We start from the raw sequence: 114695 nt of genomic DNA on the forward strand, positions 1-114695 counted from the left end.
TAGTCGGGCCGCACCTCGGCGACCATGCGCACCGCACGACGGCGCAGCTCAAGCGGGTACTGGGAAGGACGTGCCATAACTCGATCCTCTCAAATGATCGAGCCCCTACCGAACCCGGAACGGTTCACTGACTCTGCACGGCCGGTACGAGGAACCGTGGCCCAACAAGTGGCTCTGCATGCGCGTGCTGGACAAAGACGGATTGCAGGTACTCCAGCACCTCAGGATTGGCTCTTGGGGAGACCATCTGCGGCGTGGGAAGCGTCGGCAGCGAATCGAGCTGAGACGGCGCACTCTCCACCGCCAGCCCCAGCTCCACGCGGCTCGACTCGTAGACCTCGCAGAATAGGTTCTGGTAGCTCTGCCCGGGCGGGCGACGCCCGTTCTCGAACATCGAAATCTGAGCCTTGAGGCTTGACGCCGCCGGTAACTCGATGCCAAGTCGTCCGGCAGCGTCTTCCAGCGCCTCCATGAGCTGAGCCTGCGACCAGCCCCGGGCCAGGCGCGCAGCTTGCAGCTTGGTCCTCATCGGTCCCCCAGCATCATGCGGAGCGAGTGGGCGCCCATCACGGCAATCAACCTGCTGACGTGGGCAGTTAACACGTAACAGGAGCCAACTGTTAACCCTGTTCGCTGCGTTTCTCCCAGGATTCCGGCTTACTGGTTCTCGTCAGCGACGCCGGAGCGAGCGGCCTCCAGCCGTTCGACCCGGTCGCGAAGTTCAGAGAGCTGGGAGGTGACATGGCTCAGTTGGGACCGCAGTTCACGCAAGCCAAGGGCGGTTTGATTGGCCGTCTGGTCACCCTTCTGCGGATCAACCACGTACGTGCCGCTCCCTGGTCGACCTTCCACCAGGCCGTCATCGGCGAGTTGCTTGTACGCGCTCTGCACCGTCATCAGCGACACGCCCAGCTCTTTGGCCAACCCTTTAGCGCCAGGGAGTCGAGCCCCGGGCGAGTACGTCCCGGCCGCGAGCCTGTCGCGGAAACGGGCAGCGATCTCCTTGGCGGTCGGTGGCTTTGCCGGCTTCCAGTCCATGCCTAGAGCTTATCCAACCTAGGTAACTTTCCGGCCGGCCGCTGCGGGCTTGACGCTTGTAAAGCTACCTAGGTAGCTTCGAGGAAGTGAGCTACCTAGGTAGCTCAAGCGTTTCGGCGGTCCTGTGCGCCTGCACGAGAGCCCGCACCCGGGCTACCGCGCCACCGAAGCGCCCGTTGCTTGAGAACTGAACAGCGTGATGAGGGTTCGCCGCCTGTCCTTAGCCCCAACAAGGCGGCCTGCGCGGCTTAGGTTCGCGCGTTCGCAATCTCTCGCAGCGCTGCACGCTGCGCCGGTTGCCTCCCTCGCCCGTCCGGTGCTTGCGCCGTACGGGCGGGGTTGAGGGGAGCCGGATGTATCTGGGCTCTACCGCTGGGTCGGTCGCCTCTCTCCAAGGCCGTGACCGTGCCCGTCATCTCCGTCCCTCCGACTTGGGAGATCCCCATGCGCACGTACATCGGTAGTCATGAGGCTGCGAACGCCGCTGAGTTCGAAGAGCTTGCGCTCGGCTTTGACGAGCTGCCCGCCGGTATCGACGTCGACCTGTTCCGCGGTCCGCTGGCGCCCGAGACCCTGCAGGAGCGGGCGGCGCGTCTGGACGTGGCCCGCGAGGTGATCGCCGACCTGGCGGCTCAGGGCGAGGGCGGTGACGAGGTCGCTGCGTGGGACGCCCTGTACGCCGACGCGTTGACCCGCACGGTGCCGTTCCTGCGCTCCGCTCGCGCGGCCGGCCGTTTCTCCGGAGCGGGGGAAGCGGCGTGATGAGTGAGCGCAGGATGCTGACGAAGGCACAGAAGGTCGTTCTCGTTGCGGCGTTCGTGCCCATGGTCGCCACCGGTGTGGCTGGTGGCGTGGGGACGTTCAGCAACATCAGTCGCGCCTACGGCTCGGGTACGGCGCTGGGTGCGGTGGCGGCCGGTGAGGGCGCGACCGCTGTTCTGGCGCTGGTGCTGCTCGGGCTGACGATGCTGGGGCAGTCCTCGCCGGGGATCATTCGGTTGGGTCTGTGGGCGCTGCCGGCCGCGGCGTCGGTGATGGCGGCCATGGCCGCCGACGATCTGGGCCGCACGGTGATCTACGCCGTGACGCCGATGGGCATGTGTGTGTCGGCGGAAGGCATGGCGTTCCTGGCTCGCCGCATCGTGGTCCACCAGGACGGGCGCGACATCGAGGCGGAGGTGAAGGCGGCCGCCGTCGTGCGAGCGCTCGCCTATCACCGGGCACGCGCGGCGAACCACCCCGACCGTCGGGTCAAGAAGGCGTCAGAGCGCAAGTCCTGGAGGCTGGCCCGCAAGGTCGGCTTGGGGGATGCGTCCCTCGGTGTGCGGCTGCTGGACATCCAGCGCGAGCGCGTCACCGGCGGTGCGGACGCCGCCCTCGCGGCCATGTTCACCGCCCCCGCATACCAGGATGAAACGTCCTGCTCTACCGCAAAACGGTTGGGGTCTGACCTGCGGAAGTTGGCCCCCGAGCCGGTAGCGGAAGCGGCGACGTTTCCCGCTCTCCCGTCGGCCGACCCCAAGCCGTTCGACGCTGCCGAGTCGGGCGAGCCCGTGGCAGTCGCTGGCCCGGCTGAGTCGGCTCCGGCTCGGGCGGTTGGCGCTGTGGAGTCGGCTCCCCGCCGGGCGACCGGTCGGGTACCTCAGTCGGCCCGTACCCCCCGACTGGTCCGCACCCCGGAGCAACTGCTCGATGAGGCCCGGTCGGCTACGGCCGACTGGTCGGATGCCGAGCTGACCGCCGAGGGGATCCGCAAGGCGGTCCGCACGTCGTCCGCGAACGGGCGCATCCTGCGCGACGCGCTCAAGGCGGAGCGCAGCCGCCGGGACGGCGTCACTGAGGCAGTGGCCGCCTGATGTCCGGACACCGTCTCTACGACCCGACCGGAGCCCGGTACGGCATCCCCACCTTCCCGTGGCGGCTCGCCCCGGAGGGCTTCGCCACCCGCCGTCAGCTCCGCGCCGCGGGGCTGCGGCCCGGCGGGCAGGACGTCGCCGCGCAGGTCCTTTGGTACTCGCGCCGCTACTGGCGCACGGGCCGCAGCCCGATCCGCGTCGCGTACCTGTACCGGATCGATCTGGCGAAGCCCGTACGCCCCATGACGCCGGGCAAGTGGGCGGCCCTCGTCAAGGCGAACGCCGCCCGCCGCATCTGCCCGCAGTGCCGTACGGACGCCGGTTACCGCATCCCGACCTCGCTCGGCATGTGCGTGACCTGCGCCGACTCACCCCAACTCGCCGCCTGATCTCGGAAGGAAGGCACCTGTGAAGCACCCCGACGACGAGAACGAGCTGTTCAACCGCCTGGAAGCCGAGATGGGCGCCGATGCGGGTGCCGAGGTGGTCGACCTCGACAAGGCCCGTTCCGCCCGTGCTGCAGCGACACCCCCGCCCGCGTCGGCCGATGACGAGCCGGGCGAGGCGGCCCCGATGGTCGACGGCCCTGCCCCGGCCGGTCCGGGTCTAGTGGACAGGGTCCGCGGCGGCAAGCGGCGCGAGGTCATCCCCGCCTGGGCCCGCTCCAAGCCCGAGTTCCTTGACGCGCTGGGCTGGCTGGGCGGGTACGCCTGGCACACCACGGCCTATCACGCAGTCCGTCTTCCCTGGTACAGCGTCCGCCTGGCCTTCCAAGCCCCGGCCGGGGCAGCGAAGTTCGTGGGCGGCGCGATGCGCTGGGTCGCCGACGCCGAGGGGGAGCCGCTGCGGCAGGTCGCCGCGCGGCGCGAGGACGTGGAGCAGTACCTCAAGCTCTCCCGCCAGCGCGACAACCGCGTGAAGCTGCGCGGCATCCTGATGGTGCTGGCACTCATCCTCGGACCGGTGCTCGCGCTCCTGCTGTACGTGCTCGCGCCGACCTGGCTGACGGTCATCGCGCTCGCGGTGCTCACGGCCGGGCTCGGGTTCATGGGAGCGCCCGCAGACAAGCCGGTCATCTCCCGCGCGGTGGTGACCACCGAGGTGGAGCGGCTGACCTCCGGCATTGTGGAGCGTGCCCTCGGGGCGCTCGGCATCGCGGAGATCAACAAGGCGCTCGCCAAGGGGGGAGAGGGCATCAAGTTCCCTGCCCCGATCACCCGTGACGGACCCGGCTGGCGCGCGGATGTGGACCTGCCGTACGGAGTGACGGTGCCGGACATCCTGGACCGGCGGGAGAAGCTGGCATCCGGCCTGCGGCGCCCGCTGGGCTGCGTGTGGCCGGAGCCGGTCGCCGATGAGCACGCCGGCCGGATGATGCTCTGGGTCGGCGACAAGGCGCTGAACAAGGTCACCCCGCCCGCGTGGCCGCTGGCCAAGACCGGTGCGGCGTCTGTGTTCAAGCCGCTGCCGTTCGGCACCGACCAGCGCGGCCGGAACGTCGACATCACGTTGATGTACGACAACGTCCTGATCGGGGCCATGCCGGGCATGGGTAAGACGTTCTCCCTGCGTACGCCGCTGCTCGCTGCAGCGCTGGATCCGACCGCTGAGCTGCTGATCTGGGAGCTCAAGGGCACCGGTGACCTGGACGCGATCGGGAAGAAGGTCGCCGCCGACTACGGCTCCGGCCCGGACGACGAGACCTGCGCCGCCGCGCTGGACTCGATCCGCTACGTTCACAAGGACCTGGAGCGCCGGGCGAAGGTGATCGCCTCCCTGCCCAAGGACAAGTGCCCGGAGAACAAGGTCATCCCGTCCCTGGCAGGCAACCGCTCGCTCGGGCTGCACCCGCTCGTGCTCGCGATCGACGAGTGCCAGGAACTGTTCTCCCACGACACCTACGGCAAAGAGGCCGGGGCCCTGTGCACGGCCATCATCAAGCGCGGCCGGGCGCTCGGGGTGATCCTGCTGCTGGCCACGCAGCGGCCGGACAAGGACTCGCTGCCCCCGGCCATCAGCGCGAACGTCGGCACGCGTTTCTGCCTGCGCGTCATGGGCCAGATCGAGAACGACATGATCCTGGGCACGTCGACCTACAAGAACGGCATCCGCGCAACGTCGTTCACCAAGTCCGACAAGGGCATCGGCTACCTGGTCGGCGCCGCCGACGACCCGCAGATCGTGCGGACGTACTACATCGACGGGCACACCGCGGACCGGATCTGCGACCGGGCGCGAAAGGCGCGCATCGACGCCGGGACGCTGTCCGGCCTCGCGGCCGGCGTCGAGCCGGAGCGCCGCGCGGCAGCCGACACGCTGCTGGAGGACATCCTCGCCGTCGTCCCCGCCGGAGAGGCAAAGGCGTGGAACGACGTCACGGTCGACCGCCTCGCCGAACTGCGGCCCGAGACGTACGCCCCGTGGGGCGAGATGGAGCCCGCGGACAAGGCGCGCCAGCTCACCACCGCGCTCAAGCCCTACGGCATCGCCACCGGGCAGGTGGCCCGCCGGATAAACGGCAAGACCGTCAACCGCACCGGCTTCGAGCGCGCCCGCATCGCCACCGCGATTGCGGAGCGTGACAGGAAGCGGGACACGGGCTGACCGTTACGGGTCTCTAGCGCTAGGGGGCCGACCCTCTAGCGCTAGAGGTCCCGCTAGCGGCCCACATAGCACCTGATCAGGTCGCTAGCTGTTAGCGGCCCACCTGCGACAACCCCTGAAACCGCCCTGGGAGGGCCCTTCATGACCCCTGCCCTGTTCGCTGTCGCCTGCCTACTGCTCGTCACCCTCGGTTACGCATCCGTGTGTGCCGCGTCGCCGTTCGGGACCTGCCGCAAGTGCCACGGCTTCGGCTTCGCCACCACCACAGACCGCAAGGGACGCCCCAAGCGCGGCAAGACCTGCCGCCGCTGCAAGGGCCACGGCAAGCGGATACGCATCGGCCGCTGGCTCTACAACCGCGCCTCGCACACCTACCGCCAAGGCACCCGCTGATGCGTGGCCCGCTCTACCTCGCGCTCGCCGGAATCCTGCTCGCCCTCACGCTCACGAGCTGCCCGGCCGGCCACACCACCACCGCCCCGCCTGCCATCGAGAAAGGAGCCCCGGCATGGCCGTGACCGTCTCCCTGGTCCTGCTGTTCGGACTCGTCCTGTTCTTCCTCCTGCGCTCCAAGACCCTCGGCTACGGCTCCGCGTTCGTCGCCGCGATGTTCGGGTTCTTCCTCGCCTCCACCGGAGCGTCCGGGCCCATCAACGAACTCGCCACTGCCGTCATCAACGCCATCCCCAACCTGTAGGGAGCCTGCGATGAACGAACCGATCGTCGCCCGCAGTTCGCTCGCTCTCGCGCTGCCCAAGGTGGCCCCGGCCATCGCCACATCGACGGTGCTCATCCTGGGGCGGATCTGGAACGCGAACGGGGCCGAACACTCCGTCGGCAACGCCGCCCTCATGGTCGTGCTCGCCACCGGCGCCGCAGCGGCCGGTGCATTCGCCTCCGCCGGACGACGCGGTGACAGCGTCATCGCCGGAACCGCGTTCGCCGCATCCGGCGGGCTCGCCCTCGCCGGAGTCGCCGGATACGCCGACGGCATCTCCCTGCCCCTGCTGCTGTGGGCGCTCGCCACTGCCGTCGCCTACGGGCTCGCCGCCCGCTACTGGCGCACCGACCGCCGCGAGGCGGTCGCGTACGAGCGGCGCACCATCGAGCGCCGCGAGGACCACGCCCACGTCGAACGAGTCGAGGCCCTGCGCGCCGGAGCACAGATCGAGGTCGCCCGCGAGAGCGCCGCCTACACCACCGCCCTCGCCCAGGCCCTCACCGCCCGCGCCGCGCTCCCCGGCTTCGACCCGCTGGAGCTGACCCGCGCTGGACTGCCCGAACTGCCCGCCATCGAGGCCACGAAGGAGCACTGACCCATGTTCGAGATCCGCGTCATCTGCGACCCGACCGACGCCGACCACATCACCGAGAAGCTGGCCCAGGTGTTCACCACCGGGGCCGCCCGCCAGTACCCCAACCGCCGCAACACCGAGCGCACCCGCCTCTACATCACGGCCGAACACCGCGCCGCCACCGAGGCTTGGCCGACGCCGGAAGAGGCGTACGCGCTCGCCCCGAGCATCATCAGCGAGATCGGCTGGACCGCCGGAGCGGTCGCCGACAAGCCGTTCGGCGAGGACATCGGGCGCGAGTTCTGGCTCCGCAAGGCCGCCCTCCTGGACCACATCGCCCTCGCCGACGAACACGAGGGCATCCGCAGCGACGCGGCAGAGCTAGCCACCGAAGCAGCCCGCCGCCTCATGGACACCGACGCCGCCACGGCCGTCTGCGACCCGCGGCACTACGTCCGCCAGCAGTACGCCCACTGGGCCAGCAACCACTAGCTACGCCCGGGGCGGTCGCCTCTCTCCAAAGACCGCGACCGCCCCGGCTCTCCGTCCCTCCGAAAGAAACAGGAGAACCCCCAGCATGACCCAACCGACACCCATCCGGCGAGCACCAGGCCACCGGCCCCGCCTCCTCGATCCGAACGAGCACCTGCGGACCGCCCTGGCCCTGGCAGAGGCACGCGTTCCCGTGCTGCCTCTGCGGAAGGGCAAGGTGCCGTTCGGGAACTGCCCCGAGTGCACCGGGCTCGCGTGCGGCGGGCGGCCGAACATGAAGCAGGCAGGTGACTGCCGGTGCCTCCGCGTGTGCCATGGCTGGGCCGCCGCCACCACAGACCCCGCCGTCATCACCTCTGCGGCGTGGGCGCCCATGTGGCGCACGGCCGCCGCCGTGGCCTACCACCCCGCCGGCGCCGGGCTCACCGTGGTGGACCTGGACGACGCCGAAGCGGTCGCCTGGGCCCGCACCGCGCTGCCGCCGACCCGAACCGTGGTCACCACGCGCGGCGAGCACTGGATCTACCGAGGCACGATGCGGTCCGTGAATGCCGTACGGGACGGCGTGGACATCAAGTCGACGATGGCCTACGCCCGGTGGCTCGGCCCCGGCACCGGCACCATGACCGCCCTGCCCAACGCCGTCCGCGCCCTGGCCGCGAAGGAGTCCCGCCCGGTCCGGCCGGCACAGTCCGCCGTAGGTCTGGCCGCGCCCGCCGGGGGCGGGGAGTGCCGTCACCGCACGCCCGTCTACCTGGAGCGGGGCACCGCCATGGCGGAGCAGCGCATCAGCGAGGCCCAGAGCGCGATCCACGCCACGGTGTACCGCACGTTCCTCGCGGTGCTGTCCGTCCATGGCCGGTGCGGCTGCCTGACCGACACCCACGTCGGGCGGCTGTTCACCGCCGCGCAGGCCAAGGGCGAGAGCCTGCGGCACTGCACCGACGCGTGGGCCAACGCCCGCACCGCCCTGGGGATGTGAGCCATGTCCGAGGACGACAAGACTCCGGCCCGCGAGGTCATCACCGACTACGCGCAGGCGCATTTCCGGTACTTCCGCACCGCCGACGGCACCGTCTACGCGCAGAAGAACGGCCACCCTGTAGCGCGGCCGATCCGGTCCCAGGGCACGACGGGCAGTCACCGGCAGGAACTCATGGTCGGCCTGTTCCGTGACGGGGTCGGCGTGTTCAACGGCACCGCCCTCAAGGAGGCATTGGACTTGATCGAGGCGCTGGCGCTGACCGAGGAGACTCAGCCCGTGCACATCCGTGTCGCGCCCGGGTTCGACGGCGCGACCTGGCTGGACCTGGGCCGCACCGACGGCAAGTCGGTCCGGATCCACCCCACCGGGTGGGACATCGCCGTGCCGGACCCGCGTGAAGTGTGCTGGCGGCGCACCCAGCTCACCGGGGAACTGCCCCTGCCGGTCAAGGACACCGACGGCAAGGGCATCGACCTCCTGCTGAGGCTGACCAACTTCGCCAACGCGGAGACCGAGTGCCTGGCCCTCGCCTGGCTCATCGGCTGCCTCGGACCGTCCGTCCCCGTCCCGGCACCGTTCCTCACCGGCCCCCAGGGCGCGGGCAAGTCCACCGCCGGGCGGATGCTCGTGCGGATCATCGAGGGCATGAGCGGCGACCTGCGCCGCGCGCCGAAGGACGAGGAGAACCTGACGGCGGCCGTCGCCGCCGGGTGGGTCACCGCCCTGGACAACCTCTCCCACATGACCCCGGACCTGTCCGACGCCATGTGCTGCATCGTCACCGGAGCCGAGAACGTCAAGCGCGCCCTGTTCACCGACGGGGACGTCTTCCGCGCCCGCTACCGCCGGCCGATGCTGCTGACCGGCATCGACGTCGGCGTCATCCGGCCCGACCTCGCCGAACGCCTCCTTCCGCTGCGGCTGGAGCGTCCGCGCGTGCGGCGCACCGAGGCGGAATTGTGGGCGGAGTACGCCGAGGTGCTGCCCGTCATCCTCGGCTCCCTCCTGGACCTGACCGTGAAGGTGCGGGCCGCCGAGGCGGACATCCCGACCGACCTGCGGATGGCCGACTTCGCGCACCTGTGCGCGCAGCTGGACGCCGCGACCGGCTTCGGCTCGCTGGGCGCCTACCGGGCCAGCCTGGACGACCTCAACGACGACGTCATCGAAGGCGACCTCCTCGCGCAGACCGTGCTCAAGCACGCCGCCGGCATGATGCCGGGCGAGGAGACGCGGATGACGTCCTCCGAGTGGCTGCACGCCCTCACCGGCCTCTACACCGGCGAGGAATGCCGTCCCCTGCCCAAAGGCTGGCCCACCACCGGCAAAGTCCTCTCAGACCGCCTCAAGCGCCTCCAACCCACCCTCGCCGCACGCGCCGTCCTCATCGACTGGGGCCGCACCAGCACCGCCCGCTACATCGCCATGACCCGCCCGGCAACGCCTCCCGCACACCAGCAGGAAGCGATGCACTGACCTGCCGCGGCGCGGACAAGCAAGAAGAGCACCAGGCCCGCGAGGACGTGCTCCTCTTGCAGTTCGGCGGCTCGCCGCCGCCCGATGGTCGCGCCGCGAGCGGCTCCGCAATTCACGCCCTGAGCCGCACGCACCACAACAGACACCCCTCCCTTTGCCCTAAGGGAAGAGACGCTGCGTCACCTGCGTCACCAGGGGCCGCAAACGGCCCGCGACCTGCCGCAACAGCAGTGACGCAGACGGCGGCCGCTGCGTCATTCCGCGTCACCTGCGTCATCGGTGACGCACGCCCTGCGTCACCGATGACGCGCCCCACGACCCGCCGCGTCACGAGAAACCGCAGGTCAGACGCGCACCGTGACACAGATGACGCGATGACGCAGAAATCAGCACCTCGGACACACGCGTGCCAGGGCCCCGAGCCCAACTCCCCGAAGGCAAAGACGAACTGCCCAGGAGGCACCCCGGATGAGCACCGCGATTGCCGCCCCCGTCGACCGACTTCTGTACAAGCCCGAGGAGGCGGCCGAAGCGCTCGCCATCGGCCGCTCCACCGTCTACGAGCTGATGGCCGAAGGCGCCCTGAAGTACATCAAGTTGGGCCGCACGCGCCGGATCCGGCGAGCGGACCTCGAAGCGTACGTGGCGAACCTCGCCCCACTGCCCAACTGACCTGAGCACGAACCGAGGCGCCCCGTGCATCCCGCGCGGGGCGCCTCCCACTTGGAGGAGCACATGAGCCCCCGCAAGCCCAACATGGAGTCATCCGTCTACTTCGGCGCCGACGGCTGGTGGCACGGCCGCGTCACCATGGGCGTGAAGAGCGACGGCAGCCCAGATCGACGTCACCGCCGGGCCAGGACTGAGCCCGAGATCAAGCGCAAGGTCAAGGAGCTGGAGCGCCTTCGCGACCAGGGGCGAGCGCCGGCCGCAGGGCGGAAGCCAACCGTCGCTGCGTGGATGGAGACCTACCTCACCGACATCGCGAGCCTGAAGCTGAAGCCGCGCTCTCTCGACGACTACTGGTCGAAGACCCGCAACGACATCATCCCGGGCGTCGGCAGGCACCGCATCGACAAGTTGCAGCCTGAGCACCTGGAGCGGATGTACCGGGCCATGCTCGACGCCGGCCGTGCACCGTCGCACGTCGTGAAGGTGCACCGCATCCTGTCCCGCGCCCTGAAGATTGCCCACCGCCGCCGCATCGTCGGTGAGAACGTCGCCACGCTCGTGGACCCGCCGAGCATCGACGAGACCGAGGCCAACCCCTTCACCAAGGAGGAGGCCAAGGCGTTTCTCGAAGCTGCTTCGAAGCGGCCCACCTTCATGCGGTGGATCGTCGGTGTCGGTATGGGGTTCCGTCAGGGCGAGACGCTCGGCCTGCGATGGTCGTACGTCGACCTGGAAGCGGAGCTGTTCCGCCCGGAATGGCAGCTACAGCGCCTCACGTGGCGGCACGGCTGCGACGACCCGCGCGCCTGCGGGACGCGCCTGCACCGCTTCGAGCCGTGCCCTCCGAGATGCGCCACGCACAAGGGCTACAAGCGCGGCTGCCCTAAGCCGTGCCCCAAAACGTGCACGAGGCACGCGAGCGCCTGCCCGCAGCGCAAGGAGGGCGGTCTCGTCTTCACGCGCCCCAAGACGAAGAAGAGCCGGAACGCCGTCCCGATCCCGCCCGTCTTCATCCCGTTCCTGCACGACCACAAGGCCCAGCAAGCAGAGATGCGGGCCGCCGCGGGGGAACTGTGGCAGGAGCACGACGTCGTGTTCTCGCGGCCGGACGGACGCCCGCTCGACCCGCGCGCCGACTACGAGGAGTTCAAGGAACTGCTCGGGGAAGCAGGCATCGATGACCGCCGCCTGTATGACGGAAGTCGCCACACGGCCGGCACGATCCTGAACGAGTTGGGCGTGGACATGCCGACAATCATGGAGATCCTTCGACACACCCAGATCAGCCAGACGCGGCGGTACGTGAAGGGCCGCTCACACCTTTCGAAGGACGCCATGCGGCGCATGGGCGAGTTCTTCGTGCCCGCGCCCCCGGGGCCGATTCCGGGCACCACTGAGACCAGAACTGAGACCGCCGACACCCGCGCGGCCCGCGCCCGGCGCCGTCGCCGCGTGCGCTGAACGACGAAACCCCAGGTCGGAGTACATCCGGCCTGGGGTTTCAGGTGAGCCGCCTTCGGGATTCGAACCCGAGACCTACGCATTACGAGTGCGTTGCTCTGGCCAACTGAGCTAAGGCGGCGCGCTACGGGACAAGACACCCGTCCCCGCGGGGACACGCTCTCATCAGCAGCGGCGCCAAGTCTACAGGGTTCTCCGGGGTGCCCCGAACCACCTCCCGTCGCACCCCGGACCGGCGCCCGTCAGCGGGCTCAGCAGCGCTTTCCGTCAGCCGGGGGCTTGCCCTCCAGGAGGTAGGTGTTGATCGCCGTGTCGATGCAGTCACTGCCCCTGCCGTACGCGGTGTGGCCGTCGCCGTCGTACGTCAGCAGCCTGCCCGAGGACAGCTGCTCGGCAAGGCTCCTGGCCCACTTGTACGGGGTGGCCGGGTCGCGGGTCGTGCCGACCACCACGATCGGGGCCGCGCCCTTCGCCTCGATGCGGTGGGGCTTGCCGGTGGCCTCCTCGGGCCAGTAGCCGCAGTTCAGGGAGGCCCAGGCGAAGCCCTCACCGAAGACCGGGGAGGCCTTCTCGAACTCCCGGACGGCCGGCTCCACGGCCTCGGGCGAGTCGAAGGCCGCCGGGAGGTCCAGGCAGTTCACGGCGGCATTGGCGAACATCAGGTTCGCGTACGAGCCGTCCGCCTCACGCTCGTAGTACATGTCCGCCATCGACAGCAGCGAGGCGCCGTCCCCCTCCTGGGCCGCGGCCAGCGCCGACCGGAGCTGGGGCCAGGCGCCCTCGTCGTACATGGCCGCGATCACACCCGTGGTGGCCAGCGACTCGGTGAGCTCGCGGCTTTCGCCGGTGGAGGCGGGGGTGGCGTCCAGCTTCTCGAACAGCGCCTTGAGACGTTCCGAGGCGTCCGCGGCGGAGGTCCGGCCCAAGGGGCAGTCGGCCCGCTTGACGCAGTCCGCGGCGAAGGACCGGAACGCGGTCTCGAAACCGGCCGTCTGGTCGCGGTTCATCTCGCGGGAGGGCAGCGACGGGTCCATCGCGCCGTCCAGGACGAGCCGGCCGGTCCGGTCGGGGAACAGCTCGGCGTACGTCGCGCCGAGGAAGGTGCCGTACGAGGCGCCGACGTAGTGCAGCTTCTCGTCGCCGAGCGCGGCGCGGACGATGTCCATGTCCCGCGCCGCCTCGACCGTGGAGACGTGCGGGAGGATCCCGCCGGAGCGCTTCTCGCAGCCCGCGGCGAAGTCCCGGTAGGCCGCCGTCAGCTTCGCCCTCTCACCGGCGTCGTCGGGGGTCTGGTCGGTCCGTGTGTACGCGTCCATCTCCCGGCCGGAGAGGCATTCGACCGGTGCGCTGCGGGCCACGCCGCGGGGGTCGACGGCGACCATGTCGTAGCGGGCGCGGACCGGTGCGGGGTAGCCGATGCCCGCGTAGCTCTGGAGGTAGCCGATGGCGGAGGCGCCGGGCCCGCCCGGGTTGACCAGGAGGGAGCCGAGCCGCTTGCCCGGGCCCGTGGCCTTCTTGCGGGCGACCGCGAGGTCGACGGACTTACCCTCGGGGTCCGCGTAGTCCAGCGGGGCCTTCACGGTTGCGCACTGGAAGCCGGGGACGCCGCAGTCGCGCCACGCCGGCTTCTGTGTGTAGTACCGCTCGAGGCCGGCGGAGGGCGCTGCCCGGCCGGAGGGCGAGGAGCCGGGGGAGGAACCGCCGTCGCCGCTGCAGCCGGAGACGAGCAGGCCGACCGCGGCCAGGGGGAGGGCGAAGGTGCGGAGCAGGCGCCTGGAGTCCATTCCCGGAGCGTAATCCCCGCAGAGCGCCCATGCCCGTCACTGCTCGTACGGGTGACCTGGTCAACCCGCCGCGGAGGTGACGTCCCGCCGCCCGGACGCGCCTGTGGCGTCAGCTCGCGCGCAGCGCCATCGTCATCGCCTCGACGGCCAGCAGCGGGGCCACATTGCTGTCCAGCGCCTCACGGCAGGCGACGACCGCCTCTATGCGGCGCAGGGTGGCCTCGGGCGTCGAGCCGCGGGCGATGCGGTCGAGCGCGTCGCGCACGTCCTCGTTGGCGAGCTGGACCTGCGAGCCCAGCTGGAGCGCGAGGACGTCGCGGTAGAAGCCCGTCAGGTCGGAGAGCGCGAGGTCGAGGCTGTCGCGCTGGGTCCGTGTCCTGCGGCGCTTCTGCTTCTCCTCGAGCTCCTTCACGGCGCCGGCCGTCCCGCGCGGCATACGGCCGCCCGCGGACGCGCCGAGCGCGGCCTTCAGGTCCTCGGTCTCCTTGACGTCGATCTCCTCGGCGACCTGCTTGGCGTCCTCCGCCGCCGCGTCGACCAGCTCCTGCGCGGCCCTGAGGCAGCCGCCGATGTCCTCGACACGCAGCGGAAGCTTGAGGACGGTCGCACGCCGGGCGCGGGCGCGCTCGTCCGTGGCCAGTCTGCGCGCGCGGCCGATGTGGCCCTGCGTAGCCCGTGCCGCCGCCGCGGCGACCTCGGGCTCGATGCCGTCGCGCCGGACCAGCACGTCGGCGACCGCGGAGACCGGGGGCGTACGGAGCGTGAGGTGGCGGCAGCGCGACCGGATGGTGGGCAGCACGTCCTCCAGGGAGGGCGCGCACAGCAGCCAGACGGTGCGCGGGGCGGGCTCCTCCACGGCCTTCAGCAGCACGTTTCCCGCGCCTTCGGTGAGGCGGTCGGCGTCCTCCACGATGATCACCTGCCAGCGGCCGCCGGCCGGCGAGAGCTGCGCGCGGCGCACCAGGTCGCGGGTCTCCTTGACGCCGATGGACAGCAGGTCCGTGCGGATCACCTCGACGTCGGCGTGCGTCCCGACGAGCGTGGTGTGGCAGCCGTCGCAGAACCCGCAGCCGGGTGCGCCGCCGAGCGCGCGGTCCGGGCTGGTGCACTGCAGGGCGGCGGCGAAGGCCCGGGCGGCGGTGGCCCGCCCGGACCCGGGCGGCCCGGTGAACAGCCAGGCGTGCGTCATCTTCGAGGCGGCGGGGACGGGGACGCCCTGGGCCTGGGCGGTGACATGCGTGTCGGCGTCCCGCGCGGCGGCGCAGAGCTGCGTCTGGACGCGCTCCTGGCCGACCATGTCGTCCCAAACGGCCATGTGCCGTCACCGCCTTTCCCTGCTGCGGCCTCCCATTGTGATGGAGCCCTCTGACATCCCACTCCGCCCGCACCCCGGAGTCGCCGCCCCCGGGGGGCAGACGGCGGGCGCAGGCCAACGAGACCAGGCACAGCGAGCCCCGTCCCCGCCGGCGCGCGGACTGGGGCGCGGCCGCGGCAGCGACGGGCCCGCGCCGCCGGTCCGGGCGTGAGTGCCGTGCGCGACCGCCGCGTGGCCTGCCTGTGCCCCAGGTGGGCCGCGGCGCATCAGCCCTTGGGGCATGACGGCCACGGGGCCGCGCCGCCCGGCCCCCGGTGTGCTCTGGAACGCCCTCGGCCCCGCTTGCGGCCCGTCCCACCAGGGCCCGGGCGGCGCGTCGGGTCAGGCCGAGACCTGGGAGCCGACGCCGCCTCCGACGATCCTCAGCGCCTGCGGCCCCGGCGGTCGTCGTCGTCCTCGTGCGGGCCGAGCAGTTCGTCCGCCAGGGTCGGGAGGTCGTCCAGCGGCGTCTCCTCCGCCCAGTCCGGGCGGCCGCGCCCACGGGTCTGCTGCGGGTCGACCTGAGGCTGAGGCAGCTCACGGGTGCGCTCGTTCGCGCCCTCAGCGCCCTCAGCGTTCCCCGGACGCTCGTCGCGGAAGAAGCCCGGCGGCACCCGGTCCGCGGGATCCGCGTCCTGGCGCGCGTCGCGGACGGGCGGCAGGACCGCCGTCTCGTCGGCCGCCCGCCGGTCGTCCACGGCCGGCAGCACGGAGGTCTCTTCCTCGGCCCGCGGGTCCACCGCCGGCAGGACGGACGTCTCCGCCTCATCCGGGACCTTGCGCAGCAGCCGCGTCTCGTCGTCCCCGGCGACCGTGCCCGGCCTCGGGACCTCCCGCGTAATCTCGTCGGGCCCGGCCGACGGCTCCTCCTCCGGCCGCACGACCGGGGTCGGGACCGTGACCTCGTTCGCCGACTGCGCGGACGCCGTGGACGCCGTGGCCGCCGCCGCAGCGGCCGCCTCCGCGGCCCTCCGCGCCTGCTCGGCCTTGAGCAGCGCCTCTTCCGCCTTGCGCTGCTTCTCCAGCAGGCGCGCCTCGGCCTCGGCCCGCAGCCGGGCCTCCTCCTCGGCCTGCCGGCGCAGCCGCTCCTGCTCCTCCTGGCGGGCCTTCTCCTCCGCCTCGCGACGGCGGCGTTCCGCCTCCGCCCGCCGGCGCGCGTCCTCGGCGCGCTGCCTGGCCTCCTCGGCCTGGCGCTCGGCCTCGCGCTGCCGCGCCTCCTCCTCTTCGCGCCGCTTGCGCTCCTCCTCCTCGGCACGCAGCCGCGCGAGCTGCTCCTGACGCTCGCGCTCCAGGCGCTCGGCCTCCGCCTTGCGCGCCGCCTCTTCCTCGGCCCTGCGGCGGGCCTCCTCCTCGGCCGCCCTGCGCGCCTCCTCCCGGGCCTTGATCTCGGCGTCGGACAGGGGAAGCATCTGGTCGAGCCGGTGGCGTACGACGGTGGTGATCGTCTCGGGCTCCTGGCCCGCGTCCACGACGAGGTAGCGCCCGGGGGCGGCCGCGGCCAGGGTCAGGAATCCGGCGCGCACCCGCTGGTGGAACTCCGCGGGCTCCGACTCCAGCCGGTCCGGCGCCTCGGTGAAGCGCTCGCGCGCGGTCTCCGGGGAGACGTCGAGCAGCACGGTCAGGTGCGGTACGAGTCCGTCCGTGGCCCAGCGCGAGATCCGTGCGATCTCGGTCGGCGACAGGTCGCGGCCCGCGCCCTGGTACGCCACGGAGGAGTCGATGTAGCGGTCGGAGATGACGATCGCGCCGCGCTCCAGCGCCGGGCGGACGACCGAGTCGACGTGTTCCGCGCGGTCGGCGGCGTACAGCAGGGCCTCGGCCCGGTGGGACAGTCCGGCGCTCGACACGTCCAGCAGGATGGACCGCAGCCGCTTGCCGACGGGGGTGGCACCCGGCTCCCGGGTGACGACGACCTCGTGGCCCTTGGCCCGGATCCACTCGGCGAGCGCCTCGACCTGCGTGGACTTGCCGGCGCCGTCGCCGCCCTCGATGGCGATGAAGAAGCCGTTCGCAGCGGGCGCCAGGGCGGGGTCCGCGCCGCCGCGCACCGCGTCGCGCAGATCGCGGCGCAGCGGCACCCCGGACCGGTCGTCGGTCTTGGCCAGCACGACCGCGGCGACGGGCAGGAGCAGCGCGCCGACGAGCATCAGCGTGAACGCGGCCCCGCCGTGCGCGAAGACGAAGTCGCCGCTCGCGAGCCGGTGCGGTCCAATCGCCGCCGCGAGCAGCGGGGCCGCGATCGCGGCGAGCCCGATGGCGACGCGGACGACGGCCTGGAGGTGCTCGGTGATGCGGGGGCGACGGGAGTCCTCGGTCTCCTGATCGATCAGGCCGTGCCCGGTGTTCGCGGCCACGCCGGCCGCGAAGCCGGCGAGCGCCGCGATGAACAGCACGGTGGCCGTGTCCGGCACGAGCCCCATGGCGAGCAGCGCCACGCCGGTCACGGTGAGCGCGAGGGCGAGCAGCCGGCGGCGCGACAGCGAGGGCAGGACGGCTCCGGCCGCCCGGATCCCGGCTCCCGTGCCGCCGATCAGGGCGAGGACGAGCAGCGCGAACGCCGCCGGGCCGCCGCCGAGATCGCCGGCGTGGAGCACGGCGACGGCCGTGGCGGACGCGATGGCTCCGGTGACGGCGGCGCAGGCGAGCACGAACAGCGGGATGCTGCTGGTGCGGCCCTTGTCCACACCGTGCCCGGTCGACGGGCGGCGCAGGCCCTCCAGCGGCGAACGCGGCCGGGGCGTCTGCGCGGCGGGCAGCTGCACGAAGTACAGCGTCGACACGGACGCGGCGAACAGGCCGGCCGCGACGTAGGAGGCCAGCGCCGCCTGGTGCAGCGTGAACCACTCGATGCCCGAGCCGAGCAGGTTGCCGATCAGGGTGGCGACGAGCAGGACGGCGGCAGCGGCCGGAATGACCGCGAAGCCGGTGCGCAGCCACAGCCTGCGCAGCGCGTCGAGGTGGTCGGGCAGCGGCCGTACCGCCGCACCCTCGAGCGGCGGCGCGGGCAGCAGCGCGGGCGCGGCGCCGTCCCGGGAGACCGTCCAGAAGCGTTCGGCGACACCGGACACGAAGACGGTGATCAGCAGGATCGCGAGCGCGTTCGCGGGGGTCCAGTCGATCCACAGCGGCGCGACGACCAGCAGCGCGACCCGCACGCCGTCCGCGCCGATCATGGTCCAGCGCCGGTCGAGCGGGCCGCTCGGCGCGGTGAGCGAGGTCATGGGGCCGAGCAGGACGGCGCCGAAGAGCAGCGTGGCCAGCACGCGCGCGCCGAGGACGGCGGCGACGGCGAAGGCCGCCCCGCGGTAACCGGTCCCGAACGTGCCCGATGCGACCGCCGCCTGCAACGCCAGCAGCATCAGGACGAGGACACCCAGGGCGTCCCCGGTCCCGCCGACCACTTGGGCGTTCCAGAGCCGCCGCAGCGGCGCGTGACGCAGCAAGGCGCGCACGGCACGCTCCCGTGAGTCCGCGGCGAGTGCGTCGGAATCAGATGCGTCGGAAGCAGTCTCTGCAGCGGTACTCATGACCGCCTGCTGCTCGGCTGGCTGCTCGGCTCGCGTCATCCGCCCAGCCTATCCGGAGCGGGTCGCTCCCCGGAGGGGTGTCCGAACACACGGGCGCTTTGTCACACGAGTGTGAAGGTCCTCATGGGGGTCCTCGCGGGGCTCCTCGAGGGAACCCTCGTAGAGGGTCCTCGTGCGGGTCCTCGTGCGGCAGAGCGCCCGTGCCGGTCCGGCCGGGAGTCGCCTCCCGGCCGCTTCTCTACTCCTCGCCCGCGGTCGCGGACGCGTTCGCCGACGCCCTCTTCGTGGCGGTCTTCTTCGCCGGTGCCTTCTTGGCGGCGGCCGTCGTCTTCTTCGCGGCAGCCGTCTTCTTGGCGGCCGTGGTCTTGGCGGCGGTCTTCTTCGCCGCCGTCTTCTTGGCCGCGGTCTTCTTGGCGGGCGCCTTCTTGGCCGCCTTCTTCTTGGCCGGCCCCTTGGCACGCTTCTCGGCGAGCAGCTCGTAACCGCGCTCCGGCGTGATGTCCTCGACGCTGTCGCCGGTGCGCAGCGTCGCGTTGGTCTCGCCGTCGGTGACGTACGGGCCGAAGCGGCCGTCCTTGACGACGACGGGACGCTCACTGACCGGGTCGGTGCCGAGCTCCTTCAGCGGCGGCTTGGCCGCAGCCCGCCCGCGCTGCTTGGGCTGCGCGTAGATCGCGAGGGCCTCGTCCAGCGTGATGCTGAACAGCTGCTCCTCGTTCTCCAGCGACCGCGAGTCGGTGCCCTTCTTCAGGTACGGGCCATAGCGGCCGTTCTGCGCGGTGATCTCGACGCCTTCGGCGTCGGTGCCGACCACCCGCGGTAGGGACATGAGCCTCAGCGCGTCCTCGAGCGTGACGGTGTCCAGCGACATGGACTTGAACAGCGACGCCGTACGCGGCTTGACCGCGTTCTTGCCGGTCTTCGGCGTGCCCTCGGGCAGCACCTCGGTGACGTACGGGCCGTAGCGGCCGTCCTTGGCCACGATCTGGTGTCCGGTCGCCGGGTCGGTGCCCAGCTCGAAGTCACCGCTCGGCTTGGCGAGCAGCTCCTCCGCGTACTCCACGGTCAGCTCGTCGGGCGCGAGGTCGTCCGGGACGTCGGCGCGCTGGTGGCCCTCCGCGTCCTTCTCGCCGCGCTCGACGTACGGGCCGTAGCGGCCGACGCGCAGCACGATGCCGCTGCCGACGGGGAAGCTGGAGATCTCGCGGGCGTCGATGGCGCCGAGGTCGGTCACCAGCTCCTTGAGACCGCCGAGGTGGTCGCCGTCGCCGTTGCCCGCCTCGGAGGCCGCGCCGGCGGCGTCGCCCTCGCCGAAGTAGAAGCGCCTGAGCCACGGCACGGCCTGCGCCTCGCCCCGGGCGATGCGGTCGAGGTCGTCCTCCATCCTGGCGGTGAAGTCGTAGTCGACGAGCCGGCCGAAGTGCTTCTCCAGCAGGTTCACCACGGCGAAGGAGAGGAACGACGGCACGAGCGCCGTCCCCTTCTTGAAGACGTAGCCGCGGTCCAGGATCGTGCCGATGATCGACGCGTACGTCGACGGGCGGCCGATCTCGCGCTCTTCCAGCTCCTTGACCAGCGATGCCTCGGTGTAGCGGGCGGGCGGCTTGGTGGCGTGGCCGTCGACCGAGATCTCCTCGGCGGACAGCGCGTCGCCCTCGGCGACCTGCGGCAGGCGCCGCTCGCGGTCGTCCAGCTCCGCGTTCGGGTCGTCGGCGCCCTCCACGTAGGCCTTCATGAAGCCGTGGAAGGTGATCGTCTTGCCGGACGCGGTGAACTCGGCGTCGCGGCCGTCGGCGGCCCGGCCGCCGATCTTCACCGTCACGCTGTTCCCGACGGCGTCCTTCATCTGGGAGGCGACGGTCCGCTTCCAGATCAGCTCGTAGAGCCGGAACTGGTCGCCGGTCAGGCCGGTCTCGGCAGGCGTGCGGAAACGGTCGCCCGAAGGCCGGATCGCCTCGTGCGCCTCCTGCGCGTTCTTGACCTTCCCGGCGTACACGCGTGGCGTGTCGGGCAGGTAGTTCGCCCCGTAGAGCTGCGTGACCTGGGCCCGGGCCGCCGCGACGGCGGTGTCGGACAGCACGGTCGAGTCCGTACGCATGTAGGTGATGAAGCCGTTCTCGTACAGCTTCTGCGCGATCTGCATGGTCGCCTTGGCACCGAAGCCGAGCTTGCGGCTGGCCTCCTGCTGGAGGGTCGTGGTGCGGAAGGGCGCGTACGGGGAGCGGCGGTACGGCTTCGACTCGACGGAGCGGACGCTGAACGACGTGTCGGCGAGCGCGGCGGCCAGGGCGCGGGCGTTGGCCTCGTCCAGGTGCAGCACCTGGCCGGAGCCCGCCTTCAGCTGCCCGTCCGGGCCGAAGTCACGGCCCTGTGCGACACGACGGCCGTCGACCGTGGCCAGGCGGGCGATGAGGTTCGACGGGTCGGAGGCGTCACCTGCGCGGCCGGTGGCGAAGGTGCCGGTCAGGTCCCAGTACTCGGCGGAGCGGAACGCGATGCGCTCGCGCTCCCGCTCGACGACGAGCCGGGTCGCGACGGACTGGACACGGCCGGCGGACAGCCGGGGCATGACCTTCTTCCACAGGACCGGCGAGACCTCGTAGCCGTAGAGGCGGTCGAGGATGCGGCGGGTCTCCTGGGCGTCGACCATGCGCTTGTTGAGCTCGCGCGGGTTGGCGACGGCGTCGCGGATCGCGTCCTTGGTGATCTCGTGGAACACCATGCGGTGGACGGGGACCTTGGGCTTGAGCACCTCGAGGAGGTGCCACGCGATGGCCTCGCCCTCGCGGTCCTCATCGGTGGCGAGGTAGAGCTCGTCGGACTCGGCCAGCTGCTCCTTGAGCTTCCTGACCTGGGCGCGCTTGTCGGCGTTGACGACGTAGATCGGCTGGAAGTCGTGCTCGACGTCGACGCCGAGGCGGCGCACCTCGCCGGTGTACTTCTCCGGCACCTCGGCGGCGCCGTTCGGCAGGTCGCGGATGTGCCCGACGCTCGCCTCGACGACGTAACCAGGGCCGAGGTAGCCCTTGATCGTCTTCGCCTTGGCAGGCGACTCGACGATCACGAGTCGGCGGCCGCCCTGTGCGGTCTCGCTGGTCGGGGACAACTTCGCTCTTCTCTCCGGTCGACGCTCGATGGGCGCTCACTGCGGTGCGGTACGCGGCGGTGCGGCGTTACGGCACAGCTGTGGCGCTGCTGTCGCTGCGGAGTGTGACGGTACAACCCGCCCCCGTGTCAAACGGCAAAAGACCGCAACGGCCACTCGAACGGTAACCCGAGTCCAGCCCTTTATGCCGCCCGGACCGGTACGTCGGCGCCTGTGCGCCGCCTCAGACGCGAGCGAAGCACCACACGCCGAGCGTGAGGAAGACCGCACCGAAGAAGATCCCGAAGGCGGTGGCCGTGGCGGGGCTCACTCCGTGCGCGACGGGCGCGCGGTGCGCGAGCCGCATCCCCGTCCACAGCAGCAGCCCGGCTCCGAACAGCGCGAATGCCGTTCCGGCGAAGATCGCTGGCCCGCTCTCCATGCCCGTATCCGGTCCTTTCCTGGCGCCATGGACGTCCGGATGCCGAGGCTGGCACCCCCGGGCGTCGCCCGCACGAATTCCGGGTGAACGACGCGTGGGTTCACTCGCGCGGTCGCGCCGGCGATTTTCCCGCCAGGAGCGTCCTTCCGACGTTTCCGGAGGGGGCTCGTCCTCTTATCCCTGCCGCCGGAGTGCACCGCTCCGGCGGCGGTCCTGCCGACGCGGCGGGAGAGCGCTGTCCGAACATTGGCCGGTTTGCCCGTATCGAGCGGCGCGAATCGTACCGGTGCCCATGCCGGCGCGGCCCGTGCAGAGCCCATGCCGGCCCGGCACCGGCCCGTGCAGGTGCCTACGCCGTCGTGGCCGGATCGGCCGGTTCGAGGAAGCCCTCCTCCACCAGGAGTCGCAGCGCCTGCGGCGTGCGGTCGCGCAGGAGCACCGGGTCCTCGTCGATCAGCTGGGCGATGGCGTCCAGAATCCGTCCGGCGCTCAGCGTCCCGTCGCACACCCCCGCGAAGCCCGCGCCCACGGTGTCGACCTTGGTCGCCCGCCGCATGCCGCGGTTCTGGCGGAGGACCACGTGCTCCGGGTCCTCGGCGCCCGGCAGCCCGACCTGCTCCTGCACCACCTCCGGCACCAGCCGGAAGCGGTCGGCGAGCAGCGCCGCGTCGTCGTGCGTCCGCAGGTAGTCCTGCCGGTCGAAGTGGGCGCGCACGGCGTCGCCGAGCGGCTGCTCGACGGGGTGCGGCCACTCCTCCGCCACGATCGACGGCCGGTCGGCACCGGACTTGCGCAGCGTGATCCAGCCGAAGCCGACGGCCTTGGTCTTCCGCGCCTCGAACTCGTCCAGCCACGCGTCGTACCGCGCCGCGTACTGCGCGGGATCGCTGCGGTGGTCGCCGCTGTCGCGCAGCCACAGCTCCGCGTACTGCGTGATGTCCTGCACCTCGCGCTGCACGATCCAGGCGTCGCAACCGCGCGGCACCCAGGAGCGCAGCCGCTCCTGCCAGTCCTCCCCCTCGACGTGCTGCCAGTTGGCGAGGAACTGCGCGAAGCCGCCCTCGTTCAGCCGGTCCCCCGCCTGCTGGACGAGCGAACGGCACAGATCGTCCCCGCCCATCCCGCCGTCCCGGTAAGTGAGCCGGGCGCCCGGCGAGATGACGAAGGGCGGGTTGGAGACGATCAGGTCGTACGTGTCCGAGGCGACCGGCGCGAACAGCGAGCCCTCCCGCAGGTCGGCCTCCGGCGCGCCGGACAGCGCGAGCGTGAGCCGGGCGAAGTGCAGCGCACGGGGATTGAGATCGGTGGCGGTGACCCGCGTCGCGTGCTGCGCGGCGTGCAACGCCTGAATACCGGATCCCGTGCCGACGTCGAGCGCGGACGCGACGGGCGTACGCACGGTGATGCCGGCGAGCGTGGTGGAGGCGCCGCCGACGCCGAGGACGACCCCTTCGCCCTGGCCGCCGGCTCCCCCCGCGCCGCCGACAGCGCAGCCCAGGTCGGACACGATGAACCAGTCCTGCCCCTCCGGCCCTCCGTAGGGCCGGACGTCCACGGTGGCGCGGACCTCGTCGCCGTCGCGCAGCACCCAGCCGTCCGCCAGGCACGCGTCGACCGGCAGCGCGTCGCGTGCCCGCCCGTACGCCACGGGCCGCTGCAAGAGGAACAGCCGGACGAGCGTCTCCAGCGCTCCCTCGCCACGAGTGGCGCGCAGGGCGGGCACGGTCTCGCTGCGGGCGAGCGCCGCATACGCCGGGGCTCCGAGCAGGTCGAGCAGCCCGTCGGCGGTGAAACCGGTGGCGAGGAAGGCGTCGCGGAGTCGGGGAGCGTGGTCGGGCACGGGAAGACTGGTCGTACTCACGAACCCATTGTGGCGGCCACCCCTGACAACCGCCGCACGGCCCGGCCCCGGGTCGGGGAGCGGGCCGTGCGGTACGAGCCTGCGTGCGACGGCACGCGTCGGCCGTGGGCCGAGTGGAGCCTCACGCAGCCCTGTTGCGCTGCGAACGGGCCGAACGGGTGCCGGTCACGCCTTGCCGGACGCCGACGCGCCGGGGCCGGGGCTCGACGCCTTGGCCCTCTGGCAGCCCGGCTGCTTCGCCATCGCCTGGCCCAACTCGCCCGCCTGCAGCTTGGCCAGCGCGGCCTGGTCCATGCGCTCGATCTTCTTCAGACCGTCCGCGACCTCCTGCAGGCCGTCGGCGAACTTCTGCTGGTCCTTGGCGTCGAGGCTGTCGACCTTCTGCTTGAGCGCCAGGTACTCCTTGGCGGTGGCCTCCAGCTCGTTCACGGCGTCCGTGCGGAGCTTCTCGCCGTTCTCGACCGGCGGGACGCCGGCGTCCCTGACCGCCTTGGCAAGTGCCTTGTCCGCTGCGGCGATGTCGGCGAAAGCCTTGGAGTCGGCGGCCTGGATGTCGGCGGGCTTGCCGTCCGCGGCCGTCGAGATGATGGCCTGCTGGGCGTCGGCTCTCTTCTGGATCTGCGGCTGCGCCTGGTCACAGACCTTCTTGGCCCAGTCGTTCACCTTCTTCTCGCTGTCGTCCCCGCATCCCGACAGCGCCAGTACCAGTACCGCACCGCCGGACAGTGCGGCCGCAAGCTTCTTGTTCACCGGATTGGTCCCTTCCAAGGCTCTCTCGGCCCCGGAACATACACGCCAAGTGGGCGACAAACGCGTGTCGTGTGCACGGTTCATCCCCTATTGCAGCCATTTGCACCAAGGGAGACAAGACTCACCCACACGCGCGAATGGGCGGGCGCCGCGTCAGTCCGCGGCACCCGCCCACTGATTGATCCGGCGTCAGGAAACCGCCGCCGGATCGGCCGACTTCGCGCTGCGATCGGCCCGGCTGTCGCCGTCGTCGCCCACCGCGATGCCGCGCCGCTTGGAGATGTACACGGCCCCCACGATGACCGCCACGGCGATCGCCGCGACCAGCGCGCGCACGCCAGGGTTGGAGTCGTCCCCGAAGCTGAACTGGACGACCGCCGGCGCGATCAGCAGCGCCACCAGGTTCATCACCTTCAGCAGGGGGTTGATCGCCGGACCGGCCGTGTCCTTGAACGGGTCGCCGACCGTGTCACCGATCACCGTCGCCGCATGGGCCTCACTGCCCTTGCCGCCGTGGTGGCCGTCCTCGACGAGCTTCTTGGCGTTGTCCCACGCGCCGCCGGAGTTGGCGAGGAACACGGCCATCAGCGTTCCGGTGCCAATGGCACCCGCGAGGAACGCGCCGAGCGCGCCGACCCCGAGCGAGAAGCCGACCGCGATCGGCGTCATCACCGCGAGCAGACCCGGCGTGGCCAGCTCCCGCAGCGCGTCCTTGGTGCAGATGTCGACGACGCGCCCGTACTCCGGCTTCTCCGAGTAGTCCATGATCCCGGGGTGGTCGCGGAACTGCCGCCTCACTTCGTAGACCACGGCTCCCGCCGAGCGGGACACGGCGTTGATCGCAAGCCCGGAGAAGAGGAAGACGACCGCGGCGCCCAGCACCAGCCCCACCAGGTTGTTCGGCTGGGAGATGTCCATGACCAGATTCATCGGAGCACCGTCGCCGAGCCTCTCGCCGACCTCCCTGGCCGCGGTCCCGATGGCGTCGCGGTACGAGCCGAAGAGCGCGGCCGCGGCGAGCACGGCCGTGGCGATGGCGATGCCCTTGGTGATGGCCTTGGTGGTGTTGCCGACGGCGTCCAGGTCGGTGAGCACCTGCGCGCCCGCGCCGGTGACGTCGCCCGACATCTCCGCGATGCCCTGGGCGTTGTCGGAGACCGGTCCGAAGGTGTCCATCGCGACGATGACGCCGACCGTGGTGAGCAGACCGGTTCCGGCGAGCGCCACGGCGAACAGGGCGAGCATGATCGACGTGCCGCCGAGCAGGAACGCGCCGTAGACACCGAGGCCGATCAACAGCGCGGTGTAGACCGCCGATTCGAGGCCGATCGAGATGCCGGCCAGCACGACGGTGGCCGGGCCGGTCAGCGACGACTTGCCGATGTCCCGGACCGGACGCCGGTTCGTCTCGGTGAAGTAGCCCGTCAGCTGCTGGATCAGGGCCGCCAGCACGATTCCGATGGCGACGGCGACGAGTGCCAGCATGCGCGGGTCTCCGTCGTGCGCCCGCACGGCGGCGTCGCCGACACCGTCCAACTCGGCGTACGAGGAGGGCAGGTAGGTGAACACCGCGACGGCCACCAGGACGATCGAGATCACCGCGGAGATGAAGAAGCCCCGGTTGATGGCGGTCATTCCGCTGCGGTCGGCGCGCCGCGGGGCGACCGCGAAGATGCCGATCATCGCGGTGACCACGCCGATCGCCGGGACAATCAGCGGGAAGGCGAGCCCGGCGTCGCCGAAGGCCGCCGAGCCGAGGATGAGGGCGGCGACGAGGGTGACGGCGTACGACTCGAAGAGGTCGGCCGCCATGCCGGCGCAGTCGCCGACGTTGTCGCCGACGTTGTCGGCGATGGTCGCGGCGTTGCGCGGGTCGTCCTCGGGGATGCCCTGCTCGACCTTGCCGACGAGGTCGGCGCCGACGTCGGCCGCCTTGGTGAAGATGCCGCCGCCGACACGCATGAACATGGCGATCAGCGCGGCGCCGAGACCGAAGCCCTCGAGCACCTTGGGCGCGTCGGCCGCGTAGACGAGCACGACGCAGGAGGCACCGAGGAGCCCGAGGCCCACCGTGAACATGCCCACCACGCCACCGGTACGGAATGCGATCTTCATGGCCTTGTGCGCGACGGCCGTCAGATCCTTTTCCGGCTCTCCTTCCTGCGGTGTCGCTTCCCGCGCGGCTGCCGCCACCCGTACATTGGCCCGCACCGCGAGACGCATGCCGATGTATCCGGTGGCCGCCGAGAAGATCGCGCCCACGAGGAAGAACACCGAACGCCCCGCACGCTGCGACCAGTCGTCCGCAGGAAGAAGCATGAGCAGGAAGAACACCACGACGGCGAAGACGCCGAGGGTGCGCAGCTGCCGGGCGAGATAGGCATTCGCGCCTTCCTGCACCGCTGCTGCGATCTTTTTCATGGAATCGGTGCCCTGGCCTGCGGCGAGGACCTGGCGCACGAGCAATTGGGCGACGACCAGGGCCGCCAGCGCGACGGCCGCGATGACCACGATGATCATCCGGTTGTCATCCGTGAGCACCGCAGCTGCGTAGGAAGTGGGATGATCGGTCATTTGTGGGTTGAAGAGCCCCGCCATTCGTCCTCCTTGACGTTCAGAGCTCAAGATGTGGACGGATTGTAAGTAGCGGAACCTGATCAAAACAGGGTGCGTCAAATGCAATCGACCTTGAGTGGCTACTCAGCAAATGATCGCGTACGGAAAACTTGCCCGAAAGTAGTAATGGGGCAAAAGCATTGACTCTTGATCCATGATCTAGAAAATACGAAAAGGCCCTGCTCAGCAGACCTCTTTCGTAGATCTAATGAGTAGAGAATCGGAAGATCGATCATCCGGGTGGCGGTCAAGCTCGCGCACAAAGCCGCCCGCCGAATCCGGCCGGTCCTCCGCGACGGCTTCCGGCGCCCCGGCTCGCTCGTGGAATCGTTCGGCCCACGATGGGCCGAACGGGTCACGGCGGGGCCTGTCCGGCGGCCGACCCGGGCCCGGACGAGGGCAGCCGACCGGGAGCAGACCGCGAAGAAGGGACGGCCGACCCCGGAGAGAGGGCGGCCCGCCCGGAAGTCGAGACAGCCCGGCCCTCGGAGCCGAGACAGCGGACCGAACGGTCAGGTCGCCGGGGGAGGCGGTGCGGCGGGCCAGCTCATCCTGATCACGCCGCCCTCCTCGGAGGACGAGACCTCCATGTCGTCGACGAGGCCGCTGATCACCGCCAGCCCCATCTCGTCCTCGCCCTCGGCTTCGGCCTCGTCGTCGGCACGCCCGCCCGCGGCCGAGGCACCCGAGCCGGGGACCTCGTCCCCGACCTCGATCGAGAAGGCCTTCTCCTCCTCGGACAGCACGACCCGCACGGGCGCCGTGAGGCCGTGGCTGCGGTGCAGTCCGACGGCCCGGCTGCACGCCTCGCCCACGGCGAGGCGGACCTCGTCCAGCACCGCCTCGTCGACCCCGGCCCTGCGTGCCACGGCAGCGGCGACCAGCCGGGCCGTCCTGACGTGCTCGGGCTGGGCGCTGAAGCGGAGCTCAACGGTGGCCATGCAGATCCCCCTCGGACATACGAGCGTGCCTCACAGAGGCCCGGGCTGGATGCCCGGTGCCCCTCACTGCTTCCGGCGGTCTCCGGCTAACCGTCAGTCGGTCGCCGCGACGGCTTCGTCGACCGTGGTGTGGATCGGGAACACCTTGGTCAGACCCGTGATCCGGAAGATCTTGAGAATGCGCTCCTGGTTGCAGACCAGGCGCAGGGAGCCCTCGTGCGCGCGCACGCGCTTCAGGCCGCCGACGAGCACGCCCAGGCCGGTGGAGTCGAGAAAATCCACGCCCTCCATGTCGACAACCAGGTGGTAGCTGCCGTCGTTCACCAACTCGACCAACTGCTCGCGCAGCTTGGGCGCGGTATACACATCAATCTCGCCACCGACCTCGACGACCGTGCGGTCGCCACCAGGGCCGGACACATTGCGAGTCGACAGGGACAGGTCCACGGATCCTCCAGCACCTTGCTATCGAGCGGCCGTCCCCGCAGGTCTCCCCGACGGAGCCGGAGGACGGTCGCCAGCCGCGATGGCATTCAATCACTTACCAGCAGCCATGCACGACGCCTTGGGACCATTGTCCGTCACGCCAGTGACACACTCGGTGCCGATGGCCAAGAATCACCGTCCCAGACGACCTCCCGCGAGCGGGGAAACCCGCCCCTCCCCCGGTGCGGTCCTCGACCGGCTCACCACGGGGGCGAACCGGGCTGCGCGCATCACTCATACGGAGCACTTGCCCCCGCGACCGGGCAGGCATGCCGTCTGGCCGGACCGCATCCGCGCGGAAGTGATCGCCGCTGTCCAGGCGGCCGGCATCGACCACCCCTGGGCCCACCAGGCGGCCGCCGCCGAGCACGCCCTGGACGGCGAGTCCGTGGTCATCGCGACCGGCACCGCCTCGGGCAAGTCCCTGGCGTACCTCGCCCCTGTCCTCAGCACCCTCCTCGACGGTGCCGAGGCCCCGAACGGCCGCGGCACCACCGCCCTCTACCTGGCTCCCACCAAGGCCCTCGCCGCCGACCAGCTGCGGGCCGTCCGGGAACTCGCCGCCCCCCTCGGCAACCGCGTCCGCCCCGCCGTCTACGACGGCGACACGCCCGTCGAGGAACGCGAATGGGTGCGGCAGTACGCCAATTACGTCCTCACCAACCCGGACATGCTGCATCTCGGGATACTCCCCTCCCACCCGCGCTGGTCCTCCTTCCTCCGCTCCCTGCGCTACGTCGTGATCGACGAGTGCCACACCTACCGGGGTGTTTTCGGCTCCCACGTCGCCCAGGTGCTGCGCCGCCTCCGCCGCCTGTGCGCCCGGTACGGGGCGAGCCCCGTCTTCCTGCTCGCGTCGGCCACCGCCGCGGCCCCCTCGGTGGCCGCCGGCCGCCTCACCGGCCTGCCCGTTCGCGAGGTCGCCGACGACGCCTCACCGCGCGGCGAACTCGTCTTCGCCCTGTGGGAGCCGCCGCTCACCGAGCTCCACGGAGAGAAGGGCGCACCGGTGCGCCGCACGGCGACCGCCGAGACCGCCGACCTGTTGACCGACCTGACCGTGCAGGGCGTCCGCAGCGTCGCCTTCGTACGCTCCCGGCGCGGTGCCGAGCTCATCTCCGTGATCGCCAAGGAGCGCCTCGCCGAGGTCGACCGCTCGCTGCCGCAGCGCATCGCCGCCTACCGCGGCGGCTACCTCCCCGAGGAGCGCCGCGCCCTGGAGCGTGCCCTGCACTCCGGCGACCTCCTCGGCCTCGCCGCCACCACCGCCCTCGAACTCGGCGTCGACGTCTCCGGCCTCGACGCGGTCGTCATCGCCGGATATCCGGGCACCCGTGCCTCCCTGTGGCAGCAGGCCGGCCGCGCGGGACGCTCGGGCCAGGGTGCCCTGGCCGTCCTCGTCGCCCGCGACGACCCGCTGGACACCTATCTCGTCCACCACCCCGAGGCGCTGTTCCGGCGGCCGGTCGAGTCCACCGTCCTGGACCCGGACAATCCCTACGTCCTGGCCCCCCACCTGTGCGCCGCCGCGGCGGAACTCCCGCTCACCGAAGCCGACCTGGAGCTCTTCGGCCCCGCCACCGCGGAGCTCATGCCCCAGCTGGAGACCGCCAGGCTGCTGCGCCGGCGTGCCTCCGGCTGGCACTGGACGCGCCGCGAGCGGGCCGCCGACCTCACCGACATCCGCGGCGGCGGCGGGCGTCCCGTCCAGATCGTCGAGGCCTCCAGCGGCCGCCTGCTCGGCACGGTCGACGAGGCCGCCGCCCACACGGCCGTCCACGACGGCGCCGTCCACCTGCACCAGGGCCGTACCTACCTGGTCGAACAGCTCGACCTGGAGGACTCGGTCGCCCTGGTCGAGGAGGCCAATCCGCCCTACTCGACCACTGCACGGGACACCACCTCCATCTCCGTGCTCGACACCGACATCGAGGTCCCGTGGGGTGACGGGCGCCTGTGCTACGGCTCCGTCGAGGTCACCAACCAGGTCGTCTCCTTCCTGCGCCGCCGGCTCGTCACCGGCGAGGTACTCGGAGAGTCGAAGCTCGATCTCCCGCCCCGCACCCTGCGCACTCGGGCCGTGTGGTGGACGGTCACCGAGGACCAGCTCGACGCCGCCCGGGTGGGCCCGGAACAGCTCGGCGGAGCCCTCCACGCCGCCGAACACGCCTCGATCGGCATGCTGCCGCTGTTCGCCACCTGCGACCGCTGGGACATCGGCGGCGTGTCCGTCCCGCTCCACCCCGACACGCTGCTCCCCACGGTGTTCGTGTACGACGGGCATCCGGGGGGCGCGGGCTTCGCCGAGCGCGCCTTCCACACGGCCGGCGAATGGCTCACGGCGACACGTGAGGCCATCGCGTCCTGCGAGTGCGAGGCCGGCTGCCCCTCGTGCATCCAGTCCCCCAAATGCGGCAACGGCAACGACCCGCTGCACAAGCGCGGCGCGGTCCGCCTGCTCACCGAACTGCTCCGGGGGGCTCCGGCCCAAGCGCCGGTGGAGCCGGGCCCGTTGGGCGAGGCCGGGGAAGCGGCCGAGCGGAAGGCGACGGAAGGGCCGGCGGAGGAACAGGCGAGCGAGCCGATGGGTGACGCGGCGGTCGAGCGGGCAGACGGACCTGCCGCCCCGTCGAAGGACGCACCGGACGGCGAACCGGGAGACCGGCCTGTCCCGGATGCGGCCGCCCCGACGCCGGAGGGGCCGCCGCCCCGCGACCCGTCGTAGGGAAGTCCCTGCGACCCAGTGGCGGGACCGTGTGGGCGGTCGGGCTCTGCGTCGCCCAAGGTCTCCGTCGGGCGGCCCCGCTCTCGACCTGACCTCGGGTACGTTCGGCCCGCAGCGGGACCGTACGGGCGGTCGGGCTCTGCGGTATCGCCAAAGAGCCCCCGTCGTCCGTCCCGTCGGGCGGCCCCGCTCTCGACCTGACCTCGGGCGCGTACGGCCCGAAGCGGGAGCGGGCGGTCACATCGGCGATCTCGCCCGTCACCACGCATCTGGTGACCTCCGCCTCCTGTGCCCGGGCGACCTCGGCCGCCCTGGCACACGCCGCGGCCTGGCCGCTCAGGGCGTGGCCGGCCGCGGCCAGGGCCGCCAAGTCCGCGGCGCCGCCCGCCCGATGGCGTGCCACGACCGCCTGCCCCATCGCCAGCACCAGCGCGAAGACCGCGCACAGCACCGTGGTGGCGGAGGCCACCCAGACGGTGGCCGAACCACGGTCCCGGTTCACGGCGCCACCGCCGTACCACCCGCGACGCCGGCACGGGCCGAAGCACGCGCCGTGGTCGCCCGTGCGACGCCGGGCCAGGCGGCTGCCGTGCTGCCGGCCGAGGCGTCGTCCGGGCCCCGCCCCACCGTGTCCTCGGCCAGGGCCGCCGCCTCGGCGCTCAGCGTCAGCCCCAGCGCACCAGGTCCGGGCGTATCCGCCTGCACCCGTACCCACCACACGTCGCCTGCCCTGGACAGGGTGACCCGCGCGCCGGCCGGGGCCGCGGAGCGTGCGGCGGCGAGCGCCGCCGCACGCGGCTCCGACCTTGCCGCGGCCCGGGCCCCGGCTCGTGCCGCGTCCACACACTGGATCTGCGCGGACGCGGCCATCAGCGCCCAGACCAGGGCCATGGCGAACACGACCAGGGCGGGAACCGCCACAGCAGCCTCGGCGGTCACCGACCCCCGGTCGCCGCCTGTGCCCGGAACCGCGCCCGGCCTCTCAGAACTGGGCATCGAGGGCCTTGCCGATCAATGCTTGGAGGCCCTTCGACACGGCGTCGCTCGTCACGACCTTGTACAGGACGGCCGCGAAGCCGCAGGCGGCGATCGTGCCCACCGCGTACTCGGATGTGGTCATGCCCTTGTCCGTCCGCAGCCGGGCCAGTCGGCCGCGCAGTCCGCGTCCGGAGGCCCTGCTCTCGCACAGCCGGTGCCACAGCGTATTCCACATGCTCAACTCCCTGGTGTCGTCGTGCGCTTGTCTTCGTGAGAAATCAGTGCGTCAGTCGGCGGCCAGCAGTCCGCCGGCCAGTCCGATCACCACCGGTGCGACACCGACGGCGAGAAAGGCGGGCAGGAAGCACAGGCCCACGGGTGCCGTGATCAGCACCTGTGCCTTCCGGCCTCGTGCCGCCACCTGGCGGGCGCGGTCCGCCCGCAGCCTCTCGGCCAGCCTCGTCACCTGCTCCGCCGCCGGGGCGCCGGTCAGGTCGGCGCGCTCCAGGCAGCGGGCCAGCGGCTCGGCACCCGCTGTCGCGCCCAACCAGCCCCATGCGTGCGCCGGCTCGCCGCCGAGCCTCAGCTCGGCCGCGGCCCTGACGAGGCGCTCCCCGAGCCGACCGCCCAGCGACTCGCCCACGGCCTCCGCCGCTTCCCGCGGCCCCGCGCCGGCCGAAATGCATGCGGCCAGGAGGTCGGCAGCGAGCGGCAGTTGACGTGCCGCCTCCTTGCCTCCGTCGGCTCCCTCCTTCTCTGCCACCACCGCTGCGGCACCCACCCGGCGCCGCAGCCAGTGCCGTACGCCGAGTGCCGCGGCGACCCCCACAAGGGCTCCGACCGGGCCACCGATCAGGACATAGCTGAGGGCTGCCGCGCCGAACGGCGCCGCCCACTCCCTCGCGCGGGCCACCAACTGCGCTCTGTTGCGGCGCTGTTCCCGCTCCACCGACAGGAGCGCCTCGATCCGTCCGCGCACCGCCCTGCCCCGGCGGTGCGCGGCGATCAGCGACCCGGCACAGCTCACCGCCGCCAGGCCGGCCAGCACCGCCCCCAGCCTGTGGACGACATCCGGGCTCATGTCTCCTCACCCGCCCGCACGATCCGCCCCGCCCAGAACAGGCCCGCTGCCTCCAGCAGCCCACCGGCGGCCAGACAGGCGATACCGCCCGGCGTGTGGAACAGCACGTCAAGCGGGTCCGCTCCGAGCGCCCAGCCCATTCCCAGGCCCGCGACGGGCAGCAGCGCGAGGAGCACGACCGTCGACCAGGCACCCGCCAGCTGCGCTGCCAAGTCCTGCCGTTGGTCCCTCTCCGCCCGCAGCGCCGCCTCAAGCCGGTCCAGCCCGGCGGCCAGCCCCGCCCCGCTGTCCACGGCGACCCGCCAGCAGGCGGCGAATCCGGCCAGCCCCTCCGCGCCGGGCTGCCGAGCCGCGGCATTCAGCGCCCCGGGCACATCACCGCCGAACCGCGCCGCCGCCAGGACGGCCGCCTCCGCCTGACCGAGCGCCCTGGTGGACCGGGCGCCGAACAACAGCGCCTGCCCGGGCTGCAGTCCCGCCCGCAGCTCTCCCGCGACCGCTCCGCACAGCGCGACCACCCTCTCGGCCCTGCGATCCCTCTCCTTCCGGTGCTCCCGCGCCCGCAACCGCCGCCGTGCCAACGGCATCGCCGCCGCCCCCGCGACGAGGGGCAGGACGGACTTCCCCAGCACGGCGACCACGAGCGCCACCGGCAAACACAGCCACTCCCTGCGCAGCCGCACCACCGGCAGCACGCGCTCCCACGCCCACCACGGCGGCTCCGCGACGGCACCCCCACCGGCGAGGAGCAGCCGCGCACGGCGCATCCCCTGGTCCCTGCCGGCGATCAGCCAGGCGGCGGCCCCCGCGCAGACCGCCGCCGCGCAGATCGACTCGGTGGCCCTCACAGCGCCTCCCCGATCAGGACACGAAGCCGCGGCCAGCCCACCTCGCGCGCGAACGCCTCCGCACCCCACCTCAGCGCCGGGACCGTCACCACCAGCCCGGCCGCATCCCGCTCCAGCACGTGCACCTCCGCGATGCGCCGCCGCCCGTCCGCGTCCCGCGCCAGATGGACCACCACGGACAGGGCCGCGGCCAACTGGCTGTGCAGTGCCGCCCGGTCCAGACCCGCCGCCGTCCCCAGCGCCTCCAGTCGCGCCGGCACGTCCCCCGCCGCGTTGGCGTGTACGGTGCCGCACCCACCCTCGTGACCGGTGTTGAGCGCGGCCAGTAGCTCCGTGACCTCGGCGCCACGGACCTCTCCGACGACCAGCCGGTCGGGCCGCATCCGCAGCGCCTGGCGGACCAGGTCCCGCAGGGTCACCCGTCCCGCGCCCTCCTGGTTGGCGGCGCGCGATTCGAGCCGCACCACGTGGGGGTGGTCGGGTCTCAGCTCGGCCGAGTCCTCGGCGAGCACGATGCGCTCCCGCTCCCCCACCAGCCCCAGCAGACTGCTCAGCAGGGTCGTCTTCCCCGAACCGGTTCCGCCGCTGATCAGAAAGGAGAGCCGGGCCGCGATCAGCGCCCGCAGCACACGTTCCCCGTCCGGCGGAACCGTCCCCGCCACCACCAGCTCCCGGACCGAGAACGCCCGGGGCCGCACCACCCGCAGCGACAGGCACGTCGAGCCGACGGCGACCGGAGGAATCACGGCGTGCATCCGCGTCCCGTCCGGCAGCCGGGCGTCCACCCAGGGCCGGGCGTCGTCGAGCCTGCGCTCCGCCACGGCCGCGAGCCGCTGCGCCAGCCTGCGCACCGACGCGGCGTCCGGGAACGTCACCTCGGTGAGCTCCAGGCCCCTGCCACGGTCCACCCACACCCGGTCCGGCGCGGAGACCAGCACATCGGTGACGGACGGGTCGGACAGCAGGGGCTCCAGCGGCCCCGTGCCCACCAGCTCGCCGCGTAACTTCTCCGTGCCGCCCAGCACTTCGGCATCCCCCAGCAGGCGTCCCTGTGCCCGTAGGGCCGCCGCGACCCTGGCCGGGGTCGGCTCGGCACCGCTCTCCGCCAGCCGCTGCCGTACGGCCTCCAGCAGTCCGGTGCTCATGAGACCGTCTCCCCGGCGAGCGCCTTCTCCCAGAAGGCCGTGCAGAACCTGGCCAGCGGCCCTCGTCCGCTCGCGCCCGGCGGGACTCCGCCGTCCTGCGCCGCCGACAGCCCTGCCTCCACGGGCAGTTCACCCGCGAGCGGCAGACCGAGCGCAGCGGCCACCCACTGCTCGTCCAGCCTCGAGGCGTACGGGCCGCGGACGACCACCCGCAGGTCCGAGAGGACCATTCCCACCACCGAGGCGACCCGGTTCGCCGCGGCGACCGCGCGCAGCTCGCCGGGGACGACCAGCAGCCCCAGGTCGAGCTGGGCGAGCGCCTCGGCCACGCCCTCGTCGACGCGGCGCGGCAGGTCGACGACGACCACGCCGCCCCGGCGGCGCGCCGCCGCGAGCACCGACCTCATCGCCTCGGGCGGGACGACGACGGAATCCCCGCGGTCCCAGCTGAGCACCCGCAGGGCGTGCAGCTCCGGCAACGACTCCTCCAGTGCACCGCCGGCGACGCGCCCCTTCGAGGCGGCGAAATCGGGCCATCGTCTACCCTCCGTCTGCTCGCCGCCGAGCAGGACGTCCAGGCCGCCGCCGAGCGGGTCCCCGTCGACGAGCATGGTGCGCCGGCCGGCGCGGGCGGCCGTCACGGCGAGGGCACAGGCCAGCGTCGACGCCCCCGCACCGCCCCGTCCACCGATGACTCCGACGGTCAGCGCCTGCCGTCCGACGCCCTCGACGACGTCGGCGATCCGGTCGACGAGCCAGCCCTCCGCGTCCGGCAGGCGCAGGACACTGTCGGCCCCGATCTCCACCGCCCGCCGCCAGACGTCCGGGTCGTCCTGGTCGCGGCCCACGAGCAGCACCCCGCGCCTGCGAGTGGCCCCGCGGCATCGCTCGGCCGCGTCATCCCCGACGAGGACCAGCGGCGCACCCTCCCAGACGCCCTTGCGGTCGGGCACCGTGTGGTGGACGTCCGGCTCGGCCCCCGCCGCCGCGCACAGCCGCAGCAGGTCGTCGAGCAGCTCCACGTCCTCCGTGACGATCAGCGGTCCGTCGCGGCGCTCCTCGGCGCTGCGGGGACGCTCCGATGTGATGGATCCGGCCACGATCTCCACCCCTCTCCAGGCGATCTCGCGCACGGCGAGATCGGTGATTCCTCGGGTCCGCGAACTTCGCGACGGAATCACGGTGCAACCCGCTGAAAAATCGTGTGGATCTTGCCGAAAAACTGTGGACAACCGGCCACTTGTGAATATCCCCGTAGCCCGAACCGGTGAGCCACCGAAAGCTGCCGGAGCGCAGCATTGCAACTACTCAGCGTGACGAAATCGAGGGTGTGCGTTCCATGCCCTCCGCAGCGGACGGAGGCGGGCAGGAGGCGGCGCCGACCGCGAAAATGAGGGAGAAACCCGCCCGGACATGCGACGACCCCCGCCGGGGGGGAGAGCGGGGGTCGTCTCTCCGGCCGACTCGGGGGGGGAGGAGCCGGACCGGGTTAGCACGGTCGCGAACGATCCGTGACTTCCATGGTGTACCCGAGAGCCTTCTCAGGCAAACCCACGCGCCCAGCGTACGCCGAATGGCGGGCACATATGCTCACCCCGTGGAAAACCACTCCTTGCCGCGTACGGCCGCCTTCTTTGATCTGGACAAGACGGTCATTGCGAAGTCTTCGACGCTGACCTTCAGCAAGTCCTTCTACCAAGGCGGGCTGATCAGTCGGCGTGCCGCGCTGCGCACCGCCTATACCCAGTTCGTGTTTCTCGCGGGTGGTGCCGATCACAACCAGATGGAGCGGATGCGCGAGTACCTGTCCGCGCTCTGCAAGGGCTGGAACGTGCAGCAGGTGCGGGAGATCGTCGCCGAGACGCTGCACGACCTGATCGACCCGATCATCTACGACGAGGCCGCCTCCCTCATCGAGGAGCACCACATGGCGGGCCGGGACGTGGTCATCGTGTCCACCTCCGGTGCCGAGGTTGTGGAGCCCATCGGCGAGCTGCTCGGCGCGGACCGCGTCGTGGCCACCCGCATGGTGGTGGGCGACGACGGCTGCTACACGGGCGAAGTGGAGTACTACGCGTACGGACCCACGAAGGCCGAGGCCGTCAGGGAGCTGGCCGCGTCGGAGGGCTACGACCTGGACCGCTGCTACGCGTACAGCGACTCTGCGACCGACATCCCGATGCTGTCCGCGGTGGGGCACCCCTACACCGTGAATCCGGACCGCGCGCTGCGCCGCGAGGCGGCGGTGCGGGGCTGGCCTGTTCTCGTCTTCAACAAGCCGGTGCGGCTGAAGCAGCGGCTGCCGGCCTTCTCGATGCCGCCCCGTCCGGCGCTGGTGGCCGCCGCGGCGGTCGGAGCGGCGGCCGCGACCGCCGGGCTCGTCTGGTACGCCAGCCGTCGGCGGGGCGCGGCGCGCGCCGCCCGTGCGACGGCCGGACTCGGCAGCCGGTTCGCCCGTACTTGAACCTAAAAGTAAAGAAGTCAGTGCAGGGCTTTCCCTTCCTGGCCTGCGGTAGTACAAAGGATTCACGGCCCGCGAGACCGAGGACATCCGAAAGGATCACCTTTAACGCAGAGAAGGCCCCACGGACCGAAGCATGGAAGCCGAGCACCCACGCGACGTCGACCCGTCGATTACGGGCCAGCCGCACCAGGTGACGGGCAAAGTCCCCGACCTGATGGGCAACATTCGAGGACGCATGGTAACTGGGTGGACATGCCAGCGGCGGTACCAATTGGTACCGCCGCAACCCTTTTCAGCAGGAATTCGGGGCTTTCGCCAGGGACGTCTGCTCAGGCCGCGCCGCGCTGGAGCGCCTCGCACACCGCCGTCGACTCCCTGACGCCCAGCTCCACGGATCGCCCGCAATGGGCGATCCAGGTCGCCATGCCCTCCGCCGTCCCCGAGAGGTACCCCTCGAAGGCCGCGGTGTAGGCGGCGCGTCCCTGCTCGGCGTGCCCGACCTCGGCCGGGCAGATCGACTTCGGGTCGAGACCGCTGCCGACGAGCACGATCCGCTCGGCCGCCCGTGCGACCAGGCCGTTGCAGGAGACGAACGGGCGCAGCGCCAGCAGTTCGCCGTGCACCACGGCCGCCGTCACCAGGGCCGGCGCGGAACTGCCCCTGATGATCAGCTCCGCGAGCCCGTCCAGACGCCCCGCCACCTCGGCCGCGCCGGGCGCAGGAGCCTCGATCAGCGGCTCGTCGACCGACTCGCCAGACAGGCGCGGCCTGCCCACCGCCTCGGCGGCGTCACTGCCGCTCGCCGCGACCAGATGCAGCCTGGCCAGTACCCGCAGGGGCGACTGCCGCCAGATCGACAACAGCTGCCCCGCCTCGGCAGTCAGCCGCAGCGCCGCGCCCACGGTGCGGGCCTCGGGCTCGCTGCCGAAGTCGGTGCGCCGACGCACCTCCTCCAGCGCCCAGTCGGCACCGGACAGGGCAGCAGAGGCTCGGGCGCCGCGCAGCGCGGCCTCCGACGTGATCTCGTTGCTGCGCCGCCGCATGACCCGGTGCCCGTAGACCCGGTCGACGGCTTTGCGCACGGAGTCCACGGAGTCGGCGACATCCGGCAGCGTGCCGAGAGTGGCGAGGGGGTCGGCCGGCGAGGCGTTCGTACTCATAGGTAGCGAGGCTACGCGCCCCTGGCCCGCGCCCCACCTTGGAGTGGTCTTCTTCACGCAGCTTGACAACAGTAAGCACTCATCGCACTACTCTAGGTGAACATGAAGATCGCTTTCGTAGGGAAGGGCGGCAGCGGCAAGACGACGCTGTCCTCGCTCTTCATCCGCCACCTTGCCGCCGCCGGAGCCCCTGTCGTTGCGGTGGACGCCGACATCAACCAGCACCTGGGGGCCGCGCTCGGCCTCGACGACGCGGCGGCTGCCGCCCTGCCGGCCATGGGCGCGCACCTGCCCTTGATCAAGGAGTACCTGCGCGGTACGAACCCGAGGATCACCTCGGCCGAGACGATGATCAAGACCACGCCGCCCGGGGAGGGCTCCCGGCTGCTGCGGGTCGTGGAGAACAACCCGCTGTACGAGGCGTGCGCCCGGACCGTACGGCTCGACGACGGCGAGATCCGGCTGATGGCGACGGGGCCGTTCACCGAGTCCGACCTCGGTGTCGCCTGTTACCACTCCAAGGTCGGCGCGGTCGAGCTGTGCCTCAACCATCTGGTGGACGGGCCCGGGGAATACGTCGTCGTGGACATGACCGCAGGCTCGGACTCCTTCGCCTCCGGCATGTTCACGCGGTTCGACATGACCTTCCTGGTGGCGGAGCCGACCCGCAAGGGCGTGTCGGTCTACCGCCAGTACAAGGAGTACGCCCGGGACTTCGGGGTGTCGCTGAAGGTCGTGGGCAACAAGGTGCAGGGCCCCGACGACCTGGAGTTCCTGCGCGACGAGGTGGGCGACGACCTGCTCGTCACAGTGGGCCACTCGGACTGGGTCCGGGCGATGGAGAAGGGCAGGCCGCCGCGGTTCCAGCTGCTGGAGGCCGCCAACCGGGCGGCGCTGCAGACCCTGCAGGACGCGGCGGACGACTCGTACGCGCACAGGGACTGGGAGCGCTACACCCGTCAGATGGTCCACTTCCACCTGAAGAACGCGGAGAGCTGGGGGAACACGAGGACTGGGGCGGACCTGGCGGCCCAGGTGGACCCGTCGTTCGTGCTCGGTGAGCACGCGCCGGTGGCGCAGCCGGGCTGATCCGCGAACGAGGGCGGTCCGGGGAGGCCGGACTGCCCTCGCGTCACGCCGCGTTCAGCGCTTCGAGGACTGCCCTCGCGGCGCGCTCAGCGCTGCGCGGCACGTTTCTTGGCGTCCCTCTTCGCGGGCGGGCCCTTCTTGGCGCCCCGCTTGGCGGGCGGATCGTCCGATGCCACTGGCCGCTTCGCAAGGAATGCGGACCAGCCGCCCTTGGGGGCCTCACCGACCTCCAACTGCCGCAGCTTCTCCAGGACCGGCGGGTCCTGGGCGTCCAGCCAGTCGGCCAGCTGACGGAACGAGACGCACTTCACGTCGCTCTTCACGCACACCGCCGCGATCGTCTCCTCGATCGCCCTCATGTACGTCCCGCCGTTCCAGGACTCGAAGTGGTTGCCGATGACGAGCGGCGCTCGGTTGCCCTTGTAGGCGCGGTCGAACGCCCGCAGCAGGCCGTCGCGCATCTGGTTGCCCCAGTACCTGTGCAGCGCCGGGTTGCCCTTGGCGGTGCCCGACTGGTTGACCATGAAGTTGTAGTCCATCGCCAGCGCCTCGAAGGCGCGGCCGGGTACGGGGACCATCTGGAGGGAGAGGTCCCACAGGCCCAGTTCCTTCTTGGGCCAGACCTGCTCGCTGCTGCCGCTGGTGTCGTAGCGGAAGCCGAGGTCGCGCGCCGCGCGCAGGAAGTTGGTGCGGCCCTCGAGGCACGGGGTGCGGGCTCCGATGAGTTCCTTGTCGTAGTCGAAAGGGAGCGGCTCGGCCGACGGCAGACCGGCGTTCGTCTTCCAGTTCTTCACAAAGGACCTGGCCTGGCGGATCTCGCTCTTCCACTCCTCGACGGACCAGGTGCCCACCCCCCCGTTCTTGCCGCAGAAGTGCCCGTTGAAGTGTGTGCCGACCTCGTTGCCGTCCAGCCAGGCACCGCGCAGCTCGCGCACGGTGTTCTTGATGCCCTCGATGTGGTTGAAGCCGATGTCGGAGCGGCCGACCTCGTGCTTGGGCGGGTCGTACAGGTGCCGCTTCTTCTCGGGCAGGAGATAGACGCCGCTGAGGAAGTACGTCATCGTCGCGTCGTACTTCTTGCCGACCTTGCGGAAGCGGGAGAACAGCTTCTGGCTGTCCTCCCCCGCGCCGTCCCACGAGAACACCACGAACTGCGGGGGCTTTTCACCGCGCCTCAGACGCTGAGGTCTGAGCAGGCCCGGCTGTGTGCCGGTGAAGGCGGTGGAGCCGTCACCGATGAGGCGGACCACGCCCTTGGGGGCGCCGGCCTTCTTCTGGCCCGGAGCCCCGTGCTTGGTGCCGGCGCCCGAGTCCTGTGCGCCGCCCGAGCAGGCAGCGAGTCCTGCGATCAGTGCCGTGGCGCCCACGCCGACGACAGCGGTCTTCCTCGTGGCGGCCGGCATCCACCCACCCTCTTTCGTACGGCAATACGACTATCCGACTGCGATGGAGCCGACACGGTCGCTCACCGCGCGCGAGGGGAGCGGCCCGACAGGCCGCATTGAAATGATTAATCACTACTTCAGGCGATTGATTGCCCCATTTGCCCACCAAATCATGCCTGAGTCTTTACTCTGCATTACGATTCATTTACTTAACGTTGAGAGCTCGTGCGATTCGAGCATCCCGCCGCTGCATGCCGTGCCACACGGCCGCGTCCCCCACGTTCCGCGACCGCGCCACCCTGGAGGAGACGGGAATGTCCTGCGTCCCCACTCGCACCGACGATGCCGCTCACCCGCCGACGTCCCCAGCCGGCCACTTCCAGCGCCCGCACAGCCCGCCTCCCACCGGACCGCGCCGGCGCCTGCGCATCGCGGGCGCCGACCTGTCCGCATCCGTGTCCGTCTTCCTGATCGCCCTGCCGCTCTCCCTCGGCATCGCCCTCGCCACCGGAGCGCCGCTCCAGGCCGGCCTCGTCGCCGCAGCCGTCGGCGGCATCGTGGCGGGCCGGTTCGGCGGATCGACGCTCCAGGTCAGCGGCCCGGCCGCCGGACTGACCGTCGTCACCGCGGAGTTGATCCAGCGCTACGGCTGGCGCACCACCTGCGCCATCACCGTCCTCGCCGGCCTGTGCCAACTCGGCCTCGCCGCCCTGAAGGTGGCGCGCTCCGCCCTCGCCGTCAGTCCCGCCATCGTCCACGGAATGCTGGCCGGCATCGGCGTCACCATCGCCCTCGCACAACTGCACATCGTCCTCGGGGGCACGCCGCAGAGCTCGGCGATCGCCAACGTGCAGTCCCTGCCCGGCCAGTTGGCGGACCTGCACCCGGCCGCGCTGTTCGTCAGCCTCCTGACCATCGCCCTTCTCCTGGCATGGCCACGGCTTCCGGGACGGGCAGGACGCATCCTGCGGACCGTTCCGGCGGCCCTGGCCGCCGTCGCCGCCGCGACCGCGCTCGCGACGTTCGCGCAGCTGCACCTGCCACGTGTCGACCTGCCCTCCTGGAGCTCGCACGCGCTCCCCGAGCTTCCCGAGGGGCCGGTGCTCGGGCTGCTCGCCGCCGTCCTCACCATCACGCTCGTCGGCAGCGTGGAGTCGCTGCTCTCGGCCGTGGCCATCGACAAGCTCGCCGCCGCCCGCAAGCATCCGGACGTACGCATCCCCCGCGCGGACCTCGACCGCGAGCTCGCCGGCCAGGGCGCGGCCAACGTCGTGTCCGGCGCGCTCGGCGGACTGCCCATCACCGGCGTCGCGGTCCGCAGCTCGGCGAACGTCTCCGCGGGAGCGGTCAGCCGCCACTCCACCATGCTCCACGGGCTGTGGATCGCGGTGGCCGCGCTGCTGCTGGTGCCCGTCCTCGACCTGATCCCCCTGGCCGCACTCGCCGCCCTCGTCATGGTGGTCGGCGTACAGATGGTCAACATCACGCACCTGCGCAGCGTCAGGCGCAACCGCGAGATCCTGGTCTACGCGGTCACTCTGGGCGCGGTCGTGCTGACCGGCGTGCTGGAGGGAGTGCTGATCGGGATCGCCATGGCCGTCACGCTCGCGCTGCACCGGCTCACCAGGACCCGGATCACCGTGGAGGAGGACGACGGCGTCCAGCGCGTGCGCGTGCGCGGCCAGTTGACGTTCCTGGCCGTTCCCCGGCTGAGCCGGGTCCTCGGGCAGGTGCCGCACGGCGTCCACTGCGTGGTCGAGCTGGACGGCACCTTCATGGACCACGCGGCGTACGAGGCGCTGCACGACTGGCAGACCTCGCACCACGCGCAGGGCGGCACCGTGGAGTTCACGGGCCGCTCCGGGGCGCGGATCAGCGAGCCAACGCACGAGACGCACGGCTGCTGCCGCCCCTGGACACCCTGGCGCAACCACCACTGCGGTGAGCGTCCGCAGCCGACCGAGGCGCATCAACTGGCCACCGGGATCAGCGCGTTCCAGCGCAACACCGCTCCCCTGGTCCGCGACGAGCTGGCGCGGCTCGCCCGCGAGGGCCAGCAGCCGTCACAGCTGTTCCTCACCTGCGCCGACTCCCGGCTCGTCACCAGCATGATCACGGCGAGCGGCCCCGGCGACCTGTTCACGGTACGCAATGTGGGAAACCTGGTTCCGCTGCCCGGCGAGGAGAGCGGCGACGACTCGGTCGCAGCCGCCATCGAGTACGCGGTGGACGTGCTGGGGGTGGAGTCCATCACCGTCTGCGGCCACTCGGGCTGCGGGGCGATGCAGGCCCTGCTGAACAGCCCGCCCGTCGACGGCGCGCCGACACCGCTGCGCCGCTGGTTGCGGCACGGCCTGCCCAGCCTGGAGCGCATGCGGAGCCGTCGGCACGCGTGGCCGAGGATCTCCGGGCGCATGCCGGCGGACGCGGTGGAGCAGCTGTGTCTGACCAATGTGGTCCAGCAGTTGGAGCATCTGCGGGCCCACGAGTCGGTCGCCCGCCGGCTCGCCGAGGGCACGCTGCAGCTGCAGGGCATGTACTTCCATGTCGGCGAGGCCCAGGCGTATCTGCTCACGAGCGCGACCGACCAGGATGCCGAGCAGGTCTTCGACCGGGTCGCACCCACACCGTCGGTCCTGGACAAGGCCCACGTCTGACGGCGCGCGCCCGCCACCGGTCGACCGCCGGGCACGACGCGTGAGCGAGCGCACACCGCACGGCTGAACCACCGTCGTGCGGTGTCCGTGGACATGTGCGGCCCCTCTTCCCCACCGCCCGGGGAAGAGGGGCCACCTCACAGGTCTAAACCAATTCCCGGGAGGGCCTTGTCACCCGGCCCTCTGGCTGGTGAGCTATGGGCCTGGGACACATACGCACAGAAGACGCCCTGAGAAAGGGAGATGTCGTGAGCAAAGAAAGCCTGGCCAACCTTCTTAAGGAAGAGCGGCGGTTCGCACCCCCGGCCGAGCTGGCCGCGCACGCCAACGTGACCGCGGAGGCGTACGAACGGGCCGCCGCGGACAGGCTTGGCTTCTGGGCCGAGCAGGCACGGCGGCTCGACTGGGCCACCGAACCGACCGAGACCCTCGACTGGAGCAACCCGCCCTTCGCGAAGTGGTTCGCGGACGGCACGCTCAACGTCGCGTACAACTGCGTGGACCGCCATGTCGAGGCCGGCCACGGCGACCGCGTCGCCATCCACTTCGAGGGCGAGCCCGGCGACAGCCGCGCACTCACCTACGCCGAGCTCAAGGACGAGGTCTCCAGGGCGGCCAACGCGCTGACGGAGCTCGGCGTCCGCAAGGGCGACCGCGTCGCCGTCTACCTGCCGATGATCCCCGAGGCCGCGGTCGCCATGCTGGCCTGCGCCCGGATCGGCGCCGCCCACTCGGTCGTCTTCGGCGGCTTCTCGGCCGACGCCGTCGCCTCCCGGATCCAGGACGCCGACGCCAAGCTCGTCATCACCGCCGACGGCGGCTACCGCCGCGGCAAGCCCAGCGCCCTCAAGCCCGCGATCGACGAGGCCGTCTCCCGCTGCCCGCAGGTCGAACACGTGCTGGTCGTGCAACGCACGGGCCAGCAGACCGCGTTCACCGAGGGCCGCGACGTGTGGTGGCACGAGCTCGTTGAACGACAGCCCGCCAGTCATGTCCCCGAGCCGTTCGAGGCGGAGCACCCGCTCTTCATCCTCTACACCTCCGGCACCACGGGTAAGCCCAAGGGCATCCTGCACACCTCCGGCGGCTACCTCACCCAGGCGGCCTACACGCACCACGCCGTCTTCGACCTCAAGCCCGAGTCCGACGTCTACTGGTGCACGGCCGACATCGGCTGGGTCACCGGCCACTCGTACATCGTCTATGGCCCGCTGGCCAACGGCGCGACGCAGGTCATGTACGAGGGCACCCCGGACACCCCGCACCAGGGCCGGTTCTGGGAGGTCGTGCAGAAGTACGGCGTCACGATCCTCTACACGGCGCCGACCGCGATCCGCACGTTCATGAAGTGGGGAGACGACATCCCCGCCAAGTTCGACCTCTCCAGCCTGCGCGTCCTCGGCTCGGTCGGTGAGCCGATCAACCCCGAGGCCTGGATCTGGTACCGGGAGCACATCGGCGCCGGGAAGACCCCGATCGTCGACACCTGGTGGCAGACCGAGACCGGCGCGATGATGATCTCGCCGCTGCCCGGCGTCACCGAGACCAAGCCCGGCTCCGCGCAGCGCCCGCTGCCCGGCATCTCCGCCACCGTCGTCGACGACGAGGCGAACGAGGTGCCCAACGGGGGCGGCGGCTACCTCGTGCTCACCGAGCCGTGGCCGTCGATGCTGCGCACCATCTGGGGCGACGACCAGCGGTTCATCGACACCTACTGGTCCCGTTTCCAGGGCAAGTACTTCGCCGGCGACGGAGCCAAGAAGGACGACGACGGCGACATCTGGCTGCTCGGCCGCGTCGACGACGTGATGCTGGTGTCCGGCCACAACATCTCGACCACCGAGGTCGAGTCGGCACTGGTCTCACACCCGAAGGTCGCCGAGGCCGCCGTCGTGGGCGCCGCGGACGAGACGACGGGGCAGGCGATCGTCGCGTTCGTCATCCTGCGGGGCACGGCGAGCGAGGACGAGGGCCTCGTGAACGAGCTGCGCAGCCACGTCGGCGCGACACTCGGCCCGATCGCCAAGCCGAAGCGGATCCTGCCGGTGGCCGAACTGCCGAAGACCCGCTCCGGCAAGATCATGCGCCGCCTGCTGCGCGACGTCGCCGAGAACCGTCAGCTCGGTGACGTCACCACGCTCACGGACTCCTCCGTGATGGACCTGATCCAGTCCCGCCTGCCCAGCGCCCCCAGCGAGGACTGACCGGCGCGGCACCGACGAGGGTCGCCCGGCCCTGATCCACCGGGCACCCGCGAGGCCCCGGCGCACTCGCGCCGGGGCCTCGCGCATGCGGTATGCGGCTGACCCGCGTGCGTACGCCCGGGGCCATGCGACGTCTCACAGGATCTTTAGCTAGAGTAAAGAACGCGTCAATGGCGCAGCGAACGATCTCAGGTGCGCCGGGAAGTCTGGTCGGCAACGGTTTTGTCGTGTCCAACCGACCGGAGGTTACGCACCGTGGCCGCGCTCAAGCCCGCTCCCAAGCTCTTCGGCCGTCTGTCGCTGCCCGAGCGGAACTTCGTGGCGGACGCACTGCGCGCGGAGACGGTCGGCGGTGTGCTGCTGCTGTTCGCCGCGATGGTGGCGCTGATCTGGGCGAACACCCCTCTCGGCGACAGCTACGACTCCGTGCGCGACTTCCATCTGGGCCCCGCGTCGCTCGGCCTCGACCTGTCGGTCCAGCACTGGGCGGCGGACGGTCTGCTGGCCGTCTTCTTCTTCGTCGCCGGCATCGAGCTCAAGCGCGAGCTGGTCGCGGGAGAGCTGCGCGACCCCAAGGCCGCCGCGCTGCCGGTCGTCGCCGCGCTCTGCGGCATGATCATGCCCGCCCTCGTCTACCTGACCATCACGACGCTCGGTGACGGATCCACGGCCGGATGGGCGGTCCCCACCGCCACGGACATCGCCTTCGCCCTCGCCGTCCTCGCGGTCATCGGCACGTCGCTGCCGTCCGCGCTGCGCGCGTTCCTGCTGACGCTGGCGGTCGTCGACGACCTGTTCGCGATCCTGATCATCGCGATCTTCTTCACGAACGACCTGAACTTCGCGGCACTCGGCGGCGCCTTCGCCGGACTCGCCCTCTTCTGGCTGCTGCTGCGCACGGGTGTGCGGGGCTGGTACGTGTACGTGCCGCTCGCCCTCGTCATCTGGGGGCTGATGTACAACAGCGGCGTCCACGCCACGATCGCCGGTGTCGCGATGGGCCTCATGCTGCGCTGCACCCGTCGGGAGGGCGAGGAGCACTCCCTGGGCGAGCGCATCGAGCACCTCGTGCGGCCCCTGTCCGCGGGCGTCGCCGTCCCGCTGTTCGCGCTGTTCTCAGCGGGGGTCACCGTCACGGGCAAGTCCCTCGGCGACGTCTTCACCAGGCCCGAGACGCTGGGCGTCGTGCTGGGGCTGGTGGTGGGCAAGGCACTCGGCATCTTCGGCGGCACCTGGGTGACGGCGCGTTTCACCAGGGCGGAGCTGAACGAGGACCTGCGCTGGCCGGACGTCTTCGCGCTGGCCTCCCTCGCCGGCATCGGCTTCACCGTCTCCCTGCTGATCGGCGAACTCGCCTTCACCGGCGACGCCACTCTCACCGACGAGGTGAAGGCCGCGGTCCTGACCGGTTCCCTGATCGCCGCAGTCCTCTCCGGCATTCTCCTCAAACTGCGGGTACGCACCTATCAGGCACTGGCGGCCGATGAGGAGCGTGACGAGGACATGTCCGGGATCCCCGACATCTACGAGCAGGACGACCCGGCTTATCACTTGAGGATGGCCGCCATCTACGAGGAGAAGGCCGCGGAGCACCGCAGGAAGGCCCAAGCGGCGGGGGCGTCGCGCGACGGCGGCGACAGTCCGGCATGATCTGACATCGGACCGTAGAACTTTGGAGAGGGAGTCAGCGATGAGCGACCGCGGCAACACCACGGCGAACGCTGTCGGCGCCGACCGCAGTCTCGGTCAGCTGGTCGCCGCGGCGACCGCCGAGATGTCGGCGCTGGTGCACGACGAGATCGCGCTGGCCAAGACCCAGTTGCGCCGGGACGTGAAGAAGGCGGGCATCGGCGGCGGTGCGTTCACCGCCGCGGGCGCGGTGCTGCTCTTCTCGTTGCCGATGCTGAGCTTCGCGCTCGCCTACGGCTTCCAGGCGTGGACCGGCTGGCACCTGTCCGTCTGCTTCCTGCTGTCGTTCGCCGCCAACGTCCTCGTCGCCGGACTGCTGGCGCTGATCGGCCTGGTCTTCGTGAAGAAGGCGAAGAAGGGCAGGGGGCCGCAGAAGGCGGTCGCCTCCGCCAAGGAGACCGCGGCCGTACTGCAGAACGCCAAGCCGCATCCGCGCCGCCCGGCCCGCGCCGAGCTCCCGGCGGGCTCCCGGCAGGACAAGGTCGCGGTGTGACGCGCCGGACCGGCACGGGCGGGGCGGGCCGGGCAGTGGCGAACGCCCGGTACGCGGGTGTGGCACGCTCATCAGCATGACGGCACCTGTATCCAGCCCCGGCGGCCACGGCAGCCCCGTACGTCTCGACGGTCCGTGGACTCACCGCGACGTCGCGGCCAACGGTGCCCGCTTCCACATCGCCGAGATGGGCGACGGGCCGCTGGTGATGCTGCTGCACGGGTTCCCGCAGTTCTGGTGGACCTGGCGGCACCAGTTGCCCGCGCTCGCCGACGCGGGCTTCCGGGCGGTGGCGATGGATCTGCGCGGAGTGGGCGGCAGCGACCGTACGCCGCGCGGTTACGACCCGGCGAACCTCGCGCTCGACATCACCGGCGTCGTCCGGTCCCTGGGCGAACCGGACGCCGCGCTGGTCGGACACGACCTGGGCGGCTACCTGGCGTGGACGGCGGCCGTGATGCGTCCCAAGCTGGTGCGCCGCCTGGCGGTGTCCTCGATGCCGCACCCGCGGCGCTGGCGTTCCGCGATGCTGTCCGACGTCGCACAGAGCCGTGCCGGGTCGTACGTGTGGGGTTTCCAGCGGCCCTGGATCCCGGAGCGTCAACTGGTCGCCGACGATGCCGCACTGGTGGGCCGGCTGATCGAGGACTGGTCGGGGCCCCAGCCGCTCGACGAGGAGGCGGTCGGCGTCTACCGGCGCGCGATGTGCATCCCCTCGACGGCGCACTGCTCGATCGAGCCGTACCGCTGGATGGTGCGTTCGCTGGCCCGGCCCGACGGCATCCAGTTCAACCGCCGGATGAAGCGTCCCGTGCGGGTGCCGACGCTGCATCTGCACGGGTCACTCGATCCGGCGATGCGCACGCGCAGCGCGGCGGGTTCGGGCGAGTACGTCGAAGCGCCGTACCGCTGGCGGCTGTTCGACGGTCTGGGCCATTTCCCCCAGGAGGAGGACCCGGTGGCCTTCTCGAACGAGCTCATCAGCTGGCTCAAGGACCCGGAACCGGACCGCTGAGGCGCCCCACCGCGGATGTGACAGCTCCGGACGAGGCCGTTCGGGCAAGCCCGTGGAACGGTTGTCCTACGAACGGCCACATGCCCGGCGCATAGGCCAATTGGCGGGCCCCGACACGGTTACCGACCATGGGGCCCGGGCAGACGTCCGGGTATGGGCTGGACGCACGACTACGGTGACGCAGCACGCAACCGCCGCTCGGCCAATGGGCCGATCTCCCACGACAGTGGCGGCTCTCGGCGACGCGAGAGCCAGGAGCATCCGGGACAGGGGATGGGCATTCCGCGTATCCTCCGCCGCCGCGCACGCTGGGTGTCCGCGCGACTGCGGCATCCGCGGGCCTGAGGCGGCGACCGCCCCGGGCCACCCGCATCCCTACAGGGCGCATCCCTGGCTGTCGACCTGCTGGTTGGCGGCCCTGCCCCGGGTGATGTCGTCGCGGATCTCGTCGACCGTCAGTGCGTATCCCGTGTCGGCGTCGTCGAGGGACCGGGCGAAGATGACGCCGTAGACCTTGCCGTCGGTGGTGAGCAGCGGACCGCCCGAGTTGCCCTGGCGCACGGTCGCGAACAGCGAGTAGACGTCGCGGCGGACGGTGTCGCGGTGGTAGATGTCGGGGCCGTTGGCGTTGATCCGGCCGCGGACGCGGGCGGAGCGGACGTCGTAGGCTCCGTTCTCCGGGAAGCCCGCGACGATCGCGCTGTCGCCGCTGCGCGCGTCGGCCTCGGCGAACACGAGCGGGCGGGCCCTGAGGTCGGGGACGTCCAGGACCGCGATGTCGCGCTCCCAGTCGTACAGCACGACCTTGGCGTCGTAGAGCTTGCCCTCGCCGCCTATCTGGACGGTCGGCTCGTCCACGCCGCCGACCACATGCGCGTTGGTCATCACCCGGCGCTCGTCGAAGACGAAGCCGGTGCCTTCGAGCACCTTGCCGCAACTGGGTGCCGTGCCGACCACCTTGACGATGGACTGCTTGGCGCGCGCGGCGACGGGGCTGCCGACGAGCGCCGGGTCCGGGGGCTTCACCTCGGTGATGGGCTCGTTGGCGAACGGGCTGAAGACCTGCGGGAAGCCGTTCTGCGCGAGGATGGAGGTGAAGTCCGCGAACCAGGTGTTGGCCTGATAGGGCATCACCCGGGAGATGCCGAGCAGCACCTTGGAACTGCGCACCTCCTTGCCCAGCGTGGGCAGCGAGGTGCCGGCGAGCGCGGATCCGATCAGCCAGGCGACCAGCAGCATGGCGACGACGTTGACCAGGGCGCCGCCGGTGGCGTCCAGGGCGCGGGCGGGTGACCAGGTGATGTGCCTGCGCAGCTTGTTCCCGAGGTGGGTGGTGAACGCCTGGCCGATCGAGGCGCAGACGATCACGACCACCACGGCGACGATGGCGACCGTGGTCGACACGTCGGCGCCGTCGGTCAGCGCATCCCAGATCACCGGGAGGAGGTAGACCGCGACGAGCCCGCCGCCGAGGAAGCCGATCACCGAGAGGATGCCGACGACGAAGCCCTGGCGGTAGCCGACGATCGCGAACCAGACAGCGGCGACCAGCAACAGGATGTCCAGCACGTTCACCGTCAATAGCCTCGCAGTGTCGTCGCCGGGTGCTCCCTCCGGCTGGTCGGTCCGGGTCCGCGGCGCGGCCGCTTCGTCTGGGCGCCCCGGGGTGCGCTTCGTATGGGCATCAGCGTGTCATGCGCGCCAGTCCAGCGGGACCTCCCTGGTCCGGTCCCATGGTCGCTCCCAACCCGCGAAATGCAGCAGCCGGTCGATCACCCCGGCCGTGAAACCCCAGACCAGAGCGCCTTCCACCAGGAACGCGGGTCCGGCGTGACCGCTCGGGTGGAGGGCCATCGCGCGGTTGTCCGGGTCCGTGAGATCCGCCACGGGGACGGTGAAGACCCGCGCGGTCTCGGCGGGGTCGACCGCTCCGACCGGGCTCGGGGTGCGCCACCATCCCAGTACGGGCGTGACGACGAATCCGCTCACCGGGATGTAGAGCTTGGGCAGGACGCCGAAGGGCTGGACTCCCGAGGGGTCGAGCCCGGTCTCCTCCTCGGCCTCCCGCAGCGCCGCGCGCAGCGGTCCCGTGGTGGCCGGGTCGCCGTCCTCCGGGTCGAGGGCGCCGCCGGGGAACGACGGCTGCCCGGCGTGCGAGCGCAGGGTGCCGGCGCGCTCCATGAGCAGCAGCTCGGGCCCCCGTGCGCCCTCGCCGAACAGGACGAGCACGGCGGACTGGCGGCCGCGGCCGCTCTCCGGCGGCAGGAAGCGGCTCAGCTGGTGCGGCTGCACGGTGTCGGCCGCGCGCACCACGGGGTCGAGCCAGTCGGGCAGGCCGTCGGTGCTGATGGACACGTCGCCCTGCCTGCCGGACTGCTCGTACGTCGTGTAGGTCTCTTCGCCTGCTCGCGTCATGGGCACCCCCTGGTGCTCAACGCCGGGGAGCGCCCGGATCGTTCCTCGTGGGGGCCCTTCACCCGATCGCGCCCAGGGCCGGGGCCGGTTTTCCGGGGTAGTCGTCCGGCGGCGGCTTGAGCCGCTGGCCGGGCTGGCCGCCCATCTCGTACTTCAGGAGCTTCCTGGCCTTCTCGGGGTCGGTCTCGCCCTCGCCGTAGGCCGGGCAGAGGTGGGTGATCGGGCAGGCGCCGCAGGCGGGCCTGCGGGCGTGGCAGATGCGGCGGCCGTGGAAGATGACGCGGTGGGAGAGCATCGTCCACTCCGATTTCGGGAAGATCGCGGCGATCTCGGCCTCGATCTTCACCGGGTCGTCCTGCTCGGTCCACTTCCAGCGGCGCACGAGGCGCATGAAGTGGGTGTCCACGGTGATGCCGGGGACGCCGAACGCGTTCCCCAGGACGACGAAGGCCGTCTTGCGGCCCACGCCGGGCAGGCTGACCAGGTCCTGGAGCCGGCCGGGGACCTCTCCGCCGAAGTCGTCGCGGATGGCTTTGGACAGGCCCATGATCGACTTGGTCTTGGCCCGGAAGAAGCCGGTCGGGCGGATGAGCTCCTCGACCTCCTCGGGCACCGCCGCTGCCAGGTCCTCGGGCGTGGGGTACTTGGCGAAGAGGGCGGGCGTCGTCTGGTTGACCCGGAGGTCGGTCGTCTGGGCCGACAGGACCGTCGCTATCAGCAGCTGGTACGGATTCTCGAAGTCGAGCTCCGGGTGCGCGTACGGGAAGACCTCGGCGAGCTCGCGGTTGATCCGGCGGGCGCGGCGGACCATGGCGAGACGCGATTCCGGTTTGACCGATTTATTCCTTTTGCCCGGGCTGGGCGAGACCTGTTCGCCCACAGCGGAATTCTGCTTTCCGGACACGCTCCCATCCCCCTTGGCCTGCGCTCTCACCGGCGAATTGGACACCCGGCCAGCCTAAGGGCCGCCACCGACATTCGCGCCGGTCCCCGGGAATCGGGACCCAATCGGGCCCCTGCCGCACGGTTGGGCGCCCGCGTGCGTCAAACTTGTTGTGATTGATCGCACGATTGTTTACTACCGGGGTCCCGATCCCCGACGATGCCGCCGCGGGGCACCGAGTCCCCGAACAGCACAGCGACGGTCCGGCATCATGGGGACAACGTCCCCTGAGCAGGTCGACAAGGAGAGAACTCGTGGACGACGTTCTGCGGCGCGCCCCGCTCTTCGCGGCGCTCGATGACGAGCAGGCCGCGGAGCTCCGCGCCTCGATGAGTGAAGTGACGCTCGCCCGCGGCGACGCTCTCTTCCACGAGGGCGAACCTGGCGACCGCCTCTACGTGGTCACCGAAGGCAAGGTCAAGCTCCACCGCACGTCCCCCGACGGCCGCGAGAACATGCTCGCCGTCCTCGGCCCGGGCGAGCTCATCGGCGAGCTGTCCCTCTTCGACCCCGGCCCGCGCACCGCGACCGCCACCGCCCTGACCGAGGTGAAGCTCCTCGGCCTCGGCCACGGCGACCTCCAGCCCTGGCTGAACGCGCGCCCCGAGGTGGCCACCGCACTGCTGCGCGCGGTCGCCCGCCGGCTGCGCAAGACCAACGACCAGATGTCCGACCTGGTCTTCTCCGACGTCCCGGGCCGTGTCGCCCGCGCGCTCCTCGACCTGTCGCGCCGCTTCGGCGTGCAGTCGGAGGAGGGCATCCACGTCGTCCACGACCTCACCCAGGAGGAGCTGGCCCAGCTCGTCGGCGCCTCCCGCGAGACCGTGAACAAGGCACTCGCCGACTTCGCCCAGCGCGGCTGGCTGCGCCTGGAGGCGCGTGCGGTGATCCTGCTGGACGTGGAGCGCCTGGCCAAGCGTTCGCGCTGACACCCGCCGCACCTGCGAAAGAGGGCCGTCCCCCGCATCGCGCGGGCGGCCCTCTCGCGTTCCCGTGGCGTCAGTTCTTGCTGCCGTCCACGATCAGCGGGTTGCCGGTGCCGGAGCCGCAGGGGACGGCGTAGACCGGGTTCTTCTCGGCCGCCTCGCGGAACGCCTCGATGCACTGGTTGGCCAGCACCTTGTCGCTCAGCGACTCGCTGAGGATGCGGTTGGCCCTGGCGATGCCCTCGGCCTCGATGCGGCGGCGCTCCGCCTCCGCCTTGGCCGTGCGGGCCGCCTCCGTCGCCCGCTCGGTGGCCTGCTGCTGCTGGATCTTGCGGTCGATCTGGTCCTGCAGCTTCTCCGAGGGCTTCACGTTGCGCAGGTTGACCGTCGTGACGTCGATGCCGCGCGGGGCGAGCCGCTCCTTGATCAGCTCACCGATCTCGGCGTTGATCTTCTCGCGGGCGGAGGTGTAGCCCTCCTCGCTGGTGTGGCGGGCGAAGACGTTGCGTACGATCTCGCGGCTGTCGGGGAAGACCAGACGCTGCTGGATCGCGTCCTCGCTGCCCGCGAGGCGGTACAGCTCGACGGCCTTGGTCGGGGTGACCGCCCACTTCACGGTCAGCTCCGCGTACATCACGCCGCCCTGCGAGGAGCGCACCTCGACGACGTCCTTGTCCGAGAGGTTGAGGTCCACCGGCCGGGTGGAGAACGTCGTGACGTCGGTGAACGGCGAGGTGAGGTTCAGGCCGGAGGTCATCGGCGAGCCGACCTTGCCGAAGGTGACCGGCACACCGACCTCGTAGGCGCTGACGACGTGGACGCAGCTGGCCACGCCGGAGAAGAGCCCGGCGAGCAGGGCGCCCAGGGCGCCGATCCTGAGACCTCTGTTGTCGCCGCCGCGGGCGACGGCGTACATCACCGCGGCGGCGATGACGAGGATGACGAACAGTACGAACACGGCTTGATCCCCCCAGTGACGGATGTCGCAGAGCGCAAAGTAAGCGGAGCGTAAAACATCACCGGCGGTGGGGACGCGGGAGGGCGGTGTCCGGTTCCGGCGCCCCGGCCACGGGGCCGTCGGGCGATCGGGCCGGGGGCCCGCCGAACAGGCCCCGGGGCGTCAGCCCTGGCCGATCAGCCCGTGCTCGCGCAGGTACTCCAGCTGCGCCCGCACCGACAGCTCGGCCGCGGGCCACAGGGACCGGTCGACGTCCGCGTACACCTGCGCCACGACCTCGGAGGCCGTCGTGAAGCCGTCCTCGACGGCCGTCTCGACCTGTGCCAGGCGGCTCGCCCGGTGCGCGAGGTAGTACTCGACGGCACCCTGGGCGTCGTCGAGCACGGGCCCGTGGCCGGGCAGCACCGTGTGGACACCGTCGTCGACGGTGAGCGAGCGCAGCCGCCGCAGCGAGTCGAGGTAGTCGCCGAGCCGGCCCTCGGGGTGGGCGACCACCGTCGTGCCCCGGCCCAGGATCGTGTCGCCGGTCAGCACGGCACGATCGGCGGGCAGATGGAAGCTGAGCGAGTCGGCGGTGTGCCCCGGGGTGGGCACGACCCGCATCTCCACCCCGCCCGTGGTGATCACGTCCCCCGCCGCGAGCCCCTCGTCGCCGAGCCGCAGCGCGGGGTCGAGGGCGCGGACCTTCGTGCCGGTCAGCTCCGCGAAGCGTGCGGCGCCCTCCGCGTGGTCGGGGTGCCCGTGGGTGAGCAGGGTCAGCGCGACCCGCTTGCCCGCCTTCTCCGCCGTCTCGATCACGGCCCGCAGATGGGCCTCGTCCAGCGGCCCGGGGTCGACCACGACGGCGAGGCCCGAGTCGGGCTCCGAGACGATCCACGTGTTGGTGCCGTCCAGGGTCATCGCGGACGGGTTCGGCGCGAGGACATTGACCGCGCGGGCGGTTGCGGGTCCGGAGAGCACGCCTCCGCGGGGCTGCCCGGGCAGTGCTGCGGCGTCGGTCATCGCGAGCCTCCGGTCGGCACGTGCTTGGTGAACTCGTCGTGCCCCGGCCAGCTCAGGACGACCTCGCCGCCCTCCAGCCGCGCCTGTGCGAGCACGGGCGTCATGTCCTGCCCGGCCGCCGCCGCCAGCGCCTGCGTGGCCGTCGCGTACTGCCGCAGGGTGCGCAGGGTGGCGATGGTGGGCGGCATCATCAGCAGCTCGCCCTTGTCGTAGCCGGCGGTCGCGTCAGCAGGGCGGATCCAGACGGTGCTCTCGGCCTCCGTGGACGCGTTGCGGGTGCGCTGTCCCTCGGGCAGGGCGGCCACGAAGAACCAGGTGTCGTAGCGGCGCGGCTCGAACTCCGGGGTGATCCAGCGCGCCCACGCACCGAGCAGGTCCGAGCGCAGCACCAGGCCGCGCCGGTCCAGGAACTCGGAGAAGGACACGTTCCGGTCCACCAGCGCCTGCCGGTCCGCCTCCCAGTCGTCCCCCGTCGTGTCCCCGACGACCGTGCCGGGCGTCGGGCCCGCGAGCAGGACGCCCGCCTCCTCGTACGTCTCGCGGACCGCCGCGCACACGATGGCCTGCGCGGACGCGGTGTCGGTGCCGAGTCGCCGCGCCCAGGTGTCCAGCGACGGGCCGGCCCAGCCGACGGGCCGGTCGTCGCGCGCATCCACGCCGCCGCCCGGATAGGCGAACGCGCCGCCCGCGAAGGCCATGGACGTGCGCCGGCGCAGCATGTGGACGGCGGGCCCGTCCTCCCCGTCGCGCAGCAGCATCACGGTGGCGGCCCGCTTGGGGACCACGGGCGTGAGCTCACCGGCCGCGAGGGCACGGATGCGGTCGGGCCATTCCGGCGGGTACCACTGACCATTGGACATGGGGCGGATGCTATGCGCTCACGGGCGGATGTTCGAGGGGTGGCCGGTCGCACCGGCCACCCCTCGGCGGCGTCAGCGCCCGTGCCCGCTGAGCTGCCGGCCGGTGCCCGAGTGCTGGACGTCGATCAGCAGGACGCGGTCGTTGCCGGCCGTGCCGTCATGTCGGTGGACGTCGTGAGCCAGGGTGTCGGCCGGCGCGGGCCCGCGTGGCGGTGGTGACGGCGTTGCCGGCGGTGGAGACGTTGCCGCGGCATCACGGGCGAAGACGGTCCAGTCGTACGAGGTCTCCGGTCGAGGCCGTCGACGGTGGCCGCGAGCGTGCTCCCGCCGACCCGCTGCATCAACTGGCCGTGCTGGTAGATGTCGTGGCCCGTGACGCCGGTGCCGTCCGTGGCGGCGTCACGGGCCAGGGGGACAGTGTGCGCGCCGGACTCCGCGACCAGGCCGCGGGACGACGACGGCCCCGGCCCCGCCGGCGGACCGGCGGGCTCGGGGCCGTACACCTACTGACCTTGTGTTCAGTCCTGGACGAGCTCCACCTGGATCTCGACCTCGACCGGAGCGTCCAGCGGCAGCACCGCGACGCCCACCGCGCTGCGCGCGTGCACGCCCTTGTCGCCGAGCACCTCGCCGAGCAGCTCGCTCGTCCCGTTGATCACGCCGGGCTGGCCGGTGAAGTCCGCGGCCGACGCCACGAAGCCCACGACCTTCACGACCCGGGCGATGCGGTCCAGGTCGCCGACGACCGACTTCACGGCGGCCAGAGCGTTCAACCCGCAGATACGGGCGAGCTCCTTGGCCTCCTCGGCCGTGACCTCGCCGCCCACCTTGCCGGTGACCGGAAGCTTGCCCTCCACCATCGGCAGCTGGCCGGAGGTGTACACGTACGCGCCCGAGACCACCGCCGGCTGATAGGCGGCCAGCGGCGGAACGACCTCCGGCAGCGTCAGACCCAGTTCGGCGATCCTGCGCTCGACCACGCCGCTCACGAGGACTTCTCCCGCTTCAGGTAGGCCACCAGCTGTTCGGGGTTGTTCGGCCCGGGCACGACCTGGACGAGCTCCCAGCCGTCCTCGCCCCAGGTGTCCAGAATCTGCTTCGTCGCGTGCACGAGGAGGGGCACGGTCGCGTATTCCCACTTGGTCATGGGGCCGACTGTAGCCGCACCGGCCGGCCGCTTCGCGAAGCAGCCCTGGGGTGGGCACGTGACGCAGCCCGCACGCAGCCCCGTGCGTAGGCCGGCGCACGACTGGTTAGGCTCGCATACGTGAGCAGGCTCCAGGTCGTCAGCGGCAAGGGCGGTACCGGTAAGACCACGGTGGCCGCCGCCCTCGCGCTCGCCCTCGCGACCGAGGGGAAGCGCACCCTCCTCGTCGAGGTCGAGGGCCGGCAGGGCATCGCCGAGCTCTTCGAGACGGAGGCCCTTCCGTACGAGGAGCGCAAGATCGCCGTGTCGTCCGGCGGCGGGGAGGTGTTCGCGCTGGCCATCGACGCCGAGCGCGCGCTCCTCGACTACCTCCAGATGTTCTACAAGCTCGGCAGCGCGGGCCGGGCCCTCAAGAAGCTCGGCGCGATCGACTTCGCCACGACCATCGCGCCCGGCGTCCGGGACGTGCTGCTCACCGGCAAGGCGTGCGAGGCCGTACGCCGCCGGGACAAACAGGGGCGGTACGTCTACGACCACGTGGTCATGGACGCGCCGCCCACCGGCCGCATCACCCGCTTCCTGAACGTGAACGACGAGGTCGCGGGCCTCGCCCGGATCGGCCCGATACACCATCAGGCACAGGCCGTGATGCGCGTGCTCAAGTCCTCCCAGACAGCCGTCCACCTGGTCACGCTGCTGGAGGAGATGCCCGTCCAGGAGACGGCGGACGGCGTCGCGGAGCTGCGCGCCGCCGAACTGCCCGTGGGCAACGTCATCGTGAACATGGTCCGCCCCCACGTGCTCGACGAGGAGGCGGTGCGCGACGCGTCGGGCGCCCGTCGCGGCGAGATTGCCGAGGCGCTCACGGCGGCCGGCCTCTCCGACTCGGCGACGCTCGTCACCCCCCTGCTGGAGCAGGCCGCCGATCACGCCCGGCGGGTGGAGCTGGAGCGCGAGCAGCGACGGGTGCTGAACGCGCTGGACCTCGGCGCGTACGAGCTCCCCGTGCTCGGCGAGGGGGTCGACATCGCCGGGCTGTACCAACTGGCGAGGGAACTGCGCAAGCAAGGGACGGGCTCATGACGCTGGACGCAACGGCCCGCCTGGAGGTCGACCCGCTCATCGACGACCCGGCCACGCGCATCATCGTGTGCTGCGGCGCGGGAGGCGTCGGCAAGACGACGACCGCCGCGGCCCTCGGCGTCCGGGCGGCGGAACGCGGCCGCAAGGTCGTCGTCCTGACCATCGACCCGGCCCGGCGGCTCGCCCAGTCCATGGGCATCGACTCGCTCGACAACACGCCGCGCAGGGTCAAGGGCATCGAGGGCGACGGCGAACTGCACGCCATGATGCTCGACATGAAGCGCACCTTCGACGAGATCGTCGAGGCGCACGCGGACGCGGAGCGCGCCCGCGCGATCCTGGAGAACCCCTTCTACCAGTCCCTGTCCGCCGGTTTCGCCGGCACGCAGGAGTACATGGCGATGGAGAAACTGGGGCAGCTGCGCGGGCGCGACGAGTGGGACCTGATCGTCGTCGACACCCCGCCGTCGCGCTCGGCGCTCGACTTCCTGGACGCGCCCAAGCGCCTGGGGTCGTTCCTCGACGGCAAGTTCATCAAGCTGCTGATGGCGCCGGCGAAGGTGGGTGGCCGCGCGGGGATGAAGTTCCTCAACGTCGGCATGTCGATGATGACGGGCACGCTGGGCAAGCTGCTCGGCGGTCAACTGCTGCGGGACGTCCAGACGTTCGTGGCGGCGATGGACACGATGTTCGGCGGCTTCCGTACGCGCGCGGACGCGACGTACCGGCTGCTGCAGGCGCCCGGCACGGCGTTCGTGGTGGTCGCGGCGCCGGAGCGGGACGCGCTGCGGGAGGCGGCGTACTTCGTGGAGCGGCTGGCGGCGGAGGACATGCCCCTCGCGGGCCTCGTCCTCAACCGCGTGCACGGGAGCGGGGCCGCGCGGCTGTCCGCGGAGCGAGCGCTCGCAGCGGCGGAAAATCTTGACGAGTCCCGCATTGTGGATCAGGGGCCCGGGAAGACTGGTGTTCGTGACGCCGCGGCCGTCTCTCCCGAATCCCCGGCCGTGGATCACTCCCCCGAAGCTCGTGAGGTTCCCCCCGCAACACTCGCGTCGTCGTCATCGTCGTCATCGTCGTCCGAGGTTCCTGACGTGCACGACGTGCGCGAGGTCCATGACGTGCAGACCGCGCAGCAGTTGACCGCCGGCCTGCTGCGTCTGCATGCCGAGAGGATGCAGGTGCTGGCGCGCGAGCAGCGCACGCGCGACCGTTTCACGGCGCTCCACCCCGAGGTGCCCGTCACCGAGGTCCCGGCCCTGCCGGGCGACGTCCACGATCTGGGCGGCCTCCGCGCGATCGGCACACGCCTGGCAGCGGGGTCGTAAGCACCGCGTGCGGCGCGCGGGGAGGCGCTCGGCTCGTCGTCCCTGAGCGCGCCGGGTTCGGCCACCGTTCCGGGCCGTCCCGGTCTCGGGCGCGAACGGCGCCAATGCGAAGGTGGTCCGCGCGCGGAGCCCAGGGAGCGCAACGGTGCGCACGCGCAAGGCGGTTCGCTGTGTGGCCGGAACAGCACACTCCGGGCCGGCCCGCAATCCGGCGCAGAGCAGCGCGAGCGCGCAGGGCGCAGCACGCTCCGGCGCGCCGGCGTCACCGCCTGGGTGCCGACGTGCGGGTGCCCGTCAGCCCACCGCCGCGTACGTCTCGTACGTCTCGTCGTCGTCGAGGCCCACCGGCAGAATGCCCGCGCTGCGCTCGTACTCCGTGCGCGCGGTCTCGAGCAGTCTCCGCCAGGACGTGACCGTGGGGCGCCTGCGCAGCAGCGCTCGTCTCTCCCGCTCGGTCATGCCGCCCCACACGCCGAACTCGACGCGGTTGTCCAGCGCATCGGCAAGACATTCGGTGCGTACCGGGCATCCCGTGCACACCGCCTTGGCCCTGTTCTGCGCTGCCCCTTGTACGAACAGTTCATCCGGATCCGTCGTGCGGCAGGCTGCCTGCGCACTCCAGTCGGTAACCCAGCCCATGCCGGCGCCGTCCTCTCCCGAATCGAGGCTCCCCCACGGCGGCAGCGGCATATTCACCGCTGCCAGTTGAGGACGTTACGGAAGGAGGCCACAGCGCAACACCCCCACGGGGCCCAATCTTGAATGGTCCGAACGGACTATGCGTACGCGGCAGATCACCCAGGGGAGTGACCTGAGGACATGCGCGACAAACCCGACAAAGCGGGTCACTTCCTTTGCCGTACCACGGACTTCGCCGACACAGGCAGCGGATTCGGGCATGGCTCCGCCGGATTCGGGTACAGCGGAGTTCTGCAGGTACGTGATGTGATACCGCACTGCTGTGACGGTCGAGAGCAGCTTAGGCCAATGCCTTTACGCCTGTCCGGCAAATGAGAACGTAGGCTGCTCCCATGCCAAAGAAGCGCTCGGGCGGCGGTCTGACCGGGACCCAGCAGGCCGCCAAGTTCCTCGGTGTCAGTGTGCTCGCCGGAGCTGTACTGGCGGGCATCGCCCTGCCCGCCGCCGGTGCACTGGGACTCGCGGCCAAGGGCACGGTCGAGGGATTCGACGAGATTCCGGCCAACCTCAAGACACCGCCCTTGAGTCAGCGCACCACCATCCTCGACTCCGAGGGCGGCAAGATCGCCACGGTCTACTCGCGCGACCGCACGGTGGTGCCCCTCAAGGACATCTCGCCGTACATGCAGAAGGCGATCATCGCGATCGAGGACTCCCGCTTCTACGACCACGGCGCGGTCGACCTCAAGGGCGTGCTGCGCGCACTGAACAAGAACGCGCAGTCCGGCGGCGTGTCGGAGGGCGCTTCCACGCTCACCCAGCAGTACGTGAAGAACGTCTTCGTCGAGGAGGCCGGCGACGACCCCGACAAGGTCGCCCAGGCCACCCAACAGACCATCGGCCGCAAGATCCGCGAACTGAAGTACGCGATCCAGGTCGAGGAGGAGCTGGGCAAGAAGAAGATCCTCGAGAACTACCTCAACATCACCTTCTTCGGTCAGCAGGCCTACGGCGTCGAGGCCGCCTCGCAGCGCTACTTCTCCAAGTCCGCCAAGGACCTGAAGCTGGAGGAGGCGGCGATGCTGGCCGGCATCGTCCAGTCGCCCAGCCGCTACGACCCGGTCAACGACATCGAAGAGGCGACCAAGCGCCGCGACATCGTGCTCCAGCGCATGGCCGACGTCCGCTACATCTCCCAGGAGGAGGCGGACGCGGCCAAGGCCACGCCGATCAAGCTGACCGTCAGCAAGCCGGACAACGGCTGCATCACCGCCGTGGACGGCGCCGGCTTCTTCTGCGACTACGTGCGCAAGACGATCCTCAACGACCCCGCCTTCGGGAAGACGGACGAGGAACGCTCGAAGCTGTGGAACCTGGGCGGCCTCACCATCCGCACCACGCTGAGCCCGCGGGCGCAGGCCGCCGCGAACGAGGCCGCCACGGCGAAGGTCAACAAGACGGACAAGGTCGCCGCGGCCGTGGTGCAGGTCCAGCCCGGCACGGGCAAGATCCTCTCGATGGGCCAGTCCCGCCCGTACGGCCTGGACCAGAAGCAGCACGAGACGGTGCTCAACCTCTCGGTCGGCAGCAAGATGGGCGGCACGACGTACGGCTTCCAGGTGGGCTCGACCTTCAAGCCGATCACGGCGGCGGCGGCGCTGGAGAAGGGCATCAGCCCGGCGCAGTCGTTCGCGACGCCGTGGAAGATCTCGCTGCCGATGGACTCCTTCCGCACCTGCTCGGGCGGGCCGTCGGGCAGCGGCCAGTGGCCCCTGCAGAACGAGCTCAAGTCCGAGGCCGGCGCCTGGGACATGACCAGCGCCCTGGGCAAGTCCATCAACACCTACTTCGCCCACCTCGAGCAGATGACCGGTCTGTGCGAGACGGTCGAGATGGCGAAGAAGATGGGCTACGAGCGTGAGCTGGGCAAGAAGCTCCAGGAGCTCCCGTCCATCACCCTCGGCGGCCAGGAGAGCACCCCGCTGGACATGGCGTCCGTGTACGCCACGTTCGCCAACCGCGGCACGTACTGCACGCCGGTCGCCATCGAGTCCGTGACGGACGCCAACGGCAAGCGGATCAAGGTGCCGGGCTCGGAGTGCTCGCAGGTGATGAACACCCGCACCGCGGACACGATCAACCAGATGCTCAAGGGCGTGGTCGAGGACGGCACGGGTACGCAGGCCGGCCTCCAGGACCGCGACAACGCGGGCAAGACCGGTACGACCAACGACCGCAAGGACGCCTGGTTCGTGGGCTACACGCCGAACCTGTCCACGGCGGTGTGGGTCGGCGACGACGTCGGCGAGAAGACGTCGATGTACCGCATCACCATCGGCGGCCAGTATTACGACAAGGTCTGCGGCGGCTGTCTGCCCGGTCCGATCTGGAAGATCGCGATGACCGGGGCGCTGGACGCCGCAGAGACCCCCTCCTTCAACCCGGTCCCCGTCCCGCGCGGGAAGGAGAAGGAGGACAAGGACAAGGGCCGCGACGGTGACCAGGACACGAACAGGCCCGGAGACAACGGGCCCCTCCCCGGCATCAGCATCCCGCCGGACCTGATCGGCGGCGGCAACAACCGCGGTCAGGGCAACGGCAGCGGTGGCAACGGCGGTGGCGGTGGCGGTGGCGGCAACTGGCCGTAGGCGTCCGGCGGGCAGGTCAGGCCGTCAGTAGTCAGGCGGCAAGTCAGGCAGTCAGCCAGTCATGGTGAAGGGGGACCCGGTGACCGGGTCCCCCTTCACCGTGCCGTACGCCGTGCGCGCTCAGCCCGCGAGCAGCTGCTTCACGGCGGCCGCCACCCGGCCGCCCTCGGCGCGGCCCGCCACCTTCGGATTCACGATCTTCATGACGGCGCCCATGGCCCGCGGTCCCTCGGCGCCGCCCGCCCTGGCCTCCTCGACCGCCTGCGCCACGATCTGGTGGAGCTCGTCGTCCGTCAGCTGCTGCGGCAGGTAGGCGTCGAGGATCGCGCCCTCGGCCTTCTCGCGCTCGGCCTGCTCGGCACGGCCGCCCTGCGCGAAGGCGTCGGCGGCCTCGCGGCGCTTCTTCGCCTCCTTGGCGATCACCTTCTGCACCTCGTCGTCGGAGAGCTCCCGGGCGGCCTTGCCCGAGACCTCCTCCTTCGTGATCGCGGCGAGGGTCAGCCGGAGCGTGGAGGAGCGCAGTTCGTCGCGCGCCCTGATCGCCTCGGTGAGGTCTTCCTGCAGCTTGGACTTGAGCGTGGTCATGCGCCCAAGTGTCGCAGGTACGCGACGGGATGCGCCCGCGCATTTCGCGCGCCGCGCGCCGGTAGGCGGCACCGGGTGGTGCCCCTGGCTCGGCCGGAGGAGCGTGCCGGTCGCTGGGCTGGCGCGGGCCTGGAGCGCGCCGCGAGCGCCAACCGAGGTGTGGTCGCCAGGAGTTCGTAAGGCCGCGGACACACGACGGCCCCCGCCGGTCGACCGGAACGTCGCCTCCCGGACACCGTCCGTTGACAGCCTGCGCGGGTGTCGTCCCTCCGTCTGCTCGCCGGCCCGGCCGTCGGCCTCCGCCACTGCCGGCTGCTCGGGCTCATCGGCTCGACGGCGCTCGCGGCGGGCGGCGTGGGCGCCGGGGCACTGCCCGTTCGGGAGGTGCTCGCTCCGGACTCGGGGGCGGCCGCACTCGGCCTGGCCGGCGCGTACTTCGGGCTCGTCGTCCTGATAGCGGCGTGGGTCCTGCTGGGCCGGGCGGTGCGCGGACCGCGGCCGCCCGGGCCGCGCGACCTGCTCGTGACGCTCGTGCTGTGGGCTGCCCCGCTCGTGGTGGCGCCGCCCCTGTTCAGCAGGGACGTCTACAGCTACCTGGCCCAGGGCGCGATGGTCGACGCACAGCTCGACGTGTACGCCTACGGCCCCTCCCGCCTCGGCGGTCCGCTCACGGCCGAGGTCGCACCCCTGTGGCGCGACACCCCGGCCCCGTACGGCCCCGTCTTCCTGGCCCTCGCCTCGGCCATAGCGGGCTCCGCGGACTTCGGCACCTTCTCGGCCGACCGGCTCACCGGCGGTGTGCTCGGCATGCGGCTGGTCGCGCTGCTCGGCGTGGCGCTGATGGCGCTGTGCCTGCCGCGCCTGGCCCGGTACTGCGGAACCGATCCGTCCGTCGCCCTCTGGCTGGGCGCGCTCAACCCGCTGGTGCTGCTGCATCTCGTCGGCGGCGCACACAACGACGCGATCATGATCGGCCTGCTGGGCGCCGGACTCGTCGCCGCCCTCGGCCACCGGCCGGTCACGGCAGTCGTCCTGATCACCCTCGCCACTCTGGTCAAGGCCCCGGCCGCCCTGGGACTGATCGCCGTGGTCGTGCTGTGGGCCCGGCAGCCGCCCTGGGCCCGCGCACCGCGGCTGTCCTCCGTCCTCGCCGCGCTCGGCGTATGCGCGGCGACCACCGCGGCGACCACCGCCCTCGTCGGCACCGGATACGGCTGGCTCGCCGCGCTCGACACCCCCGTGTCCCCCGAGAACTGGTCCCTGACCTCCACCCTCGGCCGGATGACCACCGCCGTGCTGGCCGACGCCGGAAACGGGCTCGCGGACCTCGCCCGCCATGCGATGCCCGCCTGGCACCTGCTCGGCCTCGCGGCCACGGCCCTGGCCGTCCTGCTCGCCTGGCGCCGCCACCATCTGCTGCGCCCGGTCCACGCGCTGGGCCTCAGCCTGATGGCCGTCGCCCTCCTCGGGCCCGCGATACGGCCCTGGTACGTGCTGTGGGGCCTGTTCCTCATCGCCGCCGCCGGCCCCGGAAGGCCCCTGCGCCGGGCGGCCGCCGCGGCCAGCGGAGTCCTCGCTTTGGCCGTACTGCCGAGCGGATTCGCCCCCGACGCCAAGCATTTGGCGCTCGCCGTCGGCGGTGGGCTGCTCGCGCTGACGGCGCTGTGGGGCGCACATCGGTTCGCCCACCGGCCTGTTGGGAGTACGGCATGACACAGCTGGAGACGACGGAGACCGCCTGGCACCGGCCGGTGACCACGCGCGGGCGGCTGCTTCTGGTCGCCGGCCTGGCCGCCGCCGTCCTGCTGTTCCTCGCGACGGTCCCGCTGCACCGGGACTGGTTCGACCTGGGCGTCTACTACGGGGCCGTGCGCCACTGGACGGACGGCCGTCCTCTCTACGACTACCTGGTGCCGGGCACGCACTACGGCTTCACGTACCCGCCCTTCGCGGCGGTGTGCATGCTGCCGATGACACTGATCGGGTGGCAGAGCGCCGTGGCGCTGAGCGTGCTGTTCAACGCGGCGGCCGCGGCCGTGATCCTGCACTGGACCGCCGGTCCCCTCATCCGCCGGGAGGGCTGGACGCCCTGGTACGCCCTCGCCCTCGCAGGCTGCGCCTTCGCCCTGCTGGAACCGGTCCGCGACACCGTCAGCTTCGGCCAGGTCAACCTGCTCCTGCTCGCGCTCGTACTCGCCGACGCCCGGCTGCTCGCCGGCGGCCGTGCCTCGCGGTACGCGGGCATCGGCACCGGCCTGGCCGCCGCGATCAAGCTCACCCCCGCCGTCTTCATCCTCCACCTGCTCCTCACCGGCCGCCCGCGCGCCGCCGCCACGGCCACGGCCGTCGCCCTGGGGGCCACCGGGATCGCCGCGTGGGCGGCGCCGGGCGCCTCGCGCGTGTACTGGACCGAGGCCCTGTGGGACACCGACCGCGTCGGCGCGCTCGCGTACGTCTCCAACCAGTCCTGGCAGGGCCTGGTGGCACGCCTCCTCGACCCGGCCGAACCGAGCCGGACGGTGTGGGCGCTCGGAGTGGCCGCGCTGCTGGTCGTCTGGGCCGTACGCGTACGCAAGGCGAACGCCGCCCATGATCACGCCGCGGCCCTCGCCCTGACCGGCGTCCTCGCCTGCCTCATCAGCCCGGTCACCTGGGTCCACCACCTGGTCTGGCTGACCCCGGCCCTTGTGGTGCTGGCAGACGCGGCCCTGCGCGCCCCGGACGGGCCGGACCGCCGCCGGCTGCTGATTTGGTCCGTGGCGCTGCCCGTGGTGCTGAGCAGCAGTGTGGTGTGGCTGTGGAGCAGGGACTCGTCCGGACTCGACGGCTTCCTGGGCGGCAACACGTACGTCTGGATATCCCTCGGGTTGCTCTTCGCGCTGCCGCTGCGCACGCCGCCGGACGCGTGCCACCTGGCCGGTGACCGTCCGCCGCTCCCCAGCCTCTGAACGTTCTGCAACGATGGGCCTATGCGCGCACGCTACGGGATGCCCTTGAAGATCACCGCAGGAATCGCGGCAGTCGGCGCGGCCGGCCTCGCCTACGCCGCCGGGTTCGAAGCCCGCTCCTTCCGGCTCCGCCGGATCACCGTGCCGGTCCTGCCCCGCGGGATGCGGCCGCTGCGCGTCCTCCAGGTCTCCGACATCCACATGGTGAGCGGCCAGCGCAAGAAGCGTGCCTGGCTGCAGTCCCTGGCCGGCCTGCGACCCGACTTCGTCGTAAACACGGGCGACAACCTCTCCGACACGGAGGGCGTCCCGGAGGTCCTCGACGCGCTGGGCCCGCTGCTGGAGTACCCCGGCGTGTACGTCTTCGGCTCCAACGACTACTACGGCCCGAAGCTGCGCAACCCCGCCCGCTACCTCCTGGAGAAGGCCCAGGGCCGCCACGGCCTGAACGGCAACGCCCCGGCGGTCGGCGCGGTCCACAACCCGTGGGAGCAGTTGCGCGACGGCTTCGACGCGGCGGGCTGGCTGGACCTGACGAACGCCCGGGGCCGCCTGAAGCTGGAGGGCTACGAGATCGCCTTCACAGGCCTGGACGACCCGCACATCAAGCGCGACCGGTACGAGCTGGTCGCGGGCGGCCCGGAGAAGGACGCCGACCTGTCGCTGGCGGTGGTGCACGCACCGTACCTGCGCAGCCTCGACGCGTTCACGGCCGACGGCTACCCGCTGATCCTCGCGGGCCACACCCACGGCGGCCAGCTGTGCATCCCGTTCTACGGCGCCCTGGTCACCAACTGCGACCTGGACACGGACCGGGTGAAGGGCCTGTCCACGCACACGGCGGAGGGCAGCACCGCCTACCTCCACGTCTCGGCGGGCTGCGGCACGAACCGCTACACCCCGGTCCGCTTCGCCTGCCCCCCGGAGGCGACGCTTCTGACGCTGACTCCGAGGGACTGACCCCGGCCCGGCCGTGCTCCCCGCCGTGGCCTGCGGCAGGGACGGCCCGGAGGCCAGGGAAAACCGGATTTCGTCTCAGGGCGCGGGTGGGCTAAAGTAAACGACGTCGCCGGGACAGTGGGCGACATCGGGGTGTAGCGCAGCTTGGCAGCGCGCTTCGTTCGGGACGAAGAGGTCGTGGGTTCAAATCCCGCCACCCCGACGCTGGTCAAAGGGCCATTCGCGTGATCGCGAATGGCCCTTTGTCGTGCTCGGGGGGCCAAACGAATTTGATCAGGCCACCGCGTCGCCCTCTTCCTCGCCCTCCCCTTCCTGATCTTCGGCAAAGATGTCATCCATCGCTTCAGCCCCCTCCGTGATCACGGGCCGGAGCTGCTTCCGGTAGACCGCCTCTGTGGTGGTCTGACTGCTGTGCCCGACCAACAGGGCGATGGTCTCCAGCGGGATGCCATGGTCGGAGAGCAGGGACACGAAGTTGTGCCGAAGCTCCCGCGGAGTCCACTCCGGCTTTGGCCCGGCCTTCTTCACGATGGCCTTGCAGTCGCACCGAACGTTCGCCGCATCGAGCGGCTCGCCGCTCCGGGTGGTGAAGACGCGCCCGGTCGGGCTCCACTCCATCCCTCGCGCTGCGCACTCCTGCTTCTGCCATCGCATGTGCTCTTCGCGGACATCGACCACCTGCTTCGGCAGAGCGATGGTCCGGCGGCTCTTCTTGGTCTTGGTCCCGCCGTGCTTGCGCACCGAGCGCCACACCGCGACATGCGACGGGATGCCGTCTTTCGTTTCCAGGAACACGTGATTTCAGGTGAGGGGCCGTGCCTCTTCCGTGCGCACACCGCTGAGGAGCGAGAGCACGAGGTAGGCGTACAGCCGTGACGGACGCGCGGCGGTGAGCACGGCTTTCGCCTGCTCCAGGTTCAGTGCCTTGCTCGGTCGGCCGGGGCGCCCCTCCGGTGCGGTGGCGAGTAGGGCGACATTCCGCGCGGCCTTGTCCCTGCGCTGAGCGTGCGCGACAGAACGGCGCAGGATAGCGAGCAGGTCACGCAGGCTCCGAGTCGCGAGCACTTCGGCCCTGCCGTCCAACCAGTCGTCGACACCGTCCGCGCTGAGTTCCTTCAGCTTGGCCTTGCCGATGAACGGGATCAGGTGCTTGTTCGCCATCGACCGGTTCTTGCCGATCGTCCCCTTCTCATCGCGCCCTTCAGTCCCCGCTCCAACCAGTCGTTCATGGGCAGGCGGCCGATGCCGTTGCACACGTAGTCGCGCAGGTCAGTCAGCAGGCGGATACTGATGCTGCCCTTGTCGCTGGTGTTGGCCGCGTGACCAGCTCAATGCAGGCGGCGCGGACCCGCGCCGGCCAGGAGGCGCACGGACTGTGCCCAGGTGACGAGCCGGTCGCGCAGCTGTGGTGTACGTCGATGGCGCCGTTGGAGACGGTGTCGAAGAAGTCGCCGCGCCAGTACCCCTGCACGCCCCTTGAGGATCAGCGTGTCGAAAAGGGCCTGCAGCGATGCTGCGGGCCTATTCCCGAAGGAAGAAGCCCTCGCCTGACTCGCCCTCACCGATCTCCGCGGCCAGGGCTGCGTCGGCCGAGAAAAAGCGCAAGGCCGATCATGACGATGCCCAGTGCGAAGTGAAGCCAGTCATCGGCAGTGTTGAGAGGCACGAAGTTGGCGTCAGTGTTGTGACTGACGGCCAACCCATAAATCCACAGCACCAGGTAGACGGCTCCGCCGACCAGCAGATAGGCATACGCAGCCGAAGCGGTGCGGGCCATCGCCAGGCCGGCCACGCCGTAGGCCAGGTGGACGAGGTTGTGCAGGACGGAAATCTGGAAGATCCCCAACAACATGGCACCTGACTCGTGCGATGCAAATTTCATGGAGCCGTAACTCGTGGTGATTCCCGGAATGAAGCCCAGTATGCCCACCAGGAGGAATATGGCACCCGCCAGCATAGCGGCCTGCTGCACGGGGCCCCGGGCGGTTGCGCGTGTATGTGTGGTCATGGCCTTTCGGTCCTTACGTCGTACCGGTGAGTCAGCAGAAGGAAGCGACTCTTGCCGACGAGTACCACGCCTGACGCAAACACCACCTGGCCGACCGTGAGCTCGGTGCACGCCGGTCCGGTCGACGCCAGACCACGGGCGGGTCTTCCCGGCCGACTGACGTCCACCCGATGGAGCTCCACGGAATATTGAAGGCGCAACCAAAAAAGGTCACCGATTCCCCGGTGCGTGGCTGCTGCTTAAAAAAGCGGGCACTCGCAGGTGCAGGCAGCGCCTGCTGAAGTTCTGGCCACCGCTGACGCCCGGCTGATCGAGCGACGGCGCTGTTGCAATAGGCGGGAGACGACGACGGCGCGCGTCTGCAGCACTGCCGATCGGCTCGGACTCTCTCCGGTGTGCGGCCCTTGTCAGGAACCGCAAACCGCCCCCACTACCGACCTATGACTCGGAGAACACCATGATCGTCAAGAGAATGCACGAGATGGGCGTCCGAAGCGAGCACGCCTACATGGCCGCATTTACCTCTATCGGCCTCACAGTCGCCGCCTGGGTGACAAGCCTCAAAGCCGAACCCGGCACCGGGCTCGCCCGCGCCGACCGGTGGGGCCTCTTCGTGGGCGAGTGGGCTCCCACGTTCTTCGGCCTCGGTCTCGCCCTGTCCCATTACGAGCAGCAAGACGGCACCCTCACCGCCAGCGTGCATGAATTCCGGGAGCGTAGGGAAGCCGGCTGAAAAGCTGCGTAGCCGAAGTTGCCTAGTGGTGCCTGCCCAGTCGGGCACCACCGCACATCCAGCCTCGTGGAAAGTGACGAACTTTTGCAGCAACGGCCACGACCGTACCCCGAGGGCCTTAGCGACACGACAGTGTGGGCCTTGGGAGCCCTGACGAAAGCATTGGAGACAACTGAACGCGCTCGCGGTCTTTAGAGCAACTGACAGTCAGCGCCGACCTGGGACTGGACAGCCAGACGCCCGACATCGGGCGGGAAGGGAAAGGGCCGCAGCACCCGAAGTGCACAGCACAGTACGCCGCCCGACGGGACGCGCCACAGGCAGTCGTCGGCGTCCGGATGCGCCGACCCGTGGCTGCGACCGAAGCCGTCCAGTGGTGGCGTCAAGCAAGGACGCTCACCCCACGCCGACTCCGTCACCGGCCAGATGTCATGCGGTAGTTGATGACCAGGAACGGCGCACAGAAACGACAGGGGAGCAGTTGTTCCTTTGGGACCTCATTCTGCCGCCCCGAATCCGGCATCCAGCTCACATTGAGATTGTCGCCGCCGGGCGCCAGCCGGGCGCGGCGAGCCGGAGCGCACTCCGGCGTCAGTCACACCGAGCGTGTACGCCCCTCAGAAAGATACCAATTTGCTGGTCGGGGCCCTGCATGACGAGTACTGCCGGACGGCGCGGACGTCCTCGACGTGGGCTCCGGTTCGGGCGCGCTGGCGATCGGGGCCGCGCGGGGCCGTGGCACGCGGATGACCGCGGAGGACGTGTCCTGGCGGGCGGTGAGCACTGCACGGCTGAACGACCGGCTGGCCGGCTCCAGGTCCGCATCCGGCACGGCAACCTCTTCGCCCCTGTGCGGGGGCAGTCGTTCGACCTCATCCTGGCCAATCCGCCCTGTGTGCCTGCGCCCGACACGGGCCACGTACCGCGTGGCGCGGCCCGCTCCTGGGACGCCGGCCGGGAACGGACGGTTCGTCCTCGACTGGATCTGTCTGGAAACCCCCGCCCTGCTGCGCCCCGGCGGTGTTCTTCTGGTCGTGCACTCGGCGCTCAGCTGTCCCGACCGGACGCTGGGGCATCTGCGCGGGCAGGGCTGAAGGCGTCCGTGACACGGCGTCGGGTGATCCCGTTCGGCCCCGTTGTGCGGTCGCGGGAGGGCTGGCTACGGGAGCGCAGTTTGGTCGCCGCTGATCAGAGGGAAGAGCTGGTGGTCGTTCGTGCCGAACGACCCGTCCGACGAACCGCGCCGGATCAAGGTTCAGCGCCAGGGTTTTTCCTGATGGTGACCGGTCGAGGTCGAGCTGGAAACGATGAAGATTCGATTTCGGTCAGCCCTGGCCGTCCCGCGTGATCGGGCTTACCCGACCGGGCGTGCCAGCACGTCGACAGTGGCGGAAAAGAGCCACGGCAACCTCTGTGCCATGGGCACCAGCGCCGCGCGGGCCGGGAGAACCCTGGTCGAACAGAGCAGCGCGTGGGTCAGGCAGCGGTAGCGTCGGGTGAGCCGTCGCCACTCCCTCTCGTAGGCCCCGAGGTCCCCGCTGGTCACTGCTCGCACAGCCGCCGGCGCCTGCGCGAGCGCCAGCGCGACGCCTTCGCCGGTCAGCGCGTCGAGGTAGCCGGCCGCATCGCCGACGAGCAGCACCCGGCCGGCGGTACGCGCGCTCGCGACCTGGCGGAGCGGGCCCGCCCCGCGTACCGGTCCGGCTGGCCTGGCCCCGGCCAGGCGCTGCCTCAGCTCGGGGAAGGCGGCAAGGTGGTCGTCATACGATCCGCGGGTGGCGGTGAGCAGGACGACGTTCACGAGATCGTCGGACACAGGGGTCACGTAGGCCTCCGCCTGGCGTGCCCAGTGCACCTCGACGTGGTCGCCCCAGGGGGCGAGGGCGTAATGACGCCGCAGCCCGTGCCGCCGAAGGTGGCCCGGATGCCGCCGATCGAGGCCCAGGGCATGGCGGATCGGCGAGTGCAGGCCGTCGGCCGCGACGAGGTGACGGGCGCGAACGCCGTCGGCCACCACGCCGTCCTCCTCCTGCTCGATGCGGCGCGCGGTGTGCTGCTCGATCCGCACTCCCGAGGCGAGCACCACCTCACGGAGCGCCGCGTGCAGCGTCGTTCGGCGTACCCCGCGCCCCGGCCCCGCGCGGAAATCGGCGTCGACCCGGCGCGGCCCGGCGACGTACCGGATCCCTCTCAGGGCGTGCCCCGGCGGGTGCACGCCGAGCGCCGCCAGGGCGGCGACGGCGCCCGGCATCAGTCCCTCGCCGCAGGCCTTGTCGACCGTGCCGGCGCGCTGTTCCCAGACGGTGACGTCGAGCCCCGCCCTGGCCGCGTGCAGGGCCGTGGCCAGGCCTGCGGGTCCTCCGCCGACGACGAGCAGGTCCACGCGCGTTTCCTCAGGCCAGCCGCGTCAAGGCGGCGTCCTCGGTGCGGATGCGGGTGGCGAGCAGGAACCCGTTCAGTGCGGTGAAGACCAGGGCTGTGCCCCAGGCAGCGTGCACCAGCGGGAGCGCGAGCCCCTCGATGACGACAGCGACGTAGTTCGGGTGGGGGATCCATCGGTAGGGGCCGCTGGTGACGCGTGGGGCGCCGGGCACGACGATCACGCGGGTGTTCCACCGCCGGCCCAAGGTGGCCACGCACCACCAGCGCAACCCCTGCGAGGCCGCGACGAGGGTGAGCATGGCCCACGCGAGGACCGCTACGGCGTCCGGCCGTCGCATCCACACCTCTGTGAGCGCGCCCACGAGCAGCCCCGTGTGCAGCATCACCATGAGGGGGTAGTGGCCCCGCCCGTACTCCACGCCGCCACGCGTCAGGCTCCAAGCGGCGTTGCGCCGGGACAGTGCCAACTCGGCGACTCGTTCCAGGCCGATGGTCACAACCAGGGCGGTGAACAAGACCTCGCTGGTCACTGCCCACCTCGCGGAGCGCGCAGAAGCACTAGTTCGGAGCAGAAGCCCGGCCCCATGGCGAGCATGAGCCCGTAGGAGCCGGGCGTCGGCGGACGGTTGGCGAGCGTGTCCGCCAGGACGTGCAGCACCGACGAGGAGGACAGGTTGCCGATGCGGCCCAGCGAGTCCCAGGTGACGCTCAGGGCGTGCCGCTCGACTCCGAGGGCGTCCTGCAGCGCCTCCAGGACCTTCGGGCCGCCGGGGTGGGCGACGTACCATCTGATGTCGTCGCCGTGCAATCCGTGTTCGGCGAGGAAGCCGCGGACGTCCTCGCCGACGTAGCGGCGCACCAGGTCGGGGACTGACGCGTCAAGCACGATCTTGAAGCCGCCGGAGCCGACGTCCCAACCCATCATGCGTTCCGAGTCGGGGTAGAGACGGCTGCGGGAGGCGAGCACCTCGGGACGGGTGGGCTCGTCGGACCGCGCGAGGGGGTGCTCGCATCCGACGGCCACCACCGCGGCGGCACCGTCTCCGAAGAGGCCGCTGGCCACAAGATTGGCGACCGAGGTGTCATCGCGCTGGAGGGTGAGTGAGCACAGCTCCACCGACATCAGCACAGCGACACCGTCCGGTCGGCCGCGCAGCAGGTCGTGCAGGCGGGCGATGCCGGCTGCTCCGGCGACACAGCCGAGGCCGACGAGAGGTAGCCGCACCACATCGGGGCGGAGCCCGATCTCCGCGGCCACGCGGGCCTCGATCGAGGGGACGGCCAGGCCGGTCACCGTGCAGGACACGATGTAGTCGACGTCGGCCGGGGTGAGCCCGACAGCCTTGAGCGCGTCGACGACCGCGCGACCGCCGAGCTCGACGCCCGCCCGGATGAACACGTCGTTCGACTGACCGAAGTCCTCGAGCTGGGCGTACTCCGCCAGCGGCAGCACGGTGTGCCGGGTCGCAACACGCACATTGCGGTGGAAGCGCTCGACAACGCCGCTGTTGACCCTGCCCTCGGTCAGCGTGGTGGTGAAGGACCGGGTGATCTCTTCCTGCCGGTGGCGGTACTCAGGCAGGGCGCCGCGGACACTGAGGACACGCACCGTCATGGTGGCTCCGGGAGTCGGCCGGTGGGGCGGAACGGCGCGACCAGCGCCCGGCCCAGGCCGAGCGCCATGGCGGGGGTGAGCCCGCCCCGGGCCAGACCGAGCTCCACGAGGTCGTCGAAGACGCGCTGGTCGGCGGCCGACGCGCGCAGGCCGGCCTCCAGGACGCGTGTGCTGCGCGCGAGCCGGGCTGCGACAGCGGTGTGACGCAGGTGGGGCAGCAGGATGCGGCGGATGGCGTGGGCGTACCGATCCCCCGCCGCCTCGGGCCGTCCGCCGCGCCGGGCCGCGGCTGCCGCGCGACCGGCCTCGATACCGGAGGCGACGGCGTAGTAGATGCCCTCGCCGGTCAGCGGGTTCACCAGGCCGGCGGCGTCGCCCGCGAGCAACAGGCGGCCGGTGGGCGGGCGCCAGCGTGCCGTCGACAGCGGCAGGTGGTGACCGACCCAGTGCTCCCCGCCCTCCGTCGCGCCGGGCAGGAGAGCCTCGATGCGCTCGAACAACTGGACCCGGCTCGGCGCAGGATGGTTCTCATGAACGATCTCGCCGTACCCGACGTTCGCGCGGCCGTCACCAAGGTCGAAGGACCATGCATACGACGGCCGGTGGTGGCCGGAGAACGCGATGACCTGCGCGCCGCGCCGCCCGGCTGGGATCGGGGCGTAGCCGCGCACCGCCAGGGCCGCCGGCCCGCCGGGCAGGTCGAGCGCGCGTCGGACGACCGAGTGGACACCGTCGGCGCCCACGACGACCGCGGCGGAGATTTCGCCGTCCAGGACCACCGCATCGCCGTACTGCCGCACGTCACGGACCCGGTGCCGGAGAAACCGGGCGCCTGCGGCGACCGCCGCGTCGACCAAGCGGGTGTCGAAGACACGGCGCGGTACCACCCAGGCCGGGCGGGCCATCCGCCGCTCCACGACCAGGGCGCCTCGGCCGAGACGGAGCCGGTCCACCGGCGCCCGGTCGTCGACGAGACCTGTCACGCCCACCTCGCTCAGCAGATCGAGAGCGTGCGGAGCCACCCCGTCGCCACAGGCCTTGTCCCGGGGGAAGTCCGCCCGGTCCAGGAGAGCGACACGCAGGCCCGGCTCGGCCCGCAGCGCGCCGAGGGCTGTGGCCGCGCCGGCCGGTCCGGCGCCGACCACGGCGAGGTCCCAGTGGGTGGGCGTCGGCACCATCAGCCGACCGCCACGAGCAGCACGACGTCGAGGAGGGCGATGAACACCGCGGCGCGGAAGGGTGATCGGCTCTGAGTGACCAGCGTGAGCGCCGCGAGGACGGCCACGAGTGCGAGGACTGCCCACGCCCACCCCGGGGGCACACCTGCGGGGCCGAACACAACGAGCAGCGAGGCCACGGACAGCAGCAGGGCGGCCAGAACACGTGAGAGGCGCTCACCGATCCGGTGCGGGAGGCCGCGGACACCGGTGCGTTTGTCATCCGCGAGGTCGGGCAGCGCGTTGAGCAGGTGTGCTCCGACACCGAGCGTGGCACCCGCACCGGTCATCCAGAACGGCGCCCAGTGCGGGATGGGCTCGGCGAGGGTGACGACCGAGGGTAGCGTGCCGGAGGCGCAGGCGTACGGCGCCCACGACCACCGGGTCGACTTGAGCCCCAGGTTGTAGAGGTGCCCCGCGCCGGTGATGAGGAAGAGGCCGAGGGCACTGCGCCAGCCGGCCAGCACGGACAGAACCAGGCATGCGAGTGCGGCCCAGGCCAGGGCTCGCCCCACCAGCCCGACCGGGAGAGCGCCGGTGACCAGCGGCTTGTCGGTGCGGCCGACGGCGAGGTCGCGACGACGGTCGAGCAGGTCGTTGCCCCAGCCGATCGTGAGCTGGCCGGTGAACAATCCCGCCGTGACGGCGACGGCGTGGAGCGGATGCAGGTCGCCGCGGAGCGCCAGCAACCCCCCGACAGCGGTGACCGCCAGAGCCGGCCCGCCATGGGCGGCGGCGAACAGTGCGAGCACGGGTGACGGCGCCGGCCGCGTCGGCCCCGCGCTGGACGCCAGGGGCATCACCAGACCGCCACCGGGACGTGCAGCCGCCGGATCGGGCCGAAACAGTCCTGCGCGCCCTCGGCACGCAGACGTCGTACGACGGCGGACCTGACGTTCCCAGTCGTCCCGGTAACCATGCGCATGCAAGATCGGTGCCACATTGCCCGCCCGCTCACACGACCTACTCCGGCATCCGGCTGACGTCGGTGGTCCAGCAGCGACTCCACGTCGCCCCCAAGGCCCCCACACGCTGGCCAACGCGCCGTCGACCGCGGCGCCGATCCCGTCGGCCGCCTGCATGTTCAGCGCCCCGACGATCGGGTGCGGGCCGGATATTCGGGCGAGGGCCGACGCAGCGCCATACCTGTCCTTGGCCGAGCACACTCACGCGTCGGGTACGGAGTCGCCTGTCCGGTCCGACGCCGGCCAGACGTACGGTAGATCGTCCGGCACGCCGGGGAACAGCGGGACGTAGGTCGTCGGGTCCTTGCGCACCAGCGCCGAGCGGTGGCTGTGGTGGAAGGCGTCATCACCGAGCCAGGGAGGTAGCTCTCCGGCGCTTGCCAGCTGCGGCTGGGCACGTATTGGTGCACCAGGCCGGAATGCGGCAAGGCCACTGACCAGCGAAGCCGCACAGGTGTCCTGATGCCCCGCTTCACGCCACACCTTGCATACCTCCAGGCCGTACCGGACCAGCGCCTCCTCGTAGCCGGCCCACATCCGCACCGCTGGGTGCCGGCGCCACCCGTAACCCGGCACGATGAGCCCGCGGAGGACCTGCAGCGCCTCGACCCGCTGCTTGCCGAGTCGACGACGGTCCAAAACCAGCGCCGATGCCCTGAAGTCCGGATAAGGCAGGAAGGTCTGCATCTGTTACCCCATCAGGCGTGGGAATGGTCCGGCCGGGGCGGAGCCATCGGTGCTCGGCCGGGTAACGCCGTCACGTCAAATGTCACACGCAGAACATCTCGGCGCCCGATCCCTGAATCCGTGACAGACGTATGTCAGAGCGGCCGAAGTCGGTGGTGCTGCGCGGGATGAAGTTCAGTACGTCCACCAAGACAAACACGGCTCCCACTAACGTGCCTACCCCGCGGTATAGGGGTACGAACGGTCCGGCCAGCTCCTCGGCGGCCTACCGGCGTCGACCAGGCTGTGGTGCTCACGGAGCCCACATGCTGTGGCCCCCCACCCGCCACGTGGCGGCAACGAGCTCCGGTAACCCAGGTGGCGTCCGCACCGTCAGCGCCTTGTGATCCGAGGCCGTTGTCAGATGGGGGTCCGGGTCGATGGCGGAAAGGCAAGTCCGATCGCCGACGTGGGACCATGGACGGATGGCTGTCCGTCATAGGAACAACGTTCGCGTCGTCGGGACGGAAGACGGTCCGACCGTCGTCCTCGCACACGGCTTCGGCTGCGATCAGAACCTGTGGCGTCTCGTGGCGCCCGTCTTGGCGGAGCACTTCCGCGTCGTGCTGTTCGACTACGTCGGGTCCGGCCGCTCCGATCTCAGGGCCTGGCAGGAGGAGCGCTACGCCACTCTGGACGGCTACGCCCAGGACGTGGTGGACGTGTGCGAGGAGCTGGAGCTGCGGAACGCCGTGTTCGTGGGCCACTCCGTCAGCGCCATGGTCGGCGTCCTGGCTGCCGCGGCGGCGCCAAGCCGACTCGGCTCGCTTGTCATGGTGTGTCCCTCACCCTCCTACATCGACGAGGAGGGCTATCGCGGCGGTTTCAGCGCGGCGGACATCGACGAGCTGCTGGAGTCACTGGAGGCCAACTACCTCGGCTGGTCCGCGACCATGGCCCCGGTCATCATGGGCAACCCGGAGCGACCCGAGCTGGGTGAGGAGCTGACCAACAGCTTCTGCGCCACCGATCCTGACATCGCGCGCGTCTTCGCACGCGCCACGTTCCTCTCCGACACCCGCCAGGATCTGACATCCGTGACCGTCCCTACCTTGATCGTGGAATGCGACCAGGACGTCATCGCACCCCGGGAGGTCGGAGCCTACGTCCACGCAGCCATTCCCGGCAGTCGTCTGGTCACCCTCGCCGCTACTGGCCACTGCCCGCAGCTGAGCACTCCCGAGGCCACCGCCCAGGCGATCATCGCGTTCGTGAAAGACCTGGCATGACGCGTCGCTCCGGCCCCGCTCCTCAATCCGACGGCGAGGGGAAGCCCCGCGTCGGCGCGGATGTCACCGCGCTGCTGGAGGAGAGTACGGAGGAACTCTACGAGTCCGCTCCCTGCGGTTACCTGTCCACCTTCATGGACGGCACCATCGTCAAAATCAACAAGACGCTGCTGGACTGGCTCGGCCTCTCACGGGAGGCGGTCGTCGGCCGCAAGCACTTCAGCGACCTGCTGACCGTGGGGGGCAAGCTCTACCACGAGACCCACTACGCACCGCTGCTGCGCATGCAGGGGCACGTCGGCGGCATCGCACTGGACATGAAGGTCGCGGACGGGTCCCGACTTCCGGTCCTGATCACCTCGACCGTGAAGAGGGGCGCGGAAGACCGCCCCCTGCTGATCCGCACGACCGTCTTCGATGCCACCGACCGGCGCTCCTATGAGACCGAGCTGCTTCGCGCCCGCCGCGCGGCCGAGGAAGCCCACCGCCGGGCGGAGGCCGACCGTGAGCAACTGCGCGAGGCCCTGGCCGTACTGCAGCAGAGCCTACTTCCGGCCAGGTTGCCGACGGTGCCCGGCGTGGAAAGCGCCGCCCACTACCACACGGCCTCCTCGATGCAGCTGGGTGGTGACTTCTACGACCTGTTCCCCCTGGGCGACGAGCGCTTCGCCTTCTTCCTCGGCGACGTCTGCGGAAAGGGCCCGCAGGCCGCGGCCGTGACCTCCCTCGTGCGCTACACCCTGCGCACGGCGGCTCTGCACGATTCCGATCCCGAAGCCGTCCTGTCCACCCTCAACGCCGCGCTGCTCGAGCGGTACACCAGCGACCCGCGCTACTGCACCGCTGTCTTTGGCATCCTGGAACCCGCAGGGGAAACCGTCACCGTGCGCCTGGCCTCCGGCGGCCACCCGCCGACGCTGATTTTGCGGGCGGACGGCCGGGCCGAGTACCTGCCGACGCCTGGTGGGTTGCTGATCGGTGCCTTCCCCGAAGCGTCCTTCACCACCGTCCGCACCGCCCTCCATCCCGGCGACACCCTGCTGCTCTACACCGACGGCCTCACCGAGGCGCGCACGGGAGAGAACGACGACCTGTATGGCTACGACGCGTTGCAGTCGTTCGCCACCAACCTCGCCCCGGCGCGCCCACGCTCCGTGATCGACGCCTTCATCGGCCTCCTCGCCGGTTTCGGCGACGGGCTCGACGACGACACCGCCCTGCTCGCCCTTGGCCGTCCGCGTCCCTCTGACACCGCCTGATGGCCGACTGCCCGCGACTGGCGCACCTCGTGTCTGGCAACGCTGGCGCATCGGCACCATGGGCCCCGGGGGGCTCACGTCGGACGAGACTGGCGCGGTGGGTTCATGGCCCAGCGGATGGTCCGGGTCAGGGCCTGGCCGGTGGGGCGTACGGCGAGGTCCTCGACGACCGGCATTCGGGGCAGCCACAGCATGCATGGGCGCGCAGGAAGCAGTGGGCTTCGGCGGCGTGCACCCAGCCGAGCAGGTGCGGATCGCCCGCGCGGTACGGCACGCCCTCGGCCGTCGTTCCACTTGTCCGTTCGTGGATGGTGCGCACGTGGTCGACGGCCTGCTGGGCGTCCGCGGCGGTGCCGTAGGTCGTCACGGTCCAGGAAGGTGCTGGTTCTCTGGCGCCGGCCGCCACGGATCGCCTCAGTAACCGAAGTGCCCGGCCACCGCCGCCATCGCGAGCGGATGCAGGGACTGCAGCAGTGCGCTCAGCCCTCCGACGAACATCGAGGCGTCAGCGTGAACCGTGCGGATCGGGCGGTGCGGTCCGAACCAGCGCGGGCCGGGCGTGTGGTGGATGCGCGCGCGCACCGCCGGTCCGTCGGGACCGGCGACACGGCTGCCGGAGGCGTGGCCCGTGGACTCGCCGCCGTCCTTGTGCTGTCCGGCACTCTGCGACTGTTCGGATTCCAGCCACTTCTCCAGTTCGGCCGGCTTCATGTTCACCAGCTCGTGGAACTCGTCCCAGGTCTCTTTCCGCTCGCTGTCGTCCACGCGGCCTCACTTCTTCTTCAGCGCTGACGGCTTGTGCACCGCGGACTTGCCGGACTTCTCACTGCGGACCTGGTATTGCGGATCCTCGGACGAGGCATCCACCGTCCGCCCTGCGGCTTTTGTCCGCTCAGTGATTTTTTTTCCACCTTGCCTTCGGCCTCACTGCCGTGACTGCTCCAGGTGACCTTGTTGCCCTTCTGCAGCCCCTTGCTTTCCCTGCGCCCCTTCGCCATTCCGTTCTCCCTCGCTGCGCGCGCTGGACGGCTCGGCCTCCCTCCTCCAGAGTGAGGGCTTTCCGGCCTCGTCGCAGCTCGTGAGCAGGCGCAGCTGCGGGCAGAACCGAGTACAGCTGGCGACAGCGGCCAGTGATCGGACCGGGGAAGCCGGAAGGCCGGCACGGCGACGTCGTCGGTGTCGTGAGGGACGAGGCCAGTGAGCTAAGAGCAGGGCATGGCCACTGGCACACCCGAACATGCGGTGGTTTTCCGCGATGGAGTAGATCGAGGAATGGCGCCCATGGCCACCAAGCGCATCACCGTCCGCGTCCTGCTGCTGTTTGGTGATCAGCCGAGATTGTCGCCGACGTCCGCCAGCCGAGCGCGGCGGGCCGGAGCGCCATCCGGCGTCAGTCATCGCTGCCGCGGTCGGGGTCTCTGTCAGCGACCTGCCGGACATGCGGTTGACCGCCGACGTCGGCGAAGACCACAGCTTGTACGACTCGCAGCTGACCTGGCCACCTGACGAGGCCCGACCAGGCGACAGACGTCGCCGCAGGGTGTTCGACGACGGCAGATACCTCGACGCGCAAGGCGCCCGTGCCAGAGTGAGTCGCGCCACCCGGGCCGAACGTCGTCGGCCGTGCCTGGCCCGCCTTGCGCCGCTCGCCAGTGAGGCGGGCCAGCGTGCAGCCGAGCCCAACTTTCGAGGATATGGCGGTACTCCTCCACACGGGCCTAGGTGCCGGGCCGGCGGCGTCGCGGGCGGGCATCAGCCCCGAGCCCGTCCTCCAGACAAGCCGCCATGGAACATGACGATCCGGTCCATCCCGACCGGCTCGCCTCCCTCAACGCCACTGCGCGCGCCGCAGCACAACCATTTCGGACAGGACCTCCTTCACGGTCGACCACGACAGCGCGTGGGCCGCACGAGGAGATCACTCCGCCCCGAGTTGGAAGACGACGGGCGGTCCGGCGGGCTCGAACCGGCGGTTGGCACCGACGCTCCTGTAGGTCTCTGTTGCGGAAGTTGCGGCCCTTACGGCCGCGGCACCCCCTCCCCTGACCGCTCAGGACACACCTGCCCTGACCGGCGCGACGGGGCATTGCGCGCGATGCACGACGGTCTGGCTGATCAACTTCACTACATCAGGCGTGAGTTCACGCCACCCACGACACGTCTTTCAGGCTCTCTTCAGGTCGAAACCTTGAGTTAACCCTACACAGAATTTTGCAGGGTTATTCTGTTTCTTGGCTGATCGTTGACCAAGCGTTGGCATGCGCTAGAGCCGTGAACTACGTGGAGGAAGGCTCATGTTCCGAGGTGTGACGGCCCGGACCGTGGTGTCGCTCCTGGCCGTCGTCTTGCACGGCCCCCAGGTCTTCGCGTCCACCGCGTCCTTCGCGTCCGCGCGCACGGCCCGTCATGCCATGGCCAAGAGCCAGACCGGGATCAAGCCCTCCGGGAAGGGGCGCTGCGCGACGAGATCGCCACCTGCCGGGACGCCGGCCGCCACGGGGACCCGATCGGTCCCCTGGGCACCCGCGACCGGCACCGCACTGCCGCCGGCTGCGCACCCGAGACACCCGACCGTCCGCACCTGAGGCAGGGAGCCTCGACAGCGGGCGAGCCGGGCACACCCCGTACCGCGCACCACCGGCCGTCGACATCTCGACAGCCCACATCCGGCGGCACTTCAGGTGTTCCGCTGCTGAACAGCAGAGCAGCCCCCCACACACACCTGTCCTTGCCCGTCCGACGCGCCTGCACGGCGCGCCAGGAGGAGTAACCACATCATGCAACCCCTCATCGACAACGCCCGCACGTTCGGACAGCGCCCTGAGGAGTTCGCCGGCCTCGCCAAAGGCCAGTCGCCCGAGGCCCTGTTCATCACCTGCGCCGACTCCCGGGTCGTCCCGGCCCTGATCACGGGCGCCCGCCCCGGCGAGCTCTTCGAGCTGCGCACCGCGGGCAACATCGTCCCGCCCTACGCCTCCGAGCGCCCCACCAGCGAGGCGGCCACCATCGAGTACGCCGTGGAGGTTCTCGGCGTCCAGCACATCGTGGTGTGCGGCCACTCGCACTGCGGCGCCGTGGGCGCTGTGGTGCGCGGCGACGACCTGGACGCCGTCCCCGCCGTGCGGGACTGGCTCGCGCACGCTGCGGACGAGCCCAAGTGCTCCGACCCCGCCGACCCGACGGTCGCCGAGGCGGTGCAGCACCACGTCCTGACGCAACTGCTGCGGCTGCGCTCCTACCCCTTTATCGAGCAGCGCCTGCAGGCGGGCCAGCTCAGCCTGCGCGGCTGGTACTACGAGGTGCACACCGGAGCCGTGCGCGAACACCGCTCGGCGACTGACACGTTCGAGGCGCTGTGAGGGACACCATGACTGTGATGTCGAGGTTCCCTTACCTGCGGCAGGATTTCGCCGCCTCCATCGTCGTCTTCCTGGTCGCTGTACCGCTGTGCGTCGGCGTGGCGGTCGCCTCCGGAGTCCCCGCAGAGCTGGGCCTGGTGACCGGCATTGTGGGCGGCCTGGTCACCGGGCTGATGCCGGGCAGCTCGCTTCAGGTGTCCGGCCCGGCCGCGGGCCTGACCGTGCTGGTCTTCGAGGCCGTCAGCGAGTTCGGAGTGGCCGCGCTCGGCGTGATCGTGCTGTTCGCCGGGCTGCTCCAGCTCGCCATGGGCTTTGTCCGAATCGGCCGCTGGTTCCGGGCGATATCCGTCGCCGTCGTCGAAGGCATGCTCTGCGGCATCGGTCTGGTGATCATCGCGGGCCAGATCTACGCGGCGGCGGGCCTGAAGGCCCCGGAGACCGGCATTGGCAAGATCGTGGGCGTGCCCGGGGCTCTCGCCGACGCCCTCGGCAGCACCGAGGCCCTGACCTCGCTCGCGATCGGCGCGGGAACCATCGCCGTCATCGTGCTGTGGAAGAAACTGCCGAAGGCCGTGCAGGCTGTGCCCGGCGCCCTCGCGGCGGTGATGCTGGCCACGATCGTCTCGCTCGCCTTCAGCCTGCCGGTCGCGACCGTCGAGGTGGAGGGGCTGCTCGGCGTGATCCAGCCGCCCGGGTCCGAGGCTTTCGGTGAGCTGGCCAGCCCTGCCATCTGGGGCACGATCATCGCGTTCGCGCTGATCGCCTCCGCCGAGTCGCTGTTCAGTGCGGCGGCCGTGGACCGGCTGCACGACGGTCCGCGCACCGAGTACAACAAGGAGATGATCGCCCAGGGCGCGGGCAACACGGTATGCGGTCTGCTCGGCGCGCTGCCGATGACCGCGGTGATCGTGCGCAGCTCCGCCAACGTCCAGGCGGGCGCGAAGACCAAGGCGTCGCGGGTGCTGCATGGTGTATGGCTGCTGCTGTTCGCCGCCGCGCTGCCCTCCGCCCTGGCGCTGATCCCGCTATCCGCCCTCGCCGGCATCCTGGTGCACGCGGGCTGGAAACTCATCCCGTTCCGCCAGGTCGCGGAGCTGTGGCGGGGGCACAAGGGTGAGGCGCTGATCCTCATCGTCACCGCCGTGTCGATCGTCGCGGTGAACATGTTCGAGGGCGTGCTCATCGGCCTTGCCCTGGCGGTGGTCAAGACCGCCTGGGAGGCATCGCACCTGAAGACGGAAGTCATAGACAAGGGCGCCGGGCCGATCCAGGTGTATCTGTCGGGCAACGCCACGTTCCTGCGGCTGCCGAAGATACTCGACAGTCTGGAGGCCCTTCCGCAGGACCGACCGATCGAGGTGGACCTGTCCGGGCTGCACCACCTCGACCACGCCTGCCGTACGGCCCTGGAGACCTGGGCCGAGCGACACAGCGCACCCGACACCGACCCAGTGAAGGTCACGACCGCAGAACCGGTGAAGGCCACGACGCCATGAGCTTCTCGTCGTAGTGATCTGCCGCCCGGTGGAGGCTCAACCAAGCCTCCACCGGGCACATTTCCATGAGCAGTGCGAATAATCACGCATGCGCTGGAACCCGGTGCTGCGTTATCGGGACGCAGTGTAGGTCCCAGTAGCGGAGCATCCTGAGAGCGGATACCGCGTGTGGGGCCATTCTTTTCGGTGGCTGTTGTGCCTGCCCATCTGCGTGACGACGACGTCGGATCGGCCCTGACGATGCCGTCCACGGCGACCGCTCCGTCCGGATCACCGGGTGGGTCCGGCTCCGGTGGGCGGCCTGTGCACCGCGAGAGGACGGGTGCGATGGCGTGATCTCGTCGGCGCGGTATCTTGCTCTCGCGGCGCGTCGAGCGTCTCTCCGCGCCGCGTCAGGGAGGGGAAAGTATGCGCGTATCTCTGCTTCGGCGCCTGGCCGCGGTGGCCACGACGCTGGGGCTCACCTCGCTCGGGCTTCTCGGCGCGGGCGCGGCGCCCGCGCAGGCCGCGATCAGCGACTGCCCGGCGGGCTATTTCTGTGCCTGGAAGAGCGACAACGGCACAGGCGCCATGTTCAAGACGAACACGAACAAGGCGACGCTCGGCACCTGGGACAACACGTTCCAGACCGTTGTGAACCGCACGTCCAAGTTCGCCTGTCTGCACGACGACCCGAACTACGGCCAGAACGGCGGCGTCGCCGTGTGGGCCCCCGACCGCGCGGGTACCGAGTGGGGTCACTCGGATGGCTCCGTCAGCTCGGTGAAGCTCGTACCCACCGAGCGGGAGTGCATCCTCCCGCCCTACCCGCAGTGGTACGCGACGACCGCGCCCAAGGCGGCGGGCTTCGGTGACCTGAACGCCGACCTCCGGGCCGACGTCCTGGTCCGGGACAAGGCGGGCCGGCTGTGGTTCCTGCGCGGCGACGGCACCGGGCAACTGGTCGGCACTGGCGGCTGGAACGCCATGAACGCCCTCACCCGGCACGGCGACTTCAGCGGTGACGGCCGCGAGGACGTGATCGCCCGCGAGGCGTCCACCGGGAAGCTGTGGCTGTACCCGGGCACCGGCACCGGCAGCCTCGGTACGCGCAAGCTCATGGGCACCGGCGGCTGGAACGCCATGAGCCGGATCGTCGCCTACGGAGACCTCTCCGGCGACGGCCGCTCGGACGTGCTGGCCGTCGAGAAGTCCACGGGCAAGCTGTGGCTGTACCCCGGCACGGGCGCCGGCGCCCTCGGTGCGCGCAAGCTCATCGGCACCAGCGGCTGGAACGGCATGAATGCCCTGGTCGGCCCGGGCGACATGAACAGTGACGGCCGCCCCGACCTGATCGCACGCCAGGCCTCCACCGGCTACCTGTACCTGTACCCGGGCAGGACCGGGGCTCTCGGGTCCCGTGTACTGATCGGCAACGGCGGCTGGAACGTCATGGACACGTTCCTGGGCCTGGGCGATGTCACCGGCGACGGCCATGGCGACCTCGTCACCTCCACCAAGAGCAGCTATGTCGGCGAATCGTGCCGGGGCGTCGGCTGCCAGCTCGTCTACCCGGGCCGCGGCACCGGCGCGCTGGCCCCGCGCGTGGAGACGGCCGACGACTGGTGGAACCTGAACGGCTTCTTCTGATCCAGGTGAAAGGGCCTCCGCTTCTGAGCGGAGGCCCTTTTGTCGTTGCACTGACGATGTGTCGTTCGGGGGAACCTGTGCGCCCGTCCGGCCTGTTCGGGGCCCGGACGCTCACATGGCGAGCAGATCGGCCGCGGGCGTGTCGCCACTCGATCGCCACACCTCTGCGAGGTTCCTCCGTCGGGCCTATCACGGCTCGTGCCACCTGCGGAAAGTGCCCTGATGGAAATCCGGTGCGCGCCCGGTCGCTCGTTTCGGACCGGCTGTCGGATGTCGCGAGCTGCTTGTCTTATCAACGGAGCGCGGCACTCTCGACGGGACAGTTCGTCCTGCCCCGCGCCGGTCGAAAGGTGGTGAAATGCGCACCGTACGTATCCTCGCCTGCGGCGCCTTGACCCTGTGTGCCCTGGGTCTCCCCTCGGCAGCCGCGTCCGCCGATGAGTCCGACGTCAGCGTCAGCCCGCAGCGGGCCTTCCCCGGCTCGACCATCACGGTCAGCACGGAGGTCTGCGGCCCGGACGCCACATACGCCAAGGGGCAGGCGGAAGCCGGTGGTCAGATCAACCTTCTCGAGGGTCAGGACAGCGATGGACTGGTCGGCGATTTCACGGTCCCCGAGACCGCCGAGGAGGGTGTGTACACCATCACGGTCAAGTGCCCCCCGCGGACTCGCGTCGAGACGAGCTTCGAGGTCGTCAGCCGCCCGGAAGGGGCGGTGCGCGGTGGGTTCGGCGGCACAGAAGGGCTGAACGGCACTCAGGTCGCGGTCGGCTCCCTTCTGCTCGCCGGCGCGGCGGCCGGCAGCGTGGTGTCGATGCGGCGGCGTCGCTTCGCCGGTGCCGCCTCCTGACCGGCCGGCCCGAACAGCCGTCAGGGCCTGCGCCTGTACCGAAACCCCGACCCTCATGGGAAACACACGGCCCGCCCCGTTCGTGTCGACGAAGACGCTCGTCGCCGTCGCGATCGTCGGCGTCGTACTGCTCTACAGCGGCCTGCGCGGCGAAACGGCTCCCCAGCCGTCCGCGGCGCAGGCCCATGCCGTATCCGGTCCTGCCGGATCCGAAACCAATCGCGGGGGCGCATCACGGGACGCCGTTCCTCGGACCGCCGAGCCCCTGCCGTCGAGCGGTAAGACCGGCTCTCGGTCCCGCGCCGCCCCGGTGAGACTGCGTATCCCGGCCATCGGCGTGGACGCCCCGATGACAAAGCTCGGGCTCGATTCCGACGGCGCGCTCGAAGTGCCGCCCGCCGACAAGCCCAACCTGGCCGGCTGGTACGCCGACGGCCCCGCTCCCGGCGAGTCCGGCACGGCCGTCGTGGCCGGCCATGTCGACACCCCCACCGGCCGCGCCGTTTTCTACCCGCTCGGCGCCGTGCCCAGGGGCGGCACGGTCGAGATCGACCGCCGGGACGGGCGGACCGCGCGGTTCGCCGTCCTAGCCGTCGAGGCGTACCCCAAGAGTGCGTTTCCGAGCCGGAAGGTCTACAGCAGTTCCGCCGAATCTCAATTGCGGATCATCACGTGCGGTGGCGGCTTCAGCAAGGACACCGGTTACCTCGGCAACGTGGTCGTCTACGCGAAACTGATCGGCCTCCACTAGTAGCGGCCGATCACACAAGAGCCTCGCACCTGCCATGTGGTTTGCTCCAGACATTCGCAGGTGCCAGCCATATGGTCGTATCCTGACGCACATGCAGTCATACACCATCGGACAGGCGGCTCGTCTGCTCGGCGTCAGTCCCGACACCGCGCGCCGCTGGGCGGATGCCGGCCGGGTCGCGACCCATCGCGACGAGGGCGGGCGCCGTCTCATCGACGGCCGCCATCTGGCCGCGTTCTCGGTCGAGCTCGCGCAGAGCGGCAACGACGAGGACGAGGGCTCGTACACCTCGGCACGCAACGCCTTCCCCGGCATCGTCACCGCCGTCAAGCTCGGCGACGTCGCGGCGCAGGTGGAGATCCAGGCGGGGCCTCATCGCCTGGTCTCGCTGCTCACGCGGGAGGCGGTCGAGGAGCTGGGCCTGGAGGTCGGCGTGGAGGCGACCGCGCGGGTGAAATCCACCAACGTGCACATCGACCGCACCTGACACGTCCCAGCCGGCCCCGTCCGGACAGGCTGCGGATCGCAAACCGGCGGCGTCGCCCGTCACCGGCGCGGCTCTCGACCAACCGCTCGGGCGGCATCCGCCGAGCCGACCGCGTCCCTGCAAGGAGTTCCTGTCATGTCGTCCCTGGCCTATCGCCTCACCCGGCGCCGTACGGCTGCCGCCGTCGTGGTCGTCGCCCTGGCCTGCCCGCTGGCCGCCTGCGGCGGCGGAGGCGGTGGCGACCGGCAGGACCCCGGCGCGACGGGGTCGGGGTCCGGTTCGCACACGCAGGACGCCGACCTGACCGTGCTCGCCGCATCCTCACTCACCGACGTTTTCAAGAAGGCGGGGGACGCGTACGAAGGGGCCCACCCGGGCACGGAGATCACCTTCTCCTTCGCCGGGTCCCAGGAACTCGCCGCCCAGGTGCGGCAAGGTGCACCCGCCGACGTCCTGGTCACCGCCGACACCCGGACCATGGACGGGCTGAAGGCAGAGACGGGCAGTCCGGTGGTCGTCGCCAGGAACCGGCTGGTCATCGCCACGGGCGAGGGCAACCCGGAGAAGATCGCCGAGTTGCGGGACCTCGCGGAACCGGGGGTCAAGGTCGTCCTCGCCTCCCCCGAGGTTCCGGTCGGCCGGTACAGCCGGCAGATCCTCGACGACCAAGGCGTCATCGTGCGGCCCGTCTCGGAAGAGCCCAACGTCCGCGCCGTCCTCGGCAAGGTCGAGCTGGGCGAGGCGGACGCGGGCCTCGTCTACAAGACGGACGCCGCGACCGCGACGGACAAGGTGGACGCCGTCGAGATCCCGGACGCGCAGAACGCCATCGCGCAGTACCCGGCCGCCGCCCTGAAGACCTCCCGGAACGCGGAGGCGGCCGACGCGTTCGTGCGGTGGCTCACCACCGCCGAGGCGCAGAGGCTCTTCCGCGACGCCGGATTCCAGCAGCCATGACGGGCACGGGCGGATCCCCAGCCGCCGGGCCGGACTCCGTGGCGGCCGTGCTCCGGTCACCGGGCACGGGGCCCATAGCCGCAGGTCCGCACGGCGAGCCGAGGGATCTCCGATGAAACGCCTCCACAGCCCCAGCCCCCGGACGTCGGGCCGAGCGGAAAGCCGCAACAGCCCTGACGCGCCGCAGGGCCGGGCACCACGGGCGGGCGTGCCGGCAGCGCTCGCCGTTCCCGCGCTGTTCGCCGTCGCCCTGCTGCTGCTGCCGCTCGTCGGCGTACTCGCCCGTACGGAATGGGGCGAACTCGGCGCTCACCTGACCAGTGCCGCGACCACCGAAGCGCTGCGTCTGTCGCTGGTGGTCTCGTTCTGGGCGCTCGGCCTGTCGCTCGTGCTCGGGGTACCGCTGGCCTGGCTGCTGGCCCGGGTGGACTTCCCCGGCAAGCCCCTCGTGCGCTCCCTGGTCCTGCTCCCGATGGTGCTGCCGCCGACGGTCGGCGGCGTCGCGCTGCTGCTGGCCTTCGGGCGGCGCGGTCTGCTCGGGCCCTGGCTGGAGGACACGTTCGGCATCACGCTGCCGTTCCACACCTCGGGTGCGGTGCTCGCGGCGACGTTCGTCGCCATGCCGTTCCTGGTGATCAGCCTCGAAGGGGCGCTCGGTGGTCTGCGGCCCCGTTACGAGGAGACCGCCGCGTCCCTGGGGGCCTCGCCCGTACGGGTGTTCTTCACGGTCACGCTGCCGATGGTGACGCCGGGGCTGGTCGCCGGCGCCGCCCTCACCTGGGCCCGTGCGCTGGGCGAGTTCGGCGCGACGATCACCTTCGCCGGGAACCTGCCCGGGACCACGCAGACCCTCCCTCTCCAGGTCTATCTGTTGCTCCAGGAGCAGCCGGACGCGGCGACGTCCGTGTCGCTCCTGCTGCTCGCCATCGCCATGGTGGTCCTCGTGGCCCTACGGGGCCGATGGGCGGGGACGCCGCGCGGCGGCGACCGGGGCCCCAGTTTCGTCGCACAGGGCGGGCACGACGCGGAGGGGGCCGGTCCGGAGGCTCCCACGCCCGGAGAGGAGAGGCCGGACCTCCTGGTTCCGCAGGACCACTGGGCGCTGCACGCCGACGTCACGGGCTTCAACCGGCTCACCTTGGACGCGGACCCCGGCACCACCATCGCCGTCGTCGGCCCCAACGGCGCAGGAAAGACCACACTGCTGCGCGCGCTCCTCGGCCTCACCACCCGCTCGCGGGCCGTACTCCGGCTCGGCAACGAGGACGTCTCCCGGCTGCCACCGCACCGGCGCGGTGTCGCCTGGGTGCCGCAGGACGGAGCGCTGTTCCCGCATCTGAACGCGCTCGCCAACACCGCCTACGGACTGCGCGCCCAGGGTGTGCGTCGCGCCGAGGCGCGCCGCAACGCCCAGCAGTGGCTGGACCGGCTCGGCGTCGGCCACCTCGCCCACCGCAGGCCCGCGCAGCTCTCGGGCGGGCAGGCCCAGCGCGTCGCGCTGGCCCGTGCGCTGGCCGCGCGGCCCCGGCTGCTGCTCCTCGACGAACCGCTCGCCGCGCTCGACCAGACCGCCCGGACCCGGGTGCGCCACACGCTGCGCACGCATCTCGACGGTTTCGGCGGCGTCTGCCTGATCGTCACACACGACCCGGTGGAGGCCGTCTCGCTCGCCGACAGGGTGCTCGTGCTCGACGACGGGCGTGCCCTCCAGGACGCGCCGCCCGCCGAGGTCACCCGGCACCCGCGCTCGCCGTGGGTGGCCCGCATGCTGGGGCGCAACGCGTGGCCCGGCACGGCATCGGCGCACGGACTCGACCTGGCCGGGGGCGGCACGCTGGTGGCCGCGGATCCGCTCCCGGTCGGCACGGACGCGCTGGCGGTCATCGCGCCGGAGGCCGTGTCCGTGCACCGGGAGAGGCCGGAGGGCAGCCCGCGGAACGTCTGGCCGGGCACCGTCCGCGAGATCACCGTCTCCGGAAGCCGGCTGCGCATCCTGATCGTCTCGGACCGGGTGCCCGACCTGGTGGCCGAGATCACACCGCAGGCCGCCGCCGAACTGGGCATCGCGGACGGGGTGTCCGTGTGGACGAGCGTCAAGGCGACGGAAGTGACCGTCGTGCCGCGCTGATCGCCGACGTCGGGGGTGGACGTCCGTCAACGCGGTGGAGCGGGGTCACTCGAGCCGGTGCTTCCGCGGGCGCGAGGAACCAGCTCGGGAGTCCGCTCGTTGGCTCGGTCGGGCAAAGAAATCGTCAAAAGGCGTGGCCCGCGCCGGATTGCGCAGGGGATTTCCATGGGTGTCAGCCTTTCCAAGGGCGGCAACGTCTCGCTCACCAAGGAGGCCCCGGGCCTGACCGCGGTCATCGTGGGTCTCGGCTGGGACGTCCGCACCACCACCGGGACCGACTTCGACCTCGACGCCAGCGCCCTGTTGGTCGATGAGAACGGCAAGGTCCTGACGGACCAGCACTTCGTCTTCTTCAACAATCTCAAGAGCCCCGACGGCTCCGTCGAGCACACCGGTGACAACCTGACGGGTCAGGGCGAGGGCGACGACGAGCAGATCAAGGTCGATCTGGCGGGCGTGGCCGCCGGGGTCGACAAGATCGTGTTCCCGGTCTCGATCCACGAGGGCGAAAGCCGCGGCCAGTCCTTCGGCCAGGTGCGCAACGCCTTCATCCGCGTCGTCAACCAGGCGGGCGGTGCCGAGCTGGCGCGCTACGACCTGAGCGAGGACGCATCCACGGAGACCGCGATGGTCTTCGGCGAGCTGTACCGCAGCGGAGCGGAGTGGAAGTTCCGCGCCGTCGGCCAGGGGTACGCCTCCGGGCTGCGGGGCATCGCCCAGGACTTCGGCGTCAACATCTGAGCCGGCTGGGCTCTGCGCCGTCCTGAGCCGTCCTGAGCCCTTCCACGCTCGGGGCCGGCCCGTGCCACGGGCCGGCCCCGAGCCGGGACGGCGTACGCGGCCGCAGCAGTGCATGGGGGGCGTGCACACGTGTCGGCGTCGAGACCGGCACGGTGTGCTGTACGCGTCGGCGTCCGGCGCGGGCGGGTGCACTGGGCGCGGCGCTCCGTGCAGTACGGTCGCAGCCGGTGCACCGAGCGACCGATGCGGAGGACGTGATGGCCGGGGACATAGCACAGCCGTTGCCCGGGCTGGAGTTGGTGTGGTCGGGCCGGGTGTCCGAGCACGCGGAGGAAGCGGCGGCGCTCGCGCACGTGCTGGATGCCGAGGAGTCCGCGCGCCTCGCGGTGTTCCGTCGCCCCGAGGACCGGGACGCGTTCGCCGTCGCTCACGTGACGTTGCGACAGCTGCTCGGGCGGCGGCTGGGGCAGGCGCCGCAGGACGTGTCCGTCGTGCGGGAGCCGTGTGTGCACTGCGGCGGGGCGCACGGCCGTCCCTATGTCCCGGGCAGGGCCGTCCACTTCTCCCTGTCGCACACCAGCGGCATGGTGATGATCGCGCTCTCCTCCGTCCCCGTGGGCATCGATGTCGAGATCCTGCCGTCGGCCGAGACCGCCGAGGGCGTCGCAACGCAGCTGCACCCCCATGAGCGTGCGGAGCTGGCCGCGCTTCCCGCGGTGGACCGGACCGTCGCGTTCGCCCGCTGCTGGACGCGCAAGGAGGCGATGCTCAAAGCGATGGGCGTCGGCCTGAACGAGGACGTGGCGCTCGCCTACGTGGGCAGCGGCGCCCAGCCGGCCGCACAGGACCTCTGGCTGATCGCCGACCTCCCCGCCGACCCGGGCTACGCGGCAGCAGCCGCCGTGCGCCGTCCGGGCACGCTCTAAGGGCCGTGACCGACGGCCACGACGCAAACGAGGCCCAGCCCCTGACGAACGCTTCCGAGGCGGTGCGCTGCTCAAGCCGGCCGAACTCGGCTGGGCGCTGACCCCCGACCAGGCCGCCCGCTGGTCCGAGACCTTGGCGGTCGGGCATGCCGTGAAATTATCCACAGGCTGAGGAGAGTGTCGGCGGTTCCCGGTTTGATGGGGGCATGGACGACGTACTCAGCACACCCGACATGCCCGGCATGCCCGACTGGGAGAAGCGCTTCAGGGCACCCCGTGTCTCCCTGCCCGACTGGGCCGAGGACGCCCCCGACCGCTCTCTCTTCGTCTCCAACGCGACGGGGACGTACGAGCTGTACGCGTGGGACCGCGCCACGGGCGCCCAGCGGCAGGTGACCGACCGGCCGAACGGCACCACGGACGGCGTGCTCACGCCGGACGGCGAGGCCGTCTGGTGGTTCTCGGACACCGACGGCGACGAGTTCGGGATCTGGATGCGGCAGCCGTTCGGCGGCGGGGAGGACGTGCCTGCCGCGCCCGGCCTCGAGCCCTCCTATCCGGCCGGGCTCGCCATAGGCCGCGACGGCACCGCCGCGGTCGGCCGCTCGACGGACGAGGACGGCTCGACCGTCCATGTCGTGCGGCCGGGCGCGGAGCCCGTCGAGATCTACCGGCACCGGGAGTCGGCGGGCGTGGGCGACCTCTCCCACGACGGGACGCTCCTCGCCATCGAGCACACCGAGCACGGGGACGCGATGCACTCCGCGCTGCGGGTGCTGAGGCTGGACGGCGACGTGGTGGCCGAGCTCGACGACACGGAGAACGGCACGGCGGAGCTCGGCCTCGAGGTGCTCGGCTTCGCACCGGTCGACGGCGACACCCGGCTGCTCGTCGGTCACCAGCGGCGAGGACGCTGGGAGCCGATGATCTGGGACGTGGCGACCGGCGAGGAGACCGGCCTCGCGATCGACCTCCCTGGCGATGTGAACGCCGAGTGGTATCCGGACGGCTCGGCCCTTCTCGTCGCGCACGACTTCGAGGCACGAGGTGAGCTGTGGCGTTACGACCTGGCCTCGCACGAGCTGACGCGGATCGAGACGCCCGCGGGTTCGGTCTCGGGCGCCACCGCCCGCCCCGACTGCACCGTCGAATACCTGTGGTCGTCCGCCGCCCAGCCGCCGCAGGTCCGCTCGACGCGCGGGGGCGTCGTGCTCGACCCGCCGGGGACGAAGGCGCCGTCCTCGGTCCCGGTGGAGGACGCCTGGGTGGAGGGCCCCGGCGGCCGCATCCACGCCTTGGTCCAGAAACCGGCCGGCGCGAGCGGCCCGCTGCCGACCGTCTTCGAGATCCACGGCGGCCCGACCTGGCACGACAGCGACGCCTTCGCCGCGGGCCCGGCGGCCTGGGTCGACCACGGGTATGCGGTGGTCCGGGTCAACTACCGGGGCTCGACCGGCTACGGAAGGGAGTGGACGGACGCGCTCAAGCACCGTGTGGGTCTGATCGAGCTGGAGGACATCGCGGCGGTCCGCGAGTGGGCGGTCTCCTCGGGACTCGCCGACCCGGCCAAGCTCGTGCTCGCGGGCGGATCGTGGGGCGGGTATCTGACACTCCTCGGACTCGGCACCCAGCCGGACGTCTGGGCCGTCGGCCTGGCCGCGGTGCCGGTCGCGGACTACGTCACGGCCTACCACGACGAGATGGAGGCCCTGAAGGCCATGGACCGCACACTCCTGGGCGGCACCCCGGAGGAGGTGCCGGAGCGTTTCGAGGCGTCGTCCCCGCTGACGTACGTCGACGCGGTCCGCGCGCCGGTCTACATTTCGGCGGGCGTCAACGATCCGCGCTGCCCGATCCGTCAGGTGGAGAACTACGTGGACCGCCTCGCGGCCCGCGGCGCGGTCCACGAGGTATACCGGTACGACGCGGGGCACGGCTCGCTCGTGGTCGAGGAACGCATCAAGCAGGTACGTCTGGAGATCGCCTTCGCGGACCGCCACCTGAACGGGGGTGAGGCGCAGAGCGTGGGACGGTAGACGGGCGACCGGGGGGCTGCGGCGGCGGGGGCCGAGGTTCGGACCCGGGACGAGGGAGCTTGGGTGTATTCCGTACCGTGGAGGCGTGTACCGATTCCTGCTGACGCCCCGCTGGTGGGGGATCAACGTCTTCGTCCTGCTGGCGATCCCGTTCTGCGTCGTCATGGGCTCGTGGCAGCTCGGCAGGTTCGAGGACCGCGTCGACAGTCACCGGGAGGCCGAGCGACGGCCCGGTCAGCAGGAACAGGTCGCGGCGGCCCCCCTCGACGAGCTGTTGCCCGTCGACAAGGAGACGTCGGGACGGCAGGCGACGGCGACGGGCCGATACGGGGAGCAGTTCCTCGTCCCGGACCGCGAGCTGGACGGCAGGCGCGGCGCGTATGTGCTGACGCTGCTGCGGACGGAGGGCGGCAAGACGCTGCCGGTGGTCCGCGGCTGGCTGGCCCAGGGCGAGCGGGTGCCGGCTGCCCCGTCCGGCGTGGTGACGGTCACGGGCGCGCTGCAGGCGTCCGAGACCGTGGGCACGGACGGCGTGCACACCGCGGGCGGCCTGCCGCGCGGCCAGCTCGGCATGATCAGTGCGGCGTCGCTGGTGAACCTGGTGCCGGACGACGTGTACGACGCGTGGGTCACGCTGACCAAGGCGGACAGCGGCCTGACGGCGGTGCCGGCGTCGGCACCGGAGAACAGCGGCCTGGACCTGAAGGCGTTCCAGAACCTGGGCTACACCGGGGAGTGGTTCGCGTTCGCGGGGTTCGTGCTGTTCATGTGGTTCCGTCTGGTCCGCCGCGAGGCGGAGGCGGCACGCGACCGCGAGCTCGGACTGGCGCCCGAGGCCTCGTAGCCCGGCCGCCCCGGTCCCAGCCACAGACCCCGGTCCAGGCCCGAGCCCCGGTCCCAGCCACAGACCCCGGTCCAGGCCCGAGCCCCGGGCCCGCCGCGCCCCGCTCGGACCCACGCCCGGCCCTGTACACGCCCCGCCGCGCCCAGCTCGGTCCCGCAATCCCGGGCCACGTTCTGGCACCAAACGGGCCCCGCAACTGTGCCAGGGGTCGCCCCAGCCGCCCGATGCGGCACGCGGCGCCCCGCGCGTCAGCGGCGCGGGCGGCTGCCCGTGGCGGAGGGAGTTGCGCGGGCGGTCACTGGCCCGGGAGCAGGCCCGTGCGGTAGATCGTGCCGGCGCAGGCGTTGGTGATCGTCGCCTGGGCGTTCGGGGAGCCCGCCTCCGCGATGTGGGTGACCGTCACGCTGCCGTTCTGCGTGCCGCCGTCCTCGGCGGCCAGCTGGGTCTCGGTGTTGTTCTCCGCCGAGGTGCCCGTGCCGGACCCGTCGCCCGTGCCCGCCGATCCGCCGTCCGTGGGCGACGGGTCGGGCGATGCGGTGCTGGGACAGGTGTCGGACGGCACCCAGGCGAACTTCACCTCGTAGGTGGACGACGGCTTCAGCAGCAGCGACGCCTGCTCCGCCGACGGGTCGGGCAGGCCCCCCGCCGGGTCGCCCGAGGTGTGCGCGACGACACTGATGCGGTCCTGGTCGGCCGCACCGGCGGTCTGGAAGACGACGGTGCCGCTTCCGCCCACCGTGCAGTCGGACGGGGAGACGTTGGCGACGCGGAAGGTGCCGTAGACCTTGCCGTCCGGGTCCGGCGGGTTCGTCTCGGCCGAGATGACGCCGAGGTCGGCGCCGCCGCACACCGGCACGGTGGCGTCGGCGCTGCCCGGCGGGACCGGCTCGCCCGAGGCGCCGTCGCCCGCGCCCGTGCCCGGCTGGTCGCCCGGTGCCGCGCTGGTGGGGTCCTTGACCTGGGGGTCCTGGCCGCCGCCCTTCGAGGGGGCCAGCGGGTCCTTGTCCCCGCCCGTCGCGCCCGGCTCGTTGCCCGTGCCGCCCTGGGCCTGCTCGCCGTGCCCGGCGTTGACCGGGTTGGCCTGGTCGAGGCCGCCCGAGTTCGCGACGTGGACGAAGGCGGGCACCGCGGTGCCGATCAGCAGCACCGCCGCCGCCGCGCCGACGAGCGCCTGGCGTTTGCGGGCGCGCCGCGCCGGGACGGCCCGGCGCAGATGGTCCAGGGCGCCTTCGGAGGGCTCGAGGTCCTCGACGACGCCGTGCAGCATCCTGCGAAGGGCCTCCTCGTCCCCGCCCAGTCCTGCATCCGGTCCGGCACCCCTTCCGAGGCCCGCGAGGAGGTCCTCGTCGGGGCCCGTGCCAGGACCGCCCGGTTCGTTCTCCGGCCTGTTGCTCACTTTTCCGTTCCCAGTCCGGTCGTCAAACGGCTCGTCCGGCCCGTACTGCTCGTACCTGTCGCCGTGCGTGCTCATGCCGTGGCCCCCATGGCGACGCGCAGCGCCGCGATGCCCCGTGAGCCGTACGCCTTCACCGAGCCGAGGGAGATGCCCAGCGTCTCGGCCACCTGCGCCTCGGTCATGTCGGCGAAGTACCGAAGGACCAGCACCTCGCGCTGGCGCCGCTGCAGTCCCCGCATCGCCTTGATGAGCGCGTCCCGCTCCAGCTGGTCGTACGCGCCCTCCTCCGCGCTCGCCATGTCGGGCATCGGCTTCGAGAGCAGCTTCAGGCCGAGGATGCGGCGGCGCAGCGCAGAGCGGGAGAGGTTGACGACGGTCTGGCGCAGGTAGGCGAGGGTCTTCTCGGGGTCCCGTACGCGGGAACGCGCGGAGTGGACCCGGATGAACGCCTCCTGGACCACGTCCTCGCAGGACGCCGTGTCGTCCAGGAGCAGGGCGGCGAGACCCAGCAGCGACCGGTAGTGGGCGCGGTAGGTCTCGGTGAGGTGATCGACGGTCGTGCCGGCGGCCATGGCGTCGTCAGCGCCCTGCCGCGGCGCCGGGATCCGTCTGGTCCGCGGTGCGGGCATGGGTGCGATCACCGGCATGCCGCCGGCCGGACGGGGCCTGCGGAGCGGGCGCACCGAGGCGCCGCGGACCGGGGCCACCCCTGCGATGTCGAGAACCTCTGCCACGCCTGTTGGACACGCTTCCCCCCGCCAGGGTTGTACGCGTACGCCACCGCTTTTGACGGTGAACCAAATGCCCCTATGCGCACTCGCTCATCCCCAATGCCCCATATTTACGGCACCGTTCCGAGGCGACCGCAAAGACGCTTCCCTCCCCGGCCACCGGTTGTGGCAAGGGGGAAGCGAATGATCGAACAGGCCCACGCCCCAGTTCAAGTGGTTCAGCACTCAACCAGCTCGCAGGGCGCGCACAGATCCTACAAAGCCGCACCGACAATCCGTTTCCGATTATCGGGTCGATCGTCCAACAGCCGACCCCCGGGGGGGTTCATAGGCTCAGAGCTCCGCGGGCCCAAGAACCCTGCGGGTTCAGAACTCGGCGGCCACGCTCTCCGCGATCTGTGCCGAGTTCAGCGCGGCGCCCTTGCGCAGGTTGTCGCCGCACACGAACAGCTCCAGCGCCGAGGGGTCGTCCGGTGCCCGGCGCACCCGCCCCACCCACGTCGGATCGGTGCCCACCACGTCCGCGGGCGTGGGGAAGTCACCCGCCTCCGGGTCGTCGTAGAGGACGACGCCCGGCGAGGTCGCCAGGATCTCGTGCGCCCGCTCGACGGTGACCTCGTTCTCGAAGCGCGCGTGCACCACCAGGGAGTGCGCGGTCAGCACGGGTACGCGCACGAACGTCGCCGCCACCTTCAGCGACGGCAGGTCCAGGATCTTGCGCGTCTCGGCGCGCAGCCCCAGCTCCTCGGACGACCAGCCGCCCTCGCGCGGCGCACCGGTCCACGGCACGACGTTCAGCGCGAGCGGCGCGGGCAGCGGGCCGAGCCCGTCGTCGCCCACGGCACGGCGTACGTCGCCGGGCCCCGCGCCCAGCTCCGTGCCGGCCACCAGGGACAGCTGGGCGCGCAGGGCGTCCACCGCGTCCCGCCCGGCGCCGCTGGCGGCCTGGTACGAGGACACGACCAGTTCCCGCAGGCCGAACTCGGCGTGCAGCGCGCCCACCGCGGGCACCAGCGTGAGCGTGGTGTCGTGGGGGCTGGCGACGATGCCGCGCGGCCGCACCCGGACGCAGTGCGGATTGACCTCGGGGACGACGAGCGGGACGTCCGGGTCCATGCGGAAGGCCGAGGAGTTGTCCACGACCACCGCGCCCTTGGCGACGGCGACGGGTGCCCACCGCTCGGACACCTCGCCCGGCACGAGGAACACCGCGACGTCGATGCCGTCGAAGACTTCCTCGCCGAGCGCCACGACCTCGCACTCCTCCCCGCGCACGGCCAGCTTGCGGCCGGCCGAGCGCGGGGAGGCGGCGAGTCGGATCTCGCCCCAGATGTCGGCGTGCTGCGACAGGATCCGGAGCATCACCGCACCGACGGCTCCGGTCGCTCCCACGACCGCGAGCGCCGGTTTGGGCTTCATCGCCCGGTGCCTCCGTACACGACCGCCTCGTCGGAGTCGGAGTCGAGCCCGAAGGCGGTGTGCACGGCGCGCACGGCCTCGTTGACGTCGTCGGCGCGGGTGACCACCGAGATACGGATCTCGGAGGTCGAGATCAGCTCGATGTTCACGCCCGCGTCGGACAGCGCCTCGAAGAAGGACGCGGTCACGCCGGGGTTGGTCTTCATACCCGCGCCGACCAGCGAGATCTTGCCGATCTGGTCGTCGTAGCGCAGGGAGTCGAAGCCGATCGCCGACTTCTGCTTCTCCAGCGCCGCCATGGCCTTGGCGCCGTCGGTCTTCGGGAGGGTGAAGGAGATGTCCGTCAGCGCCGTGGTGGCCGCCGAGACGTTCTGCACGACCATGTCGATGTTGATCTCGGCATCGGCGATGGCACGGAAGATGGCCGCGGCCTCGCCCGGCTTGTCCGGGACGCCGACGACGGTGACCTTGGCCTCGGAGACGTCGTGGGCGACTCCGGAGATGATGGCGTGCTCCACCTTCTGATCCCCTTGCGGTTCGTTGCTGACCCAGGTGCCGCGCAGTCCGGAGAAGGACGAGCGCACGTGGATCGGGATGTTGTAACGGCGTGCGTACTCCACGCACCGGTGCAGCAGCACCTTCGAACCCGACGAGGCGAGTTCGAGCATGTCCTCGAAGGAGATCCAGTCGATCTTCCGGGCCTTCTTGACGACCCGCGGGTCGGCGGTGAAGACGCCGTCGACGTCGGTGTAGATCTCGCAGACCTCGGCGTCCAGCGCGGCGGCGAGGGCGACGGCGGTGGTGTCCGACCCGCCCCGGCCGAGCGTGGTGATGTCCTTCTTGTCCTGGGACACCCCCTGGAAGCCGGCGACGATGGCGATGTTGCCCTCGTCCAGCGCCGTACGGATCCGGCCCGGCGTGACATCGATGATGCGCGCTTTGTTGTGGACCGAGTCGGTGATGACGCCTGCCTGGCTGCCGGTGAACGACTGGGCCTCGTGGCCCAGGTTTTTGATCGCCATGGCCAGCAGGGCCATGGAGATTCGCTCTCCGGCGGTCAGCAGCATGTCGAATTCACGCCCGGCAGGGATGGGGGATACCTGCTCGGCGAGATCGATCAGCTCGTCCGTCGTGTCGCCCATCGCCGAAACCACGACGACCACCTGGTGGCCGTTCTTCTTGGCATCGACGATCCGCTTGGCGACACGCTTGATGCCCTCGGCATCGGCTACGGAGGAGCCTCCGTACTTCTGCACGACAAGGCCCACGTGCGCTCCTCGCTCGGTCTTCTGCAGTCACTACTGCGGTCGGCTCAGTCTATCGAGCGGCCGCGATACGCCCCTGTGATGTCACATGGTGAGATGTCCCGCTCACCACGTGATCATCCAGGAAGGGTCAGGGGACGTCCGCGGCCGCTCGGATGGCTGCTGCCCCTCGAACGGCGACGTACGCGGGTATGTGGCCCGCTTCACATACGGGCGCCGGCACCATGCCGTGGCTCGGCACCGGGCGGCGCCCCCGATGCCAAGGCAGACGACGCGGCTCAGCGCCCAGCGCACCACGACGACGCGGCTCAGCGCCGCGCCCGGCGCAGGCCCAGGGGGCCGGCGATCTCCTCGGCCATGACCTTGCCGGCCTCCTCGGCCAGCAGCTCCTCGGTGAGGTCCTCGTCCGTGTCCAGGCCGTCCAGCTCGGCCAGCGGCTGGTCGAGGCGGACGTGGGCCACGAGGGACTGGAGGGCGCGCAGGGTGGCGGAGGCGGTCGGGCCCCAGTTGGAGAAGTACGAGAACTGCCACCACCACAGCGCCTCGGTGGTGCGTCCCGCGCGGTAGTGGGCGAGGCCGTGGCGCAGGTCGGTGACGATGTCCGCGAGGCTGTCGGAGATCCGCGAGGGGACGGGTGCCTTGCGCGGCTCGTACGGATCGAAGACCTCGGAGAAGACGTCCACCGGGTCGAGGAGCACGGCGAAGCGCTCGCGCAACTCGTCCACGTCCAGGTCCGGACCGGTGTCCGGCTCGTACCGCTCGTCCGGGACGATGTCCTCGTGCGCACCCAGGCGCCCGCCGGTCAGCAGCAGCTGCGAGACCTCCAGCAGCAGGAACGGGACCGCGCTGTCCGGCTCGTCGCCCTTCGCGACCTCGGTCGTCGCCACGATGAAGGACTCGATCGAGTCGGCGATCTGGACCGCGAAGTCGTCCGGGTCCTGGTCCACGGCGTGCAGCATGGCGTCAGACATCGAGCAGTCGTCTCCCCTCGAAGGCACGCCCGAGCGTGACCTCGTCGGCGTATTCCAAGTCTCCCCCCACCGGGAGTCCGCTGGCCAGCCGCGTGACCTTCAGTCCCATCGGCTTCACCATGCGTGCGAGGTAGGTGGCCGTCGCCTCGCCCTCGAGATTGGGGTCCGTGGCCAGGATCAGCTCGGTGACCGTGCCGTCCGCGAGACGGGCCAGCAGCTCGCGGATGCGCAGGTCGTCCGGGCCCACGCCCTCGATGGGGCTGATGGCGCCGCCCAGGACGTGGTACCGACCGCGGAACTCACGCGTCCGCTCGATCGCGACGACGTCCTTCGGCTCCTCCACGACGCAGATGACGGCCTGGTCGCGGCGGGGGTCACGGCAGACGGTGCACTGCTCCTGCTGCGCGACGTTGCCGCACACGGCGCAGAAGCGCACCTTGTCCTTCACCTCCAGCAGCGCATGCGCGAGCCGGCGGACGTCGGTCGGCTCGGCCTGGAGGATGTGGAAGGCGATCCGCTGCGCGCTCTTGGGACCGACGCCGGGCAGCCTGCCCAGTTCGTCGATGAGGTCCTGAACCACGCCTTCGTACAACGGAACGCCTTTCCTTGCGTGCTTGCTGCTTACGGTAGTTGGTGGATGTGACGCTTAGAAGATCCTGACGCGACCGGCCGGCAGAGCCCGGGTCAGAACGGCAGGCCCGGCATGCCGCCGAGGCCCTGTGCGAGCGGTCCGAGCTTCTCCTGCTGGAGCTGCTGGGCGTTCTCGCCGGCGGCCTGGACGGCGGCGACGACGAGGTCCGCGAGGGTCTCGGTGTCCTCCGGGTCGACGGCCTTCGGGTCGATGACGAGACCCCGCAGCTCGCCGGAGCCGGTGACGGTGGCCTTCACCAGGCCGCCGCCCGCCTGGCCCTCGACCTCGGTCCGCGCCAACTCCTCCTGCGCACGGGCGAGATCCTGCTGCATCTTCTGGGCCTGCTGGAGCAACTGCTGCATGTTGGGCTGGCCACCACCGGGAATCACGGTCACTCCTGTTCGTACGTTGCTTCGATACGGCCGAGCCTACGTGGTCACCGGGCGCGATGCCCCACTCGGCGGTGACCAACTCTTTCGAGTGAGAGATACGGCTCCCGACCAGGCTCCTCTACCTGATCACGGCCCCCGTGCGGGCGGAAATACGAGGATCGGGGACGCACAGCCCACCATTCGGCGGTATGAAGGGCGTGCGCATCCGCGGGCGTATCAGAACGAACGCGCGCACCGTACGTCACACGGTGTAACGTCAGCACCTTTTGAGCACCTTTTCAGCGAAGCCGCAGAAGCCGTAGAGGGTAGAGGAGCGCACCGGTGAGTCAGCCGGAGATGCAGCCTGGGGGGCCGGCCCGGGAGGAGGGCGGCACCGCGCCGCTGGATGATCTGACCGGACGGGCGTTCCCGCTCGGCGACTGGGGGGAGCCCGCGGTCCGCCTCGACGAGCTCTACCGGTGGGTGGAGGCCGACGCCCTGCGCACGGCCGAGTGGTACCTCGCGGACCGTGCCCGCAAGCGCCGCTGGGCCCGGCTGCTGCGCCTCGGCACGGCGCTGGGCGCGATCTCGGGGACGGCCCTGCCGCTGCTCGACCTGACGGGCGCGGTGTCCGGGGCCGCCGCCTGGGGATACGTCTCCCTGTTGCTGGCCGCGGCCTGCACGGCCTGCGACCGGTACTTCGGCCTCACCGCGGGCTGGATGCGCGACGTCGCCACGGCTCAGGCGGTGCAGCACCGGCTGCAGGCGCTCCAGTTCGACTGGGCGTCCGAGAGCGTGCGGGAGGTGCTGGGCCCGACGGAGGGCACGGCGAGCGAGGCGGCCGAGCGCTGCCTGGGAGTGCTGCGCCGCTTCTCGGAGGACCTCTCGGCACTGGTCCGTACGGAGACGGCGGACTGGATGACCGACTTCCGGGCGGGCCCGGCGCCGCTGCGGCTGACGTCCTCGTCACCCGCCCGGCCGGAGGCGGGGCCCCCGTCGCAGTCCGCGGGAGTGATCCAGGGCCGCTTCCCGCTGCCTCCGGGCACCCGCCCGAACATGCCCCGGCAGCGGCCCCCGGAGCCGCCGCGCTGACAACCGCGCGGGGCCCGGGGTACGCCGGGTCGCCGGTCCGGGTGCGCCCCGTCGCCGTGCTGCGTACGCACGTGCCGGGTGCGCCCCGTCGCCGTGCTGCGTACGCACGTGCCGGGTGCGCCCGGTCACCGGCCGTCCGGACGCCGGGAGCGCCCGGACGCCGTGCCGCGTACGCACGAGCCGGGTGCGCCCGGTCGCCGGGAGCGCCCGGACACCGTGCCGAACCGGCGCCGGGCACCCGGCGGGAGCAGCGGGGGCAGAGTGCGGCGGGCCCGATGTGCGTTGTGCGTCAGTCCAGGTCCAGTACCGCGGCCGCCTGATCGGCCATCGCGGCCTCGCCCGCCGCGTTCGGGTGCACCGGGACGATGTTGGTGCCGAACAGGAGCGGTTCGATCCAGCGGGTACCCCTCGGGCTGCACGCGTCGTGGCCCTTCGACACCTCGGCCATGTCGACGAAGGTGACGCCCGTTTCGGCGGCGGCCTTCTCGACGGCCGCGTTCAGGTCCGTCTGCATCTGGTGCAGGTAGGGCACGTCGCCCTTGGCGACCGGCATCTTGAGGAAGCAGCCGGGGACGGCCCGCTCGGGCACGATCCAGGGGTAGCCGAGGATCGCGACCTCAGCCTTCGGCGACCTGGATCTGATCTCGTTCAGGGCCGTCCTGACGGCGGGATACGTCTTCTCGGCGATCTCGTCGGAGAAGCGGCTGCCGTAGTGGTCCTTGCAGGGGCTGCCCTGACCGGCCGAGAGCGTGCCGAGGGCGCCGCAGGCGAGGATGGCGCTGATGAACGTGTTGTTGTCGTTGCCGCCGATGGTCAGCGTCACGAGGTCGGTGTCGCTGCCGAGCGCGTCGAACTGCGGGGCGACACCCGGGTACTGAGCCTGCGTGAAGTGCTCGGTCTTCGCGCCGCCGCACGTGACGTCCGTGAGGCGCGCGCCGGTCCGGGTGGCGAGCAGGTGCGGGTAGTTCCTGGTGGTGCGGAAGCACAGGGGCGAGGCGTCCGGGTCGAGCGGGAGGACGCCCGAACCGGCGCTGTAACTGTCCCCGAGGGCGACGTAGTTCACCGGTTCGGCGGTGGCGTGGGCGGGGGCGGCGGTACCCAGCCCGAGTGCGGCGGTCCCGGCGGCCGCGAGGACCACCGACAGGGCTCTTTTCTTGACGTGGAACGGCATGGGGGGCGGCTCCTTCAGGCGAATGGTGCGGCTCTGGCATGCTCCGGCGCTCTGGGCACCGGTTCACGGAGCCACGACCTGCGCGCCGGGGCGCGTTCACCCGATCGGTGCGAGAAGCGTAGGAGGGCATCGAACCCGCCGCCCCTGTGACGGAATCCCAACCCTTGACAGTTTTTTCGTGAGCCGTCACCAACACCCGCGACCTGATGTGTGCTTGCCGCCACGCACAACGGCTCCGGGGCGCGTGCCCCGGAGCCGTCGAGATGAGCGGATCGTGCGTCAGGTGACGTACTCGTAGCCCTGCCAGCCGCTCGCGATCTTCGCGCGGACCGCGAAGGTCGACGTACCGCTGCGGCCGGTGGCCGTGTATCGGTAGACGTCACCGGCGCCGTTGACGCCAATGAGGTCGGCGCGGCCGTCACCGGTCATGTCGCCGGGCGAGGCGAGGTGGGTGTACGTGTTCCAGCCGCCGCCGATCAGGACGCGGGTCGCGAACGGCGCGGTGGCGGAACCGGTGCCCTTGTACAGGTACAGCTCGCCGTTGTACTTCCGCGCGATCAGATCGGGACGGCCGTCACCGCTGTGGTCTCCGCCGCTGACGAGCAGGTCGTAGACCCCCCAACCGCCGCCGACCCGGACCCGGTTGTCGAGCGGCTGGGTCGAGACGTCCTTCCTGCTCTTGTGGAGGTACAGGGAGCCGTCGAACCCGAGGCCCACCACGTCGCCCTTGCCGTCCCCGGTGAGGTCACCGGGGCCGGCGATGGTCCAGTACCTGTTCCACTCCTCGCCCTGGCCGAGATAGCCCACCCCTTCGGCCCACGCGTAGCCGGGGCCGATCTCGACGAGATGCGCCCGGTCCTTCTCGTCGAGCGCGCTGCTGAGCGTGCCCTCGAAGTAGCCCTTGTGGTAGGTGCCGCTCGGCACGGGGGTGCCGAGACGCCCGTTGGCCGGCGTGGGCCACCAGCGGATGTCGTTGTTCCCGTCGATGGTCACCAGCTCGTGCTTGCCGTACGCGGGCACACCACCGCCGCCCGCGTACAGCCGGACCGACTGCGCCCCGCTGCTGTGCACCGTGCGCGGGGCGAACTTGCCGCCCCCGGAGGCCGGATAGCGGTACACGGCCCCGTCGGGCGTGCGCGCGAGGAAGTCCGCGCGGCCGTCCACGTTCAGGTCGTCGGCGACGATCAGCTGGTTGAACATCTGGAAGCCGTAGCCGACCTTGACCCGCGTCCTGAACGGTGCCCCGGTCGAGGAACCCGTGCCCTTGTAGAAGTACAGGTCGCCGGCCACGGTCCGGCCGAGAATGTCGCCGATCCGGTCGCCGTCGACGTCTCCGGTGCCCACGAGCTGGTCGTACGTCTGCCAGCCCGAGCCCACCTGGGCGCGGGTGGCGAAGAAGCCCGATGTGCCGTTGCTCCGGTAGATGTACAGCACGCCCTCGGGGGTGCGTCCGAGGACGTCCGGCCGGCCGTCGCCGGTCACATCGCCCGGCGAGAGGATCTTGTTGAACATCTGCCAGCCGGTGCCGATGGGGTACCGGTACGTAGTGCCGCCGGTTCCGGACGCCTCGTGCGCCGTCAGCTCACCGTTGGACCACAGCGCCAGCAGGTCGGGGGCCGAGGTGCCGTAGAGATTGCCCACCGGAACGATGTCCTTGGGCCGGTTCTCGGCGTCGGTGTTCTGGCCGACGGTGAAGGGCGAGGCCGTCCTGGTGCCGCTCAGCACAATGCGGGTCGTGCCGTCGGTCGTGCGCTCGAGGCGGTCCGTGACGCCGTCACCGTCGACGTCGTAGCGCGGTGCCGGGGCCGCGGCGGCCCCGGCCGTTTCGGACACCGGAGCCGCCGCCGTCGCGGCCGGGCTGCCGACCAAGGTGACGGCGACGAGGCTGGTGCCCACACCCGCGGCAACAATCGCCGACCGCAGCCGCGTCTTGCGTGAACGGATCACAGTGCCCCTCCCATGGCGCGACCGCGCACGGGCGCAGTCTCCGCGGACGAGGGGCCGCCTCAAGGGCCCCACCCAGGTCAGCACCCTCGTCCGAAACGCGCGGAGCATAGCAGGGGGGATGACACCCGGGCTCCGGTGTCCGTCGGACCGGACCCGACGGCGTCCTTAGGGGCGCGCGGCAGCGAGCGGCGTGCGCTTGTGCCGGCTGCCCGTCGGCTCAGCGCCTGCGGCCGGACGTCAGGGCCCGTGTCAGGATCGGCGGGAGCAGGTCCCGGGCCAGGCGGCGGGCCGGGGAGCGGCGCGCGGGAGGCGCCGCCGGTGAGGGTACGGGAGCCGGCGGCGGGGCGACAGGTGCCGGCTCCGGCTCGCGGTCCGGCTGCGGGAGCGGCCCGTGGCGGGAGACCGGCGGGGCCGGCGGCTTGGCCTTGGGGCCCTTGATACGGATCAGGGGCAGGCCCGCGACCTCCTCCACGCCGTGCCACACGTCCGTGCGCGTCGCCAGGAAGCCCAGCAGCGCCTCGGTGAACGGGGCCGGGTCGCCCCACGTCCCGTACAGCTTGCTGCCGGTGATCACGACGGGCTTGAGGCCGGTCGTCGGCACCGCGCCCCACACCGCCGCCGAGACGCCCGGGCAGTGCTCGGCCCGGAAGTCGTCGAAGGCCACGATGCCGTCGGGGAGCAGGAGTTCACGCGCCGCCGCCACGTCGCCGTGCACGTGCTCGTACAGATGGGAGGCGTCGACGTGGAGGAAGCGGCAGGTGGCCGGTGCGACGCGGGAGGTGATGACGGACGTGGGGGCCTGCACCACCGTGGGCAGCTCGTCGTGGAAGGAGAGGTAGTTGGCCTCGAAGGCGCGGCGGGTCAGCGTCGCGTACGAGCGGTCCATCTCCGCGCTGTTGGGGTCGTCCGGCGCCTCGGAGTCGAACAGGTCGCAGACGGTGAAGGTCTCTCCTTCCCGCAGATAGCCGCCGAGGAAGATCGCGCTCTTGCCCATGTAGGCGCCGAGCTCCAGAAGGTCACCCTTCAGATCTGTGTCTCTCTGACGGGTCAGGAACCAGTCGAAGATCAGCTGATCGACCGGCCAGAACCAGCCTTTGACGTCCGCGAACCGCTCCGGCCTGGGAAGTTCCTCCGCGGCCGTCCCCTCGGAGGGGGTACTTGTCTGCGACATGCCCCGGTCCTACCGGAGGAAGGTGTCCGGCATCCGTCCGCCGTGTGTCCTGCGGTCGTCGGGCGTGTGACCGGGCACCTCCCGTCCACCGGGACGCGGGTCCGGCGGCGACGCCGTCAGCTGAAGATGATCATCGAGCCCTGCCCGAGGCTCCGTGTCGCCGCCGCGTGCAGCCCCAGCCACACATACCGCTCCCGCGCGAACGGACTCTCGTCGTACGGGATCGGACCGGCGGGCTCCTCCAGGGCGGTGGGACGCTCCGGCGGCTCCGGCGCGGCCGGCGGGTTCGCCGGGTCGATGCCGATCGCGGGTGCCACGTACTCCAGTTCGCGCAGCAGGCCCTGGGTGGAGCCCAACGGACCGCCGCCCTCCAGGAGTTCGTCGTTGAACAGCGGCGCGGGGAAGTCCACCGGGACGTAGGCGCCCGCGTGGTCGTAGTGCCACACCAGGTGCGACTGCTGCGCCGTCGACTCGAACATCTCCAGCAACTGCTCGTAGTCGCCGCCGAGTTCGTCGACGGGCGTCACCGCGAGACCGCACAGCTGCAGGAGGTAGGCGCGCCGCAGGAAGTGCAGCGCGTCGTAGTCGAAGCCGGCGACCGGTGCGACGTCGCCCGACAGGCCCGGCATGTAGGCGAAGACGGGCACGGTGGGCAGACCGGCGCCGGTCAGTGCCTTGTCGTAGGAGGCGATCTCTTCGGCGAAGGGGTTGTCGGGGCTGTGGCACAGCACGTCGACAAGGGGGACCAGCCACAGGTCACAGGCCAAGGGAAGGCTCGCTCTCAGCGGTACGGACGAGGGTTCTCCCCCTGGCCTCGCCAGGGGGCAGTGGGACGCGGACGGTGGACGGGACAGCGTAATGCCGTGCGCAGGACCGGCGAAGAGGGCCCTCACCGCATGCCGCCTTCCGCCCCCACGTCCCATACCCATACCCCGGCCACGCGCTCGCCCGGCCTGCCCAGCAGTTTCGTGACCGTCTCGTAGAGGGCCCGCTCGTGGTACTGCGGCGGCAGCACCACCACGCCGGCCTTCCAGGCGGCGAGGTCCGCGCGGGCCTGCGCCTGCCACTTGGGGCCGATCACGGGGACCCGGCCGGTGTTGCGGACCTCGGAGAGCAGGTTGGAGGTGTGCCGGGGCGTCGCCCCGTAGATCCCGATGCGGTCGGGGCCCCACGGGCCGTTGAAGTAGCCGCCGGCGACCGGGAATCCGAGGCCGGACGCCGACTGCCAGTACAGGGCGTCCGCGCTGCCCGGCGTCGGCAGCGGCACGGTGACCAGCGACTCGCCCTCGCCGAGGTAGGAGCGGTACGCGCCGTGGGTGATGAAGCCGGGCACCTCCGCCCGCTCCCGGACCGGGTACGGGGTCGGGAGCACCGGCACCAGCGCCGCCGCCAGCGCGGCGAAGCCCGCTGCCCGCAGGCCCCAGGAGCGGTGCTCCGCCGTCGCGAGGCGGTCGGCGGCGAGGGCGAGCAGCATGCCGAGCACGGGCGCGCACACCATCGCCACCCGCGACTCGATGACCGACTCGAACAGCGGCTGGTGCGCGAGCGCCCGCCAGGGCCCGGTGAGCACGATGTCCGTGTACGGGATGCGGAACTTCGGTCCGAGCGACAGGAACGCGGCGGCCACCGCCGTGAACGCCAGCGCCTTCACGACCGCCAGCCGCCACCACTGGAACACCAGCGCGGCGCTCAGCGCGATCAGCGGCCAGCCGAAGAAGGCGTTCTGCTCGGTGCGGTTCATCGCGAGCGGATCGGCGCCCGCGTCCGAGCCGAGCAGGGCACGGCCCGAGAACTGCAGGAACGCGAGCGGGCTGTTGCCCGCGTTGTCGCCGTGCAGCACGCTCTTGTAGCTCTGCGGCCCGAAGAACTGCCAGCCCAGCGGGAACGCCACCAGTGGCAGGCACACCAGCAGCGCGATCCCGAGCCCGCGCAGCAGCGGCCGCCACGCCGCCCGGGCCACGTCGCGCCGCGCGAGCGCGTACGACAGGGCGAACAGCAGCATCCCCACGGCGGCGAGCAGCAGCGGCTCCTCGCCGAGGAAGATCTGGTACGTCGCGAACAGGCCGAGGAGCACGCCGTCGCGGACCACGTTCCGGCCCTCGCACAGCCGCAGCGCCCGGTCGACGATCAGCGGCAGCATGAACAGGACGAGGAAGTTCGGGTGGGCGTGGCCGTGCGAGATCATCGGCGGCGCGAAGGCGGCGAAGGCGCCGCCGAGCGCGGCGGCGGCTCTGTTGCGCACCAGCCGCCGGGCGATCAGCCAGTACCAGGAGACGGCGGTCGCGGTGAGCCCGAGGGTGAGGACGAGCGCCCAGGTGACGGTCGGCCCGAAGGCCAGCGTGACGGGTGTCAGGGGGACGGACAGCCCCAGCATGACCGTGTTGGCCATCAGGTTCACGCCGTCGGGATATCCCTGGAGGGTGGTGAACAGCGGATTGCGCAGGTGCGTGACGTTGTCGGCGGTGACCGCGAAGAACCACTCCCACTGGTTCTGGTCCTGGCCGGCGTCGCGCAGGTAGCCCCGGTCGAGGTCCGCCCACAGCCCCTTGTAGAGCAGGACGGACGCGAGGAGGAAGAGCCCGGCGACGGCGAGGTCCGCGCGGCGCACGGCACGGGTGCGCAGCCGCAGCAGCTCCAGCAGCACCTTGCCGTAGTCGGCGGGGCCGACCTTCGATCCGGCGACGTGCGACCAGCGCACCGGGACCTCGGTCACGGGCCAGCCCGCGCGGTGGAAGAAGCGCAGGATCTCGACGTCGATGCCCCACCCGGTGAGCTGCGAGTCGGCGAAGGCGGCACGGGCCTTGTCGCCGTCGAAGAGCTTGAAGCCGCACTGGGTGTCGCGGATGCCGGGCACCGCCACGAGGCGTATGAGCCGGTTGCCCATGCGGCCGAGGCACTCGCGCACGCGCCGCTGGTGCACCTCGATCCGGGCGTCGGGGTGGGCGCGGGAGCCGATGGCGGCCGCGGCGCCGGTGGCGGCGAGCTCGTCGTCGAGGCGGGCCAGCTCGTCGATGGGGGCGGCGAGATCGGCGTCGGTGAACAGCACCCGCCGCCCATAGGAGGCGAGGACGCCCATGCGCAGGGCGTGGCCCTTGCCCCGGTTGGTCCGGCTCGACACGAGCTGGATGCGGGGCTCCTCGGCCGCCGCCTCCTGGGCGATCTTCGCGGTGGCGTCGGTGGAGCCGTCGTCGACGACGATCAGCTCCCACTCGCCCCAGCGCGCGGGGTCGGCGCGCAGGAAGGCGCAGATGGCGGCCAGCGTCGGGCCGAGGCGTACCTCCTCGTTGTACGCGGGTACGACGACGCTCAGGTCCACGCTCACCGCTCGCGCCGGCCGTGGGGTACGCGGGCCGGGGCCGGGGCCGGGCGGCCACCGGCGGCACCGGACCCGTCGGCGGGGGCCGGTCCGCGTTCGAGCCGGTCCGCCCAGGCCAGCGCGTGCGCGTTGCAGGCGTGGATCTCCGCGCGCACGGCCTCCGCGTCACCGTGGGTCACCGCGTCCACCACCTTCTCGTGGCCGCTCCACAGCCACTCCGCCGGCGCCGGGTCGGACCGCAGGTACGGGACGGCGAACACCCACGCCTGCACCCGCAACCGGTGCAGGAACTCGGAGATGTAGTGGTTGGTCACGAGCGCGCCGAGCTCGCGCCAGAACCGCAGGTCGTAGCCGATCAGGATGTCGAGGTCACCGGCGCGGGCCGCCCGCGCGGCCTCCTCGGCCCGGCGGCGCACGGACAGCAGGGCCTGGGCACTCGGGGCCGCGGAGCAGCGCTCCGTGCGCTGCCGGAAGACGCCGTCGACCACCATCGAGCGCGCCTCGACCATCGTGCGGTAGTCGTCGACGGAGAACCGGTGCACCTTGAAGCCTCGGTGCTGGTCCGAATCGAGCAGCCCCTGTGCGGACAGGTCCACGAGCGCCTCGCGCACGGGCGTCGCGGAGACGCCGTACTGGTCGGCTATCTGCCGGACCGTGAACTCCTGCCCGGGCTGGAGCCGCCCGGCGAGCACCTCGTCACGCAGCGCGTCCGCGATCTGCTGCCGCAGGGTGCTGCGGGTGACGGCGGTGCCGCCGCCGCTGGCGTTGCCGGGCATCGTGGTGGCCTTCTCCTTCTGCTTCGGTTCCGGACACGATAGGCCAGGGGCGTGGCGGGGTCGTGGGGCATGGAGCCCGCACCGTGACGGAAGCGAGGCGGATGTGACGGATGTGTTCAAACCGGCCGACGGCGACGGAGCCCCGGTGTCCGGGGCCGGCCGGGCCGCCGAGGTCCGCACGGCGTTCGAGGGGCTGCTGCAGATCCGCCGTGTGACCAACGCGACGGCCGCGGACCCGGCGGCGGTCCCCGCGCCCTGGGAGCTGCACCGCATGGTGCGCGCGGTGTCCCTGGCCCTGGAGGCGGCGGGCTTCCCGCCTTCGGCGGTCGACGCCGAGGGCGCGAGGACGGCGACCGGCTACCGCGTGCGTCCCGGCGAGCGCCCGGCCACGGTGTGCGTGGAGTGGCTGGGCCCGCCGGGCGGCGGCGCGGCACAGGCCGAGGAGGCCGAGCTGACGGCGTGCGCGGCGGCCCTGGGACGCCTCGGCTGGGAGGCGCTGCTCTACCGGGGCCCGCGGCGCCGGCGCTTCCTGGAGGTGGAACGGGGGGTGTGAGCGTCCGCCGGGGGGCGCGCCGGGGGCCCGAGCAGGCTCCGGCGCCAGGGCCCGGAGGCCCAAGCAGGCCCCGGCGGCCGGGCCCGGAGACCCAAGAGCTGCGGCCGAGCCGACGCGGCGGGCATCAGCCGGCTTCACGGCAGCGCAGGCGCGCGGGCGCGTGCGCTGCCGGTCGCCCGGACTCCGGGAAGCGGCCGACTCTCACCCGGAGAGGCTACGAGGCGACCGACGCCCCGCGCCCCGCGGCCGACTCGACGCGCCCTGCGGCCGGCTCGCCGGCCCCCGCGCGGAACGTCTGGCGGTACGCCATCGGCGACACCCCGGTCAGCGCGGCCATGTGCTGGCGCAGCGACGCCGCCGTCCCGAAGCCCGACTCGGCCGCGACCCGGTCCACCGGCAGGTCCGTCGTCTCCAGCAGGCGGCGGGCGTGCTCGACGCGCCGGCCGGTCAGCCACTGGACCGGTGTCATGCCGACCTCCTCGCGGAAGCGGCGGGAGAAGGTGCGCACGCTCATCCGGGCGTGCGCCGCCAGTTCGGCGAGGGTGAGCGGGTGGTCCAGGCGGCCGAGGGCCCAGGCGCGCGTCGCGGAGGTCGACGCGGCGGACGGCGGCGGTACGGGCCGTTCGATGAACTGGGCCTGGCCCCCGTCCCGCCACGGCGGCACGACGCACAGCCGCGCCACCCGGTTGGCGACCTCGCTGCCGTGGTCGCGGCGCAGCAGGTGCAGGCACAGGTCCACCCCGGCGGCGACGCCCGCGGCCGTCAGCACGTCGCCGTCGTCGACGAACAGCACGCCCGGGTCCACCTCGACCCCGGGGAAGGCGCGCTGGAACTCCTCCGCGTCGTTCCAGTGCGTGGTGGCACGGCGGCCGTCGAGCAGGCCCGCGGTGGCGAGGACGTACGAGGCGGTGCAGAGGGACACGACGCGGGCGCCGGGGCGCAGCGTCGTGAGGGCCGTGGCGAGCGGCGCGGGCAGCCACTCCTGGGGCCGGTCGGGGCCGCAGGTGAACGGCGGGACGACGAGCGTGTCCGCCGTCGCGAGCGCGTCGAGCCCGTGCTCGACGGTGACGGAGAAGTCGGCGCTGGTGCGCACCGTGCCGCCGTCGATGCCGCAGGTGATCACCTCGTACAGCGGTTCGCCGCCCGGCCCTTGGGCGGTGCCGAAGATCCGGACCGGGATGCTCATCTCGAAGGGGTAGACGCCGTCGAGCGCGAGGACGACGACCCGGTGCGGGGCGGAAGAGGCCATGGCCAGATCCTTGCACATCATGGCCATCCGGCCACTCGTATACGGCTTTCCGCTGCCGCAGGGTGGATCCCGGGCCCCGGACGGGGTCGATTCCCTTGACGAGGAGCGGACATGATGAGGGCCATCAGGCAGGACACACTGGGCGGACCGGACGTGCTCAAGGTCGTCGAGACCGGCCGTCCCGAGCCCGGCCCCTCGGAG

General features: G+C 71.3%; 102 protein-coding genes, 2 tRNA genes and 3 pseudogenes (1 of these 107 running past the window's edge). 49 read left to right on the plus strand and 58 right to left on the minus strand.

From position 1 onward, the window contains the following. Positions 1-124: 124 nt before the first annotated feature. Together ACLB9X_RS10975 and ACLB9X_RS10980 are read right to left on the minus strand one after the other, a co-directional pair. Positions 125-472 carry a hypothetical protein gene (locus ACLB9X_RS10975; protein WP_410360104.1) on the minus strand — a complete coding sequence of 116 codons (348 nt, stop codon included), beginning with the start codon at positions 470-472 and terminating at the stop codon, positions 125-127. Positions 473-657: 185 nt separating this feature from the next. Beyond that, a complete protein-coding gene (locus ACLB9X_RS10980) occupies positions 658-1038 on the minus strand; it encodes a GntR family transcriptional regulator (protein ID WP_410360105.1) in 381 nt (126 codons plus the stop codon). 444 nt (positions 1039-1482) lie between these two features. Between ACLB9X_RS10980 and ACLB9X_RS10985 the strand changes: the two genes are divergently transcribed. The 13 genes from ACLB9X_RS10985 to ACLB9X_RS11045 all read left to right on the plus strand — a co-directional run bounded on the left by ACLB9X_RS10985 (position 1483) and on the right by ACLB9X_RS11045 (position 11879). Next, on the plus strand, positions 1483-1800 hold the full coding sequence (locus ACLB9X_RS10985; RefSeq protein WP_410360106.1) for a hypothetical protein: 318 nt from the start codon (positions 1483-1485) through the stop codon (positions 1798-1800). Next, positions 1800-2894: a conjugal transfer protein gene (locus ACLB9X_RS10990; RefSeq protein ID WP_410360107.1), complete on the plus strand. Its 1095-nt coding sequence runs from the start codon at positions 1800-1802 to the stop codon at positions 2892-2894. Before ACLB9X_RS10985 ends, ACLB9X_RS10990 begins: the two co-directional genes overlap by 1 nt. Continuing rightward, on the plus strand, positions 2894-3283 hold the full coding sequence (locus ACLB9X_RS10995; protein ID WP_410360108.1) for an RRQRL motif-containing zinc-binding protein: 390 nt from the start codon (positions 2894-2896) through the stop codon (positions 3281-3283). The genes ACLB9X_RS10990 and ACLB9X_RS10995 overlap by 1 nt, the downstream gene beginning before the upstream one ends. A 19-nt stretch (positions 3284-3302) precedes the next feature. Continuing rightward, complete coding sequence (locus ACLB9X_RS11000) at positions 3303-5498, plus strand: cell division protein FtsK (RefSeq protein WP_410360109.1); 2196 nt, start codon at positions 3303-3305, stop codon at positions 5496-5498. Positions 5499-5639: 141 nt separating this feature from the next. Beyond that, on the plus strand, positions 5640-5891 hold the full coding sequence (locus ACLB9X_RS11005) for a hypothetical protein (protein WP_410360110.1): 252 nt from the start codon (positions 5640-5642) through the stop codon (positions 5889-5891). After that, complete coding sequence (locus tag ACLB9X_RS11010) at positions 5891-6016, plus strand: hypothetical protein (RefSeq protein WP_410360111.1); 126 nt, start codon at positions 5891-5893, stop codon at positions 6014-6016. The genes ACLB9X_RS11005 and ACLB9X_RS11010 overlap by 1 nt, the downstream gene beginning before the upstream one ends. Then, positions 6007-6195 carry a hypothetical protein gene (locus tag ACLB9X_RS11015; RefSeq protein ID WP_376433425.1) on the plus strand — a complete coding sequence of 63 codons (189 nt, stop codon included), beginning with the start codon at positions 6007-6009 and terminating at the stop codon, positions 6193-6195. Before ACLB9X_RS11010 ends, ACLB9X_RS11015 begins: the two co-directional genes overlap by 10 nt. A gap of 10 nt (positions 6196-6205) precedes the next feature. After that, positions 6206-6814, plus strand: coding sequence for a hypothetical protein (locus ACLB9X_RS11020; RefSeq protein WP_410360112.1), 609 nt, complete (start codon positions 6206-6208; stop codon positions 6812-6814). Positions 6815-6817: 3 nt separating this feature from the next. Then, positions 6818-7285, plus strand: a complete 468-nt coding sequence (locus ACLB9X_RS11025) for a hypothetical protein (protein ID WP_410360113.1) — start codon at positions 6818-6820, stop codon at positions 7283-7285. Positions 7286-7370: 85 nt separating this feature from the next. After that, positions 7371-8267 (plus strand): bifunctional DNA primase/polymerase, encoded by an 897-nt coding sequence (locus ACLB9X_RS11030; RefSeq protein WP_410360114.1) that lies wholly within the window; start codon positions 7371-7373, stop codon positions 8265-8267. Positions 8268-8270: 3 nt separating this feature from the next. After that, positions 8271-9746: an ATP-binding protein gene (locus ACLB9X_RS11035; RefSeq protein WP_410360115.1), complete on the plus strand. Its 1476-nt coding sequence runs from the start codon at positions 8271-8273 to the stop codon at positions 9744-9746. A 468-nt stretch (positions 9747-10214) separates the two neighbouring features. Further along, a complete protein-coding gene (locus ACLB9X_RS11040; RefSeq protein WP_107460421.1) occupies positions 10215-10418 on the plus strand; it encodes a helix-turn-helix domain-containing protein in 204 nt (67 codons plus the stop codon). A 63-nt stretch (positions 10419-10481) separates the two neighbouring features. Further along, a complete protein-coding gene (locus tag ACLB9X_RS11045; RefSeq protein ID WP_410360116.1) occupies positions 10482-11879 on the plus strand; it encodes a tyrosine-type recombinase/integrase in 1398 nt (465 codons plus the stop codon). A 47-nt stretch (positions 11880-11926) separates the two neighbouring features. Here ACLB9X_RS11045 and ACLB9X_RS11050 read toward each other — a convergent pair. The 11 genes from ACLB9X_RS11050 to ACLB9X_RS11100 all read right to left on the minus strand — a co-directional run bounded on the left by ACLB9X_RS11050 (position 11927) and on the right by ACLB9X_RS11100 (position 28686). Continuing rightward, a tRNA-Thr gene (locus ACLB9X_RS11050) sits at positions 11927-12000 on the minus strand. A gap of 130 nt (positions 12001-12130) precedes the next feature. Then, entirely contained in the window at positions 12131-13663 is a 1533-nt protein-coding gene (locus ACLB9X_RS11055; protein WP_410360117.1) for an alpha/beta hydrolase, read from the minus strand. A 109-nt stretch (positions 13664-13772) separates the two neighbouring features. Then, positions 13773-14978 (minus strand): DNA polymerase III subunit delta', encoded by a 1206-nt coding sequence (locus ACLB9X_RS11060; protein ID WP_410360118.1) that lies wholly within the window; start codon positions 14976-14978, stop codon positions 13773-13775. Between the two features lie 422 nt (positions 14979-15400). After that, positions 15401-18583, minus strand: coding sequence for a dTMP kinase (gene tmk / locus ACLB9X_RS11065; RefSeq protein ID WP_410360119.1), 3183 nt, complete (start codon positions 18581-18583; stop codon positions 15401-15403). A 199-nt stretch (positions 18584-18782) separates the two neighbouring features. Next, positions 18783-21650: a type I DNA topoisomerase gene (gene topA, locus ACLB9X_RS11070; protein ID WP_410360120.1), complete on the minus strand. Its 2868-nt coding sequence runs from the start codon at positions 21648-21650 to the stop codon at positions 18783-18785. A 223-nt stretch (positions 21651-21873) separates the two neighbouring features. Beyond that, a complete protein-coding gene (locus tag ACLB9X_RS11075) occupies positions 21874-22071 on the minus strand; it encodes a hypothetical protein (protein ID WP_410360121.1) in 198 nt (65 codons plus the stop codon). A gap of 349 nt (positions 22072-22420) precedes the next feature. After that, the gene (locus ACLB9X_RS11080) at positions 22421-23932 is read right to left on the minus strand and encodes a methyltransferase (RefSeq protein WP_410360122.1); all 1512 of its coding nucleotides are present in this window, start codon (positions 23930-23932) and stop codon (positions 22421-22423) included. Positions 23933-24097: 165 nt separating this feature from the next. Next, positions 24098-24682: a small secreted protein gene (locus ACLB9X_RS11085; RefSeq protein ID WP_410360123.1), complete on the minus strand. Its 585-nt coding sequence runs from the start codon at positions 24680-24682 to the stop codon at positions 24098-24100. A gap of 189 nt (positions 24683-24871) precedes the next feature. Continuing rightward, positions 24872-27280, minus strand: a complete 2409-nt coding sequence (locus ACLB9X_RS11090) for a sodium-translocating pyrophosphatase (RefSeq protein ID WP_410360523.1) — start codon at positions 27278-27280, stop codon at positions 24872-24874. Positions 27281-27810: 530 nt separating this feature from the next. Next, positions 27811-28239: an ATP-binding protein gene (locus ACLB9X_RS11095; RefSeq protein ID WP_410360124.1), complete on the minus strand. Its 429-nt coding sequence runs from the start codon at positions 28237-28239 to the stop codon at positions 27811-27813. Positions 28240-28332: 93 nt separating this feature from the next. Next, positions 28333-28686, minus strand: coding sequence for an STAS domain-containing protein (locus ACLB9X_RS11100; RefSeq protein ID WP_003967428.1), 354 nt, complete (start codon positions 28684-28686; stop codon positions 28333-28335). Between the two features lie 79 nt (positions 28687-28765). Between ACLB9X_RS11100 and ACLB9X_RS11105 the strand changes: the two genes are divergently transcribed. Beyond that, positions 28766-31450, plus strand: coding sequence for a DEAD/DEAH box helicase (locus tag ACLB9X_RS11105; RefSeq protein ID WP_410360125.1), 2685 nt, complete (start codon positions 28766-28768; stop codon positions 31448-31450). 241 nt (positions 31451-31691) lie between these two features. Here the strand turns inward: ACLB9X_RS11105 and ACLB9X_RS11110 are convergent. From ACLB9X_RS11110 to ssd, 7 genes and pseudogenes are all read right to left on the minus strand, one after another. Then, positions 31692-31952 (minus strand): annotated as a pseudogene (locus ACLB9X_RS11110) (Rv3654c family TadE-like protein); the annotation flags it as partial. Further along, a complete protein-coding gene (locus ACLB9X_RS11115; protein ID WP_410360126.1) occupies positions 31949-32446 on the minus strand; it encodes a TadE family type IV pilus minor pilin in 498 nt (165 codons plus the stop codon). The pseudogene ACLB9X_RS11110 and the gene ACLB9X_RS11115, both read right to left, overlap by 4 nt. After that, positions 32433-32663 (minus strand): DUF4244 domain-containing protein, encoded by a 231-nt coding sequence (locus tag ACLB9X_RS11120; RefSeq protein WP_410360127.1) that lies wholly within the window; start codon positions 32661-32663, stop codon positions 32433-32435. The genes ACLB9X_RS11115 and ACLB9X_RS11120 overlap by 14 nt, the downstream gene beginning before the upstream one ends. A 51-nt stretch (positions 32664-32714) precedes the next feature. Further along, a complete protein-coding gene (locus ACLB9X_RS11125; protein ID WP_410360128.1) occupies positions 32715-33509 on the minus strand; it encodes a type II secretion system F family protein in 795 nt (264 codons plus the stop codon). Next, positions 33506-34357 (minus strand): type II secretion system F family protein, encoded by an 852-nt coding sequence (locus tag ACLB9X_RS11130; RefSeq protein WP_410360129.1) that lies wholly within the window; start codon positions 34355-34357, stop codon positions 33506-33508. The genes ACLB9X_RS11125 and ACLB9X_RS11130 overlap by 4 nt, the downstream gene beginning before the upstream one ends. Then, the gene (locus tag ACLB9X_RS11135; protein ID WP_410360130.1) at positions 34354-35502 is read right to left on the minus strand and encodes a TadA family conjugal transfer-associated ATPase; all 1149 of its coding nucleotides are present in this window, start codon (positions 35500-35502) and stop codon (positions 34354-34356) included. Before ACLB9X_RS11135 ends, ACLB9X_RS11130 begins: the two co-directional genes overlap by 4 nt. Beyond that, on the minus strand, positions 35499-36602 hold the full coding sequence (gene ssd, locus ACLB9X_RS11140) for a septum site-determining protein Ssd (RefSeq protein WP_410360524.1): 1104 nt from the start codon (positions 36600-36602) through the stop codon (positions 35499-35501). The genes ACLB9X_RS11135 and ssd overlap by 4 nt, the downstream gene beginning before the upstream one ends. 473 nt (positions 36603-37075) lie before the next feature. Here ssd and ACLB9X_RS11145 point away from each other — a divergent pair, with 473 nt between their 5' ends. Beyond that, positions 37076-37966 (plus strand): HAD family hydrolase, encoded by an 891-nt coding sequence (locus tag ACLB9X_RS11145; RefSeq protein ID WP_410360131.1) that lies wholly within the window; start codon positions 37076-37078, stop codon positions 37964-37966. A 329-nt stretch (positions 37967-38295) separates the two neighbouring features. On the opposite strand, the gene ACLB9X_RS11150 is transcribed toward ACLB9X_RS11145, so the two are convergent. Further along, positions 38296-39126: an oxidoreductase gene (locus ACLB9X_RS11150; RefSeq protein ID WP_410360132.1), complete on the minus strand. Its 831-nt coding sequence runs from the start codon at positions 39124-39126 to the stop codon at positions 38296-38298. A 102-nt stretch (positions 39127-39228) separates the two neighbouring features. On the opposite strand from ACLB9X_RS11150, the gene ACLB9X_RS11155 reads away from it, so the two are divergent. Beyond that, entirely contained in the window at positions 39229-40215 is a 987-nt protein-coding gene (locus tag ACLB9X_RS11155) for an ATP-binding protein (RefSeq protein WP_410360133.1), read from the plus strand. A gap of 86 nt (positions 40216-40301) precedes the next feature. Here the strand turns inward: ACLB9X_RS11155 and ACLB9X_RS11160 are convergent, their stop codons facing one another. Beyond that, on the minus strand, positions 40302-41618 hold the full coding sequence (locus ACLB9X_RS11160) for a hypothetical protein (RefSeq protein ID WP_410360134.1): 1317 nt from the start codon (positions 41616-41618) through the stop codon (positions 40302-40304). Between the two features lie 296 nt (positions 41619-41914). Here ACLB9X_RS11160 and ACLB9X_RS11165 point away from each other — a divergent pair, with 296 nt between their 5' ends. From ACLB9X_RS11165 to ACLB9X_RS11190, 6 genes are all read left to right on the plus strand, one after another. After that, the gene (locus tag ACLB9X_RS11165) at positions 41915-44257 is read left to right on the plus strand and encodes a bifunctional SulP family inorganic anion transporter/carbonic anhydrase (protein ID WP_410360525.1); all 2343 of its coding nucleotides are present in this window, start codon (positions 41915-41917) and stop codon (positions 44255-44257) included. A 248-nt stretch (positions 44258-44505) separates the two neighbouring features. Next, positions 44506-46461 (plus strand): acetate--CoA ligase, encoded by a 1956-nt coding sequence (gene acs / locus ACLB9X_RS11170; protein WP_410360135.1) that lies wholly within the window; start codon positions 44506-44508, stop codon positions 46459-46461. A gap of 255 nt (positions 46462-46716) precedes the next feature. Then, a complete protein-coding gene (gene nhaA / locus ACLB9X_RS11175) occupies positions 46717-48111 on the plus strand; it encodes a Na+/H+ antiporter NhaA (RefSeq protein ID WP_410360136.1) in 1395 nt (464 codons plus the stop codon). Positions 48112-48151: 40 nt separating this feature from the next. Further along, positions 48152-48643 (plus strand): phage holin family protein, encoded by a 492-nt coding sequence (locus ACLB9X_RS11180; RefSeq protein ID WP_410360137.1) that lies wholly within the window; start codon positions 48152-48154, stop codon positions 48641-48643. A 76-nt stretch (positions 48644-48719) separates the two neighbouring features. Further along, positions 48720-49658 (plus strand): alpha/beta fold hydrolase, encoded by a 939-nt coding sequence (locus ACLB9X_RS11185; RefSeq protein ID WP_410360138.1) that lies wholly within the window; start codon positions 48720-48722, stop codon positions 49656-49658. A gap of 153 nt (positions 49659-49811) precedes the next feature. Then, on the plus strand, positions 49812-50003 hold the full coding sequence (locus ACLB9X_RS11190; protein ID WP_410360139.1) for a hypothetical protein: 192 nt from the start codon (positions 49812-49814) through the stop codon (positions 50001-50003). Between the two features lie 30 nt (positions 50004-50033). Here the strand turns inward: ACLB9X_RS11190 and ACLB9X_RS11195 are convergent, their stop codons facing one another. The 3 genes from ACLB9X_RS11195 to nth all read right to left on the minus strand — a co-directional run bounded on the left by ACLB9X_RS11195 (position 50034) and on the right by nth (position 52977). Continuing rightward, positions 50034-51233: a MarP family serine protease gene (locus ACLB9X_RS11195; protein ID WP_410360140.1), complete on the minus strand. Its 1200-nt coding sequence runs from the start codon at positions 51231-51233 to the stop codon at positions 50034-50036. A 117-nt stretch (positions 51234-51350) separates the two neighbouring features. Continuing rightward, positions 51351-52073, minus strand: coding sequence for an NUDIX hydrolase (locus ACLB9X_RS11200; protein WP_410360141.1), 723 nt, complete (start codon positions 52071-52073; stop codon positions 51351-51353). 58 nt (positions 52074-52131) lie between these two features. Then, positions 52132-52977, minus strand: a complete 846-nt coding sequence (nth, locus tag ACLB9X_RS11205) for an endonuclease III (protein WP_410360142.1) — start codon at positions 52975-52977, stop codon at positions 52132-52134. 293 nt (positions 52978-53270) lie between these two features. Here nth and ACLB9X_RS11210 point away from each other — a divergent pair, with 293 nt between their 5' ends. Next, positions 53271-53945 (plus strand): Crp/Fnr family transcriptional regulator, encoded by a 675-nt coding sequence (locus ACLB9X_RS11210; protein ID WP_215183860.1) that lies wholly within the window; start codon positions 53271-53273, stop codon positions 53943-53945. A gap of 70 nt (positions 53946-54015) precedes the next feature. Here the strand turns inward: ACLB9X_RS11210 and ACLB9X_RS11215 are convergent, their stop codons facing one another. From ACLB9X_RS11215 to ACLB9X_RS11235, 5 genes are all read right to left on the minus strand, one after another. Continuing rightward, a complete protein-coding gene (locus ACLB9X_RS11215; protein WP_410360143.1) occupies positions 54016-54900 on the minus strand; it encodes a prohibitin family protein in 885 nt (294 codons plus the stop codon). Positions 54901-55062: 162 nt separating this feature from the next. Continuing rightward, complete coding sequence (locus ACLB9X_RS11220; protein ID WP_410360144.1) at positions 55063-55902, minus strand: MBL fold metallo-hydrolase; 840 nt, start codon at positions 55900-55902, stop codon at positions 55063-55065. Continuing rightward, positions 55899-56762, minus strand: coding sequence for an NUDIX hydrolase (locus ACLB9X_RS11225; RefSeq protein ID WP_410360145.1), 864 nt, complete (start codon positions 56760-56762; stop codon positions 55899-55901). Before ACLB9X_RS11225 ends, ACLB9X_RS11220 begins: the two co-directional genes overlap by 4 nt. A gap of 518 nt (positions 56763-57280) precedes the next feature. Further along, positions 57281-57751 carry a RidA family protein gene (locus tag ACLB9X_RS11230; RefSeq protein WP_410360146.1) on the minus strand — a complete coding sequence of 157 codons (471 nt, stop codon included), beginning with the start codon at positions 57749-57751 and terminating at the stop codon, positions 57281-57283. Continuing rightward, positions 57748-57909 carry a DUF4177 domain-containing protein gene (locus ACLB9X_RS11235; RefSeq protein ID WP_005314434.1) on the minus strand — a complete coding sequence of 54 codons (162 nt, stop codon included), beginning with the start codon at positions 57907-57909 and terminating at the stop codon, positions 57748-57750. Before ACLB9X_RS11235 ends, ACLB9X_RS11230 begins: the two co-directional genes overlap by 4 nt. Positions 57910-58029: 120 nt before the next feature. Between ACLB9X_RS11235 and ACLB9X_RS11240 the strand changes: the two genes are divergently transcribed. Beyond that, a complete protein-coding gene (locus ACLB9X_RS11240; RefSeq protein ID WP_410360147.1) occupies positions 58030-58992 on the plus strand; it encodes an ArsA family ATPase in 963 nt (320 codons plus the stop codon). Continuing rightward, positions 58989-60317 carry an ArsA family ATPase gene (locus ACLB9X_RS11245; RefSeq protein WP_410360148.1) on the plus strand — a complete coding sequence of 443 codons (1329 nt, stop codon included), beginning with the start codon at positions 58989-58991 and terminating at the stop codon, positions 60315-60317. The genes ACLB9X_RS11240 and ACLB9X_RS11245 overlap by 4 nt, the downstream gene beginning before the upstream one ends. 294 nt (positions 60318-60611) lie before the next feature. Here ACLB9X_RS11245 and ACLB9X_RS11250 read toward each other — a convergent pair whose 3' ends face one another. Further along, positions 60612-60956, minus strand: a complete 345-nt coding sequence (locus ACLB9X_RS11250; RefSeq protein WP_177149633.1) for a WhiB family transcriptional regulator — start codon at positions 60954-60956, stop codon at positions 60612-60614. 392 nt (positions 60957-61348) lie between these two features. On the opposite strand from ACLB9X_RS11250, the gene ACLB9X_RS11255 reads away from it, so the two are divergent. Further along, entirely contained in the window at positions 61349-63604 is a 2256-nt protein-coding gene (locus ACLB9X_RS11255) for a transglycosylase domain-containing protein (protein ID WP_410360149.1), read from the plus strand. Between the two features lie 120 nt (positions 63605-63724). On the opposite strand, the gene ACLB9X_RS11260 is transcribed toward ACLB9X_RS11255, so the two are convergent. Continuing rightward, the gene (locus tag ACLB9X_RS11260; protein WP_410360150.1) at positions 63725-64189 is read right to left on the minus strand and encodes a GatB/YqeY domain-containing protein; all 465 of its coding nucleotides are present in this window, start codon (positions 64187-64189) and stop codon (positions 63725-63727) included. Between the two features lie 258 nt (positions 64190-64447). On the opposite strand from ACLB9X_RS11260, the gene mptB reads away from it, so the two are divergent. The 4 genes from mptB to ACLB9X_RS11280 all read left to right on the plus strand — a co-directional run bounded on the left by mptB (position 64448) and on the right by ACLB9X_RS11280 (position 68299). Next, positions 64448-65902 carry a polyprenol phosphomannose-dependent alpha 1,6 mannosyltransferase MptB gene (mptB, locus tag ACLB9X_RS11265; protein ID WP_410360151.1) on the plus strand — a complete coding sequence of 485 codons (1455 nt, stop codon included), beginning with the start codon at positions 64448-64450 and terminating at the stop codon, positions 65900-65902. Next, on the plus strand, positions 65899-67137 hold the full coding sequence (locus ACLB9X_RS11270; protein WP_410360152.1) for a glycosyltransferase 87 family protein: 1239 nt from the start codon (positions 65899-65901) through the stop codon (positions 67135-67137). Before mptB ends, ACLB9X_RS11270 begins: the two co-directional genes overlap by 4 nt. 21 nt (positions 67138-67158) lie before the next feature. Further along, the gene (locus ACLB9X_RS11275; RefSeq protein ID WP_410360153.1) at positions 67159-68097 is read left to right on the plus strand and encodes a metallophosphoesterase; all 939 of its coding nucleotides are present in this window, start codon (positions 67159-67161) and stop codon (positions 68095-68097) included. A gap of 128 nt (positions 68098-68225) precedes the next feature. Beyond that, positions 68226-68299 (plus strand) — tRNA-Pro (locus tag ACLB9X_RS11280). A 71-nt stretch (positions 68300-68370) separates the two neighbouring features. On the opposite strand, the gene ACLB9X_RS11285 is transcribed toward ACLB9X_RS11280, so the two are convergent. The 3 genes from ACLB9X_RS11285 to ACLB9X_RS11295 form a co-directional block, all read right to left on the minus strand. Continuing rightward, a complete protein-coding gene (locus ACLB9X_RS11285) occupies positions 68371-68892 on the minus strand; it encodes a tyrosine-type recombinase/integrase (protein WP_410360154.1) in 522 nt (173 codons plus the stop codon). Between the two features lie 6 nt (positions 68893-68898). Continuing rightward, positions 68899-69258, minus strand: a complete 360-nt coding sequence (locus ACLB9X_RS11290; RefSeq protein WP_410360155.1) for a hypothetical protein — start codon at positions 69256-69258, stop codon at positions 68899-68901. 397 nt (positions 69259-69655) lie between these two features. Next, positions 69656-70105, minus strand: a complete 450-nt coding sequence (locus ACLB9X_RS11295) for a DUF4383 domain-containing protein (protein ID WP_410360156.1) — start codon at positions 70103-70105, stop codon at positions 69656-69658. Between the two features lie 457 nt (positions 70106-70562). Here ACLB9X_RS11295 and ACLB9X_RS11300 point away from each other — a divergent pair, with 457 nt between their 5' ends. Next, positions 70563-70838: a hypothetical protein gene (locus ACLB9X_RS11300; protein WP_410360157.1), complete on the plus strand. Its 276-nt coding sequence runs from the start codon at positions 70563-70565 to the stop codon at positions 70836-70838. A 606-nt stretch (positions 70839-71444) separates the two neighbouring features. Further along, positions 71445-72069, plus strand: a pseudogene (locus ACLB9X_RS11305) (HemK2/MTQ2 family protein methyltransferase); the annotation flags it as partial. A 123-nt stretch (positions 72070-72192) separates the two neighbouring features. On the opposite strand, the gene ACLB9X_RS11310 reads toward ACLB9X_RS11305, so the two are convergent. The 6 genes from ACLB9X_RS11310 to ACLB9X_RS11335 form a co-directional block, all read right to left on the minus strand. Continuing rightward, the gene (locus tag ACLB9X_RS11310; RefSeq protein ID WP_410360158.1) at positions 72193-73221 is read right to left on the minus strand and encodes an NAD(P)/FAD-dependent oxidoreductase; all 1029 of its coding nucleotides are present in this window, start codon (positions 73219-73221) and stop codon (positions 72193-72195) included. 10 nt (positions 73222-73231) lie between these two features. Next, positions 73232-73750, minus strand: a complete 519-nt coding sequence (locus ACLB9X_RS11315; RefSeq protein WP_410360159.1) for an isoprenylcysteine carboxyl methyltransferase family protein — start codon at positions 73748-73750, stop codon at positions 73232-73234. Beyond that, a complete protein-coding gene (locus tag ACLB9X_RS11320; protein ID WP_410360160.1) occupies positions 73747-74835 on the minus strand; it encodes a type III polyketide synthase in 1089 nt (362 codons plus the stop codon). Before ACLB9X_RS11320 ends, ACLB9X_RS11315 begins: the two co-directional genes overlap by 4 nt. Next, positions 74832-76013: an NAD(P)/FAD-dependent oxidoreductase gene (locus ACLB9X_RS11325; RefSeq protein ID WP_410360161.1), complete on the minus strand. Its 1182-nt coding sequence runs from the start codon at positions 76011-76013 to the stop codon at positions 74832-74834. The genes ACLB9X_RS11320 and ACLB9X_RS11325 overlap by 4 nt, the downstream gene beginning before the upstream one ends. Next, on the minus strand, positions 76013-76804 hold the full coding sequence (locus ACLB9X_RS11330; RefSeq protein ID WP_410360162.1) for a UbiA family prenyltransferase: 792 nt from the start codon (positions 76802-76804) through the stop codon (positions 76013-76015). Before ACLB9X_RS11330 ends, ACLB9X_RS11325 begins: the two co-directional genes overlap by 1 nt. A gap of 414 nt (positions 76805-77218) precedes the next feature. Beyond that, entirely contained in the window at positions 77219-77704 is a 486-nt protein-coding gene (locus tag ACLB9X_RS11335; protein WP_410360163.1) for an MSMEG_6728 family protein, read from the minus strand. Positions 77705-78168: 464 nt separating this feature from the next. Here ACLB9X_RS11335 and ACLB9X_RS11340 point away from each other — a divergent pair, with 464 nt between their 5' ends. Together ACLB9X_RS11340 and ACLB9X_RS11345 are read left to right on the plus strand one after the other, a co-directional pair. After that, on the plus strand, positions 78169-78972 hold the full coding sequence (locus tag ACLB9X_RS11340; RefSeq protein ID WP_410360164.1) for an alpha/beta fold hydrolase: 804 nt from the start codon (positions 78169-78171) through the stop codon (positions 78970-78972). After that, positions 78969-80231, plus strand: coding sequence for a SpoIIE family protein phosphatase (locus ACLB9X_RS11345; protein ID WP_410360165.1), 1263 nt, complete (start codon positions 78969-78971; stop codon positions 80229-80231). The genes ACLB9X_RS11340 and ACLB9X_RS11345 overlap by 4 nt, the downstream gene beginning before the upstream one ends. Before the next feature lie 127 nt (positions 80232-80358). On the opposite strand, the gene ACLB9X_RS11350 is transcribed toward ACLB9X_RS11345, so the two are convergent. From ACLB9X_RS11350 to ACLB9X_RS11360, 3 genes and pseudogenes are all read right to left on the minus strand, one after another. Then, entirely contained in the window at positions 80359-80598 is a 240-nt protein-coding gene (locus tag ACLB9X_RS11350; protein WP_410360166.1) for an oxygenase MpaB family protein, read from the minus strand. A 47-nt stretch (positions 80599-80645) separates the two neighbouring features. Then, positions 80646-80996: a DUF3140 domain-containing protein gene (locus tag ACLB9X_RS11355; RefSeq protein WP_410360167.1), complete on the minus strand. Its 351-nt coding sequence runs from the start codon at positions 80994-80996 to the stop codon at positions 80646-80648. Between the two features lie 6 nt (positions 80997-81002). Then, positions 81003-81229, minus strand: a pseudogene (locus tag ACLB9X_RS11360) (DUF2945 domain-containing protein). A gap of 1779 nt (positions 81230-83008) precedes the next feature. Here ACLB9X_RS11360 and ACLB9X_RS11365 point away from each other — a divergent pair. The 12 genes from ACLB9X_RS11365 to ACLB9X_RS11420 all read left to right on the plus strand — a co-directional run bounded on the left by ACLB9X_RS11365 (position 83009) and on the right by ACLB9X_RS11420 (position 96435). After that, positions 83009-83590 (plus strand): carbonic anhydrase, encoded by a 582-nt coding sequence (locus ACLB9X_RS11365; RefSeq protein WP_410360168.1) that lies wholly within the window; start codon positions 83009-83011, stop codon positions 83588-83590. A gap of 17 nt (positions 83591-83607) precedes the next feature. Next, positions 83608-85086 (plus strand): SulP family inorganic anion transporter, encoded by a 1479-nt coding sequence (locus ACLB9X_RS11370; protein WP_410360169.1) that lies wholly within the window; start codon positions 83608-83610, stop codon positions 85084-85086. Positions 85087-85494: 408 nt separating this feature from the next. Next, the gene (locus tag ACLB9X_RS11375; protein WP_410360170.1) at positions 85495-86715 is read left to right on the plus strand and encodes an FG-GAP-like repeat-containing protein; all 1221 of its coding nucleotides are present in this window, start codon (positions 85495-85497) and stop codon (positions 86713-86715) included. Positions 86716-87073: 358 nt separating this feature from the next. Next, complete coding sequence (locus tag ACLB9X_RS11380) at positions 87074-87565, plus strand: hypothetical protein (RefSeq protein ID WP_410360171.1); 492 nt, start codon at positions 87074-87076, stop codon at positions 87563-87565. A 55-nt stretch (positions 87566-87620) separates the two neighbouring features. Further along, positions 87621-88316: a class F sortase gene (locus ACLB9X_RS11385; RefSeq protein ID WP_410360172.1), complete on the plus strand. Its 696-nt coding sequence runs from the start codon at positions 87621-87623 to the stop codon at positions 88314-88316. Positions 88317-88407: 91 nt separating this feature from the next. Continuing rightward, on the plus strand, positions 88408-88803 hold the full coding sequence (locus tag ACLB9X_RS11390; RefSeq protein ID WP_410360173.1) for a molybdopterin-binding protein: 396 nt from the start codon (positions 88408-88410) through the stop codon (positions 88801-88803). Positions 88804-88938: 135 nt separating this feature from the next. After that, positions 88939-89760 carry a molybdate ABC transporter substrate-binding protein gene (modA, locus tag ACLB9X_RS11395; RefSeq protein WP_410360174.1) on the plus strand — a complete coding sequence of 274 codons (822 nt, stop codon included), beginning with the start codon at positions 88939-88941 and terminating at the stop codon, positions 89758-89760. A gap of 208 nt (positions 89761-89968) precedes the next feature. Then, complete coding sequence (locus ACLB9X_RS11400) at positions 89969-91888, plus strand: ABC transporter permease (RefSeq protein WP_410360175.1); 1920 nt, start codon at positions 89969-89971, stop codon at positions 91886-91888. 165 nt (positions 91889-92053) lie between these two features. Further along, the gene (locus ACLB9X_RS11405; protein ID WP_410360176.1) at positions 92054-92629 is read left to right on the plus strand and encodes a TerD family protein; all 576 of its coding nucleotides are present in this window, start codon (positions 92054-92056) and stop codon (positions 92627-92629) included. Positions 92630-92856: 227 nt separating this feature from the next. Beyond that, a complete protein-coding gene (locus ACLB9X_RS11410) occupies positions 92857-93555 on the plus strand; it encodes a 4'-phosphopantetheinyl transferase family protein (protein ID WP_410360177.1) in 699 nt (232 codons plus the stop codon). Between the two features lie 206 nt (positions 93556-93761). After that, a complete protein-coding gene (locus ACLB9X_RS11415) occupies positions 93762-95591 on the plus strand; it encodes a prolyl oligopeptidase family serine peptidase (protein WP_410360178.1) in 1830 nt (609 codons plus the stop codon). Between the two features lie 85 nt (positions 95592-95676). Continuing rightward, positions 95677-96435 carry an SURF1 family protein gene (locus ACLB9X_RS11420; RefSeq protein WP_410360179.1) on the plus strand — a complete coding sequence of 253 codons (759 nt, stop codon included), beginning with the start codon at positions 95677-95679 and terminating at the stop codon, positions 96433-96435. A gap of 295 nt (positions 96436-96730) precedes the next feature. Here the strand turns inward: ACLB9X_RS11420 and ACLB9X_RS11425 are convergent, their stop codons facing one another. The 7 genes from ACLB9X_RS11425 to ACLB9X_RS11455 all read right to left on the minus strand — a co-directional run bounded on the left by ACLB9X_RS11425 (position 96731) and on the right by ACLB9X_RS11455 (position 103237). Continuing rightward, positions 96731-97831: a hypothetical protein gene (locus ACLB9X_RS11425; RefSeq protein ID WP_410360180.1), complete on the minus strand. Its 1101-nt coding sequence runs from the start codon at positions 97829-97831 to the stop codon at positions 96731-96733. A gap of 71 nt (positions 97832-97902) precedes the next feature. Next, positions 97903-98565 carry a SigE family RNA polymerase sigma factor gene (locus ACLB9X_RS11430; RefSeq protein WP_410360181.1) on the minus strand — a complete coding sequence of 221 codons (663 nt, stop codon included), beginning with the start codon at positions 98563-98565 and terminating at the stop codon, positions 97903-97905. Positions 98566-98928: 363 nt separating this feature from the next. After that, entirely contained in the window at positions 98929-99981 is a 1053-nt protein-coding gene (locus ACLB9X_RS11435) for an aspartate-semialdehyde dehydrogenase (RefSeq protein WP_410360182.1), read from the minus strand. Then, the gene (locus ACLB9X_RS11440) at positions 99978-101249 is read right to left on the minus strand and encodes an aspartate kinase (protein ID WP_410360183.1); all 1272 of its coding nucleotides are present in this window, start codon (positions 101247-101249) and stop codon (positions 99978-99980) included. Before ACLB9X_RS11440 ends, ACLB9X_RS11435 begins: the two co-directional genes overlap by 4 nt. Positions 101250-101554: 305 nt before the next feature. Further along, positions 101555-102217, minus strand: a complete 663-nt coding sequence (locus ACLB9X_RS11445; RefSeq protein ID WP_410360184.1) for a DUF5063 domain-containing protein — start codon at positions 102215-102217, stop codon at positions 101555-101557. Then, positions 102210-102809, minus strand: coding sequence for a recombination mediator RecR (recR, locus tag ACLB9X_RS11450; RefSeq protein WP_410360185.1), 600 nt, complete (start codon positions 102807-102809; stop codon positions 102210-102212). The genes ACLB9X_RS11445 and recR overlap by 8 nt, the downstream gene beginning before the upstream one ends. 92 nt (positions 102810-102901) lie before the next feature. After that, positions 102902-103237, minus strand: a complete 336-nt coding sequence (locus ACLB9X_RS11455) for a YbaB/EbfC family nucleoid-associated protein (protein WP_410360186.1) — start codon at positions 103235-103237, stop codon at positions 102902-102904. A gap of 324 nt (positions 103238-103561) precedes the next feature. Here ACLB9X_RS11455 and ACLB9X_RS11460 point away from each other — a divergent pair, with 324 nt between their 5' ends. After that, positions 103562-104311 (plus strand): SLATT domain-containing protein, encoded by a 750-nt coding sequence (locus tag ACLB9X_RS11460; RefSeq protein ID WP_410360187.1) that lies wholly within the window; start codon positions 103562-103564, stop codon positions 104309-104311. Positions 104312-104600: 289 nt separating this feature from the next. Here ACLB9X_RS11460 and ACLB9X_RS11465 read toward each other — a convergent pair whose 3' ends face one another. The 6 genes from ACLB9X_RS11465 to ACLB9X_RS11490 all read right to left on the minus strand — a co-directional run bounded on the left by ACLB9X_RS11465 (position 104601) and on the right by ACLB9X_RS11490 (position 112692). Continuing rightward, positions 104601-105482, minus strand: coding sequence for an SGNH/GDSL hydrolase family protein (locus ACLB9X_RS11465; protein ID WP_410360188.1), 882 nt, complete (start codon positions 105480-105482; stop codon positions 104601-104603). Positions 105483-105761: 279 nt separating this feature from the next. After that, positions 105762-107429, minus strand: coding sequence for an FG-GAP repeat domain-containing protein (locus tag ACLB9X_RS11470; protein ID WP_410360189.1), 1668 nt, complete (start codon positions 107427-107429; stop codon positions 105762-105764). A 217-nt stretch (positions 107430-107646) separates the two neighbouring features. Beyond that, positions 107647-108600, minus strand: a complete 954-nt coding sequence (locus ACLB9X_RS11475; protein WP_410360190.1) for a class I SAM-dependent methyltransferase — start codon at positions 108598-108600, stop codon at positions 107647-107649. A gap of 116 nt (positions 108601-108716) precedes the next feature. After that, on the minus strand, positions 108717-109367 hold the full coding sequence (locus ACLB9X_RS11480) for a hypothetical protein (protein WP_410360191.1): 651 nt from the start codon (positions 109365-109367) through the stop codon (positions 108717-108719). Positions 109368-109489: 122 nt separating this feature from the next. Then, the gene (locus ACLB9X_RS11485; RefSeq protein WP_410360192.1) at positions 109490-111922 is read right to left on the minus strand and encodes a dolichyl-phosphate beta-glucosyltransferase; all 2433 of its coding nucleotides are present in this window, start codon (positions 111920-111922) and stop codon (positions 109490-109492) included. After that, complete coding sequence (locus ACLB9X_RS11490; protein WP_410360193.1) at positions 111919-112692, minus strand: GntR family transcriptional regulator; 774 nt, start codon at positions 112690-112692, stop codon at positions 111919-111921. Before ACLB9X_RS11490 ends, ACLB9X_RS11485 begins: the two co-directional genes overlap by 4 nt. A gap of 103 nt (positions 112693-112795) precedes the next feature. On the opposite strand from ACLB9X_RS11490, the gene ACLB9X_RS11495 reads away from it, so the two are divergent. Beyond that, positions 112796-113245 (plus strand): hypothetical protein, encoded by a 450-nt coding sequence (locus ACLB9X_RS11495; protein WP_410360194.1) that lies wholly within the window; start codon positions 112796-112798, stop codon positions 113243-113245. A 214-nt stretch (positions 113246-113459) separates the two neighbouring features. On the opposite strand, the gene ACLB9X_RS11500 is transcribed toward ACLB9X_RS11495, so the two are convergent. After that, positions 113460-114494, minus strand: coding sequence for a GlxA family transcriptional regulator (locus ACLB9X_RS11500; protein WP_410360195.1), 1035 nt, complete (start codon positions 114492-114494; stop codon positions 113460-113462). Positions 114495-114608: 114 nt separating this feature from the next. Between ACLB9X_RS11500 and ACLB9X_RS11505 the strand changes: the two genes are divergently transcribed. Then, on the plus strand, positions 114609-114695 hold the beginning of the coding sequence (locus ACLB9X_RS11505) for an NADP-dependent oxidoreductase (protein WP_410360526.1). It continues 849 nt past the right edge of the window; 87 of the gene's 936 nt are visible here — the first part of the coding sequence; it begins with the start codon at positions 114609-114611; its stop codon lies off the right edge, out of view.

It is taken from the genome of Streptomyces sp. 5K101 (assembly GCF_046506645.1).
Classification (GTDB): domain Bacteria; phylum Actinomycetota; class Actinomycetes; order Streptomycetales; family Streptomycetaceae; genus Streptomyces.

What these genes read in the sequence shown, in the direction of transcription:
- ACLB9X_RS10975 (WP_410360104.1), bottom strand. Translation starts at nt 472, where the DNA reads ATGGAGGCGCTGGAAGACGCTGCCGGACGACTTGGCATCGAGTTACCG.
- ACLB9X_RS10980 (WP_410360105.1), bottom strand. Translation starts at nt 1,038, where the DNA reads ATGGACTGGAAGCCGGCAAAGCCACCGACCGCCAAGGAGATCGCTGCC.
- ACLB9X_RS10985 (WP_410360106.1), top strand. Translation starts at nt 1,483, where the DNA reads ATGCGCACGTACATCGGTAGTCATGAGGCTGCGAACGCCGCTGAGTTC.
- ACLB9X_RS10990 (WP_410360107.1), top strand. Translation starts at nt 1,800, where the DNA reads ATGAGTGAGCGCAGGATGCTGACGAAGGCACAGAAGGTCGTTCTCGTT.
- ACLB9X_RS10995 (WP_410360108.1), top strand. Translation starts at nt 2,894, where the DNA reads ATGTCCGGACACCGTCTCTACGACCCGACCGGAGCCCGGTACGGCATC.
- ACLB9X_RS11005 (WP_410360110.1), top strand. Translation starts at nt 5,640, where the DNA reads ATGACCCCTGCCCTGTTCGCTGTCGCCTGCCTACTGCTCGTCACCCTC.
- ACLB9X_RS11010 (WP_410360111.1), top strand. Translation starts at nt 5,891, where the DNA reads ATGCGTGGCCCGCTCTACCTCGCGCTCGCCGGAATCCTGCTCGCCCTC.
- ACLB9X_RS11015 (WP_376433425.1), top strand. Translation starts at nt 6,007, where the DNA reads ATGGCCGTGACCGTCTCCCTGGTCCTGCTGTTCGGACTCGTCCTGTTC.
- ACLB9X_RS11020 (WP_410360112.1), top strand. Translation starts at nt 6,206, where the DNA reads ATGAACGAACCGATCGTCGCCCGCAGTTCGCTCGCTCTCGCGCTGCCC.
- ACLB9X_RS11025 (WP_410360113.1), top strand. Translation starts at nt 6,818, where the DNA reads ATGTTCGAGATCCGCGTCATCTGCGACCCGACCGACGCCGACCACATC.
- ACLB9X_RS11030 (WP_410360114.1), top strand. Translation starts at nt 7,371, where the DNA reads ATGACCCAACCGACACCCATCCGGCGAGCACCAGGCCACCGGCCCCGC.
- ACLB9X_RS11035 (WP_410360115.1), top strand. Translation starts at nt 8,271, where the DNA reads ATGTCCGAGGACGACAAGACTCCGGCCCGCGAGGTCATCACCGACTAC.
- ACLB9X_RS11040 (WP_107460421.1), top strand. Translation starts at nt 10,215, where the DNA reads ATGAGCACCGCGATTGCCGCCCCCGTCGACCGACTTCTGTACAAGCCC.
- ACLB9X_RS11045 (WP_410360116.1), top strand. Translation starts at nt 10,482, where the DNA reads ATGAGCCCCCGCAAGCCCAACATGGAGTCATCCGTCTACTTCGGCGCC.
- ACLB9X_RS11055 (WP_410360117.1), bottom strand. Translation starts at nt 13,663, where the DNA reads ATGGACTCCAGGCGCCTGCTCCGCACCTTCGCCCTCCCCCTGGCCGCG.
- ACLB9X_RS11060 (WP_410360118.1), bottom strand. Translation starts at nt 14,978, where the DNA reads ATGGCCGTTTGGGACGACATGGTCGGCCAGGAGCGCGTCCAGACGCAG.
- tmk (WP_410360119.1), bottom strand. Translation starts at nt 18,583, where the DNA reads ATGACGCGAGCCGAGCAGCCAGCCGAGCAGCAGGCGGTCATGAGTACC.
- ACLB9X_RS11075 (WP_410360121.1), bottom strand. Translation starts at nt 22,071, where the DNA reads ATGGAGAGCGGGCCAGCGATCTTCGCCGGAACGGCATTCGCGCTGTTC.
- ACLB9X_RS11090 (WP_410360523.1), bottom strand. Translation starts at nt 27,280, where the DNA reads ATGGCGGGGCTCTTCAACCCACAAATGACCGATCATCCCACTTCCTAC.
- ACLB9X_RS11095 (WP_410360124.1), bottom strand. Translation starts at nt 28,239, where the DNA reads ATGGCCACCGTTGAGCTCCGCTTCAGCGCCCAGCCCGAGCACGTCAGG.
- ACLB9X_RS11105 (WP_410360125.1), top strand. Translation starts at nt 28,766, where the DNA reads ATGGCATTCAATCACTTACCAGCAGCCATGCACGACGCCTTGGGACCA.
- ACLB9X_RS11115 (WP_410360126.1), bottom strand. Translation starts at nt 32,446, where the DNA reads ATGCCCAGTTCTGAGAGGCCGGGCGCGGTTCCGGGCACAGGCGGCGAC.
- ACLB9X_RS11120 (WP_410360127.1), bottom strand. Translation starts at nt 32,663, where the DNA reads ATGTGGAATACGCTGTGGCACCGGCTGTGCGAGAGCAGGGCCTCCGGA.
- ACLB9X_RS11125 (WP_410360128.1), bottom strand. Translation starts at nt 33,509, where the DNA reads ATGAGCCCGGATGTCGTCCACAGGCTGGGGGCGGTGCTGGCCGGCCTG.
- ACLB9X_RS11135 (WP_410360130.1), bottom strand. Translation starts at nt 35,502, where the DNA reads ATGAGCACCGGACTGCTGGAGGCCGTACGGCAGCGGCTGGCGGAGAGC.
- ACLB9X_RS11145 (WP_410360131.1), top strand. Translation starts at nt 37,076, where the DNA reads ATGGCGGGCACATATGCTCACCCCGTGGAAAACCACTCCTTGCCGCGT.
- ACLB9X_RS11150 (WP_410360132.1), bottom strand. Translation starts at nt 39,126, where the DNA reads ATGAGTACGAACGCCTCGCCGGCCGACCCCCTCGCCACTCTCGGCACG.
- ACLB9X_RS11155 (WP_410360133.1), top strand. Translation starts at nt 39,229, where the DNA reads ATGAAGATCGCTTTCGTAGGGAAGGGCGGCAGCGGCAAGACGACGCTG.
- ACLB9X_RS11160 (WP_410360134.1), bottom strand. Translation starts at nt 41,618, where the DNA reads ATGCCGGCCGCCACGAGGAAGACCGCTGTCGTCGGCGTGGGCGCCACG.
- ACLB9X_RS11165 (WP_410360525.1), top strand. Translation starts at nt 41,915, where the DNA reads ATGTCCTGCGTCCCCACTCGCACCGACGATGCCGCTCACCCGCCGACG.
- ACLB9X_RS11180 (WP_410360137.1), top strand. Translation starts at nt 48,152, where the DNA reads ATGAGCGACCGCGGCAACACCACGGCGAACGCTGTCGGCGCCGACCGC.
- ACLB9X_RS11185 (WP_410360138.1), top strand. Translation starts at nt 48,720, where the DNA reads ATGACGGCACCTGTATCCAGCCCCGGCGGCCACGGCAGCCCCGTACGT.
- ACLB9X_RS11190 (WP_410360139.1), top strand. Translation starts at nt 49,812, where the DNA reads ATGGGCTGGACGCACGACTACGGTGACGCAGCACGCAACCGCCGCTCG.
- ACLB9X_RS11200 (WP_410360141.1), bottom strand. Translation starts at nt 52,073, where the DNA reads ATGACGCGAGCAGGCGAAGAGACCTACACGACGTACGAGCAGTCCGGC.
- ACLB9X_RS11220 (WP_410360144.1), bottom strand. Translation starts at nt 55,902, where the DNA reads ATGACCGACGCCGCAGCACTGCCCGGGCAGCCCCGCGGAGGCGTGCTC.
- ACLB9X_RS11225 (WP_410360145.1), bottom strand. Translation starts at nt 56,762, where the DNA reads ATGTCCAATGGTCAGTGGTACCCGCCGGAATGGCCCGACCGCATCCGT.
- ACLB9X_RS11235 (WP_005314434.1), bottom strand. Translation starts at nt 57,909, where the DNA reads ATGACCAAGTGGGAATACGCGACCGTGCCCCTCCTCGTGCACGCGACG.
- ACLB9X_RS11245 (WP_410360148.1), top strand. Translation starts at nt 58,989, where the DNA reads ATGACGCTGGACGCAACGGCCCGCCTGGAGGTCGACCCGCTCATCGAC.
- ACLB9X_RS11250 (WP_177149633.1), bottom strand. Translation starts at nt 60,956, where the DNA reads ATGGGCTGGGTTACCGACTGGAGTGCGCAGGCAGCCTGCCGCACGACG.
- ACLB9X_RS11255 (WP_410360149.1), top strand. Translation starts at nt 61,349, where the DNA reads ATGCCAAAGAAGCGCTCGGGCGGCGGTCTGACCGGGACCCAGCAGGCC.
- ACLB9X_RS11260 (WP_410360150.1), bottom strand. Translation starts at nt 64,189, where the DNA reads ATGACCACGCTCAAGTCCAAGCTGCAGGAAGACCTCACCGAGGCGATC.
- ACLB9X_RS11270 (WP_410360152.1), top strand. Translation starts at nt 65,899, where the DNA reads ATGACACAGCTGGAGACGACGGAGACCGCCTGGCACCGGCCGGTGACC.
- ACLB9X_RS11275 (WP_410360153.1), top strand. Translation starts at nt 67,159, where the DNA reads ATGCGCGCACGCTACGGGATGCCCTTGAAGATCACCGCAGGAATCGCG.
- ACLB9X_RS11290 (WP_410360155.1), bottom strand. Translation starts at nt 69,258, where the DNA reads ATGGCGAACAAGCACCTGATCCCGTTCATCGGCAAGGCCAAGCTGAAG.
- ACLB9X_RS11295 (WP_410360156.1), bottom strand. Translation starts at nt 70,105, where the DNA reads ATGACCACACATACACGCGCAACCGCCCGGGGCCCCGTGCAGCAGGCC.
- ACLB9X_RS11300 (WP_410360157.1), top strand. Translation starts at nt 70,563, where the DNA reads ATGATCGTCAAGAGAATGCACGAGATGGGCGTCCGAAGCGAGCACGCC.
- ACLB9X_RS11320 (WP_410360160.1), bottom strand. Translation starts at nt 74,835, where the DNA reads ATGACGGTGCGTGTCCTCAGTGTCCGCGGCGCCCTGCCTGAGTACCGC.
- ACLB9X_RS11325 (WP_410360161.1), bottom strand. Translation starts at nt 76,013, where the DNA reads ATGGTGCCGACGCCCACCCACTGGGACCTCGCCGTGGTCGGCGCCGGA.
- ACLB9X_RS11335 (WP_410360163.1), bottom strand. Translation starts at nt 77,704, where the DNA reads ATGCAGACCTTCCTGCCTTATCCGGACTTCAGGGCATCGGCGCTGGTT.
- ACLB9X_RS11340 (WP_410360164.1), top strand. Translation starts at nt 78,169, where the DNA reads ATGGCTGTCCGTCATAGGAACAACGTTCGCGTCGTCGGGACGGAAGAC.
- ACLB9X_RS11345 (WP_410360165.1), top strand. Translation starts at nt 78,969, where the DNA reads ATGACGCGTCGCTCCGGCCCCGCTCCTCAATCCGACGGCGAGGGGAAG.
- ACLB9X_RS11365 (WP_410360168.1), top strand. Translation starts at nt 83,009, where the DNA reads ATGCAACCCCTCATCGACAACGCCCGCACGTTCGGACAGCGCCCTGAG.
- ACLB9X_RS11370 (WP_410360169.1), top strand. Translation starts at nt 83,608, where the DNA reads ATGTCGAGGTTCCCTTACCTGCGGCAGGATTTCGCCGCCTCCATCGTC.
- ACLB9X_RS11375 (WP_410360170.1), top strand. Translation starts at nt 85,495, where the DNA reads ATGCGCGTATCTCTGCTTCGGCGCCTGGCCGCGGTGGCCACGACGCTG.
- ACLB9X_RS11380 (WP_410360171.1), top strand. Translation starts at nt 87,074, where the DNA reads ATGCGCACCGTACGTATCCTCGCCTGCGGCGCCTTGACCCTGTGTGCC.
- ACLB9X_RS11385 (WP_410360172.1), top strand. Translation starts at nt 87,621, where the DNA reads ATGGGAAACACACGGCCCGCCCCGTTCGTGTCGACGAAGACGCTCGTC.
- ACLB9X_RS11390 (WP_410360173.1), top strand. Translation starts at nt 88,408, where the DNA reads ATGCAGTCATACACCATCGGACAGGCGGCTCGTCTGCTCGGCGTCAGT.
- modA (WP_410360174.1), top strand. Translation starts at nt 88,939, where the DNA reads ATGTCGTCCCTGGCCTATCGCCTCACCCGGCGCCGTACGGCTGCCGCC.
- ACLB9X_RS11405 (WP_410360176.1), top strand. Translation starts at nt 92,054, where the DNA reads ATGGGTGTCAGCCTTTCCAAGGGCGGCAACGTCTCGCTCACCAAGGAG.
- ACLB9X_RS11415 (WP_410360178.1), top strand. Translation starts at nt 93,762, where the DNA reads ATGGACGACGTACTCAGCACACCCGACATGCCCGGCATGCCCGACTGG.
- ACLB9X_RS11435 (WP_410360182.1), bottom strand. Translation starts at nt 99,981, where the DNA reads ATGAAGCCCAAACCGGCGCTCGCGGTCGTGGGAGCGACCGGAGCCGTC.
- ACLB9X_RS11445 (WP_410360184.1), bottom strand. Translation starts at nt 102,217, where the DNA reads ATGTCTGACGCCATGCTGCACGCCGTGGACCAGGACCCGGACGACTTC.
- ACLB9X_RS11465 (WP_410360188.1), bottom strand. Translation starts at nt 105,482, where the DNA reads ATGCCGTTCCACGTCAAGAAAAGAGCCCTGTCGGTGGTCCTCGCGGCC.
- ACLB9X_RS11475 (WP_410360190.1), bottom strand. Translation starts at nt 108,600, where the DNA reads ATGTCGCAGACAAGTACCCCCTCCGAGGGGACGGCCGCGGAGGAACTT.
- ACLB9X_RS11490 (WP_410360193.1), bottom strand. Translation starts at nt 112,692, where the DNA reads ATGCCCGGCAACGCCAGCGGCGGCGGCACCGCCGTCACCCGCAGCACC.
- ACLB9X_RS11500 (WP_410360195.1), bottom strand. Translation starts at nt 114,494, where the DNA reads ATGGCCTCTTCCGCCCCGCACCGGGTCGTCGTCCTCGCGCTCGACGGC.